Annotated in this window: 121 protein-coding genes (1 of these 121 running past the window's edge); 75 read left to right on the top strand and 46 right to left on the bottom strand. The window is 56.0% G+C overall.

The window, feature by feature from the left end; translation table 11 throughout:
• Nucleotides 1–29 precede the first annotated feature (29 nt).
• The gene (locus ACR0B3_RS06525) at nt 30–740 is read right to left on the bottom strand and encodes a DUF599 domain-containing protein (protein WP_480808352.1); all 711 of its coding nucleotides are present in this window, start codon (nt 738–740) and stop codon (nt 30–32) included.
• Between the two features lie 80 nt (nt 741–820).
• On the opposite strand from ACR0B3_RS06525, the gene ACR0B3_RS06520 reads away from it, so the two are divergent.
• The 7 genes from ACR0B3_RS06520 to ACR0B3_RS06490 all read left to right on the top strand — a co-directional run bounded on the left by ACR0B3_RS06520 (nt 821) and on the right by ACR0B3_RS06490 (nt 7,679).
• Complete coding sequence (locus tag ACR0B3_RS06520) at nt 821–2,260, top strand: FAD-linked oxidase C-terminal domain-containing protein (RefSeq protein ID WP_480808351.1); 1,440 nt, start codon at nt 821–823, stop codon at nt 2,258–2,260.
• A 50-nt stretch (nt 2,261–2,310) separates the two neighbouring features.
• On the top strand, nt 2,311–3,405 hold the full coding sequence (locus tag ACR0B3_RS06515; RefSeq protein ID WP_480808350.1) for an FAD-binding protein: 1,095 nt from the start codon (nt 2,311–2,313) through the stop codon (nt 3,403–3,405).
• A 3-nt stretch (nt 3,406–3,408) separates the two neighbouring features.
• Entirely contained in the window at nt 3,409–4,722 is a 1,314-nt protein-coding gene (gene glcF / locus ACR0B3_RS06510) for a glycolate oxidase subunit GlcF (RefSeq protein WP_480808349.1), read from the top strand.
• A 117-nt stretch (nt 4,723–4,839) separates the two neighbouring features.
• A complete protein-coding gene (locus ACR0B3_RS06505; RefSeq protein WP_480808348.1) occupies nt 4,840–5,625 on the top strand; it encodes a trypsin-like serine peptidase in 786 nt (261 codons plus the stop codon).
• Nucleotides 5,622–6,440, top strand: a complete 819-nt coding sequence (locus ACR0B3_RS06500; RefSeq protein WP_480808347.1) for a trypsin-like serine peptidase — start codon at nt 5,622–5,624, stop codon at nt 6,438–6,440. Before ACR0B3_RS06505 ends, ACR0B3_RS06500 begins: the two co-directional genes overlap by 4 nt.
• A gap of 122 nt (nt 6,441–6,562) precedes the next feature.
• Entirely contained in the window at nt 6,563–7,030 is a 468-nt protein-coding gene (locus ACR0B3_RS06495) for an Hsp20 family protein (protein WP_480808346.1), read from the top strand.
• Between the two features lie 217 nt (nt 7,031–7,247).
• Entirely contained in the window at nt 7,248–7,679 is a 432-nt protein-coding gene (locus tag ACR0B3_RS06490; RefSeq protein WP_480808345.1) for a hypothetical protein, read from the top strand.
• A gap of 71 nt (nt 7,680–7,750) precedes the next feature.
• Here ACR0B3_RS06490 and ACR0B3_RS06485 read toward each other — a convergent pair whose 3' ends face one another.
• Nucleotides 7,751–9,934 carry an esterase-like activity of phytase family protein gene (locus tag ACR0B3_RS06485; protein ID WP_480808344.1) on the bottom strand — a complete coding sequence of 728 codons (2,184 nt, stop codon included), beginning with the start codon at nt 9,932–9,934 and terminating at the stop codon, nt 7,751–7,753.
• 270 nt (nt 9,935–10,204) lie between these two features.
• Between ACR0B3_RS06485 and ACR0B3_RS06480 the strand changes: the two genes are divergently transcribed.
• The 7 genes from ACR0B3_RS06480 to ACR0B3_RS06450 all read left to right on the top strand — a co-directional run bounded on the left by ACR0B3_RS06480 (nt 10,205) and on the right by ACR0B3_RS06450 (nt 17,498).
• Complete coding sequence (locus tag ACR0B3_RS06480) at nt 10,205–11,284, top strand: hypothetical protein (RefSeq protein ID WP_480808343.1); 1,080 nt, start codon at nt 10,205–10,207, stop codon at nt 11,282–11,284.
• A gap of 317 nt (nt 11,285–11,601) precedes the next feature.
• Nucleotides 11,602–12,726 (top strand): hypothetical protein, encoded by a 1,125-nt coding sequence (locus ACR0B3_RS06475; protein WP_480808342.1) that lies wholly within the window; start codon nt 11,602–11,604, stop codon nt 12,724–12,726.
• A 56-nt stretch (nt 12,727–12,782) separates the two neighbouring features.
• Entirely contained in the window at nt 12,783–14,714 is a 1,932-nt protein-coding gene (locus ACR0B3_RS06470) for an AAA family ATPase (RefSeq protein ID WP_480808341.1), read from the top strand.
• A complete protein-coding gene (locus ACR0B3_RS06465) occupies nt 14,711–15,241 on the top strand; it encodes a hypothetical protein (protein WP_480808340.1) in 531 nt (176 codons plus the stop codon). Before ACR0B3_RS06470 ends, ACR0B3_RS06465 begins: the two co-directional genes overlap by 4 nt.
• Nucleotides 15,238–16,575: a DUF6638 family protein gene (locus ACR0B3_RS06460; protein ID WP_480808339.1), complete on the top strand. Its 1,338-nt coding sequence runs from the start codon at nt 15,238–15,240 to the stop codon at nt 16,573–16,575. The genes ACR0B3_RS06465 and ACR0B3_RS06460 overlap by 4 nt, the downstream gene beginning before the upstream one ends.
• Before the next feature lies 1 nt (nt 16,576).
• Complete coding sequence (locus ACR0B3_RS06455) at nt 16,577–16,843, top strand: hypothetical protein (protein WP_480808338.1); 267 nt, start codon at nt 16,577–16,579, stop codon at nt 16,841–16,843.
• A 10-nt stretch (nt 16,844–16,853) separates the two neighbouring features.
• Nucleotides 16,854–17,498, top strand: a complete 645-nt coding sequence (locus ACR0B3_RS06450; RefSeq protein WP_480808337.1) for a DUF1523 family protein — start codon at nt 16,854–16,856, stop codon at nt 17,496–17,498.
• Between the two features lie 13 nt (nt 17,499–17,511).
• Here ACR0B3_RS06450 and ACR0B3_RS06445 read toward each other — a convergent pair whose 3' ends face one another.
• The 6 genes from ACR0B3_RS06445 to ACR0B3_RS06420 all read right to left on the bottom strand — a co-directional run bounded on the left by ACR0B3_RS06445 (nt 17,512) and on the right by ACR0B3_RS06420 (nt 24,757).
• Nucleotides 17,512–18,606, bottom strand: a complete 1,095-nt coding sequence (locus tag ACR0B3_RS06445; RefSeq protein WP_480808336.1) for a flagellar basal body P-ring protein FlgI — start codon at nt 18,604–18,606, stop codon at nt 17,512–17,514.
• Nucleotides 18,603–19,610 (bottom strand): flagellin, encoded by a 1,008-nt coding sequence (locus ACR0B3_RS06440; RefSeq protein ID WP_480808335.1) that lies wholly within the window; start codon nt 19,608–19,610, stop codon nt 18,603–18,605. Before ACR0B3_RS06440 ends, ACR0B3_RS06445 begins: the two co-directional genes overlap by 4 nt.
• A gap of 2 nt (nt 19,611–19,612) precedes the next feature.
• Nucleotides 19,613–21,064: a flagellar hook-associated protein FlgK gene (gene flgK, locus ACR0B3_RS06435; RefSeq protein ID WP_480808334.1), complete on the bottom strand. Its 1,452-nt coding sequence runs from the start codon at nt 21,062–21,064 to the stop codon at nt 19,613–19,615.
• A gap of 33 nt (nt 21,065–21,097) precedes the next feature.
• Nucleotides 21,098–22,393, bottom strand: a complete 1,296-nt coding sequence (locus ACR0B3_RS06430; protein ID WP_480808333.1) for a flagellar hook protein FlgE — start codon at nt 22,391–22,393, stop codon at nt 21,098–21,100.
• Nucleotides 22,394–22,490: 97 nt separating this feature from the next.
• Complete coding sequence (locus ACR0B3_RS06425) at nt 22,491–23,330, bottom strand: flagellar motor protein MotB (RefSeq protein WP_480808332.1); 840 nt, start codon at nt 23,328–23,330, stop codon at nt 22,491–22,493.
• A gap of 83 nt (nt 23,331–23,413) precedes the next feature.
• A complete protein-coding gene (locus tag ACR0B3_RS06420; RefSeq protein WP_480808331.1) occupies nt 23,414–24,757 on the bottom strand; it encodes a FliI/YscN family ATPase in 1,344 nt (447 codons plus the stop codon).
• 90 nt (nt 24,758–24,847) lie between these two features.
• On the opposite strand from ACR0B3_RS06420, the gene ACR0B3_RS06415 reads away from it, so the two are divergent.
• Genes ACR0B3_RS06415 through ACR0B3_RS06375 form a run of 9 tightly spaced genes read left to right on the top strand, consistent with a single transcriptional unit; the run spans nt 24,848 to nt 29,367 of the window.
• Entirely contained in the window at nt 24,848–25,234 is a 387-nt protein-coding gene (locus tag ACR0B3_RS06415; protein WP_480808330.1) for a FlgB family protein, read from the top strand.
• Nucleotides 25,235–25,246: 12 nt separating this feature from the next.
• The gene (flgC, locus tag ACR0B3_RS06410; RefSeq protein ID WP_480808329.1) at nt 25,247–25,633 is read left to right on the top strand and encodes a flagellar basal body rod protein FlgC; all 387 of its coding nucleotides are present in this window, start codon (nt 25,247–25,249) and stop codon (nt 25,631–25,633) included.
• A gap of 12 nt (nt 25,634–25,645) precedes the next feature.
• Nucleotides 25,646–25,936 carry a flagellar hook-basal body complex protein FliE gene (gene fliE / locus ACR0B3_RS06405; protein WP_480808328.1) on the top strand — a complete coding sequence of 97 codons (291 nt, stop codon included), beginning with the start codon at nt 25,646–25,648 and terminating at the stop codon, nt 25,934–25,936.
• 3 nt (nt 25,937–25,939) lie between these two features.
• Entirely contained in the window at nt 25,940–26,212 is a 273-nt protein-coding gene (locus ACR0B3_RS06400) for a flagellar biosynthetic protein FliQ (RefSeq protein ID WP_480808327.1), read from the top strand.
• The gene (locus tag ACR0B3_RS06395) at nt 26,212–26,922 is read left to right on the top strand and encodes a flagellar hook-basal body complex protein (protein ID WP_480808326.1); all 711 of its coding nucleotides are present in this window, start codon (nt 26,212–26,214) and stop codon (nt 26,920–26,922) included. The genes ACR0B3_RS06400 and ACR0B3_RS06395 overlap by 1 nt, the downstream gene beginning before the upstream one ends.
• 21 nt (nt 26,923–26,943) lie before the next feature.
• Nucleotides 26,944–27,729: a flagellar basal-body rod protein FlgG gene (gene flgG, locus ACR0B3_RS06390; RefSeq protein ID WP_480808325.1), complete on the top strand. Its 786-nt coding sequence runs from the start codon at nt 26,944–26,946 to the stop codon at nt 27,727–27,729.
• The gene (flgA, locus tag ACR0B3_RS06385) at nt 27,729–28,142 is read left to right on the top strand and encodes a flagellar basal body P-ring formation chaperone FlgA (protein WP_480808324.1); all 414 of its coding nucleotides are present in this window, start codon (nt 27,729–27,731) and stop codon (nt 28,140–28,142) included. The genes flgG and flgA overlap by 1 nt, the downstream gene beginning before the upstream one ends.
• The gene (flgH, locus tag ACR0B3_RS06380; RefSeq protein WP_480808323.1) at nt 28,142–28,873 is read left to right on the top strand and encodes a flagellar basal body L-ring protein FlgH; all 732 of its coding nucleotides are present in this window, start codon (nt 28,142–28,144) and stop codon (nt 28,871–28,873) included. The genes flgA and flgH overlap by 1 nt, the downstream gene beginning before the upstream one ends.
• A gap of 11 nt (nt 28,874–28,884) precedes the next feature.
• On the top strand, nt 28,885–29,367 hold the full coding sequence (locus tag ACR0B3_RS06375) for a flagellar basal body-associated protein FliL (RefSeq protein ID WP_480808322.1): 483 nt from the start codon (nt 28,885–28,887) through the stop codon (nt 29,365–29,367).
• Between the two features lie 34 nt (nt 29,368–29,401).
• Here ACR0B3_RS06375 and ACR0B3_RS06370 read toward each other — a convergent pair whose 3' ends face one another.
• The 7 genes from ACR0B3_RS06370 to ACR0B3_RS06340 all read right to left on the bottom strand — a co-directional run bounded on the left by ACR0B3_RS06370 (nt 29,402) and on the right by ACR0B3_RS06340 (nt 36,291).
• Nucleotides 29,402–29,788, bottom strand: coding sequence for a hypothetical protein (locus ACR0B3_RS06370; RefSeq protein WP_480808321.1), 387 nt, complete (start codon nt 29,786–29,788; stop codon nt 29,402–29,404).
• The gene (gene flhB / locus ACR0B3_RS06365) at nt 29,788–30,873 is read right to left on the bottom strand and encodes a flagellar type III secretion system protein FlhB (RefSeq protein WP_480808320.1); all 1,086 of its coding nucleotides are present in this window, start codon (nt 30,871–30,873) and stop codon (nt 29,788–29,790) included. Before flhB ends, ACR0B3_RS06370 begins: the two co-directional genes overlap by 1 nt.
• A complete protein-coding gene (locus ACR0B3_RS06360; protein ID WP_480808319.1) occupies nt 30,870–31,643 on the bottom strand; it encodes a flagellar biosynthetic protein FliR in 774 nt (257 codons plus the stop codon). Before ACR0B3_RS06360 ends, flhB begins: the two co-directional genes overlap by 4 nt.
• Nucleotides 31,640–33,667, bottom strand: coding sequence for a flagellar biosynthesis protein FlhA (gene flhA, locus ACR0B3_RS06355; RefSeq protein WP_480808451.1), 2,028 nt, complete (start codon nt 33,665–33,667; stop codon nt 31,640–31,642). The genes ACR0B3_RS06360 and flhA overlap by 4 nt, the downstream gene beginning before the upstream one ends.
• Before the next feature lie 69 nt (nt 33,668–33,736).
• On the bottom strand, nt 33,737–34,414 hold the full coding sequence (locus ACR0B3_RS06350) for a lytic transglycosylase domain-containing protein (RefSeq protein WP_480808318.1): 678 nt from the start codon (nt 34,412–34,414) through the stop codon (nt 33,737–33,739).
• Nucleotides 34,415–34,486: 72 nt separating this feature from the next.
• Nucleotides 34,487–34,915 carry an Lrp/AsnC family transcriptional regulator gene (locus ACR0B3_RS06345; RefSeq protein WP_170685078.1) on the bottom strand — a complete coding sequence of 143 codons (429 nt, stop codon included), beginning with the start codon at nt 34,913–34,915 and terminating at the stop codon, nt 34,487–34,489.
• A gap of 56 nt (nt 34,916–34,971) precedes the next feature.
• Entirely contained in the window at nt 34,972–36,291 is a 1,320-nt protein-coding gene (locus ACR0B3_RS06340) for an MFS transporter (RefSeq protein WP_480808317.1), read from the bottom strand.
• A 142-nt stretch (nt 36,292–36,433) separates the two neighbouring features.
• Between ACR0B3_RS06340 and ACR0B3_RS06335 the strand changes: the two genes are divergently transcribed.
• The 7 genes from ACR0B3_RS06335 to ACR0B3_RS06305 all read left to right on the top strand — a co-directional run bounded on the left by ACR0B3_RS06335 (nt 36,434) and on the right by ACR0B3_RS06305 (nt 41,213).
• A complete protein-coding gene (locus tag ACR0B3_RS06335) occupies nt 36,434–37,048 on the top strand; it encodes a ribonuclease D (RefSeq protein WP_480808316.1) in 615 nt (204 codons plus the stop codon).
• Nucleotides 37,045–38,007 carry a KpsF/GutQ family sugar-phosphate isomerase gene (locus ACR0B3_RS06330; RefSeq protein ID WP_480808315.1) on the top strand — a complete coding sequence of 321 codons (963 nt, stop codon included), beginning with the start codon at nt 37,045–37,047 and terminating at the stop codon, nt 38,005–38,007. The genes ACR0B3_RS06335 and ACR0B3_RS06330 overlap by 4 nt, the downstream gene beginning before the upstream one ends.
• Nucleotides 38,008–38,011: 4 nt before the next feature.
• Entirely contained in the window at nt 38,012–38,620 is a 609-nt protein-coding gene (locus ACR0B3_RS06325) for an LPS export ABC transporter periplasmic protein LptC (protein ID WP_480808314.1), read from the top strand.
• A 3-nt stretch (nt 38,621–38,623) separates the two neighbouring features.
• Complete coding sequence (locus tag ACR0B3_RS06320; protein ID WP_170685088.1) at nt 38,624–39,115, top strand: LptA/OstA family protein; 492 nt, start codon at nt 38,624–38,626, stop codon at nt 39,113–39,115.
• On the top strand, nt 39,115–39,873 hold the full coding sequence (gene lptB / locus ACR0B3_RS06315; protein WP_170685090.1) for an LPS export ABC transporter ATP-binding protein: 759 nt from the start codon (nt 39,115–39,117) through the stop codon (nt 39,871–39,873). Before ACR0B3_RS06320 ends, lptB begins: the two co-directional genes overlap by 1 nt.
• A gap of 252 nt (nt 39,874–40,125) precedes the next feature.
• Nucleotides 40,126–40,689 carry a ribosome hibernation-promoting factor, HPF/YfiA family gene (gene hpf / locus ACR0B3_RS06310; protein WP_480808313.1) on the top strand — a complete coding sequence of 188 codons (564 nt, stop codon included), beginning with the start codon at nt 40,126–40,128 and terminating at the stop codon, nt 40,687–40,689.
• Nucleotides 40,690–40,748: 59 nt separating this feature from the next.
• Nucleotides 40,749–41,213, top strand: a complete 465-nt coding sequence (locus ACR0B3_RS06305) for a PTS sugar transporter subunit IIA (protein ID WP_480808312.1) — start codon at nt 40,749–40,751, stop codon at nt 41,211–41,213.
• 66 nt (nt 41,214–41,279) lie between these two features.
• On the opposite strand, the gene dalA is transcribed toward ACR0B3_RS06305, so the two are convergent.
• Entirely contained in the window at nt 41,280–41,795 is a 516-nt protein-coding gene (dalA, locus tag ACR0B3_RS06300) for a divisome-associated lipoprotein DalA (protein WP_170685096.1), read from the bottom strand.
• Nucleotides 41,796–41,963: 168 nt separating this feature from the next.
• Here dalA and ACR0B3_RS06295 point away from each other — a divergent pair, with 168 nt between their 5' ends.
• Together ACR0B3_RS06295 and ACR0B3_RS06290 are read left to right on the top strand one after the other, a co-directional pair.
• On the top strand, nt 41,964–42,563 hold the full coding sequence (locus tag ACR0B3_RS06295) for a L,D-transpeptidase (RefSeq protein WP_480808311.1): 600 nt from the start codon (nt 41,964–41,966) through the stop codon (nt 42,561–42,563).
• Nucleotides 42,564–42,702: 139 nt separating this feature from the next.
• On the top strand, nt 42,703–42,885 hold the full coding sequence (locus ACR0B3_RS06290; protein ID WP_010442520.1) for a hypothetical protein: 183 nt from the start codon (nt 42,703–42,705) through the stop codon (nt 42,883–42,885).
• Between the two features lie 76 nt (nt 42,886–42,961).
• Here the strand turns inward: ACR0B3_RS06290 and hemH are convergent, their stop codons facing one another.
• Complete coding sequence (gene hemH / locus ACR0B3_RS06285) at nt 42,962–44,011, bottom strand: ferrochelatase (RefSeq protein ID WP_480808310.1); 1,050 nt, start codon at nt 44,009–44,011, stop codon at nt 42,962–42,964.
• Nucleotides 44,012–44,066: 55 nt separating this feature from the next.
• Nucleotides 44,067–44,897 (bottom strand): methyltransferase domain-containing protein, encoded by an 831-nt coding sequence (locus ACR0B3_RS06280; RefSeq protein WP_480808309.1) that lies wholly within the window; start codon nt 44,895–44,897, stop codon nt 44,067–44,069.
• On the opposite strand from ACR0B3_RS06280, the gene ACR0B3_RS06275 reads away from it, so the two are divergent.
• Genes ACR0B3_RS06275 through ACR0B3_RS06260 form a run of 4 tightly spaced genes read left to right on the top strand, consistent with a single transcriptional unit; the run spans nt 44,878 to nt 47,222 of the window.
• Nucleotides 44,878–45,642: a double zinc ribbon domain-containing protein gene (locus ACR0B3_RS06275; RefSeq protein ID WP_480808308.1), complete on the top strand. Its 765-nt coding sequence runs from the start codon at nt 44,878–44,880 to the stop codon at nt 45,640–45,642. The two genes, ACR0B3_RS06280 and ACR0B3_RS06275, sit on opposite strands and share 20 nt — an antisense overlap.
• A 37-nt stretch (nt 45,643–45,679) precedes the next feature.
• Nucleotides 45,680–45,937: a glutaredoxin 3 gene (grxC, locus tag ACR0B3_RS06270; RefSeq protein WP_170685105.1), complete on the top strand. Its 258-nt coding sequence runs from the start codon at nt 45,680–45,682 to the stop codon at nt 45,935–45,937.
• Nucleotides 45,937–46,767 carry a carbon-nitrogen hydrolase family protein gene (locus ACR0B3_RS06265; protein ID WP_480808307.1) on the top strand — a complete coding sequence of 277 codons (831 nt, stop codon included), beginning with the start codon at nt 45,937–45,939 and terminating at the stop codon, nt 46,765–46,767. Before grxC ends, ACR0B3_RS06265 begins: the two co-directional genes overlap by 1 nt.
• A 14-nt stretch (nt 46,768–46,781) precedes the next feature.
• Nucleotides 46,782–47,222 carry a MarR family winged helix-turn-helix transcriptional regulator gene (locus tag ACR0B3_RS06260; protein WP_170334681.1) on the top strand — a complete coding sequence of 147 codons (441 nt, stop codon included), beginning with the start codon at nt 46,782–46,784 and terminating at the stop codon, nt 47,220–47,222.
• Between the two features lie 127 nt (nt 47,223–47,349).
• Here the strand turns inward: ACR0B3_RS06260 and ACR0B3_RS06255 are convergent, their stop codons facing one another.
• Both ACR0B3_RS06255 and ubiG read right to left on the bottom strand, forming a co-directional pair.
• Nucleotides 47,350–47,814: a hypothetical protein gene (locus ACR0B3_RS06255; protein ID WP_480808306.1), complete on the bottom strand. Its 465-nt coding sequence runs from the start codon at nt 47,812–47,814 to the stop codon at nt 47,350–47,352.
• A gap of 5 nt (nt 47,815–47,819) precedes the next feature.
• Nucleotides 47,820–48,566 (bottom strand): bifunctional 2-polyprenyl-6-hydroxyphenol methylase/3-demethylubiquinol 3-O-methyltransferase UbiG, encoded by a 747-nt coding sequence (ubiG, locus tag ACR0B3_RS06250; RefSeq protein WP_480808305.1) that lies wholly within the window; start codon nt 48,564–48,566, stop codon nt 47,820–47,822.
• Between the two features lie 48 nt (nt 48,567–48,614).
• On the opposite strand from ubiG, the gene pip reads away from it, so the two are divergent.
• The 6 genes from pip to infB all read left to right on the top strand — a co-directional run bounded on the left by pip (nt 48,615) and on the right by infB (nt 55,897).
• On the top strand, nt 48,615–49,592 hold the full coding sequence (pip, locus tag ACR0B3_RS06245; RefSeq protein WP_480808304.1) for a prolyl aminopeptidase: 978 nt from the start codon (nt 48,615–48,617) through the stop codon (nt 49,590–49,592).
• On the top strand, nt 49,589–50,401 hold the full coding sequence (locus ACR0B3_RS06240; protein ID WP_480808303.1) for an ABC transporter substrate-binding protein: 813 nt from the start codon (nt 49,589–49,591) through the stop codon (nt 50,399–50,401). Before pip ends, ACR0B3_RS06240 begins: the two co-directional genes overlap by 4 nt.
• A 160-nt stretch (nt 50,402–50,561) precedes the next feature.
• Nucleotides 50,562–51,152: a ribosome maturation factor RimP gene (gene rimP / locus ACR0B3_RS06235; RefSeq protein ID WP_152459779.1), complete on the top strand. Its 591-nt coding sequence runs from the start codon at nt 50,562–50,564 to the stop codon at nt 51,150–51,152.
• Nucleotides 51,152–52,768 (top strand): transcription termination factor NusA, encoded by a 1,617-nt coding sequence (gene nusA, locus ACR0B3_RS06230; RefSeq protein ID WP_480808302.1) that lies wholly within the window; start codon nt 51,152–51,154, stop codon nt 52,766–52,768. Before rimP ends, nusA begins: the two co-directional genes overlap by 1 nt.
• A gap of 22 nt (nt 52,769–52,790) precedes the next feature.
• On the top strand, nt 52,791–53,414 hold the full coding sequence (locus ACR0B3_RS06225) for an RNA-binding protein (protein ID WP_480808301.1): 624 nt from the start codon (nt 52,791–52,793) through the stop codon (nt 53,412–53,414).
• 8 nt (nt 53,415–53,422) lie between these two features.
• Nucleotides 53,423–55,897 (top strand): translation initiation factor IF-2, encoded by a 2,475-nt coding sequence (gene infB / locus ACR0B3_RS06220; RefSeq protein WP_480808300.1) that lies wholly within the window; start codon nt 53,423–53,425, stop codon nt 55,895–55,897.
• 61 nt (nt 55,898–55,958) lie between these two features.
• Here infB and ACR0B3_RS06215 read toward each other — a convergent pair whose 3' ends face one another.
• The 5 genes from ACR0B3_RS06215 to ACR0B3_RS06195 form a co-directional block, all read right to left on the bottom strand.
• A complete protein-coding gene (locus tag ACR0B3_RS06215) occupies nt 55,959–56,789 on the bottom strand; it encodes an alpha/beta hydrolase (RefSeq protein ID WP_480808450.1) in 831 nt (276 codons plus the stop codon).
• 3 nt (nt 56,790–56,792) lie between these two features.
• Nucleotides 56,793–57,668, bottom strand: coding sequence for a tryptophan 2,3-dioxygenase (locus ACR0B3_RS06210; protein ID WP_480808299.1), 876 nt, complete (start codon nt 57,666–57,668; stop codon nt 56,793–56,795).
• Nucleotides 57,669–57,731: 63 nt separating this feature from the next.
• Nucleotides 57,732–58,760, bottom strand: coding sequence for an L-threonine 3-dehydrogenase (gene tdh, locus ACR0B3_RS06205; RefSeq protein ID WP_170758173.1), 1,029 nt, complete (start codon nt 58,758–58,760; stop codon nt 57,732–57,734).
• Between the two features lie 14 nt (nt 58,761–58,774).
• Nucleotides 58,775–59,959, bottom strand: coding sequence for a glycine C-acetyltransferase (locus ACR0B3_RS06200; protein ID WP_480808298.1), 1,185 nt, complete (start codon nt 59,957–59,959; stop codon nt 58,775–58,777).
• Between the two features lie 109 nt (nt 59,960–60,068).
• Nucleotides 60,069–60,632, bottom strand: a complete 564-nt coding sequence (locus tag ACR0B3_RS06195) for an XRE family transcriptional regulator (RefSeq protein ID WP_170685126.1) — start codon at nt 60,630–60,632, stop codon at nt 60,069–60,071.
• 114 nt (nt 60,633–60,746) lie between these two features.
• Between ACR0B3_RS06195 and ACR0B3_RS06190 the strand changes: the two genes are divergently transcribed.
• Nucleotides 60,747–61,922, top strand: a complete 1,176-nt coding sequence (locus ACR0B3_RS06190; RefSeq protein WP_480808297.1) for an acetyl-CoA C-acyltransferase family protein — start codon at nt 60,747–60,749, stop codon at nt 61,920–61,922.
• Nucleotides 61,923–62,018: 96 nt separating this feature from the next.
• Here the strand turns inward: ACR0B3_RS06190 and ubiB are convergent, their stop codons facing one another.
• The gene (gene ubiB, locus ACR0B3_RS06185) at nt 62,019–63,548 is read right to left on the bottom strand and encodes a 2-polyprenylphenol 6-hydroxylase (RefSeq protein ID WP_480808296.1); all 1,530 of its coding nucleotides are present in this window, start codon (nt 63,546–63,548) and stop codon (nt 62,019–62,021) included.
• Nucleotides 63,549–64,301: a bifunctional demethylmenaquinone methyltransferase/2-methoxy-6-polyprenyl-1,4-benzoquinol methylase UbiE gene (gene ubiE / locus ACR0B3_RS06180; protein WP_480808295.1), complete on the bottom strand. Its 753-nt coding sequence runs from the start codon at nt 64,299–64,301 to the stop codon at nt 63,549–63,551. It lies immediately after the preceding gene.
• 86 nt (nt 64,302–64,387) lie between these two features.
• On the opposite strand from ubiE, the gene mutM reads away from it, so the two are divergent.
• From mutM to recF, 6 genes are all read left to right on the top strand, one after another.
• Nucleotides 64,388–65,239: a bifunctional DNA-formamidopyrimidine glycosylase/DNA-(apurinic or apyrimidinic site) lyase gene (gene mutM / locus ACR0B3_RS06175; RefSeq protein WP_480808294.1), complete on the top strand. Its 852-nt coding sequence runs from the start codon at nt 64,388–64,390 to the stop codon at nt 65,237–65,239.
• Nucleotides 65,240–65,305: 66 nt separating this feature from the next.
• Nucleotides 65,306–66,082 carry an enoyl-CoA hydratase gene (locus ACR0B3_RS06170; protein ID WP_170757549.1) on the top strand — a complete coding sequence of 259 codons (777 nt, stop codon included), beginning with the start codon at nt 65,306–65,308 and terminating at the stop codon, nt 66,080–66,082.
• A gap of 230 nt (nt 66,083–66,312) precedes the next feature.
• A complete protein-coding gene (rpsT, locus tag ACR0B3_RS06165; protein ID WP_142638226.1) occupies nt 66,313–66,576 on the top strand; it encodes a 30S ribosomal protein S20 in 264 nt (87 codons plus the stop codon).
• Between the two features lie 538 nt (nt 66,577–67,114).
• Nucleotides 67,115–68,497 (top strand): chromosomal replication initiator protein DnaA, encoded by a 1,383-nt coding sequence (gene dnaA / locus ACR0B3_RS06160; RefSeq protein WP_480808293.1) that lies wholly within the window; start codon nt 67,115–67,117, stop codon nt 68,495–68,497.
• 225 nt (nt 68,498–68,722) lie between these two features.
• Nucleotides 68,723–69,844, top strand: a complete 1,122-nt coding sequence (gene dnaN / locus ACR0B3_RS06155) for a DNA polymerase III subunit beta (RefSeq protein ID WP_170685136.1) — start codon at nt 68,723–68,725, stop codon at nt 69,842–69,844.
• A 59-nt stretch (nt 69,845–69,903) separates the two neighbouring features.
• Entirely contained in the window at nt 69,904–71,001 is a 1,098-nt protein-coding gene (gene recF / locus ACR0B3_RS06150) for a DNA replication/repair protein RecF (RefSeq protein WP_480808292.1), read from the top strand.
• Here the strand turns inward: recF and ACR0B3_RS06145 are convergent.
• Nucleotides 70,998–71,564 (bottom strand): carboxymuconolactone decarboxylase family protein, encoded by a 567-nt coding sequence (locus ACR0B3_RS06145; protein ID WP_480808291.1) that lies wholly within the window; start codon nt 71,562–71,564, stop codon nt 70,998–71,000. The genes recF and ACR0B3_RS06145 overlap by 4 nt on opposite strands.
• Before the next feature lie 99 nt (nt 71,565–71,663).
• On the opposite strand from ACR0B3_RS06145, the gene ACR0B3_RS06140 reads away from it, so the two are divergent.
• The gene (locus ACR0B3_RS06140; RefSeq protein WP_480808290.1) at nt 71,664–72,230 is read left to right on the top strand and encodes a TetR/AcrR family transcriptional regulator; all 567 of its coding nucleotides are present in this window, start codon (nt 71,664–71,666) and stop codon (nt 72,228–72,230) included.
• A gap of 102 nt (nt 72,231–72,332) precedes the next feature.
• Nucleotides 72,333–74,750, top strand: coding sequence for a DNA topoisomerase (ATP-hydrolyzing) subunit B (gene gyrB / locus ACR0B3_RS06135; protein WP_170725300.1), 2,418 nt, complete (start codon nt 72,333–72,335; stop codon nt 74,748–74,750).
• Between the two features lie 512 nt (nt 74,751–75,262).
• Here the strand turns inward: gyrB and ACR0B3_RS06130 are convergent.
• The 4 genes from ACR0B3_RS06130 to ACR0B3_RS06115 all read right to left on the bottom strand — a co-directional run bounded on the left by ACR0B3_RS06130 (nt 75,263) and on the right by ACR0B3_RS06115 (nt 79,121).
• Nucleotides 75,263–75,643, bottom strand: coding sequence for a hypothetical protein (locus ACR0B3_RS06130; RefSeq protein ID WP_170337130.1), 381 nt, complete (start codon nt 75,641–75,643; stop codon nt 75,263–75,265).
• Between the two features lie 114 nt (nt 75,644–75,757).
• Nucleotides 75,758–76,936 carry a carbohydrate porin gene (locus ACR0B3_RS06125; protein WP_480808289.1) on the bottom strand — a complete coding sequence of 393 codons (1,179 nt, stop codon included), beginning with the start codon at nt 76,934–76,936 and terminating at the stop codon, nt 75,758–75,760.
• Nucleotides 76,933–77,697, bottom strand: coding sequence for a DUF3299 domain-containing protein (locus tag ACR0B3_RS06120; RefSeq protein ID WP_480808288.1), 765 nt, complete (start codon nt 77,695–77,697; stop codon nt 76,933–76,935). The genes ACR0B3_RS06125 and ACR0B3_RS06120 overlap by 4 nt, the downstream gene beginning before the upstream one ends.
• Before the next feature lie 26 nt (nt 77,698–77,723).
• Complete coding sequence (locus ACR0B3_RS06115) at nt 77,724–79,121, bottom strand: amidohydrolase family protein (RefSeq protein ID WP_170337131.1); 1,398 nt, start codon at nt 79,119–79,121, stop codon at nt 77,724–77,726.
• Nucleotides 79,122–79,253: 132 nt separating this feature from the next.
• Between ACR0B3_RS06115 and ACR0B3_RS06110 the strand changes: the two genes are divergently transcribed.
• Nucleotides 79,254–80,261, top strand: coding sequence for a helix-turn-helix domain-containing protein (locus tag ACR0B3_RS06110; protein ID WP_170357373.1), 1,008 nt, complete (start codon nt 79,254–79,256; stop codon nt 80,259–80,261).
• 581 nt (nt 80,262–80,842) lie between these two features.
• Here ACR0B3_RS06110 and ACR0B3_RS06105 read toward each other — a convergent pair.
• Both ACR0B3_RS06105 and ACR0B3_RS06100 read right to left on the bottom strand, forming a co-directional pair.
• Complete coding sequence (locus ACR0B3_RS06105; RefSeq protein WP_480808287.1) at nt 80,843–81,028, bottom strand: hypothetical protein; 186 nt, start codon at nt 81,026–81,028, stop codon at nt 80,843–80,845.
• Between the two features lie 342 nt (nt 81,029–81,370).
• Nucleotides 81,371–82,075: an SDR family NAD(P)-dependent oxidoreductase gene (locus ACR0B3_RS06100; protein ID WP_480808286.1), complete on the bottom strand. Its 705-nt coding sequence runs from the start codon at nt 82,073–82,075 to the stop codon at nt 81,371–81,373.
• A gap of 268 nt (nt 82,076–82,343) precedes the next feature.
• On the opposite strand from ACR0B3_RS06100, the gene ACR0B3_RS06095 reads away from it, so the two are divergent.
• Nucleotides 82,344–82,964, top strand: coding sequence for a LysE family translocator (locus ACR0B3_RS06095; RefSeq protein WP_480808285.1), 621 nt, complete (start codon nt 82,344–82,346; stop codon nt 82,962–82,964).
• A 213-nt stretch (nt 82,965–83,177) separates the two neighbouring features.
• On the opposite strand, the gene ACR0B3_RS06090 is transcribed toward ACR0B3_RS06095, so the two are convergent.
• Together ACR0B3_RS06090 and ACR0B3_RS06085 are read right to left on the bottom strand one after the other, a co-directional pair.
• Nucleotides 83,178–83,426 (bottom strand): hypothetical protein, encoded by a 249-nt coding sequence (locus ACR0B3_RS06090; protein ID WP_480808284.1) that lies wholly within the window; start codon nt 83,424–83,426, stop codon nt 83,178–83,180.
• A gap of 211 nt (nt 83,427–83,637) precedes the next feature.
• Nucleotides 83,638–83,868, bottom strand: coding sequence for a DUF1192 family protein (locus ACR0B3_RS06085; protein WP_480808283.1), 231 nt, complete (start codon nt 83,866–83,868; stop codon nt 83,638–83,640).
• A gap of 250 nt (nt 83,869–84,118) precedes the next feature.
• Here ACR0B3_RS06085 and ACR0B3_RS06080 point away from each other — a divergent pair, with 250 nt between their 5' ends.
• The 4 genes from ACR0B3_RS06080 to ACR0B3_RS06065 all read left to right on the top strand — a co-directional run bounded on the left by ACR0B3_RS06080 (nt 84,119) and on the right by ACR0B3_RS06065 (nt 89,309).
• Complete coding sequence (locus ACR0B3_RS06080) at nt 84,119–84,715, top strand: TetR/AcrR family transcriptional regulator (protein ID WP_480808282.1); 597 nt, start codon at nt 84,119–84,121, stop codon at nt 84,713–84,715.
• Between the two features lie 122 nt (nt 84,716–84,837).
• Entirely contained in the window at nt 84,838–85,944 is a 1,107-nt protein-coding gene (locus tag ACR0B3_RS06075) for an alkene reductase (RefSeq protein ID WP_480808281.1), read from the top strand.
• A 340-nt stretch (nt 85,945–86,284) separates the two neighbouring features.
• Complete coding sequence (locus ACR0B3_RS06070; protein WP_480808280.1) at nt 86,285–88,174, top strand: SLC13 family permease; 1,890 nt, start codon at nt 86,285–86,287, stop codon at nt 88,172–88,174.
• Nucleotides 88,175–88,403: 229 nt separating this feature from the next.
• Nucleotides 88,404–89,309: a haloalkane dehalogenase gene (locus ACR0B3_RS06065; protein ID WP_480808279.1), complete on the top strand. Its 906-nt coding sequence runs from the start codon at nt 88,404–88,406 to the stop codon at nt 89,307–89,309.
• Between the two features lie 32 nt (nt 89,310–89,341).
• Here ACR0B3_RS06065 and ACR0B3_RS06060 read toward each other — a convergent pair whose 3' ends face one another.
• The gene (locus ACR0B3_RS06060; RefSeq protein WP_480808278.1) at nt 89,342–90,229 is read right to left on the bottom strand and encodes a LysR family transcriptional regulator; all 888 of its coding nucleotides are present in this window, start codon (nt 90,227–90,229) and stop codon (nt 89,342–89,344) included.
• A gap of 104 nt (nt 90,230–90,333) precedes the next feature.
• Between ACR0B3_RS06060 and ACR0B3_RS06055 the strand changes: the two genes are divergently transcribed.
• The 8 genes from ACR0B3_RS06055 (at nt 90,334) to ACR0B3_RS06020 (ending at nt 95,616) form a co-directional block, all read left to right on the top strand.
• Nucleotides 90,334–90,624 (top strand): putative quinol monooxygenase, encoded by a 291-nt coding sequence (locus ACR0B3_RS06055; RefSeq protein WP_170682726.1) that lies wholly within the window; start codon nt 90,334–90,336, stop codon nt 90,622–90,624.
• 26 nt (nt 90,625–90,650) lie between these two features.
• A complete protein-coding gene (locus ACR0B3_RS06050; protein WP_480808277.1) occupies nt 90,651–91,664 on the top strand; it encodes a zinc-binding alcohol dehydrogenase family protein in 1,014 nt (337 codons plus the stop codon).
• Nucleotides 91,665–92,045: a VOC family protein gene (locus tag ACR0B3_RS06045; protein ID WP_480808276.1), complete on the top strand. Its 381-nt coding sequence runs from the start codon at nt 91,665–91,667 to the stop codon at nt 92,043–92,045.
• Nucleotides 92,046–92,181: 136 nt separating this feature from the next.
• Complete coding sequence (locus ACR0B3_RS06040; protein ID WP_480808275.1) at nt 92,182–92,565, top strand: nuclear transport factor 2 family protein; 384 nt, start codon at nt 92,182–92,184, stop codon at nt 92,563–92,565.
• Between the two features lie 136 nt (nt 92,566–92,701).
• Nucleotides 92,702–93,094: a hypothetical protein gene (locus tag ACR0B3_RS06035; RefSeq protein ID WP_480808453.1), complete on the top strand. Its 393-nt coding sequence runs from the start codon at nt 92,702–92,704 to the stop codon at nt 93,092–93,094.
• On the top strand, nt 93,003–93,260 hold the full coding sequence (locus ACR0B3_RS06030) for a MerR family transcriptional regulator (RefSeq protein WP_480808449.1): 258 nt from the start codon (nt 93,003–93,005) through the stop codon (nt 93,258–93,260). The genes ACR0B3_RS06035 and ACR0B3_RS06030 overlap by 92 nt, the downstream gene beginning before the upstream one ends.
• A 308-nt stretch (nt 93,261–93,568) precedes the next feature.
• Nucleotides 93,569–94,972: a sensor histidine kinase gene (locus ACR0B3_RS06025; protein ID WP_480808274.1), complete on the top strand. Its 1,404-nt coding sequence runs from the start codon at nt 93,569–93,571 to the stop codon at nt 94,970–94,972.
• Nucleotides 94,969–95,616 (top strand): response regulator, encoded by a 648-nt coding sequence (locus ACR0B3_RS06020; protein ID WP_480808273.1) that lies wholly within the window; start codon nt 94,969–94,971, stop codon nt 95,614–95,616. Before ACR0B3_RS06025 ends, ACR0B3_RS06020 begins: the two co-directional genes overlap by 4 nt.
• Before the next feature lie 76 nt (nt 95,617–95,692).
• Here ACR0B3_RS06020 and ACR0B3_RS06015 read toward each other — a convergent pair whose 3' ends face one another.
• Both ACR0B3_RS06015 and ACR0B3_RS06010 read right to left on the bottom strand, forming a co-directional pair.
• Nucleotides 95,693–96,553, bottom strand: coding sequence for a hypothetical protein (locus ACR0B3_RS06015; RefSeq protein WP_480808272.1), 861 nt, complete (start codon nt 96,551–96,553; stop codon nt 95,693–95,695).
• Between the two features lie 158 nt (nt 96,554–96,711).
• Nucleotides 96,712–97,593: a cation diffusion facilitator family transporter gene (locus tag ACR0B3_RS06010; protein ID WP_480808271.1), complete on the bottom strand. Its 882-nt coding sequence runs from the start codon at nt 97,591–97,593 to the stop codon at nt 96,712–96,714.
• 223 nt (nt 97,594–97,816) lie between these two features.
• Here ACR0B3_RS06010 and ACR0B3_RS06005 point away from each other — a divergent pair, with 223 nt between their 5' ends.
• The gene (locus ACR0B3_RS06005) at nt 97,817–98,515 is read left to right on the top strand and encodes a hypothetical protein (RefSeq protein WP_480808270.1); all 699 of its coding nucleotides are present in this window, start codon (nt 97,817–97,819) and stop codon (nt 98,513–98,515) included.
• Between the two features lie 463 nt (nt 98,516–98,978).
• On the opposite strand, the gene ACR0B3_RS06000 is transcribed toward ACR0B3_RS06005, so the two are convergent.
• Entirely contained in the window at nt 98,979–99,560 is a 582-nt protein-coding gene (locus tag ACR0B3_RS06000; protein WP_480808269.1) for a TetR/AcrR family transcriptional regulator, read from the bottom strand.
• Between the two features lie 124 nt (nt 99,561–99,684).
• On the opposite strand from ACR0B3_RS06000, the gene ACR0B3_RS05995 reads away from it, so the two are divergent.
• The 8 genes from ACR0B3_RS05995 (at nt 99,685) to ACR0B3_RS05960 (ending at nt 105,031) form a co-directional block, all read left to right on the top strand.
• Entirely contained in the window at nt 99,685–100,275 is a 591-nt protein-coding gene (locus tag ACR0B3_RS05995; protein WP_480808268.1) for a YceI family protein, read from the top strand.
• Between the two features lie 62 nt (nt 100,276–100,337).
• Nucleotides 100,338–100,880 (top strand): luciferase domain-containing protein, encoded by a 543-nt coding sequence (locus ACR0B3_RS05990; RefSeq protein ID WP_480808267.1) that lies wholly within the window; start codon nt 100,338–100,340, stop codon nt 100,878–100,880.
• Nucleotides 100,881–101,089: 209 nt separating this feature from the next.
• Complete coding sequence (locus ACR0B3_RS05985) at nt 101,090–101,425, top strand: hypothetical protein (protein ID WP_480808266.1); 336 nt, start codon at nt 101,090–101,092, stop codon at nt 101,423–101,425.
• 58 nt (nt 101,426–101,483) lie between these two features.
• Entirely contained in the window at nt 101,484–101,951 is a 468-nt protein-coding gene (locus ACR0B3_RS05980; protein ID WP_480808265.1) for a DUF411 domain-containing protein, read from the top strand.
• Entirely contained in the window at nt 101,951–102,415 is a 465-nt protein-coding gene (locus tag ACR0B3_RS05975) for a c-type cytochrome (RefSeq protein ID WP_480808264.1), read from the top strand. The genes ACR0B3_RS05980 and ACR0B3_RS05975 overlap by 1 nt, the downstream gene beginning before the upstream one ends.
• Nucleotides 102,416–102,427: 12 nt before the next feature.
• A complete protein-coding gene (locus tag ACR0B3_RS05970) occupies nt 102,428–102,772 on the top strand; it encodes a copper resistance CopC family protein (RefSeq protein ID WP_480808263.1) in 345 nt (114 codons plus the stop codon).
• Complete coding sequence (locus ACR0B3_RS05965) at nt 102,769–103,647, top strand: CopD family protein (protein WP_480808262.1); 879 nt, start codon at nt 102,769–102,771, stop codon at nt 103,645–103,647. The genes ACR0B3_RS05970 and ACR0B3_RS05965 overlap by 4 nt, the downstream gene beginning before the upstream one ends.
• 148 nt (nt 103,648–103,795) lie before the next feature.
• On the top strand, nt 103,796–105,031 hold the full coding sequence (locus ACR0B3_RS05960) for an adenylate/guanylate cyclase domain-containing protein (protein ID WP_480808261.1): 1,236 nt from the start codon (nt 103,796–103,798) through the stop codon (nt 105,029–105,031).
• An 89-nt stretch (nt 105,032–105,120) separates the two neighbouring features.
• On the opposite strand, the gene ACR0B3_RS05955 is transcribed toward ACR0B3_RS05960, so the two are convergent.
• Both ACR0B3_RS05955 and ACR0B3_RS05950 read right to left on the bottom strand, forming a co-directional pair.
• Nucleotides 105,121–105,960: an SDR family NAD(P)-dependent oxidoreductase gene (locus ACR0B3_RS05955; RefSeq protein ID WP_480808260.1), complete on the bottom strand. Its 840-nt coding sequence runs from the start codon at nt 105,958–105,960 to the stop codon at nt 105,121–105,123.
• Nucleotides 105,961–106,027: 67 nt separating this feature from the next.
• The gene (locus tag ACR0B3_RS05950) at nt 106,028–106,912 is read right to left on the bottom strand and encodes an SDR family oxidoreductase (protein WP_480808259.1); all 885 of its coding nucleotides are present in this window, start codon (nt 106,910–106,912) and stop codon (nt 106,028–106,030) included.
• Nucleotides 106,913–107,034: 122 nt separating this feature from the next.
• Here ACR0B3_RS05950 and ACR0B3_RS05945 point away from each other — a divergent pair, with 122 nt between their 5' ends.
• Nucleotides 107,035–107,928 (top strand): LysR family transcriptional regulator, encoded by an 894-nt coding sequence (locus tag ACR0B3_RS05945; RefSeq protein WP_480808258.1) that lies wholly within the window; start codon nt 107,035–107,037, stop codon nt 107,926–107,928.
• Nucleotides 107,929–108,051: 123 nt separating this feature from the next.
• On the opposite strand, the gene ACR0B3_RS05940 is transcribed toward ACR0B3_RS05945, so the two are convergent.
• From ACR0B3_RS05940 to ACR0B3_RS05925, 4 genes are all read right to left on the bottom strand, one after another.
• Nucleotides 108,052–108,501 (bottom strand): MarR family winged helix-turn-helix transcriptional regulator, encoded by a 450-nt coding sequence (locus ACR0B3_RS05940; RefSeq protein WP_480808257.1) that lies wholly within the window; start codon nt 108,499–108,501, stop codon nt 108,052–108,054.
• Nucleotides 108,491–109,591 carry an Acg family FMN-binding oxidoreductase gene (locus ACR0B3_RS05935; RefSeq protein WP_480808256.1) on the bottom strand — a complete coding sequence of 367 codons (1,101 nt, stop codon included), beginning with the start codon at nt 109,589–109,591 and terminating at the stop codon, nt 108,491–108,493. The genes ACR0B3_RS05940 and ACR0B3_RS05935 overlap by 11 nt, the downstream gene beginning before the upstream one ends.
• Nucleotides 109,592–109,806: 215 nt before the next feature.
• Nucleotides 109,807–110,484 carry a GntR family transcriptional regulator gene (locus ACR0B3_RS05930; protein WP_170395106.1) on the bottom strand — a complete coding sequence of 226 codons (678 nt, stop codon included), beginning with the start codon at nt 110,482–110,484 and terminating at the stop codon, nt 109,807–109,809.
• Nucleotides 110,481–110,609 carry the final stretch of a Gfo/Idh/MocA family protein gene (locus tag ACR0B3_RS05925; protein WP_480808255.1) on the bottom strand. 903 nt of this gene lie beyond the right edge of the window, so only the last 129 of its 1,032 coding nucleotides appear in the window; its start codon lies beyond the right edge, outside the window — the gene reads right to left on this strand; its stop codon occupies nt 110,481–110,483. The genes ACR0B3_RS05930 and ACR0B3_RS05925 overlap by 4 nt, the downstream gene beginning before the upstream one ends.

Genomic DNA, 110,609 nt, shown 5'->3' with positions numbered 1-110,609 from the left:
AAACTATGCGCTCGGGCACCGCATTGCGATCACGACTCTGTGTTTGGTGGTGCTGTCATCATGACGATTCGCGACTGCGAGGCAAATTCGCGCCGATAGAGGACGCCGAATGTGACTATCGAGCTCAGTATCAACGCTGCTGGCCCCAATATCCAGGCAATAGAAGCCAATGCAAAGTAGGTGGCCCGTAAGGCACGATTAAAACTGCGTGCCGCCGTGATGCAGATATCGGCTGCTTGAGCGGCACGGGCATAGGCCTGTGGATGATCGGGATCGTTTGGGACGGCGGCCATCAGGATGGCGCAATATCCAAACAGGCGATGAGACCAAACAAATTTCAGAAACGCGTTCGACAGAAAAAGAAGAATAATCAGTATCTTGACTTCCCACACCATCGCTGGCGCGCGTCCAATCGCAAGATCTTCGGCAACACCGGCAAGGCGTTCAGTATTGCCAAGCAGCGCCAGACCGCCACCAATTGCAATCATGATTGTTGATGCAAAGAACGTACTGCCCTGACGCATGGCCGAGATCACTTGTGCATCAAAAACACGCGGCTGGCGGGTCACCATTTCGCGCATCCAGGCATTGCGATAATCATCCATCATCAATGAGACAGACGGTTTCTGAGGGGACGGATTCTCGATCTTCCACCCAATCCCCAGCCAGGCGGCGAACAGCAGCAAAACAGCGGCGTAGTCTAGTGGAGAAAACAGCAATGCGCGGTCGATCCAGGTCATAGCGCGACACTATTGATGGATTCAGAAACTTGCCAGCCGGTATGATTGGTAATATAATTTTACCAGATGGGAGATCAGCGATGGAAATGCCGATACCAAATCCGGATGTCTTGGCGCGTAAGCAAGCATTGGTCACGCGGCTACAGCAGGTGCTGCCAAAGGATGCTGTGATCCATGACGAGGCCGAGACCCGGGCCTATGAATGCGATGCGCTTACCGCCTATAAATGTCCGCCGATGCTGGCAGTATTGCCTTCGACCACGCTACAGGTTTCCGATGTTTTGCGCATTTGCCATGAACTAGGTGTGCCGGTCGTGCCGCGCGGGGCAGGCACGTCATTGGCGGGTGGCGCGCTGCCGACTGCAGATTGTGTTATTCTCGGCGTCGCACGGATGAATGAAGTGCTTGAAGTCGATTACGACAATCGGTTCATCAAGGTGCAATCCGGCCGAACCAATTTGAGTGTGACCGGTGCCGTCGAAGAAGAGGATTTCTTTTACGCCCCCGATCCCTCATCCCAGCTTGCTTGTGCCATCGCTGGGAATATCGCGATGAATTCCGGTGGGGCACATTGTCTTAAATACGGGGTGACGACCAACAATCTGTTGGGAGTGACCATGGTCATGATGGATGGCAGCGTAGTTGAAATTGGCGGCACTTATCTGGATTCAGGCGGGTTAGATCTGTTGGGTGTTATCTGCGGGTCCGAAGGGCAGCTGGGTATCGTAACCGAAGCGACGTTGCGCATCCTGCGCAAACCCGAAGGGGCGCGGCCCGTGCTGATGGGCTTTGATGACAACGAAGTGGCAGGCCAATGTGTCTCTGACATTATCAAATCGGGCATTTTACCAGTCGCGATCGAGTTTATGGACCGACTGTGCATCCGGGCTTGCGAGAATTTCGCCCATGCGGGCTATCCCGATTGTGAGGCATTGTTGATCGTCGAGGTTGAAGGATCGGACGCTGAAATCGATAGTCAGCTGTCAAAGATCATCGAGATCGCCAAGCGACATAATCCGGTTGAGCTGCGCGAAAGCCAATCAGCTGACGAAAGCGCGCGTATCTGGCTGGGACGGAAATCGGCCTTTGGCGCAATGGGTCAGATCAATGATTATATGTGCTTGGATGGGACGATTCCGGTCTCATCGCTGCCTTTCGTCCTGCGCCGGATTGGGGAGCTGAGCAAAGATTATGGTCTGCCTGTTGGCAATGTGTTCCATGCTGGTGACGGTAATATGCATCCCTTGATCCTATTTGATGCCAACAAGCCTGGTGATCTTGAGAAATGTGAGGCGTTTGGCGCGGATATCTTGAAGCTTTGTGTCGATGCGGGGGGCTGCCTGACCGGTGAGCATGGCGTGGGCATCGAAAAGCGTGATCTGATGACCCACCAATATGCGCCTGAGGATCTTGAGGCGCAGATGGCGGTGAAAGATGTGTTCGATCCTGACTGGCTGCTAAACCCGGCTAAGGTGTTCCCGCTTGAGACATCTGCCGCGCGTCGGATGGCGGCTGAGTAAGCGGGCTCGACTCCTTACTCCTGAGTATTTTTTTTGAAAAGATGAAGCATATGAAACCGGAAACTGAGGCTGAACTTGCAGAGATCGTCGCGGGGCTAAACGGCCCCGTACGCGTCACCGGTGGCGGCACACGCGGTGTGGATGGGTCTGAGGCCGTACTGAACGTATCGGGTCTTAGTGGTATAACATTGTATGAACCGGGCGCTTTGACCCTGGTCGCGCATGCCGGAACCTCTGTAGCCGAGGTCGAGGCAGCGCTGGAAGCCGAGGGCCAGCAACTGGCGTTCGAGCCCATGGATCATCGCGGGTTACTGGGCACCTCAGGTGAGCCGACGATTGGCGGCGTTGTTGCGGCCAACATTTCAGGGCCGCGCAGAATTCAGGCTGGAGCGTGTCGGGATTTCCTGCTGGGCGTTCGCTATGTCGATGGGCTGGGGCAGGTGATCAAAAATGGCGGTCGGGTGATGAAGAATGTCACCGGATACGATCTGGTCAAGCTGATGGCCGGGTCCTGGGGCACGCTGGGTGTGTTGTCTGAGGTTTCGTTGAAAGTACTGCCCAAGCCTGAAACCGAGACCACTTTGGCGGCTAGGGCCCCCAATGTGGAAACCGCAGTTGGCCTTATGTCTGCTGCTCTGAAATCCCCCTTCGAAGTGAGCGGCGCGGCGTATGATCAGCAGGTTGGTCAGGCATTGCTGCGGATCGAGGGATTTGCCGACTCGGTTGCCTATCGGACAGGCCGATTGCGCGAAATTCTGGGGGGTGAATGCGCCGAGTTGGAGGACTCAGGGACCTGTTGGGCCGATCTTCGCGATGTGCGTGGATTTCAGAATCTGGAAGGCGATGTTTGGCGTGTTTCGGTGAAACCCGGCGATGCGCCGGGTATAGCTGAACGGATCGACGCGGATCGAACGCTCTTTGACTGGGGCGGCGGATTGATCTGGGCTCTGGTACCCAAGGGCACCGATCTGCGCGCGCGACTGGGTCACTTTGACGGGCATGCTACGCTGGTACGTGCAAAGGCTGAAACGATCAGCGCATTGGGCCGTTTCCAGCCCGAAACCAAGCAAGTTCAGGCTCTAATAAAGGCTATTCGTCATAGATTTGACCCTCGAAGCGTGTTCAATCCAGGGCTGATGGGGTAGGCGATGCAGACGACATTTACCGAGAAACAGTTGCGGGACCCCGCGATCCAGCGGTCGAACGAAATACTCCGGAATTGTGTTCACTGCGGATTTTGCACTGCAACCTGCCCGACATATCAGGTGCTGGGTGATGAGTTGGATAGCCCCCGAGGGCGCATCTATTTGATCAAGGACATGTTGGAAAATGAACGTGTTCCGGACGAAAAGACCGTCAAGCACATCGACCGCTGCCTGTCTTGCCTTGCCTGTTTGACCACATGCCCTTCGGGTGTGCATTACATGCATCTCGTGGATCACGCGCGGGAGTATATCGAAGACAATTACAAACGCCCGTTCTCGGACCGGGCGCTGCGTTGGATATTGGCCAAAATTCTGCCTTATCCCATGCGCTTTCGATGGGCGTTAATTGGTGCAAAGCTGGGTCGTCCGTTTCGGTTTCTGATGCCGGATGCACGGCTGAAGGCGATGCTGGATATTGCGCCAAGGCATATTCCACCCGTCAGCCGCAACGATGACCCGCAGAGCTTCGCGCCGAAGGGGGCCAAGATTAAACGCGTGGCGCTAATGACGGGCTGTGCGCAAAAGGCGCTTAACACCGAAATCAACGACGCCACGATTCGCCTGTTGACCCGATTGGGATGCGAGGTCGTTGTGGCCGAAGGGGCCGGTTGTTGTGGGGCCTTGACCCATCACATGGGCAAAACCAACGAAAGCCATGCCTCTGCCGCGGCAAATATCCGGGCCTGGACGCGCGAAATGGATGGTGATGGCTTGGACGCAATCGTCGTCAACACTTCAGGCTGCGGAACTACCGTCAAAGACTATGGGCATATGTTCCGCAATGACCCTCTGGCGTCGGATGCTGAGCGGGTATCGGCCATAGCATTGGATATCAGCGAGCTGTTGGTGCAGTTGGATATGCCGTTCGCTGAGAAGAAAGAACTAGTCGTCGCCTACCACGCGGCCTGCTCTCTTCAGCACGGGCAGAAGGTGACGGCACATCCCAAAAACCTGCTAAAAGCTGCGGGTTTTACTGTGTTAGAGCCTGCTGATAGCCATTTATGTTGCGGAAGCGCGGGCACCTACAATCTGATGCAGCCCGAGATTTCCGGTCAGCTAAAGCGGCGCAAGGTGCGCACGCTTGAGGCCAGAAATCCTCATGTGATCGCGGCGGGCAACATCGGGTGCATGATGCAGATCGGATCCGGAACCGATACTCCGGTTGTCCACACGGTCGAACTGTTGGACTGGGCTACGGGTGGTCCTGAGCCGCGCGCACTGCGCGCTGTTGCCAGCGGCATACCCCAATTGCGCTAGCAAATCGCGACATGCGTGCATCAGATTGATGAGAATATTGCGCAGATCCCAATTGCCCTATTTTCGCCCCACCCACAGCATACGAGTCTTGGTCAGACCCCATGACCGGAGACCTGTGTGCGCAACTGGATCACGGCTATTGTATTAGGCTTGTTCCCTTTGGCGGGCCAAGCGCAAGATACCGGGCTGAAACGCCTTGAGACCACCGATGCCGGGCGCGAGTGGATGGCGGTTGGTCGTCTGGATATCGACGGCACCGGGTTTTGCACCGGTTCACTGATCTCGCCCACGCTGGTTTTGACGGCGGCGCATTGTCTGTTCGACAAGGCCACGAAAGAGCGCATCAATCCGGCGCGGATCGAATTTCTAGCAGGTTGGCGTCTGGGGCGGGCCTCGGCCTATCGTCCGGCGCGGCGCACGGTTGTTCATCCCGAGTATGTGTACGGGGGCAATTCATCCGCCACGCGGGTACGCCACGATATTGCGCTGATCGAGCTCTGGCAGCCGATCCGCAATACATCCGTAATTCCGTTTGAAACCGGACGCCGCCCCGCCCGGGGCGAAGAGGTTGGCGTCGTCTCATATGCCCATGACCGCGCCGAAGCGCCATCACTTCAAGAGGTCTGCTCCGTCATCGGACGGCAGGCCGGAATTCTGGTCATGTCCTGCAACGTCGATTTTGGGGCCTCGGGCGCACCGATCTTTTCGTTTGCGGGCGAACGGCCCCGCATTGTGTCGGTCGTCGCGGCAAAGGCTGAATTACAGGGCCAACGCGTCGCGCTGGGCACTGCCTTGGATGAATCATTGGAGTTGTTGCAGGCCGAGCTTTCACAAGGCCGCGGCATGAATGCGTCATTGGACAACAACACCAAAAACCTCGGAGCTAAATTCATTAAACCATGACCAGATTATTTCTCAGCATTGTTTTGCTATTTTCAGTTCTTGCTACGGCGTCGCAGGCCCAAACCAGCAACAAACGGCGCCTGACAGATCGCGATGATCTTTACGGATGGGAGGCGGTTGGACGTCTGGACATCGGTAATCGGGGCTTTTGCACCGGTACATTGATCGCGCGGGATATCGTTCTTACAGCCGCGCATTGCGCTGTGAGCAAAGCCACCGGAAAACCCTATGCCCCGGGCGAGGTCACATTCCGCGCCGGGCTGAGTGATCGTGAGGCTCTGGCCGAACGCAAGGTTATCCAGATTGCGACTCATCCCGATTTTGTCGCCAATGCGCCTGTTTCGGCACCGCGTGTTCGAATTGATGTGTCTCTGATGCGGCTGGAAGAGCCGATTCCGTATTCGATAGCGGATCCGTTCGCCCTTCACAGTGGTCGTATCAGTGACAGTGAGATCAGCGTTGCCTCGTATGGGCAGGGCAGGGCCGACGCGATCATGCGCCAGCGCTCTTGCCGCATTTTGCAACGTGGGCAGGGTCTGATCAGCTTTGATTGCGACATCACTTTCGGGTCTTCGGGCTCTGCTATACTGGCGAAAAAGGGCCCGCGTTGGCAAATCTTGTCAGTCGTGTCTGCTGGTGCGTCAGATGGGCGGCGCAAAATCGGGTATGGGATGGAGCTTGCGGATATCGTCTCGGATCTGAAAGCGATTTTGCGCCGTGACGCGCCCAGACCCACAGCGACGATCCGCAGATTGCAGCCCGGGTCGGCCAAGTCCAGTTCGGGGGCAAAGTTCCTAAGCGCCGGCGGGTCTTGAACCGGCTTCAATTACTTCCCATCTGAGTTTTATCGGATCGCCAAAGCTGGGGTCCGGATTGCAACACTGCCCGTCCATACCGGAGGGCAAATTCGTAAATCGCTCAATGATGAGGATATGACATGCGTACGTTTGATTTTGCACCACTTCACCGCGCAACCATCGGTTTCGACCAGATCGCAGACATGATGGACCGGGTGCTGACCAATGATGTGGCTCAGCCCAGCTATCCCCCGTACAACATCGAAAAGACAGATGCTGATACCTATCGCATCTCGGTTGCTGTTGCTGGGTTTTCCGAGGCCGACCTGACGGTTGAAGTGAAAGAGAATTCTCTTGTCGTCGCAGGCAAGAAAGCCGCCGAGGACAAAGACCGCAGCTATCTGCACCGTGGCATCGCCACCCGCGCGTTCGAACGCCGCTTTGCGCTGGCGGATCACGTGCGTGTCACCGGCGCGAGCCATGAAAACGGCATGCTGAACATTGATCTCAAGCGTGAAGTGCCCGAAGCACTGAAACCACGCCGGATCGAGATTTCTTCGGCCAATGCCATCGAAAAGGACGTGGTTGACGCCAAACCCGTGAACTGAGGCAGTTAACCATTTTGCGATAATCTCCTCCTCTCTGGATTATCGCTTCACACGCCCCGCGCTCCTCCAGACGCGGGGCGAAGTGTTTTTAGCGCCGCCCAAAGCAAGCACCTCCCACAAAAAATCTGGCAATGGGCGCGACGGTCACGTTAGTCTTTTTCGGGCAAAGGTCCTTGGAGGGCCTGTTCATCGATAGGCCAGAAGGAAACCGTGTCCAATGTGCTCGAAATTTGTCTCTGCCGGACTCTTTTGTACTGTAATTGCTATAACTTCGGTAAACACCGCGCCTGCGAAAGCAGACGATGCGGGCGCGCTGATTGCAGGCGTCGCGCTTGGTGTTCTGGGGGCCTCGATCGCGAAGCACCATCACCACCATGGCTCGCATTATCAAAAGCACCCCCACCTCTCGCCCGAGGAAAACGCGGTGGGGCTTTGTATGCACCGCACTCATACAGCGATGTCCAATCAGGGGTATTACGCCGTGGATTTCGAGCGCACGCTGTCTTACACGACCAATGCGGATGGCATTGACCTGATCGATCTTGAGGTCGCCCGCTCAAGCGATAGCACAGATGCGCGCAGCTATATCAAGGCGCATTGCGCGATACAGAACGATGAAGTGGTGAACTTCCGGTATTCGAACTACTGAGCTTTCGTAGCACCAGACACGAAAAGCCCCACGCAGCACTTGCGCGGGGCCTCTTGTTGATGGGGTCAAGCTTAGTTTCCAGCGGTCACCGACCCGATGGACCAGAACATCGTCTCACCCGAGGCATCGTCGACACCGTCATTGTCGGTCATCACAAATGCCTCGCCCGAGGGCAGGATGGCCAGGCCTTCGATCTTGTCCAGAACGTAACCGCCAGTTGAGGTCAGGTCAGGCAGCAGGTCGCGGACCTCTTGTTTGATGACCACGGGCAGCGCGCCGCCCAGCGGGGCAGGTACCATCTCAGACATCGGAATGCGGTAGATTTTCTTGGTCACGGCGCGATGGTCATGCTGGTTGTCGCGTTCGATGACATAGACATGATCCCCGAAGGCTACGATTTCCGACAGTCCAACCCAGCCGGTTTCCGGATTCGCCTTGGGATAATGTACGGCACCCCATTCCCTGGTATCGAGATTGTAAGAAACCAGTTTCACGTGGTTCTCAGGGTCGTCCTTCCATTCGCGCTGCACGGCCATCCAAAGGGTGTCTTCAACCTTGGTGATGCCTTCAAAACCAAACCGTTTCTCAACCGCCATCAGTTCCGGCGGCAGGCCAATCTCACCCTTGCGGTCCTTGATCAGGCCATCGGCGCTGACGTGATAGATCGCGTGCGGGATAACGCGGTCGGTGCGGCCTTCGGAGGCGACGTAGAACCCGCCCTCACCGTCTAGCGTGATGCCTTCCAGATCCAGCTTTTGCGCCGGGTTGCCGTCCTGACGGTGGATGCGGATCACGTCCACGATGCGAGCAGGCTTCTGTTTGGGGTCGATCTTGAAGATCGAGGGCTGGAAGCCGTAGAAGCTGTCATTGACCGCATAGATCATGCCGTCCTCATCAGCGACCAGACCTGACAGAGCACCCCATCCGATCAGTTCATCCGTGCCTTCCGAGGTCAGATGCGGATAGCTGGCGGGGGCGTCCTGATATTCGAAGATGCTGACATGCGCACGTGGGCCACCATCTTCGATCAGGTCTTTTTCATTGGCCGAGATCAGCAGGTTGCGCTCCGGGATCGCCACATAACCCTCCGGTCCAACCCCCGAAGGCAGCAGCTGTTTCAGCACTGGGTTCGCCGGATCGGTAGCGTCATAGACACCCACGACCGAGGCACGCTCGGCCCCTACAAAGATCATCGGCGTGCCGCCGAAAGTGGCTGCTGTCACGCTTTCCGGCTCTACGCCTTTGCTGTCGGACCGTTTGTCGGGATAGTGGCCGATCTGGATGATGGCTTTCTCGAATTCGGTGCCGTTCTCGTAAACAACGGTGCCGTCCTTGTGGAAGATGGTCCAACCACGCGAGCCGCCTCCGTAGTCACCCTCGTTGGCAGTGGCGAAATGGTTGTCGTCAATCCATTTCACCGCGTCCGGTTCACGCAGGCGGCCTGGTTGGCTTTCGGTGAAGATCAGCGCGCCGCGTTCGTCGGTGGCGTCGATGCCTTCCAGATCCACGCTGCCGGCCGAGAAATGGCTGACCACTTTGCCATCTTTGTCGACAACCGCGATGTGGTTGTTCTCCTGCAAGGTTATGACGGTTTCGCCAAGGCTGTTGATGTCAACGAATTCCGGCTCGGGGTCGGTGGGTGCGACCTCTGCCAGACCAGTCAGCGAGGCCATTTTCATGCCCGCGCAATCCAGAGCACCGTCTTTTAACGGCACCAGCGCCAGCGACCCGGCGGGCAGTTGAGGGATGATGCCGTCATTCAGGTCTTCGTCACGCTCGTTTTCGATCGCAACGGCAACAAAACTGCCATCAGGCGCGATTGCGACGCTGTCCGGCTGACCACCCAGATCACACGCACCGGTTTCGGCCTTGCCCACGATGTCGACCGAGATCAGCTTGCCCGAAGGGGCAATGTAGCTCTCGGATGTGTTCACACCCACAAAAGCTGTCGCACCAACTATCCCAACGGATGTCGGCTCACCGCCCACCTCCATCGCACCCAATGGCGCCGGGTTCGCGGGGTCGGTGATATCGACCATCCCGATCACACCCAGTGGGCTATCAGTGTAGACCAGCGTCATGCCATCAGCAGTGGCGGCAATGATCTCGGGCGAGGTTTCGCGGGTGGTATCCGCCCCTTCGGCCATGTTTTTCACAACGGGAAATGACGCAATTCGGTTGAAATTCATCTCTGCCGCAGCCTGACCGGCGGTCAGGGCAAGGGCAGAGGTCAGGCAGGCAATGCGCAAAGACATCGGTTGCTATCCTCTCTCACTTGGACGCAAGTGGGATGAACCGGGTTTGTTGCGCGATGATGACAGTTTTACCTCAGTTTCATGACAAACCGAACCGCGGCGTTGCATCAGAGACGCGGCCTGTACCGCAAGCTCGCGCCTGAGTTGTCCTGTCTTTCAATTCATGATCGAATTTGCCAATCTTTGCGGGAATTTAGCATCCAAAGGGATGTAAATAGTCGTAACATTGCCTATCTTATTGGGTACATAAGAAAAACAGGAATAGGACAGATGTCGAACCAGCAATTCGAAGCGCTCATTCAGGAAACCCAAGCCAAGGTCCGCGAAAGCCAATCGCAGATCGAAGGGCTGACCACGCGGATCGAAGCAGCCCGTGCCAAGATCGGCACGGCCGAGGCCGATATCGACATCGAAAATGCCACACTTGAAGACGTGCACGCCCATACCGAGGTGATGAACGCCAACATCGCTGAGCTGATCATGGGGCTGGACGATGTCACCAATGCGTTTTCCAAAGATTTCGACGAGATGCGCTCGAAAACCGGGTGGGAGTCGTTTGTCGGCATCTTCGCCAAGGCCAAATCCGAGTCGATGCGGCAAGAGCGCATGCGTACCGCCAATATCGATGACAAGCTGCAGGACCTGATTGCCAAATCCGACGTGATCGTGAAGCTGCTGGAAGGGCAACTGTCAGTGCTGGAAGAACAGCGCGTGAAGGTCGAGGACAACCTGACCGTTACGCTGGATGACCGCGAGGCCACGGTGGCCGAGCTGGAAGCCTTGCGCGCTGAGATTCAGGGTATGGATCCGACCATCATCACGCTGGAAAACAAGATCAGCGTCGAACAGGATGCTGCAGCCCGCACCCAGTTAGAGACTGAATTGGCCGAATTGAACAAGCAATACAACGCCAAGGTTCAGGAAGAGCAGGTCAAACTGGCCAAGTCGCAGACGCTGGAGCGCTATATCGAAAAGGGCAAAACCTGGGTTGACTCACTGCAAAACCAGGCGGCGACGCAGATGGTGCTGATCAACAAGCTGCAGACAGACACGCAACAGCGCGTAGTGCTGTATGACGCCCTGACCAAATCGCTGAAAACAGCGCAGCAGCAGGACGTGGCCCACCGTATAAACGAGATCGGCGTGCAAACCGACCAAGAAGCGCAAACCGCGATGGCCGCCATCGGCACCGCGACCAACCAGAAAATGGCCGACATGCTTGAGGCGCACGAAGACCACATGGTCTTCGCCCGCGACGTGCTGGAGAAAAAAGCCAAGGCGGACGAACGGTTTGCCCGCCGGTTTGCGTCGATTGTCGAGAAGCATGATAAGAATTTGTATGGTGGCTAAGTGCGTTTCGCTTACCAGCAATTAGTATTGATGGTCTTGAGCCTTGGTCCACTTATGGTTCCAGAGTTTTTGGAAAAGTTGGGTGTATTAGAACATCAGCCGATCTATCCCGAGACTATCCAGATACTGCTTTCGATGGCTTTTGGCGCTTGGCTCATTCGGTTTTTGTGCTGGCTGAGTTGGGGTAGCGAGAGGGGGCTTCGTTTTCAGCGCTTAGTTGGGATTAATCCCGAGGTTGTGCTGCATAGTATTGGCTCGCCGCTATATCGGTGGTGGTTTCACATCGACAAAAACGGGAAGGACTTGGACGCTCCAAGATGACCGATAGAAGCCCCACCCAAGACCATGTCGGCCTGACCGACACCTTCGCCTCACGCCGCTATTTCCGCAAATTCGAGGTGATCACCGTCCACCTCCTGCGCGTGGCAGCGACGATGGAGGCGGAGGGCGCGATTAGCAAGCAAGAGGTGCGGATCGTGTCGCGCTACCTCTCGGGGCTGCTCTACACTTTCCGCGCGCTCTCCATGAAATATCTGCTGGTTGGGCGTGATACGGGGCGGTTCTTTGGCAGCCTTGCCATGGATAAGCGCGACAGCGGCTTTCCGGTAGCGGCCGAGTTGCTCACCATGGCCAATGATGCGCAGCAGGCGCAGGTGCATCTGGCGAATATGCCCTCGGAAGACGACCTGAAAACCGACATGGTGCGAACGATCATTGGCGATCAGGAACTTCCGACCAAGCTGCAATTCGCGCTGTCACAGAGGCTCTATTACGAGGAATTGCTGAAAGGTCAGCTTTTCTGGGCCCGCAACGATCCCGAATGTCACTGGATCGGGAATGAGGGCGAGCGGCGCAAGTTCATGATCCACTGGGCGGTCTATGACAGCCAGATCAACCTGCCGGTCATCTACCTGATGCAGCTTGAGGATAGCGGAAAAACGGCCCTGCCTAAAGACCAGCGTCGCTGGCCCGAAGTGCAGGCGCATCTGATGGCGCAATCGCTGGGCGGGCTGAAACTGGTGACGATTGCGAAAGGCTTTGATCAGGATTTCGACGATCTACACCCCAAACACCTGCGCCGGATCCACGTCGGGCCGATGTATTCCTCAGCCTATACCGAGCAATCCGGCCCTCTGCGGCAGGTTTTGGAGGACGCACAGTCTCCGCAAGGTGAGGATTGGGCGCTGGCCTGGACCACCGAGGAACTTGAAAGCGAGGAGGTGATCGAAGAGCGCGCCGGCTGGTTCTCGACCGTCGAGCGTGAGATCTTCGCGCTGGACCCGTTTGGTGGCCAGGGGGCTGAGACCGGGGCAACGCGCACACAAAGGTCGATCATCCTGCCTCAACGACCGTTTCAAGTATTGGCCGAACGAAACCCGCCGGGCTTTGCTGATGTGCGCAAGTTTGTGGTCAGCAAGGCCGGGCAGGTTTTGAGGTATTGAGATTTTCGCCTTCGGCGAGAGTATTTTTGAAATGATGAAGCAAGGACGGTTTTGAGATGAGTTTGACGTCAGATCAGATGGAATTGCGTGAGGACGACATTCGCAAGCACTATCCCGCCGCGACCGCCTTGTTGAACGGGTTCGAACACACGCCACGGATTGCTAAGGCCGTTGAAACGGCCGCTGAACGCTCTCCGGGGGTGTCTACTGGTCGGCGGTTCAGATCGACGACGCCGGGGCTGGTGACACGTCGAACTGCGCGCGCTGATGGAGTGCATCTGGTCGAACGGATAGAGGCGTCGGATGATGGTGATACGCTAGTCTCGCCACCGCAGGCCACCGCACAGCAGGCTATTCGGCGGGCGATTTCTATCGCTTTGGCCGTGGCTGAGGCATATGCAGACCAAACCCCGCTGGCAGATCTGAAGCGCGCGAATTTGGCCGGAGACCTGCCCGCCGCGCGCAAAACCGAGTTCTCGGAATTGCTGACGGCTGAGGCGCTGATCACGTCCCACACATTCGGCAATTCGCTGGCCTATCTGATGTCCTCGCATCTTGGTGAAACGACCGTCGATCTTGGTGAAATCGAGGAAGTTCTGACCGACAATGGCCAGCTTGCCCTGCATGGCGCGTTGTGGGAGCTGGACCAAACCCTCGCTAAACACGCGCCCGATGATGCGCATTTGATCGCTGCGGCCAGCGCTTATGCCGAGCAACTGATGGAAAAGGTGGCCCTGCGCGCGCAATCCACAGGCCATCTGGCCCCGTTCCAGAATGCTGCCTGGCACATCGAGGCCGATGACCTGACGATCCGAGGGTTCGAGCCCGCATCCAAAGCCAAATCCACCACCCTGACCATGACGTTCAAGAAGCCGAACGAGGTGGTCGGCAACCATATCGCCAAGTATCAGGCGATGAAGCTGGCCAAGATGGTGATGGCCTATGACTTCGACCGCCGCTTGAACCCGTTTGCAGAACTCGGCGGGTTCATCTTTACCTTTATGGGGGATGGCAAACCCGGCACCGGTAAGACTACCCTGATCCAGATGATGGCCGGGCTGATCAATGACTATTGTCAGAACGCGGGCTATCCGTTCCGCTATCAGAACCTGAGCACAGACAATATCGACAGCTATCAGGGCAAATCCGGTCAGAACGCCAAGGCATTTATCAATACGATCATCGACCCTTCGGTCATCGGTTTCGGCACAATCGACGATATCGACCAGCTTGCGGGCAAGCGCGGCGATCGGCAGTCGTCAGCCGGGCAGCTGGAAATCACCGCCGTGCTGATGGAGAGCTTTGCCGGCGCCAACACCGTCGTGCGCGGCAACTGCACCTTTGGCATGTTCTCGAACTACCCCGAGAATGTAGACGACGCCCTGCGCCAGCGGGCGGGTGCGCGGTTCCTGGTGGACGGGCCGCAAACGCGTGAGGATTACATCGACATCCTTCACCTGCTGATGGGCCGCAACCACGACATACCCTTAGGTGAACACGAAGCCTATGCCGCGCAGGAAATCAAAAAGGCCGTCGCCGCCAGTTTCGAAAGCCACTCCCGCCCGCATGAGGATGCTCTGCTGCAGGTCTATGACCGCGTTTCAGGCGATATCGGCCAGATGGACACGATCGCCAAGCTGGGCACCTACCTCAAGGCGATCCAACAGGCCGATGAGCGTTTCACTGGCCGTGCCATTAAGAACATCACCGATGCGGTCAAGGTCCGTGCGATGGATTTCGAACTGCCCGACGAATGGATGGAAAACCCCGACCTGTTCCTGTTCTGCGACTACGACACCAAGAAGGCCATGATCGAGGACCTGCGCCAGCCGATCACGGTTGAGATGGTGATGCAAGAGATCAACCGCTACGCCGACAGTGAGTTCCGCTATGCTGACAAGAGCGACGAGGTTGCCATCGAAAACGCCGTCCGCGAGATGGGCCGGATGGAAGAGGCCAAACGGCGGTATTTGGAGGGGAAGGGGTGACGATAATAGAATTCCTGTCTGCCGCGAACGCTTGGATTTCCCAACATAAGGAACTTCTAACTGTAGTCGGGATACCGTTGCTAACTTGGCTGGTGACTACGGTTTCGACCAATTCAGCAGAAAAACGCTCCAATGCCGAAAGAAGAGCAGCCGCTAGTGAGGCCGCCAAAGATCGCGCTGAAGAACGGAATTTACGCCGGGCTTTAAAGGTCTCGGAGTATCGAAGAGATTGGATCGAAGACTTACGAAGAGAATTTGTAGAAATTCTTTGTATGGCCAAAGCGAATCGAGAAGACGAAGCCGGTTTATTGCTTGAGTTTGATAGGAGAGTTCAAACAGTTATCCTGATGGTCAATCATAAGGACAAAGACATTGAGCCAATTCTGGACAAAATGTACGACCTAGCGCACGCCATCAGAACCAATGAGAGATACAATCCTACCGATCTATCAATGATGATGCAGTCGTTCCTGAAAAAGGAGTGGCAAAAGCTAAAATTTGAAATTGGAGAGGCATCGATACAATGATCCGCCTCATCGAAAAAGGCCTGATGTTCGGCAACCTCGTCCACATCTCCAGCCCGGCTCTGGTCGAGCGGTATAACCGCGCGTTGCAGCATCTGACCGGTAGAACGACGCAGAAGACGGATTTCCATGTTGATATCTCGGGCTATTCGCCAGAGGTCGGGATTGAGTTGGAGGATGAGCTCTACCTCAACCCCAATGGGGTCAACCGGCAGTTCATTCTGCTGACGACCGAGCAAAAGCGCGCGCCTCTACTGAACGTCAAATTCTCGACCTCGCGCGATATCCTGCGCGACTTCATCGAGATGAACGAGGCGCAGCTGTTTGCCCTGACCGCCACCGATGCTGTGGCCGGAGAACTGGTGAACTCGGTCATCAAACTCAACACTCCGCGCGACCTGTTGAACCTGAGCAAGATCGAGATCGAGGCCGACACCGCGGGCGGCACCCTGCGCAAGGCCCAGCAACTGGCGGGCATGGTCGAACAGTTCAAAACCGAAGAGGATGCTTGGTTCGATGACGTTCTGATCGCCAAGATGATCGAAACCGCCAAGGAAACCGGCGACGTCACCCGCAACCCGGTCCACCTGCGCCACACGGCCTTTGAGCAGCGCAATTTCTGGACGGCGCATTTCGGCGGGCTCTATTTGTTTCCCGATCTGGATCACCCGGCGGCGATCTGCATGGGCGCAAGGCCGGATGATCTGAAGATCAAATACACGTTTGATCCATCGCAGCGAAACCAGATTGCCAAGTTTCTCGATTATAACGATCTGGTCGAGCCGATTGTAAAAGCGCGTGGCGTGGATGCGGCCGCGATCCTGCAGCAGAAGATGGATTTCCTAACAATTGACGCCGCTGCCGATGCGGATGTCGATCTGACCGGGCTTGACCGCAGCGATATGCGCCGCCTCGCCCGCAATCACTCGGATCGTCTGCCCGAGGCCTATCACGGCCTTGCGCAGCTCTTGCGCTGGGCAACAGATGGCGGGCCGTGGCCGCGCATTACCTCGGACCATCCGTCATATTTCTATACCCTACGCGCGGCGGAAACGCCGAACCGCGATCTGGTGAACATGCTGCTGGCGGAACTGGCCCCCCTGGACCCGCGCCAGATGTTCATCTGTCATAAGGAGCTGTTCTACAGCACCTACAAAACCTGGCCCGAGAGCAAGAAAGCCTATGTTGCCGACTTCCTCGCGCGCGAGTATCAGGTGGATAAGGCCGGTGCTCGCGCGGCACTGTTCGGTCATGAGCCGGATATGAGCGGTGATGATCGGGTGAGCGAAGCAGTGATCGCTCGGGTTGGCCCTTGGGGCGCGGTTGGGAGGGATTGAGATGTTCGGAGCAATGCGCCTGTTTCTGATCCTGCTGGTTGTCCAAACGATTGCCTATTTTGCGCTGTCCCTATACTCGCGCGGTATCAGGCGGCGGAAGCTTGAGACGTGGTGGGACAGAAAGGGCAAAACCGGCAACAAGGAGGCATTTGTCGCGCGCGGTCTGCATGTCTATGACAATTCGTTCCGGCGCAAATTGATTTTGGGTGTCTATATTGTGCCTTGGGTGGCGATTGGCGCGCTGATCTACATCGTGAATTACATGTGAGGGTTACGGCATGGCCTATGTGAAATGGGCAACAATTATCATTTTCTGGGGCGCAATCGCCACGATCCTGCAGTATTCATTGCCGCAGCATGACATCGTGCGGATCGTCAACACCTACGAAGAACGTCAGGACCTAAATGACTGGACCCGGATTTTCTGGTCCGAGCCTGAGGATCAATCCACCAGCCTGTCAAACCGCGATGTGCAGTTCATTCAGGCGGTGCGCGCCAACGGCAAACCGATTGTCTATCGCAACGAGGACACTGGCTGGGGCTGGCCGCCTTACTTCAAGTTCGACACGGCGAACCTTTATACCGAAGCGAATGATGCAAAATCGACGAAGGATAACCCCGATTGGGTGGTCGTGACGCATTATGGCTGGCGGAATGAGTTCATGTCGATCTTTCCCAATGCCGTGTTCATCCGCCATGTCGAAGGACCGGATGTTCGCATCATACCCTGGTTCAACATCATATTTCTGACGCTGTTTGCTGCGCTGGTGTGGGCCATCTGGGTTCGGTGGCGCCGGTTCCGGCAAAAGAAGATCGACCCCGTTCTGGAGAACATGGAAGATGGCCTCTATGCCGCCGGGGACGCAATCGATGAAAAACGCAAAGGGTTCCGTCGCTGGCTGGACAGTTGGAAATCTAAGTAGACCGGTTCATTGTTCATCGCACAATGAATTCAGCATGTAACGCCCCGGCGGCTTTGATGGTTTTCAATATGTCAATCATGTCGCGAGGCGACACGCCTAGCGCGTTCAACCCGGCGACCACCTCGGACAAAGTGGTCGCTTCTGGTATTTCAGCAAGGCCGGTTCCTTCTTCTTCCTCGATCCCGGCAATGGTGCGCGGAACCACGACCGTTTCCCCCTGCGCAAACGGGTTGGGCTGAACTGCGATCGGAGCTTCTTCGACCGTGAGGGTCAGATTGCCCTGCGATACCGCGACGCGTGAAATCCTGACATCCCGGCCCATGACAATCGTGCCTGATCTCTGATCCACCACGACACGGGCCTTGCTCTCTGGTTCGACCAGAATGTTCTCGATCCGGCCAATGGCATGGGCGGTTGAAACAGCTCGCGTTGCGTCGATGCTTAGCTCGACAGTGCCGGAATCGCGCATGAGTGCGACGGCGCGATTAAACTCAGTGTTGATGGCGGCTTCGATGCGGCTTGCGGTGGTGAAATCCGGTTCGCGCAATGCCAGTCTAAGCTGGTTCAGATCGGAAAGCTCAAAATCAATTTCACGCTCCACACGCGCGCCCGAGGGTATGACACCTGATGTCGGCACTCCGCTGACGACCGAGGCAGCGTCACCCTCGACCGCTGCGCCGCCAGCCAGCACCGTTCCTTGTGCCACCGCATAGATTTGCCCATCCGCAGCGTTCAGCGGAGTCATGATCAATGTACCGCCTAATAGGCCCTTGGAGTCGCCAATGGCGGAAACTGTCACATCAATCTGACCACCGACGCGTGCGAATGGCGGCAAGGTGGCCGTAACCAGCACGGCGGCGACGTTCTTCGGGCGAAAGTCTTCGCCGTTTACGTTTACGCCCAACCGCTCAAGAATGTTGGACATGATCTCTTCGGTGAAGGGAGAGTTGCGCAGCCCATCACCGGTCCCGTTCAAGCCCACAACTAGGCCATATCCGACCAGATCATTTCCACGAACACCGTCAAAATCCACCAGGTCTTTCAAGCGGATAGCGCCGGCATTGGCGATACAGGGCAGAATGATCAAAAGAAATGCGAGAATTTTCATTTGAGGAAATTCACCAGCGATAGATTGGAGTTGCGTACGGTCACGGAATAGAGGCTTTCCAGTTGGAACTGCACAGTTTGCAACCTTGCTGCAGTTTCGTACGGGCCTGCAGCGATCAATTCATTCCGCGCATATTCCGCACTGGTTTTAGCGGCTGCGTTACGCGTCGCTGCCTGCTCGATTCGCGCCTCTGCTGCACCAACCTCCGCGCGCAAATTTACTGTCGCATCCTGCGCATTTGCCAAATCCACACCGAGCTGAGTGAACAGGGCCGTTCGCAATTCGGGCGCCCATCCCAATGTTTCATCCGTAGCTAATGCGGCGATAGCCACGTCGCGCATCGCAGCCTTCAACGTGGGATCAGACGCAGTGATTGGCAGAGTGATGTGTTCGTTCTCGGATATCTGCATCGGAGCAAGCGTATCGGCACCACCCTGATATATGACCGCATCAAATCCAGATGGATCGTCGAACCAATCTTCTGCAGCCTGTCGAATGTCTGTTACGCCAACCAGGCCAATCAACTCGGCTTGCAAGGCCCCAAGAAGCATTTCAGCAGAAGGCAGCGGAGTATTGTCGGTCATTGTTCCGGAATAGAGGCTGCGCCCTCCGGCACGCGTATTTAACGCTGAGATCATGGTATCAAGCTCATTCCGGGCCTGAACCGAAGCCTGTTCATGCGTCACGGTTTGGTTGGCTGTACCAAATGACAGCAGCGAGGCGGACATCTCAACCACCGAGTCGCTGAAAGTGGTAAGGCTTAATTGCATCGCGTCCGTGAACAGTTTTGCCTCGGCAGTGGCGATCGAAAACCCGTCAAGCCGTTCAAGGTTGCGATCCAGATCCAACAGATGTGAGTAATCACCGGCCAATCGGCCCGAGATATCCTGCGCTTGGCCAGTAGACATTTCATAGGACAGGGATTCGATCTGAGATTTAATCTCGGTGCTGCGGGTCCTGAGCGTGAGGCCGCGGGCCAGATCGCCGATAGAGTTCAGTGTCATGTTCATAACCTCAACAGGGTGTCCATAAGCTCATCAACTACGGCCACGATGCGGGCGTTTGCGGCGTAAGCTTGTTCGATCTGCATCAGGCGCTGCAGTTCAGCATCGCTGTCTACGCCTTGCTCAGCGACGATTTTTTGCATCTCCAGTTGGGCGTTTGCGGCAAAACTGCTGCGTTGATCGGCTGCGTGGGCATCTGCCCCGGCCTTTGAGAGCAAGGCCTCAGCGATTTCTGCGGCGCGCATCGATCCTGTGCCGAACCCGCTCGCGGCGAACGGACGCGCTTCGATCAGAATTGCGCCAAAGGCTTGCAACTGGGTTGCATCCCCAGGGGCGCCGGGGGTCAGGGCACCAAGTCCGGCACGCAATTTCCAACTGTCACCTCCGGTATCTGGATCCACGGCGGCATTAATTGAAATGCGCGATGCCAATCCGGTTTCTAGTAAAGGATCAAAGCGATTGCCTTCATCGGTGAATAATCCCGGGTCGGTGGCCGCTGAGGTTGGGTCAAGGCCTGGGGTTTCGAAACGCTCGATCAGGTCGCGGGCAACCGCATCGAGATCGATTTGTGCGTCGACGGCAAGTTCATCCCGAACCGCGAACTGTGCCATCAGCGCGCCGCCCTTGATCTGCGCAAAATCGCCGCTGACACGAACAGGTCGGCCATTAACCTCAAGCCCGGAAAGAAGACCGTTGGCAACCGTCATATGTGGCATCGTATCGCCGGTAGTCGAGAACGCGAATTGAGCGGCGGTTCCTTCCAGCAGAATAAGCCCACCTTCGGCATAAAGTGAAACCTGATCATTGTCGCGCGCGATCGCGTTAACCGGAACCAGCTCATTGACCTGATCAATCAATATCTGACGTTGGTCGAGAAGCGCACCAATGTCTCCACCCGAATTCCGGATCGCTGGAATGCGAGCGTTGAGTTTCTCGATGTCTTTCAGGGTCTGATTCAGCGTATCGACCTGTTTTCCGATCATGCGATCGGCATCAGATCGCACGTTCCGCAATCCTTCAGACGCCTTGTTGAGTGCTAAGCTCAGATCGCGACCTGCGCGCGCGGCTTGATCCAACCGCTGCGCTGAATCGGGCAGGCTGGCTGCTGTGATCAGGCTACTTTCGAATTGAGCAAGCCGTGCTGCAATCGAAGTAGCGTCATCGGCAGTGCCCACGAGTTTTTCATAATCTGAATGAAACTGAGATATTATTCTGGCCGCCGCGAAATCTGCGTCTGTCTCGCGACGGTTTGCGATGAGCACCGGGTCTTGATGCCGCGTTATGCCGACAACACGGACGCCGTTGCCCGATATTGGGCTGGTCGCCAGCTCCAGCGATCTGCGGGCATAGCCTGGGGTCAGCGCATTCGCTATATTGCCCGAAACAACCGCCGCCCCTCGGCTTGCCGCGCTTAATCCACCCAAAGCGTTGTTCAGTGCTGTCGACATATTCATTGGGCGCACCCCTTTTGTTGTTCAATCACCTGATCAGCGTTTGATATTGGTGGTTTCCTGCAACATCTCGTCCACAGTCTGGATGACCTTGGCGCTGGAAGAATACGCGCGTTGGGTCTGGATCATCGAAGTCAGTTCAGTAGCCACATCTGTGGTGGATTCCTCACGTGCGAATGACACGAGATCGCCTGTCGGCCCTTCCCCGGCGTTCCATAAGAAGAAGGTGCCACTGTCGCGCGAGGGCGCGTAGGTCTGGCTATCCAATGCGGTTAGACCGTTCGGATTAGGAACGTCCGCCAGTGGAATCTGGAACATCCGGCGGCTGACCCCGGTGTCATAGAAGGCGTAAACATAGCCGTTTTCATCGACCTGCACGCTTGTCATGGTGCCAACAGCCGAGCCATCCCGGGTGATCGATACCGGCGCAAATGTATCGGACAGCTGAGTTATGCCATCGGAATCGCCCAATTGACCGATATTGATCTCCATCGGGCCACCAGCAACGTTGACGACCATGCTGCCGCTGACCGGATCATACGCCCCGCCCGATATGGCAGTGACGCTGGCCAGCGTTCCACCGGCTGTGCGGCTGTCGGTGAAGGTCAGCGTATATTCTCCGATCACTGCGCCACCCGATGCCGAATCGCGCAAGGTCATCGTCCATTCGTTGCTGCTGCCGACTGCGGGAACTGTCGGCACCAACTCGATATCGACACTTTCGGATTTGCCCAGATTGTCAAAATACTCGACCGACAGTGGCTGCGTATCACCCGGAGCACCGGCGTCGGTCGCTGTCGCAGGCAGGTTCATCCGCAGGTTCATTGATGTTGTCGGGGCACCTGACAGTTGATTGACGCTTAGCTGAATGGGTTCCAGAGCCGCCGGAGTATCACGCGGGACGCTGGGGATTGATCCGTCCGCTGCGGCACGCCAGCCCAACAGTACAAGGCCGGATTGTGTGACCAGATACCCTTCTTCATTCGTGCGGAACGAGCCGGTTGTGGTCAACAGCATCTCATTCGAGCCCGATGCGATCTGAGAGCTAGGCCTCACGGGCAACATTCCCCTGCCACGCACAGCCAGATCAGTTGAGTTGTTTGTCGTGACCAACGAACCGCGCTGATCAATCAAGCGTTGGCTGGTGGTTCTGACGCCGCCTGCGGAATAGCTGCCGCCCTGGCCGGAGGTAACCATGGAATGAAAATCGGTCTCGACCCTCTTGTAGCCAAATGTTGAAGAGTTGGCGATGTTGTCGGAGATCGTGGCCAACCTGTTGGCGTTGGCCTTCAACGCCGCGACACCGGCATTCAGCGAAGAGGAAATGGTCATCGGCACGCCCTTTTGTTGCGTCTTTCGTCGATGCAACAGGTAACGCACTGGCCCTTAACAGCGGGCTAACAGCTAAAATGCTGTGTATCCTTTGATCTCAGGGATTGCGCAGGAAGATGATTTCGATCCGATCGTTGCGCACCGCCATCGGGTTTTTGACCGACAGCTCTCGGTCCGCATGTCCTGTTACGCGTTCCAACCGCTGTGCCCGAAGACCCTTGTTCTGCAGCAGTTGGCGGGTGCTTTGTGCCCGCGCGGTCGAGAGGTCCCAAACCGGGTTTTGCGCCAGCACCACCGGGGCGGACCGGACATGCCCCTCCACCGCGACGGAGTTTATTACCAGGTCTGACGACCGTGCCACCAACAATGTCAGTGCGCGCATTAATTGCGTCGGCTTGTCCGTATTTGATTCGAACAGTGGCTGATCTGCGGTGGCAAATAGTTCGACCACTAGGCCTTCATCGGTGACGCGGGTTACAATGTGCTTGAGCAGCTTGTCGGACACCAGACTTTCCCCGGTTCGCCCCAGTAACTGTGCCTCAAGTGACGAGAAGTCCTCGAACGCGCCTTTGCCGCCGCTTTTCGCGTCTACGCCAGTGGATCCGCGCGCCTTTTTCGCCTCAGTCGGGTTTCGATTGCTGGCGCCCGAGCCATCCATCACCATGGTCTGTTCCGAGAACATGTTGTCGCCACCAAACGCCCCATCGCCCCCGCCCGAGACCGGATTGACGGGAATCGTCGGCGAAAAGTAATCCGCCAAACCTTTGCGTTGTGTCTCGGTCGTTGCGTTCAGCAGCCACATCAACATGAAGAACGCCATCATGGCAGTGACAAAGTCCGCATACGCGACTTTCCACGCACCGCCGTGGTGACCATCGCCACCCGATACACGTTTCTTCTTGATGATGATTGGCGCCGCATTGGATTGCGCACCCATCTCCACCACCTTCTATTCACCCGTCTTCAAGCGTAGCAGCGCAGGTCTTAAGGTGGGCTTAACACTTAAAACTGTTCCGACTTCTAGACTCTTTGGACCGGATTCGCCCCGGCGCGGCGCAAGATTAAGGATAGCCGATCAAAGCTGTTCTCGATCCCGCCCGGATCGGATTTTGCAAAGAAATCATCCAGCTCCTCATGGACTCGAACCGCGCGATCCAGCAGCGGATCAGCCCCTTCGGCGTAAAGCCCCGCTTTGATCATGACTTCCGACTGCTCATAGCTTCCGACCAGTTTCCGCGTTTCCGCGATCATTTGATTCTCATCCGCAGTTGCTGCTTTGGGCAAGCTGCGTGACACGGACCGGCTGAGGTCGATTGCCGGAAAGCGCCCACGTTCCGCGATTTCACGGCTGAGAACGATATGCCCGTCCAGTACACCACGCAGGATATCAGCGACGGGTTCGTCCATATCGGACCCGGCCACCAGCACGCTGAAGACGGCTGTGATATCACCTTGCTCGGCGGTGCCGGGACCCGCCCGTTCGCAAAGGTTTGCAATCAACGGGGTCACCGAGGGTGGGTAGCCGCGCAGCGATGGGGATTCACCCATTGCAGCAGCAATTTCCCTGTGGGCTTCGGCAAATCGCGTGACCGAATCGGCCAGAAACAGGACGTTCTTCCCCTGATCCCGCAGACATTCAGCCACTGACATGGCTGACCAGGCACACCGCCGACGCGCCAGTGCTGATTGATCCGATGTTGCCGCCACAACAACGGAACGTTTCATGCCTTCCGGGCCTATTGCGTTTTCGACAAATTCATTCACCTCGCGCCCGCGTTCACCCACCAAAGCAACAACCACGGCGTCGGCCTGCACTGAGCGGGCAAGCGAAGCCAGCAAGGTTGACTTACCAACTCCGGATCCGGCGAACAGCCCGATTCTCTGCCCTTGAACAATCGGCAGCATGGTGTTCAGGATCGCCAATCCGGTTTCCATGCGTGCACCCAAAGGTTTGCGCGAAACGGCCGTTGGCGGGGCTCGCATAAGATCGCATTCCTGCGTTCCCTGCATCAGAGGTTTGCCATCCAGAGGTTTCCCAAACGGGTCAATCACACGCCCAAGCCAGTGCGGCCCCGGCGCGAAGCATGGCATTTGCTCCAACTTCACAAGGTCCCCAAGGCTGACTCCATCCGGCGCACCTGCAGGCAGCATATGAATTTGACCTGTTTCAACATGCAGAACCTCGCCCGGCAAGTCCGGGCCATTCTGCCGGCATAGGGTCAGGTGATCTCCGATTTTGGCCTGTGCCGTTAACCCCCCGATTTCAATCACCCCGCGCGCGACACTTGTCACACGACCGATGTGACGTACCGCCGACATCCTGTCGAATTCGCATTTCAGACGCATCGGATCGAGATCAGCCATCAAGGGGCCCTCCAAAGTGATTTGTTGAAAACGGTTTCTAAAGGAATCGGGGTTAAGCCTTGATTGAAATTGATCGAGGGAGAAGCCCCGATGTTCTCTGAACTGAACGTCTTTAAGACAGCGTACGCTATGGCAACTCATGCCGGACAACGGCAGGCCGTCATCTCGCGCAACATGGCCAATGCGGATACGCCGGGATACAAGCCTCGCGATATCGAGGCCTTCAAAACAGCATTCGAAAAGACCGGCAGAGAGGTTGCAATGACCGCAACCCGCGCCAGCCACCTGCACGGCGATGCGCGCCCTCAGCCTTGGGCAGAATACACAGCCGCCGAAAAAGGTGATCCAAACGGCAATGGCGTTTCTTTGGAAGAAGAGATGTTGAAAGCTGTTGAGGTCAAGCGGCAGCATGACCGCGCATTGGCGATCTACAAATCTTCGATCGGCATTCTGCGCACCAGTCTGGGCCGGGCATAAGGGGTTAGTTGGATGAGCGACTTTTCCCACTCCCTGAGCGCGTCGGCCAGCGCCTTACGTGCCCAAGCTTCGCGACTTCGGCATGTTTCCGAAAACATCTCTAATGCGGACACTCCGGGCTATCGGCGCAAGACTGTACCGTTCGAGACGGTTGCGGTTGATGGCAAAGAAATGGTGCAGACAGGGCGTGTCAAACTGGACCGCCGTGATCTGACACGGCTTTACGACCCCGGTCATCCGATGGCGGACGCGACCGGCCACTATCGCGGCTCTAATGTCGATTTGATGATCGAGATCGCGGACGCGCGCGAAGCCCAGCGCAGCTATGAAGCCAATCTCAAAATGTTCGACCAGACCCGGCAGATGTCGTCGAGTCTGATGGATCTACTTCGAAAATAAAGGAAAGCCAGAATGGATATCCCCCCACTCACCGCGGCGCAAAGCTATGCGGGCGCTCGCCCCGCAACACAAGTTGATCCCGATCATCAGGGCGTTGCGCACGGGTTGCGATCCGGTTTCCAGGATTTTGCAGCAACGCTGAAACATAGCGAGCAGGTGGCGCAATCCTCGATGGTCGGGCAGGCCGATCCGCACGCGCTAGTACAAGCTTTGGCACAGACCGAGCTGGCGGTGGAAACCGCCGCGATCGTTCGGAACAAGGTCGTCGAAGCCTATCAGGAAATCCTGAGGATGCCGGTCTGAACCATGCTGAGCGAAGGTCTGTTCTACGACATCGTGCGCCAGGCGCTTTGGGTTGCGGTCATCACCTCGGTGCCGATCCTGGCAGTCGCGCTGGTGTCCGGTCTTGCCGTTGGCCTGTTTCAGGCTCTGACCTCGGTTCAGGAAATGACGCTGACCTTTGTGCCCAAATTGATTGCCATCGTCGTCGTCTTTTGGATGTCGATGGGGTTCATGACCCAGACACTGGTTACCTTTTTCACCGGGACACTGATCCCGCTCATCGCCGGAGGTCGCTGATGGACACCGCTTATGTCACCTTGTCTCGCCAATCCGGTCTTATGAATGAGATGCGGATGGTGGCTAACAATATCGCCAACGCCAACACGTCCGGGTATCGTCAGCAGGGTCTGGTGTTTTCCGAGTTCGTGCGGGATATGCCCGGAAGTCCCTCGCTCTCGCTCAGCCGGGCGCAGGTGCGAAACACGTCGCTGCAACAAGGTGTGCTGACCGAGACCGGTGGGTCCTTCGACTTTGCAATCGAAGGGGACGGGTTCTTTATGATCGAAACGCCCTCGGGGAACCGGTTGACGCGTTCCGGCAGCTTCTCACCCAATGCTGAGGGCGATCTGGTGACGATGGACGGGCACCGGGTTCTGGACAGCAACGGCGCGCCGGTCTTTGTCCCGCCCGACGCCGCAACGATCGATGTTGGCAGCGACGGCACGATGAGCGTCGATGGCCAACTTCTGGGCCAAATCGGTGTCTACAACGTTGCCGATCCAGAAAACCTGGTGCGTGAGGGAAGTACACATTTTCGTGCTGGCGGGCAGGTCGATCCGGTGGACGAACCGGTCGTGCTGCATCGGTTCCTCGAAGGGTCGAATGTCAATGCCATTGGTCAGGTGACCCGGATGATCGAAATTCAGCGGGCGTACGAGCTTGGGCAGAGCTTTCTTGAAGCCGAAGACGAACGCGTTCGCGGGGCGCTTAAGGCGCTGATGCGCTGATCACCTGAAGGAGAATACGACATGCGTGCTTTAAAGATCGCGGCCACGGGCATGACCGCACAGCAGATGCGGGTTGAGACAATTTCGAACAACCTGGCGAATATGAATACAACCGGCTACAACACCCGCCGGGCCGAGTTTGCCGATCTGCATTATCAACAGATCGCGCGCGCCGGGGCGGTCAATGCCTCGGACGGGACGGTTCTGCCGACGGGGATTCAGTTGGGGTTGGGTGCGCGCCCCGCCGCCGTCACCGTGCAGCTTGAACAGGGCGGGCTTTCGGCAACGGGCAGTGATCTGGATGTCGCCATCGAAGGGCGAGGTTACCTTGAGGTCACGATGCCCAACGGCCAATCCGCCTTTACCCGAGACGGCAGCTTGAAACGTTCGGCCGAAGGTCTGATCGTGACCTCTGACGGCTTTGCTGTCGCCCCCGAAATCACCATTCCGGACGATGCCAGATCGATCTCGATCAATGCTGCGGGTGAGGTCTATGCCTATTTCGATGATACCGCTGAGGGGCAATTGCTGGGCGAGTTCACGCTGGCCAGTTTCTCGAATGCCAAGGGTCTTGAGGCCATCGGCAGCAACCTTTTCAAGGAAACCGAGGCCTCGGGTGCGCCGGTTGTCGGCACTCCGGGCGAGGATGGCCTTGGCACATTGCGGCAGGGCTATCTTGAGGACAGCTCGGTCGATGCGGTGCGCGAGGTCACCGAACTGATTGAGGCGCAGCGTGGCTATGAAATGAACGCCAAGGTAATTTCCGCCGTCGACCAGATGATGGGCGCGACCACACAGGTACGCTGATGCGGTTATTGACCTTGGTTCTGTGCTTGATGCCATTGACGAGCGTTGCTGAGATCGTGGTGCCGAGCCGCACGATCCGTGCCAAAGAGGTCATCACAGCCTCTGATTTGGAAACCAAATCTGGTGAGGTCGACGGGGCGATCCGCAGCTCTGAGTTCCTGATTGGTCAGGAGGCACGCATAGCCCTCTATCCCGGTCGACCCATCCGCCCTGCCGATGTTGGCCCGCCCGCGATTGTGGATCGAAACGATCTGGTGACGCTGGTTTTCGATCGCGTCGCGCTGTCGATCACCGCCGAGGGTCGGGCGCTGGGGCGTGGGGCTGTGGGCGAGCGAATCCGGGTCATGAATCTGGCCTCCCGCACAACAGTTACCGGCGTAATCCGACCGGACGGACAAATTGAGGTTAAATGATGCCGCGACTTTCAAAACCCCTGATCTTAGTTGTTCTAAGTGTTGCCGCCTGTGGTCGTTTGGATCACCTCGGAAAACCGCCAAGCCTGACGCCGAACACGGAATCGCCCGAACATGTTGCCATGCTCTGGCCCGGGCTTCCGCTGCACAGCCAGCCGCAACGCACCGTTGACCAATCCTCGTTGTGGAGTGGCGGGCAGCATTCGCTGCTGGGGGATCAACGCGCGATGAAGAAAGGTGACATTCTGACGGTTGTGATCGAACTGGATGAAAAGGCTGAAATATCGAACGACACTAATCGATCGCGTGCTGGGTCTGAAAGCCTTGCCGTGCCCGAACTTTTCGGCCTGCCACAGCGCGCAGGAGAACGGTTGCCGGAAGGGGCTTCGCTTGATGAGGCTGTATCGATTGACTCGGCTTCGGTCAGCAAAGGCAAAGGGTCCGTCAAACGTAAAGAAAAGTTGACCCTGCGCGTGGCGGCCACGGTCATCGACGTGCTTCCCAACGGAGTCCTTTCGATCAGTGGGTCGCAAGAGTTGCGAGTGAATTTTGAGCTTCGGGAGCTGCTGGTTTCGGGCTACGTGCGCCCTGAAGATATCTCGCGCCAGAATGAGATCACCTATGACAAAATCGCCTCTGCGCGTGTGTCTTACGGTGGGCGTGGGCAGATCACCGATGTCCAGCAACCGCGCTATGGACAGCAGATTCTTGATACGCTGCTGCCGTTCTGAGGGTCGGTTTGATGGGAAAACTCTTACCAATCCTATTCCTGATTGTTGGCCTGGCTGCCGGAGTTGGCGCCGGGATTGCTCTGGCGCCTGCAAAGAATACGGATGACTATGCTGAATCTGAGCAGAAGCCGGAGGATGACAAAAAGAAACCATCGAAAGATGAGCCGAGCGCTAATGAGTACCTGAAACTCACCAAACAGTTTGTCGTCCCTGTGGTCGCTGACGAGGAGATATCGGCACTGGTCACAATGTCTCTGAGCCTTGAGGTGCGGCCGGGAATTGCGGAAGCCTTCTATGAAATCGAACCTAAGCTCAGGGATCGATTTCTGCAGGTCCTGTTTGATCACGCCAACATCGGCGGGTTTGACGGCGCGTTTACACGGTCGGACAACCTTACAACTTTGCGCAAGGCACTGCTGGAGGTGGCGAGAAAGGATCTGGGAGATGATGTCTCGCAGGTTTTGATCATGAGCGTAAGCCGTCAGGATACTTGAGACTTGCCATGAGCATCCGGGTAAAGAACCCGGTTCACTCGAACTGAGGCCCGGCTTGAACCTCGCGTCGTTTGGTCTCGGCCGAGCGACGGAACAGTTCAGCGATGGCCTGCTTGCGGCCGAACGCGTCCCGTAAACTCTCCATGGCCTCAAGCTTCTGCGAACGCAACCGGGCCAGTTCAATGTTCAGATTTCGGCGCGAAGCCGATTCCCAACCGCGCCACAACAAGTCCGCACCAGTGACCTGATAACCATCTGCCTGTGCGCTGGATGATTTGACTTCGGCCAACTGTGAATCAAGACGCGTCAATTGTCGAAGCAGCTGAGCTTCGCGCTGCAATAATGGCCGAAGCTTTTGATGCTCTCGTTGGAAAACAGCATCGGCAACGTTTGCAAGCTCACGGATACGGTTTTGTTTCATCAAATCTGAGCCTTTGCTTTCTTGCGCATTGCTTCGGCAAATCGAATCGCGGCGGCGACAGGCCGGAAGTGTTCTTCTGCGATTTCCTGGCCGATCTCGACGGTCGCGTGCAGGGCACGAGCGGTTGGAGGATCTGAATGAATCGGAACACCGGCGACCCCGGCCTTTTCCCGGATCACCGCTGCGATTTCATCAACACCCTTGGCAACACAGACCGGGGCACTGCCAGCTGCGCGAGACCATTTAAGAGCCACCGCATAGTGCGTTGGATTGACGATCACCACATCAGCTTTGGGTACATCGGCCATCATATGGCTGGTTGCAATGTCCTGCGCGCGCTGCCGTCGTTGTTGTTTGACATGCGGGTCGCCTTCGGAATCCTTGGTTTCATCCTGGATTTCCTTGCGCGACATCCTATTCTTGCGCAGATGTTCCGCGTGTTGCCAAAGATAGTCGACAACCCCGATTGCCAGGGCAATTGTGATGACGATGAACAGAAATTGCACGAGCAAATTCATCATCAGTAGGATAGAAGACCGTGCGGGCGCTGCGCTGGCCGTTAGTATCTCGGGCAGGTGGGCGTGCAAAAACAGCGTCAGGCACGTGCCATAAATCAGCAGCTTCACAAAGCTTTTGGCAAATTCGAACAATCCGCCCCGACCAAATTTGTTCTTCGCATTCGAGATGACCGAGATTCGCGAAGCCCGCGGCTTCAGCTTGTCAGGTGCAAAGATCAGCGCGCGCTGTGCAATCAGGCTCAGCAGCACCGCAGCAGCGGGTACCATGAACAGAGCGGCGACCGGAACCGACGCCGATTTCAGAAGGCCGGCAACGGTGGAGGTTGCTGGGCCGGTGGTCAGCACATCTGCGAATTGATCGGACTGGTCAATCAGCACCACAAAAAGCGTTCCGAGATGTTCGGCCGTGTGCTGACTGGCAACCAGCAACGCGACCAACAGGCCGGAGTATGCTGCCACCACTGACAGATCATTAGATTTTGCCACTTCGCCCTTTTTGCGGGCTTTCTCAAGCTTTTGTGGCGTTGCTTCAAAGGACTTGTCGCTATCTTCGTCTGGTCCGCTCATCGTGTTCTCCCGATGGGATTTTGCAGAAAGGAATACAGGGCGTCCGACCAGGTGGACAGGATCAGCGGTGTACCCGCGAATAACAAAAACAGCCCAGCGAGTGTGATTGCAGGCGCGCCTACAAAGGCGACCATGAGCTGCGGCATCGCCCGATTGATGACCCCTAGCGCAAGATTGTAGATCAGTGAGGCAATCACAAACGGCATCGCCAGCGAAAAGGCCAGCGCAAAGCTGCGCGCAATTTGCGTGACACCCCAAAACGACAGGTCAGGAGCGGCGGGCAACTTGCCCATCGGAAACAGCGTATAGCTGTTAATCAAGAATTGCGCTGCGCGAACATGCAGGCCCAGCAACATTGCCAGGGCCAAACCGGCCAACGTCAGCAGGTACCCCATGGCCGGTACGGGCTCGGCTGCGGCTCCGCCTAGAATTTGCGACAAGGATGTGGCTTGTGCTGCGATAGAGCCTGCTGTCTGCAAGGCAAGCACAAACAGGCGCAAACCAATGCCAAGCATCAGGCCAATCAGGATTTCGACCGCGATCATGCCCGCCATATTGGGAAAAGCCGATGCTGCATTCGCATTGGGGATGGCGGGGACGATGATCATCGTAAACGCAAATGCGACGGCCAGTTTGACCCGTGCCGGGATACTGCGTTCGCCAAAAGCGGGCATTAAAGACACCATGGCGGATACGCGCAGAAACACCACAAACAGATGCCACAGGTTTTGCCCGACTAGCGGAAACAGCTCTGTCGGAACTGAGATCACGCGGGCACTGTCCCGACCAAAGCTGGGCGCGCCTCAAGCCCGATCTCTTCGAAGGACAGAACAGGATTGGCGATGCCGCGCGCGTGCATGATCGTGCGCAGCAACCGACGTCTGCGGGTCGAGGTAACAACGGCTGGAAACAGCCCGTGATCAGCAGACTTGGTCACACTGTCCACAACGCCATCGCCCAGTTTGTTGAACAGGTTTGGCGGCAGGGCCACGTCCATACCTGCGTTTGGGGTATCGATCTGGTAGGTGGCAAATGTATCCTCCCACTCGGGTGCGAGCTGTATCAGGGGGATCGAGCCATCTTCACGCTTCATTTCGGCGACCAGCTGAAAACCCAGTCGCTGGCGGACCAGTTCACAAATCCCTTCGGGTTGAGTGGTGGTCAGTCGCGCTTCGGCGACGCATTCAAGGATCAGCGCCATGTTGCGGATCGAGACCCGCTCATCTAGCAGCAGACGCAGGACCGCGTGTAGCGTATCGATCGGCACTTTGTCGGGGATCAACTCGTCCAGCAGTTTACGATTGGCTTCGGCCCTTGTCGGATCGCTGAGGCGTGTCATCTCGGATAACAGGCGGCGCAGGGATTTGAGCGTAAGCAGGCGCGAGAAATTCTGTTTGATGATTTCAAGCAGATGGGTCGCCAGAATCTCGGGCGGCGAAACGATAGTAGCCCCGTTCAATGCTGCGGTCTCTTGGTCCTTGGGCAATATCCAGCGAGCGGGGGCCCCGTAGACGGGCTCGGTCACGTCGGTACCGTCGGGTAGAAAATCGTGCCCGTCCTGCACCAGTGCCAGCACCAGTTCCGAATTCAGAACGCCGCGCGCCTGCTCAACCCCGTGCACTTTGATTACGTACGTTCCGGTTGGCAAATCGGCGCGGTCGGTCAGGCGGATTTCGGGCAGGATCAGGCCAAAGCTTGACGCGACATAGGTCCGCATATTGGCAATCCGTGCATCAAGCCCGGTGCCGGGATTCAGCACCATGCTGACCAGATCGGGGGCGAATTCCAGATGCACGTCATCCAGGTCGAGAATATCACCGATGGCCTGTGAAACAGGGGTGTCAGCCTCGTCCTCCGGTGCCAGTGCTTCGGCCTCGCTTGCACCGCGCTTCCTGATGCCGGAATAGGCGGCATAGCCAAGTACACCGGCCCCTAAAATGAAGGGCAAGAACGGCAGGCCGGGCACGAGGGCGAACAGCACCATCAGGACCGCAACAGTTCCCAACGCTGCGGGGTGCCGACCGAGTTGCGAGAATATCGCGTTGTCAGTCGCCCCCTGTGTACCGCCTCGTGCCAGAAGCAAGGCGGACGCAATAGAGATGATCACGGCGGGTATCTGCGATACCAGCCCGTCCCCGACGGTAAGGATGGCATAGGTCTCGAACGCAGATGACACCGGCATCCCGTGCACGATGACCCCCATGACCAACCCCATCACGAGGTTGAGCAATGTGATAAGCAGCCCTGCAATTGCATCGCCCTTGACGAATTTAGACGCCCCATCAAGTGAGCCGAAAAAGGTTGTTTCCTGCTGCTCGCGCTCACGCCGTTCTTTGGCTTGCTGGTGGTCGATGGCCCCGGCGGACATGTCACTGTCGATGGCAAGCTGCTTGCCCGGCATCCCATCCAGAGCGAACCGGGCCCCCACTTCGGCCATGCGCGCCGCGCCTTTGGTAATGACCATGAAGTTCACGATTAGCAGGACGCCGAACACCACAAGGCCTAGGAAGATGCTGCCGCCCATAACAAACTGGGCGAAGCCCTCGATCACGTCGCCTGCGGCGCTGGTTCCGGTGTGTCCTTGTCCGATGATCAGTTTGGTCGATGATACGTTCAACGACAGCCGCAGCATCAGTGAGGCCAGCAGGATGGTCGGGAAAGATGAGAAATCCAGCGGCCGTTCAATAAACAGGGTCAGCGTAAAGATCAGGATTGCCAGAGCGAATGACGCCGCCAGCCCCACATCCAACACCCATGCGGGCATCGGCAGGATCATCATTACGATGACCGCCATCAGCGCCAGTGCCAGCAATACTGTCGGAGAGAACAAGGTGCGGGGATCGATACGAGGCACGAACAGCTCCTAATTGAAAGTGATGAAAGCGGTGGTGGCGCTGGGTTCCGGCACCAGCGAGCCGAGCGCTGTCTGGCCAGTCGGCTGCGTGTTCAGTGGTATGAGCGGGCGGGCTGAAGCGGTGAACGGATCACGCGGGTTACCGATCTGGGAGCCGTCCAACTGTGCCAAAACGGTCTGAAAACGATCAGTATACGCTGTTGCGTGATGCTGCGTGCGTGAATGGTATGCGCCGGCAGCGGCAGGCCATGTTCCGAGCTCCGCGTAAAGCTGGGCCAGAAATCGCGCGGCATAGGCTGCGTTTTCGTCTGGATCGAACATCGCGTCTATCGATCGGAAAGCCTTACCGTGCCAGCGATAGTTGATCTGAAAACACCCGACGTCGAAGCTGCGTTCGCCAGATTTGAAGATATCAAAGACGTAAGATTTCGCCTCTACCTCAGAGGCGAACCAATATCCCTGACCTTCACGATTGACGGTCCACGGCCATGGCTCCAGCTGTCCGTCCAGTGTGCGGCCTGTTTCCACGCGGGCGATTGCCCTGAGAACATCTAGCGGCACGCCTTCGGCTTGCGCAGCACGCCGAGCAGCACGATCACACAAAGCAGCCACCGACGCTGCAAGCGTGGTTTGCACCAGAAAGGTCTGCGCCAAGAGCGTGGCAATAAAGAGTTTTTGAGTTGGCATTCTGCCGGCCCGGGATTCTGAACAATCCGGGCCAAGCTAGCCACTCATTCGTTTACAGAGGGTTAGCGCGCTTTAGTTTCGATCAATCTTTCGGCCAAAAACGACACTGGTATTGGTGCGTAATACGCCGGGAATACGCGCGAGCTCATCGACCAGAATATCCAGGTCTTCGATCTGTGGCGCTTCGGCTGAAAGCAGCAAGTCAAACTCGCCGTTGATCGACAGGCACAGTTTCACCTCGGGATAGGCTTCAAGCCGCTTGATGATGCGCGTGGTCTCTTTCTGCTGAACCTCAAGCAGAACTACGATCTGAACGCGTGGTGTGTCTTCGGAGTCGCGCAGGACAACCGAGTATCCTGCGATAACACCTCGCTTTTCCATCCGATTGATACGTTCGTGCACTGTGGTTCGGGCGACGCCAAGTTTTGAGGCGATGTGGGTGGTCGAGTCCCGTGCATTGTGCTGCAAAGCGGCGATGATGCGTCGATCAAGCTGGTCCATTGCGGCTCCGGATTCAGGCGGCTTTGCCCCGGTTTAGGTTAGTTTGGTGTTCGGGCTCAAGGCTGGTGCGGATATCGGGGATGCAGATCATCAATGATGATCGGATGGGCGTGAGGTTTTGGCCCGGAAAGGTGTGGGTGCTCATCAGGAAGATCGGGGTGGTCGTGGATGATCGCGTCAGTGGCGGGTCGCGGCCACGCCCTGAGCACAAGAACAAGACCCAGAATCGCTGCGGTCGCCATGCTTGCCATTGCGACAGTTGCGCCATACCGGGTCATCAACCACCCGGCCAATGGATACAGCACCAGCCAGCAGGCGTGAGACAGGGTGAACTGCGCGGCAAACACAGCGGGCCGATCCTCGGGATGGGCCGATCGGGTCAGCAGACGGCCCGAAGGCGTCAGCGTGCTGGAATACCCAAAGCCCACCAACAGCCACGTCGCTGTCAGCAAGCCCAGCGTCATCGGAAGGCTGGCGGATAGCAGCGCAGCCACCGCCATGGTCCCGGTTGCCAGTGACGCACCGCTGAGCATAACGCGACGGTCGGATATTTGATCCAGCAGCCGAGGCAGAACAAAGGCCGCCAGCATCGATCCCCCACCGAACCCGGCCAGCGCGATGGCAACGGCGCTTTCGGAAAGACCAAGATCGCCGCGCACGATCACGACCGTGTTGACGATGACCATCGAGCTGAGCGCAGCGGCACTCCAACTTAGCGCCAGCAAACCGCGCAGGCGTGGTGTCCTGAGGTAGATTTTGATGCCACGGGTGGTGCGATCATAGATGCCCCGCGGTTCAGTGGGTTTAGGTGAGGGCAGGGTCGCAGACACCACAAGCAGGGCCGAGGCGACAAAGCCGACGCAGGTGCCAAGAAATAGACTGTCAAAGCTGACAAATAGCAGCAAGGCAGCGGCCAGCATCGGGCTCAGCAGGCTTTCCAGATCGTATGCAAGCCGCGATAGAGACAAGGCTTTGGTATATTCCTGCTCGTCGGTCAGTACGTCTGGGATAGTGGCCTGAAATGCGGGTGTAAATCCGGCCGAAGCGGATTGCAGCACAAAGATCAGCACATAGACCTGCCAGATTTCTGTCACGAAGGGCAGGCAGAGCGCGACCACCGCACGCACCAGATCAAGCGCAACCAGCATTCGGCGACGATCGAAACGCTCGGCGAAGGCAGCGGCCAGCGGGGCCACGGTGACATAAGCGATCATTTTGATTGTGAGCGCGGTACCAAGCACCATTCCGGCGGCCTGTCCGGCCAGATCAAAGGCCAACAGACCCAGCGCCACCGTCGCCAGCCCGGTTCCGGTCAGCGCCACAATCTGCGCGGCCAGCAGATGTCTGTAGATTCGGTTTCTCAGGACGCTAAGCATTTTCGGCAATTCTCATTCGCGACGTTGCCTGAGTAGTTCCTGTGTTGCCCATAAGGTCAAGAGGACGCTTTTCTAAGGACGGCGTTGAGTTTGCGGACCAAACCGCCTATCTCGGGGCCGAAAGCGCACAAAGGACAATTCCGTGGCGAACCATCTGTATAAAAATGACCTGCCGGACGGGTTGGATCTGGGCCCAATAGTGGCCATTGATTGTGAAACCATGGGGCTGAACCCGCATCGGGATCGCCTGTGCGTGATCCAGATGTCCGGAGGTGATGGCAACAGCCATATCGTTCAGGTTGAAAAAGGGCAGACTGAGGCTCCGAACCTTTGCGCGATGCTGGAAAACCCAAATGCTTTGAAGCTATTCCACTTTGGCCGCTTTGATATCGCTGCGATGTATCACACCTTTGGCGCGTTGGCCGCGCCAGTCTATTGCACCAAAATTGCCAGCCGATTGGTGCGCACCTATACAGATCGACACGGGCTGAAGAACCTATGTCAGGAACTGATTGGCGTCGATATCTCGAAACAGCAGCAGATGAGCGATTGGGGCGCTGAAACCCTGACGGATGCGCAGCTGGATTATGCGGCCTCGGATGTCCTGTATCTGCACCAGTTGCGGGAGGCGCTGGACGGACGATTGGCCCGCGAAGGCCGGACCGAGATGGCGCAGGCCTGTTTTGATTTCCTGCCGATGCGTGCGAAGCTGGACCTCGCAGGCTGGCCCGAAACGGATATCTTTGCGCACTCATGACCGATACCGAAGCATTCCTGAGAACCGCCCGGCAGGTTGTAACTGACGAAGCCCGCGCGCTGGACGTTCTGGCTGAAGGCTTGGATGAGCATTTTGCCGAGGCCGTGCAACTGATCCTGCAGGCCACGGGGCGTATAATCGTCAGCGGCATCGGAAAATCGGGCCATATTGGTCACAAGATCGCGGCCACATTGGCCAGCACTGGCACGCCCGCCTATTTCGTCCACCCGGCCGAGGCCAGCCATGGCGATCTGGGCATGGTGTCGAAAGGTGATGTGGTTCTGGCGATCTCGAACTCGGGCGAAGCGCCCGAGCTGGCTAACCTGCTGGCCTTTACTCGCCGGTTCGGTATTCCCCTGATCGGTCTGTCCAGCAAGCCCGAAAGCACGCTGATGAAGCAGGCCGACGTGCATCTGCTGATTCCGTCGCTAGGCGAGGCTTGTGGTTTTGGCATGGTGCCATCGATCTCGACAACGCTGACGCTTGCCATGGGTGACGCGCTGGCGATTGCGCTGATGAAGTATCGCGATTTTAAGCCCGAAGATTTTCGCGCGTATCATCCCGGCGGCAAATTGGGGGCGCAACTCTCGACCGCACAGGACCTGATGCACAAGGACCTGCCACTGGTGACCGCTGGCACCCCGATGAGCGAGGCCTTGTTGGTCATGAGCCAGAAGAGTTTTGGCGTTGTTGGTGTCACGGATGATACGGGCCGTCTGCTGGGAATTGTGACTGATGGCGACCTGCGCCGAAACATGGACGGTCTCTTGGAGAAAGACACCGAAGAAGTTATGACCAGCGACCCACTGACTATCGCTCCGAATGCTATGGCGGAAGAAGCGGTTGCAATCATGAACGATCGCAAGATCACATCTTTGTTTGTTGTTGATCCTGATAGTAATGGACAGGCCCTTGGTCTGTTGCACATCCATGACTGCCTGCGCGTAGGTCTGGGTTAAGACCATGGCCGAGGTTGATCGCCATTCCCGATGGGTGCAGTTCCTTAAGGTGCTGCTGCCACTGGTGGCGATTTTGCTGCTGTCGTCGGTTTTTCTTCTGTCGCGCAGCATCGACACCAATGTCTCGGTGCCGTTTAGCGATCAGGATATCGATGAACGACTGACAGATCAGGTGGTTACGCTGCCCGACTATAAAGGCGTCACGCGCAAAGGCGAGGAAATCCGTGTAGAGGCCCGTCGTGCCAGTCAGGGCGGGGATGGTGAGACGCCCACAGCCGCCGAAGTTCAGGGCCGTTTTGGGCTGAGCAACGGGGGCGAGATCACGCTTGAATCCAACACCGGTATTATCCGGCCTGATAAAGGCACTGCGACCTTTGTCGGGGATGTGGTCATCACAACACGGGATGGCATTCAGGTCACGACAGAGCTGCTGAACACATCGCTTGACGAAATACGTGGAGACAGCCCCGGCCAGATTGACGGAACCGGTCCAATTGGCGACTTTACTGCAGGGCAAATGACCTTTGGAACGGAAAAAACGGATGGTCCGGTTCATATTCTTTTTACAGGCGGCGTGAAGCTGATATACGAGCCGCAAAAAGCAGAAAGATAACTTGTGTTCGATTTACGTGTCGCCGTTTTGTGTTTTGCCGCAGCAGTGGGTACTGCGCCTGCTTCTGCGCAAGAGGCTCAGGTGGCATTTGGCTCGGTCAACGCTGATCCAACCCTGCCGGTTGAAGTGACCTCCGAGACGCTGAACGTGAATCAGGCAGACGGATCGGCCGAATTTATCGGCAATGTCATCGTCATTCAGGGTGAGATGCGTCTGACCGCAGACCGCGTCCTTGTCATCTACAACGAAGAACGTTCAGCCATCGAGCGTATGGAAGCCACGGATAACGTTGTGCTGGTCAGCCCACCTGATGCGGCCGAGGGCGATTGGGCGGAATACACCATCGATTCAGGTGTGATCGAGATGAAGGGCAATGTGTTGCTGACGCAGGGCCCTAGTATCATCAGCGGCGATGAGATGATCGCGAACCTAACGACCGGAACCGCGACAATGTCGGGGCGCGTCAAAACCATTCTGCAACAGGGTGGCAACTGATGAACCGGCCTGAACTTTCGATCGCCGAAGGCTCTTCCGGTCTGAAGATCGAAAAGCTGCGCAAATCATATCGCAAGAAAACCGTCATCCGTGATGTGTCCATGGAATTGAACCGGTCCGAGGTTGTGGCTTTGCTGGGTCCGAACGGATCGGGCAAAACCACCACATTCTATTCCGTTGCGGGGCTGGTGTTTCCCGAGGCCGGGACTGTCACAATTGACGGTCAGACTGTGACGACCCTGCCGATGTATCGCCGCGCCCGGTTGGGGATCGGATATCTGCCGCAGGAGATGTCGATTTTTCGGGGCATGAGCGTTGAGGATAATATCGCCTCGGTTCTGGATATCACCGTCAAACACGCGCATCGCAGAAAAGAACGGCTTGAAGAGCTGCTGTCTGATTTCTCGATCGAACACCTGCGCCGCGCACCGGCATTGGCCCTTTCAGGCGGAGAACGCCGACGGGTCGAGATTGCGCGCTGTCTTGCCGCTGATCCGAAATATCTGCTGTTGGACGAACCTTTCGCAGGTGTCGACCCGATCAGCGTCGGCGATATCCGGCACCTTGTGGCCGATCTGAAAAAGCGGGGCATCGGTGTTCTGATCACGGATCACAACGTCCGGGAAACGCTGGAGATTGTGGATCGGGCCTATATTCTGCATGACGGTCAGGTCCTGATGTCCGGCACGCCCGACGAAGTGGTCGAGAACGAAAATGTTCGCCGGGTCTATTTGGGTGAAAACTTCCGTATTTCATAGGCTTGCGCGGAAATGCGCCGGGTGCATGTCGGAAATCACGTATATACACACCTGTTTTGATTGACTCTTCCCTCACCTCTTGGCTCAATTGGCCTATGGCATTTCTTCGGTTCCAGGCTGGATCTCGATCTCCCTTCATTGAAGGGCCGGGCCAACGGCAACCGCAGAACATGCCGATACCCCCCACCCGATAAAAACAAGTCAGTCGCGTAACGCGACGTCAGAATGGGTGTGAATTGTGAAGGAGATCACATGCGTTACCAAATCAGCGGAAAACAGATCGACATCGGTGCGGCCCTGCAGACCCATGTGCAGACCGAACTGGGCGAGGTCGTGGGCAAATATGCTCAGCGGCCAACAGACGCCAACGTCGTCTTTTCCCGTTCGGCGCATGAATTTGTATGCGAAACCACTGTCCACTTGTCGACTGGTCTGACCGCTCAGGCCAAGGCGCACGCGACCGAGATTTATGCGGCGTTCGAAGGCTGCTGTGACAAGATGGAGACACAACTGCGCCGCTATAAGCGCCGTTTGAAGGACCACCATAAGGATCGATCCGAGCCGGTTGAACTCTTTGGCGCGTCCTCTTATATCCTCGCCTCTGACGAATCGGAGACAGCTGACGAGCCTGATTCACTGCAGCCTATGATTGTGGCTGAGATGGAAACCAAGATCCCATCGCTCAGTGTTGGTGAAGCCGTTATGCAGATGGAACTTGCCGGTGCGCCGGTTTTGGTGTTCCGGAATGAGAACAAGGACGGGTTGAATGTCGTATATCGCCGTGAAGACGGCAATATCGGCTGGATCGATCCTTAACAGGCAAGAACTAGATGGCCCGCCCCTTAACACAAGGGGCACGGGCTAGGAGCAAAATGATGGAGCTTTCGAGCATTCTAAAGCCCGAAGCGGTGCGCGTCCTTTCGGCTGCGTCCAGCAAGAAGCGTCTGTTTCAGGAAATTGGCGACGTAGGTGCCGCCACTCTCGGGCTGGATGCGCAGGCGATTGTTGACAGCCTGCTTGAGCGTGAAAGCCTTGGCCCAACTGGCGTTGGCCATGGTGTGGCACTTCCACATGCCCGGCTGTCCGAGCTGGAATCTGTTTCAGGCGTGTTTGTGATGTTGGAAAAGCCCATCGATTTTGGATCGGTCGACCGTCAGCCTGTTGATCTTGCGTTTTCGCTGTTTGCGCCGGAAGAGGCCGGAGTTGATCACCTCAAGGCGCTGGCGCTGGTCTCGCGCACTCTGCGTGAGCAGTCGGTCTGCGCAAAACTGCGCGCCAATCCTGATCCGGTAAAGCTATATGCAATTCTAACCGAAGCTCAGTCGATGCAAGCGGCCTGAATGCCCCTTCTGTAACAAAAAAGCCTCCGACAATCGGGGGCTTTTTTGTTGCCTATATGGCGACGATTAACCGCCAGTTCCCATTTCTAGCGTCCACCAGATTTTACCGCCATTTTCCTGATGCCACGCAAAACCCATCTGCGAGGCTTTGGGATCCATAATCACTGCGCGGGGGCCGGGTTCCTGCATCCACGCCGCCAGTGTCTCGGTCTCGGTTTCATAGGTTTCCGAGATCGCTTCACCCAGGAATGTACCAAAATACCCAGCCCGTGATGCACGATCCAACGGAGATGAACCATCAGACCCGAAATGCCAGGGCCGATTCTGACGGGCCATGTCTTTCGAATGAGTCGCAGCCGCCGCATTCAATTGCGAGTTTAGCTGTACCTGTTGCAGCCCAGACGCCTGCCGCAGCGCATTCACTGAATCCAGCATCCTGAACTGCAGCTTTTCCGGATTGCCACGGATTTTGTAAACGGACGGCAGCGGTCTGCCATCCGCGCCAATAGCGGTCGTACCCGAATCGGTACATGCCGCCAGAGCAAAAAAACAAATCGCGAGAAGGGAAAGAATACGTGTCATGATCGGCCTGAATGTAGTGTTAATACGGGAAATAGCCTGCCTGAGTGCCCGGGGCAAACCCACAATGGCCGAACCTTGCGTGAATCTGCCGGTTTGATTTGCGACTGAAGCATTCTAGCCATAAAATGCATCAGATTTTGCATTTTTGTTAGCAAAGGACCGCTCCTCATGGTCAAGAAACACATTTACACTTCGACACGCCGCGGATTTCTGGCGGGTGCCACCGCCAGTTTGGCTTCGCCTGCGCTGGCCCAGTACATCCCCGGAGACCCGCTGCGCCCGGCGCCCGAGCCTGAACCGCAGGTGCGTCGCAACGTGTCTGGCTTCCGTGCGCTGGATTGGCAGCCATATTTCTCGAACACAAGAAACGGTGCCATCCTGGTGGATACCGTTTCGCGGGCGCTGCATTATTGGTCAGATGATCAATCTGTGTACAAACTGTACCCTTCGTCGGTGCCTCTGACCGAGGAATTGACCCGTCGGGGACGCACCAGTGTCATCCGCAAAGTGGAGGGGCCAAGTTGGTCGCCGACACCTTCAATGAAGAAGCGTAACCCCGAATGGCCGGATTACATTCCGCCAGGCCCAGATAACCCATTGGGAACGCACGCTTTATACCTTAGCTGGAAGTATTATCGCATCCACGGCACCCATGATACGCGCAAAATCGGTCGTCGGTCATCGAACGGGTGCATTGGCTTGTTCAACGAGGACATTGCTGAGCTGTTTTCGATGGCCAAGGTTGGCACGCAAGTGTTGCTAATTTGACGACATTTTCGCGCACGAACCCGCCTGTGAGGCAAGTTGCAATTGCAATCCCCCTGCATTGCTGATTAGAAAAACTCACGAGGTAAGTCTTAGATGCGTGGTTTCGCTATTGGGAATCGCGCAAATTCTGGAGGTTAATATGAAGAAACTCGTTCTCGCTGCTGCTCTGACTGCTGCTGCTTCGACCGCATATGCTGGCAACCTGGAAGAGCCGGTTGTTGAAGCACCTGTTGTTGTCGAAGAAACCCAAGGTTCGTCGCAGGGCATCATCCTGCCGCTGATCCTGCTGGTTGTTGTTGCCGCAGCTGTTGCAGCAAGCTAAGTCGACGAGACTTTATGCATTTAAAAGGCGGTGGTGCAAACCACCGCCTTTTTCTATGCCCTGACAAAGCGCGCGATCAATCCAACCAGCCGCGCAGATTGTCTTCGATCACCTTGCCCAACGCCGCGATGTGCGAATCATCGTCGTTAAGGCAAGGGATGTAGGTGAAGGATTCACCACCCGCCTCTTCGAAGCTTTCTTTGATCTCTTCGTTGATCTCTTCCAGCGTCTCGATGCAATCGGCAGAAAACGCAGGTGCGATGACGGCGATGTTCTTCTTACCCTGACGCGCCAGATCAGCCACGTGATCAACGGTGTAGGGCTTCAGCCATTCCTCGGGACCAAAGCGAGACTGGAAGGTTGAGATCAGTTGATCATCCGCCCATCCCAGACGCTCTTTCAGTAGCCTTGATGTTTTAACGCACTGGCAGTGATAGGGATCCCCCTGCTGCAAATAGCGCTCGGGCATTCCGTGATACGAGCACACCAGGACATCCGGTTTTGTCTCCATCTCTGCATAGGCGCGCTCGACCGAGCTAGCCAACGCATCGATATAGGCAGGTTCGTCGAAATAGGCCGGAACAGTTCGGCTGGCTGGCTGCCATGTCTCTTTCATCAACGCGCGGAAGAACTGATCGTTCGCGGTAGCAGTCGTCGCACCGGCATATTGCGGATAGAGGGGAAAGAACAGGATGCGGTCGCACCCTGCGGCCACCATCTCGCGCACCTTCGACATGGTCGACGGATTGCCGTAGCGCATGCAGAAATCAACCACCACCTGGTCGCCGTACCGGTCGTGCATTGCGAGGCGCAACTTGGCGGTTTGATCTTTCGTGATCGTCATCAGCGGGCTTTCACCCTTGTCATGGTTCCAGATCGATTTGTATGCCTCACCCGAGCTGAAGGGCCGTTTGCTCAGGATGATCCCCTGCAAGATCGGTTGCCACTTCCATGCCGGATAGTCGATCACCCGTCTATCTGACAGGAATTCATTCAGATACCGCCGCATCGGCCAGTAATCATAACTATCCGGTGTCCCCAAATTGGCCAGCAGGATACCAACGCGGCCCATTTTAACCTTAGGATGGTCTTCGGGGGCGTGTGCAGGACGGGTGGCATCAAACATTTAGAGCTTCCTGAATTATGGCGTCTGGCCTGAGATAACGGGAAAAGCCGGGTCGTCAATCGGGCAGGTTGCCTTCATCTGTACCCAGCGCATCGGCAAGGCGCATCTGGGCTGATCCTGGGCGCAAAGGTTTGGGCTGGCTTTCATCGGGCGCCCAACCTGTCAGGCAGATCAGTTCGAACGTTGCGCTCAAGCGTCCTTCGGGGGTTGAGAAATGCTCGGCATAGATATCTTGCGCCCTATCGAACACAGCGCGTCGTGTCGGTTGTTTCAGGCGACCTGATAGGGCGTTCGTTTCCCCCATAGCCCGCAGATCCTGCATCAGATGCGTGAGATCGCGATACTCGGCCGATAAGCTTGCTTTGTCGGCCACGGGCAGGGCTAGGCCTGCCCGCTGCAACAGTCCGCCCATATCGCGGAGCTCGGCCATGGGCGCAATCCGTGGGCTAAGACCGCCTGTTACTTCAATCTCAGACTGACCCAATGCCGCGCGGAGTTCCTGCAGCGTGTCGCCTCCTAAGCAGACCGCTAGCAGCAAACCGTCGGGTTTCAAAGCGCGATGACACTGGATCAACTGGCCAACCGGGTCGTTGGCCCAGTGCAGGGCCATCGCATGTATGACCAGGTCATGCGTCCCCGGCATCAGGTCCAGAACCTCATCATCTGCGATGATCCGGGCATCGGGCCACACCTTCAGCCAGATATCGGGGTACGGCGTCACGACAGCTGGTGCTCTAAAGGTTTTGTTAACCATGGACAGACGATCCTGCACCTCGTCAACGGCGGCTCGGTGCAGGAAAAGCGCATCGTCCCGTGAGCGGCGGCGATGAAGGGCAAGCGCAGATCGGTCAATCAGAGAAGGTGCAGTGTCGGACGGAAGTTTCATAAGCCGCAAGTATCGCATTCGTCAGGGGATTCAAACCGTAGTCGAGATGATCTACCCCCCGCGCTGCCTGTCCTGCGGTGCATTGACCGAGTCGGACTTTGGCCTTTGCGGCCCGTGCTGGCGCGACACGCCTTTCATCGGCGGCGCGGTTTGCGATTGCTGCGGCGTTCCGGTTCCTGGTGCACGGGATGGGCATCGGATCGAATGTGACGATTGCCTGAGAACGCCGCGCGCGTGGCAAGATGGCCGGGCAGCGCTGTTGTATCAGGGTGCCGCCAAATCATTGATACTGGCATTGAAACACGGGGATCGTCCAGAACTGGCCCGCCCGGCTGCGCGTTGGATGGCCCACGCTGGGCAAGAGCTGTTCCGCTCAAACATGCTGATCGCACCGGTGCCGCTGCATTGGACGCGGCTGATCCGCCGTCGTTACAACCAATCAGCGCAGCTTGCGCATCATCTGGGTCGGGAAACGGGTCTGGCAGTTTGTCCTGATCTTCTGGTGCGTACAGTCCGCACGCCTGTTCTGGATGGCAAAACAGCCGCCGAGCGCTCCCTAACGCTCGCCAATGTCATCGAGGCTCACCGCAAACGCGCGCACCTGATGCGGGGAAAAGACGTTCTGCTGGTGGATGATGTCATGACCTCGGGCGCGACGCTTGAAGCTTGCGCGCGTGTCTGCCAGGCGTCAGGGGCAAATCATATTTTCGTGTTGGTACTGGCACGCGTTGCCAAGGATGCCTAATTCGCCCAAGAATGTGCGAAACCCAAAGGGACGGAACATGAAGCCGGTAGAAATCTACACCTCGCCGCTGTGCGGCTTTTGCCACGCCGCGAAACGCTTGTTGAAACAGAAGGGCGTCAAATTTTCAGAAGTCGACGTGCTGGTGCATCCAAAACGCAAGCCAGAGATGATTCAGCGGGCCGGAGGCAAACGCACCGTACCGCAAATCTTTATCGGTACCACGCATGTTGGTGGATGCGATGACCTTTACGAGCTTGAGCGTCAGGGCAAGCTGGATCGTCTGCTCGCGGCCTGATGAAAACCGCGCTGCTGCAGATCACCGCGTCGGATGATCCGGCTGAAAATCTGGACATGGTGCGCGCCATGATGGCCGAGGCGGCCAATCAAGGCGCGCAATTCATTCTGACGCCAGAAGTCACGAATTGCGTGTCAACCAGCACCACGCGGCAGCGCGAGGTTCTGCAGCATGAAGAAGACGACATCACTCTGGTAGGCCTGCGCGAACAGGCCGCCGCATTGGGTGTCTGGCTGCTGATTGGATCGCTCGCGATCAAGACCCACGATGCCGACGGGCGCTTTGCCAACCGCTCATTCATGATCAACTCGCAGGGGCAGATCGTGGCGCGTTATGACAAGATCCACATGTTCGACGTGCAGGTTACGGAAACCGAGACCTTCCGCGAATCGAAGAACTATCGACCCGGACAGAATGCCGTCATTGCCGAGACCAAGTTTGGCAAGGTCGGCCTTACAATTTGCTATGATATCCGTTTCCCGCATCTCTACACAGCGCTGGCCCAGGCGGGGGCACATATCCTGACAGTGCCTGCTGCGTTTTCGCCAGTCACCGGGGCCGCGCATTGGGCATCGCTGCTGCGAGCGCGGGCGATTGAGACCGGCTGTTGGGTTCTGGCTCCGGCGCAAACCGGAGAGCACCCTAAAACCCGTGGTAAGACGCGGTACACGTACGGTCACAGCATGGTTGTGGCCCCTTGGGGAGAGGTGCTGATCGACGCAGGTACAGATCCGGGCATTCACATTTTCGATTTGGATGATAGTTCTGTGTCCGAGGCGCGCCGCCGCGTGCCCTCGTTGACGCATGTTCGGCCTTTTGACGGGCCCTGATCCAGAACCGAGATATGACGGACGAAAAAAATGCCCTTGCGGTCACGCTGTTCAGCGAGATCCTGACCGCCGATCAGCTATTGCGCAACCGGCTGAGCCGGGTGCTGCCCAAGGGCATGGAAATCTCGCATTTCTCGGTGCTGAACCATCTGGTTTTTGTGGGTGATGAACGCACGCCCGCGCAACTGGCCAGCACCTTCCACGTCACGCGCGGAGCGATGACCAACACCTTGGCCAAGCTGGAATGGGCCGGATACATCCATATCCGCCCCGACTGGGACGACGCCCGCCGCAAGATGGTCGCCATCAGCCCCGCTGGCCGGAGGGCGCGCGATCAGGCGATTTCCTCGATCGCCCCCCTGATCAACCGCGTGGTCGGAGAACTGGGGCTGGAGCGCGTCCGCAGCACCCTGCCGGTGTTGCGGGATTTGCGGTTGCAGTTGGAGGGGGAGTAGGTGATTGAAATCTAGCGTAAGTGCCAACGGAGTTTCGAAGCATCAATATCAACTCAGTGCGTTACGATTGGAAACCAAGGTGGTGTTGAGCCATCAACTATCCAAATAGCATCAGACTTGCGACCGGTCACTCTACCCAAGATCGCATCAGGATGCGATCAATAAATTTGCAGTCGTTAGTTTCGGATTTAGGTACACAATTCAGTTTGGTTACTTCGGGGTCCGAGATTTCTTGACCTCCACGCAAGACAGCGAACTCATCATCTCCCGGATCGTCCTTAAAGAAACGAACACGAAACAGCCAAACTATGTTGCCCGCGCTGTATTCTCGACTTTCGTAAGCAGCGTTGCCGCAACTCCGTGTGAGAGAAGCATCTCTGCAACTGCCTTCCATACATAAAGCGATATTGTGCTGACCATGCGCGAATGTCGGATTACCATTGTCGATGCATGCAGCATCTGCGTGTTGCGAAAGCGCAAGCATACAGAAAGCCAAAGCGAGAACGCTGCCTATCAGGTTGAGTGCTAGTGATTTGGTTATTCGTACTAACATTAACAATGGTTTATGGCTGAAGGTCGCTACATCAAACACCCATCCTACTCCGCCTTCACACTCGCCGTCACATAATTCACGCTCAAATCCCGATCCGAGATCGACCAGCTCCACAGGATTGGGTTGAAGACAAAGCCCTTACGGTCCACCGGGTCCAGCCCGGCTTGGCGCAGTAGGTCGAACAACTCATCCGGGGTGATGAACTTGTTCCATTCATGGGTGCCGCGGGGCAGCCAGCGCATGACGACCTCGGCCCCGAAGATGGCCATCGCATAAGATTTCGGGTTGCGATTGATGGTCGAACACACCTGCAACCCGCCGGGTTTCAGCAGTTGTTGCGTGGCGGTCAGGTAGCCCAAGGGATCGGCCACATGCTCGACCACCTCCATGTTCAGCAACACGTCGAACTGCTCGCCCGCGGCGGCCATATCCTCGGCAGTGGTGTGGCGATAGTCGATATTGAGCCCCGATTGCTCGGCATGGATACGCGCAACGGGCAGGTTGCCCTCGGCGGCGTCCGCGCCCACGACTGTCGCGCCCAAACGCGCCATGGGTTCGCTCAGCAACCCTCCGCCGCAGCCGATATCCAGCAGGCGCAGCCCCTCGAACGGGTGCGAATCTTTCAGATCGCGGTCAAATTCCCCGGCAATTTGCTGCGTGATATAATCCAGACGGCACGGATTCAGCATGTGCAGAGGCTTGAATTTCCCGTGAGGATCCCACCATTCAGCCGCCATCGCCTCAAATTTTGCGATCTCGGACGGGTCCACCGTGTTCGGATGCGCTTGCATTCCTGTCTCCGTGTGCTCTTTTACGCTTAAGGACTATATAGGGCCATAATGGACAAGTACCCGGACCAAAAGCGCGCAGTTCAATATCTTTACCCGCCGATCGATCCGTTCGATCAGCGCGTGGTCGATATGGGCGATGGGCACCGCATATATGTGGAACAATGCGGCAATCCCGAGGGGATACCGGTGGTGATCCTGCATGGCGGGCCGGGCGGCGGGTGCAGCCCAGCGATGCGGCGCTATTTCGATCCGGATGTCTTTCGGGTGATTCTGTTTGACCAGCGCGGATGTGGCCGCTCACGACCCACAGCCTCGGTCGAGGACAACACGACCTGGCATTTGGTGGCGGATATCGAGCGGTTGCGAACCCTATTCGACATCGACGATTGGATCGTCTTTGGCGGCAGTTGGGGTGCAACACTGGCACTGATATACGCGCAGACGCATCCTGATCGAGTCACGCGCCTTGTGCTGCGCGGTGTGTTTCTGGCGACGCAGGCCGAATTGGATTGGTTCTATGGCGGCGGTGCAGGCAAGTTCTGGCCCGAGCAATGGGCCAAGTTCACGTCACTTTTGCCCGAGCAAGAGCTTGGAGATGCCATCGCCGCCTATCACAAGCGCTTGTTTTCGGGCGACCGCGCGACTGAGATTCTCTATGCGCGCGCATGGTCGCATTGGGAAAACGCGCTGGCCTCGATCCACACAAATGGGTCGGTGGGTGAAAGCCCGGGTGAATATGCGCGCACCTTTGCGCGGCTGGAGAACCACTATTTCACCAACAAGGCGTTTCTGGAATATGACGGCCAGATTCTGGATCAGATGGAACGGATCGCTCATATCCCCGGCCATATCGTTCAGGGACGCTATGACATGATCTGCCCGCCGCAGGCCGCTTGGACCCTGTCAGAGCGTTGGCCCAATGCCGAGCTGAAGATGGTACGCCAAGCCGGACACGCCTTGTCAGAACCCGGGATCAGCGCGGAACTGGTCCGGATCATGGATCGCGTGGCGGAGGGGGCGGTATGACCCGAATAGACCGCCGCGCGTTATTTGCCTCGGGTGCTGCTGCTGCATTGCTGGCCGCGACGGGGGCGTCATTGGCAGATACACCAAAGCAGGGCGGTACGCTCCGGTTGGCGGTGCCGCGCGACAATAGTTTGGAACAGGTGGCGCGCGGTGCAGTTTTCGACACTCTGACCGAGATCGCACCCGATGGCACGCTGCGCGGAGAGCTGGCAAGCAGTTGGCAGACCGACGCTGATGCCCGGGTCTGGAGCTTTGATCTGCGCGATGGCGTGATGTTCCATGATTGTACCGAGCTGGACGTGAATGATGCTCTGTCCGTTCTGAGCCAGATCGGACAGGCTGAGGCCATCGCCCCTAAACGTGTGCGGCTGCAATTGGCCGAAAGCAATCCAGGTCTACCATTCCTGCTGGCGGATTCCCGTTTTGTGGTCTCCCGAGATGGGGTGACGCCACTGGCGCAAGCCAATGGCACCGGATGTTATCGGGTAGAACGGGCCGAGGACGAGCGCCACTTCCTGGCGAGCCGGGTGGCCGAACACTACAAGGTCGGTGCCGCAGGTTGGGCCGATGCGATTGAGATCATCGTGATCCCGGATGCCAAGGTGCGGGCAGAGGCGCTGCGCGATGGATATGTGGATGTCGCCGCAATGCCCGCGGGCGAAGGCCTGATTTCACAGCGTGGTCTGCGCTATCATCCATCCGAGGCTGAAATGGCGCTGGCCGTTGCTGCGCATGTCGGCATGCCCCGGCAGATAGGCAAGGCTGCGTTGGACGATGGGCGCATTGCTGAACGGTGGTGGTTGGCGTAATTCTGATCACGATTTGCGCCGGGGGTTGCAGACTCGGAAACTCCTGCGTATATGCAGTTGCAACAGCGGCGCGTTGGACTTCGGTCCGGGGCTCCACCGGAAAAGATCGACGGGCCGCGCGCCCGTTTTTTTGTGCCCGATGACAGGGTAGAGAACCTGAATGACAAACGACCTGATAGCCAAAGCTGCCATTGACCGGCGACTGGCCGAGATCATCACCCCGGTGATCGAGGATCTGGGGTATGAGCTGGTGCGCATCCGCCTGATGAGCGGCAAGCAGACCACGCTGCAAATCATGGCCGACAAGCCCGACGGCGGCATCGAAGTGGATGACTGCGCCGAGATTTCGAACGCGGTTAGCGCCACGCTGGATGTCGAGGACCCGATTTTGGATGCCTATACACTTGAAGTGTCCAGCCCCGGCATCGACCGCCCGCTGACCCGTCTCAAGGACTTTGAGACCTTTGAGGGGTATGAAGCCAAGATCGAGACCGCTGAACTGATCGATGGCCGCCGCCGCTTTAAGGGTGAGCTGGCCGGGATCGAGGGGGATGAGGTGTTGATCAACATTCCCGAGGGGGATGAGACGATCACTATCGGTCTGCAATTCGACTGGCTCAGCGACGCCAAGCTGGTCCTCACCGATGACCTGATCAAGGAAATGCTGCGCCAGCGCAAAGATGCTGGTGCCCTGAACGAGAACGCTTTCGACGAGATTGAGACCGAAGGGTCCGAAGAGGAGACGAACTGATGGCAATCACCTCAGCCAACCAGCTGGAGCTGCTGCAGACCGCCGAGGCCGTGGCCCGCGAAAAGATGATCGACCCCGGTCTGGTTGTCGAAGCGATGGAGGAATCGCTCGCCCGTGCCGCCAAGAGCCGTTACGGCGCGGAAATGGACATTCGCGTGTCCATTGACCGCAAGACCGGCAAGGCGACCTTTACCCGCGTGCGCACCGTGGTCGAAGATGAAGAGCTTGAGAACTATCAGGCCGAGTTCACCGTCGAGCAGGCCAAACAGTACATGGAAAACCCCGAGGTTGGTGACGTCTTCGTGGAAGAAGTGCCGCCGGTTGAAATGGGCCGTATCGCGGCACAGTCCGCCAAGCAGGTGATCTTGCAGAAGGTCCGCGAAGCTGAGCGTGACCGTCAGTACGAAGAATTCAAGGATCGTGCAGGCACCATCATCAACGGTGCCGTCAAGCGCGAGGAATTCGGCAACGTCATCGTAGATTTGGGCGGTGCCGAGGCCGTTCTGCGCCGCAATGACAAGATCGGCCGCGAAAGCTATCGCCCGAATGACCGTGTGCGCGCCTATATCAAGGAAGTACGCCGCGAGGTGCGTGGTCACCAGATCTTCCTGTCGCGCACCGCTCCGGAATTCATGGCTGAGCTGTTCAAGATGGAAGTGCCCGAAATCTATGATGGCATCATTGAGGTCAAGGCCGTGGCTCGTGACCCCGGTTCGCGCGCCAAGATTGCCGTGATCTCTTATGACGGTTCGATTGATCCCGTCGGCGCTTGCGTTGGTATGCGCGGCAGCCGTGTGCAGGCCGTTGTCAACGAGCTGCAGGGTGAGAAGATCGACATCATCCCGTGGAACGAAGATCAACCGACCTTCCTGGTGAACGCGCTGCAACCTGCGGAAGTGTCCAAAGTGGTTCTGGACGAAGAAGCTGGCAAGATCGAAGTTGTTGTGCCTGAAGAACAGCTGTCCCTCGCCATCGGTCGCCGTGGTCAGAACGTGCGTCTGGCCAGCCAGCTGACCAATCTGGACATCGACATCATGACCGAGGCCGAAGAATCGGCGCGTCGTCAGAAGGAATTCGAGGCCCGCACCCAGCTGTTCATGGAAAGCCTCGATCTGGACGAGTTCTTTGCTCAGCTGCTGGTGTCCGAAGGTTTCACCAATCTGGAAGAAGTGGCCTATGTCGAGATCGACGAACTGCTGGTCATCGACGGTGTTGACGAAGGTACGGCGCATGAACTGCAGACACGTGCGCGGGAATTCCTAGAAGCTCAGGCTAAGGCGGCGCTCGATGCAGCCCGCGCGCTGGGTGCCGAGGACAGCCTTATTGAATTCGAAGGCCTGACACCCCAGATGGTAGAGGCGCTGGCCAAGGATGATGTGAAGACGCTGGAAGACTTCGCAACCTGCGCTGACTGGGAACTGGCCGGTGGCTGGACCACGGTCGACGGTGAACGCATCAAGGATGATGGTGTACTGGAGCCTTTCGGCGTGACGCTGGAAGAAGCGCAGGATCTGGTCATGACCGCGCGCATCATGCTGGGCTGGGTTGACCCGGCCGAGCTGGAGCAAGCCGAAGAAGAAGCCGGCGAAGCAAACGACGAGGAGGTCGAGGCCTGATCTCAGGCCTCGGGTGGCTCACATGGTTCGCGGTGGCGTCCATAAGGATCGGTCGGAAGGCCCCGAGCGCAAGTGCATCGCCACGGGCGAGGTTCAGCCTAAATATGGCTTGATCCGCTTTGTGATGGGGCCGGACGGTCAGGTCTTTCCCGATGTCGCGGCGAAATTGCCGGGGCGTGGGGTTTACGTGGCGGCGGATCGCGCGGCACTGGACAAGGCGATCGGCAAGAAACTGTTCTCGCGCGGGTTCAAGGCGCAAGTGAGCGCGGCCAAGGATCTGACCGATGAGGTTGAGAAACAGGTCGCGCGTCGGGTGATCGAGCTGATCAGTCTGGCGCGTAAGTCCGGGGATGCGGTCGCGGGCTATGAAAAAGTCAAGTCGTGGCTGGACCGGGAAGAGGCTCAAGTACTGATTCAGGCCTCGGATGGATCGGGGCGCGGCAAGTCGAAACTCAGCACGCCGCACTTCGGCAAATACATCGGCTGGCTGACTGCGGACGAGCTTGGGGCGGCATTTGGGCGCCAAACCGTGATTCATGCGGCCTTGGCCTCTGGCGGACTCGCCAAACGTGTTGTAGAGGAAGCGCAGCGCCTGCGTGGCTTGCGCGAAAAGGATGACGGCGGCAAGGGCCGCTCGGAAGGGTAAGAAGCTTTATGAGCGATAGTGACGGCAAAAAGACATTGGGTCTTCGTGGCGGGGCACGCCCCGGAAATGTGAAACAGAGTTTCAGCCACGGACGCACCAAGAATGTCGTGGTGGAGACCAAACGCAAACGCGTGGTCGTACCCAAGCCGGGCGCGACCAAACCTAGTGGTGGTGCAACACCCTCGGGTGATCCTTCGCGCCGTCCTGCGGGCATTTCCGATGCGGAAATGGCACGCCGGATGAAGGCGCTGCAGGCCGCCAAGGCGCGCGAAGCCGAAGAGGCTGCAGCCCGTGAGGCTCAGGAAAAGGCGCGCGAGGAAGAACGCGCCCGCCGCCGGGCAGAGCAAGAAGCCAAGGAACGCGAACAGCGTGAGGCTGAAGAGCGTGCACGTGCCAAGGCCGAAGAAGAAGAGCGCAAGCGCAAAGAGGCTGAAGAAGCCGCCCAGCGTGCCGCTGCCGCTCCGGCCCCTGCAGAGCCAAAAGCCGCGCGCAGTCCTGCCAACAAGCCTGCACCTGCAGCAGCGCCGCGCAAGCAGGAACGCGAGCGCGAACAGCGTGGTCGTGGCAAAGGTCGTGACGACAACCGCCGATCGGGCAAGCTGACACTGGGTCAGGCCACCGGTGGCGAAGGCAACCGCCAACGCTCGATGGCTGCGATGAAGCGCAAGCAAGAGCGGGCGCGCCAGAAAGCCATGGGCGGTACGGTCGAGCGGGAAAAGGTGATCCGCGATGTGCAGTTGCCCGAGGCGATCATGGTCTCGGAACTGGCCAACCGTATGGCCGAGCGTGTGGCTGACGTTGTCAAATCGCTGATGCAGATGGGCATGATGGTTACGCAGAACCAGACCATCGACGCCGATACGGCTGAACTGATCATCGAAGAATTTGGCCACAAGGTCACTCGTGTCTCTGATTCGGATGTTGAAGACGTCATTAAAGAGGTCGAAGACAGCGATGATGATTTGCAACCGCGTCCGCCGGTTATCACCATCATGGGTCACGTTGACCACGGCAAGACCTCGCTGCTGGATGCCATCCGCGACGCGCGTGTTGTGGCTGGCGAAGCCGGGGGTATTACCCAGCATATCGGTGCCTATCAGGTGAAAACCGACGGCGGCACCACGCTGACCTTCCTGGATACGCCGGGCCACGCGGCCTTTACCTCGATGCGATCACGCGGTGCTCAGGTCACGGATATCGTGGTTCTGGTTGTTGCCGCCGATGACGCGGTGATGCCGCAGACGATCGAAGCGATCAACCACGCCAAAGCGGCCGAAGTGCCGATGATTGTGGCGATCAACAAGATCGACAAGCCGGATGCTAACCCGGACAAAGTTCGTACCGATTTGCTTCAGCACGAAGTGATCGTCGAGAAGATGTCGGGTGAGGTTCAGGACGTTGAGGTCTCGGCCATGACTGGTCAGGGTCTGGACGAACTGCTGGAAGCCATTGCGCTGCAGGCCGAGATCCTGGAACTGAAAGCCAACCCTGATCGCGCCGCCCAAGGTGCCGTGATCGAGGCACAGCTGGATGTGGGCCGTGGTCCTGTCGCCACCGTTCTGGTTCAGAACGGCACGCTGCGTCAGGGCGATATCTTTGTTGTGGGTGAGCAGTACGGTAAGGTTCGTGCGCTGATCAACGACAAGGGAGACCGCGTCAAAGAGGCAGGCCCGTCGGTTCCGGTTGAGGTTCTGGGTCTGAACGGCACGCCTGAAGCGGGCGACGTTCTGAACGTGACCGAGACCGAAGCGCAGGCCCGTGAGATTGCCGCCTATCGTGAGCAAGCCGCCAAGGATAAACGTGCCGCTGCCGGTGCCGCGACCACCCTTGAGCAGCTGATGCAGAAGGCCAAGGAAGACGAAAACGTCACCGAGCTGCCGATCCTGATGAAAGCGGATGTGCAGGGCTCTGCCGAAGCCATCGTTCAGGCGATGGAAAAGATCGGCAACGACGAAGTGCGCGTACGCGTTCTGCACTCGGGCGTTGGTGCGATCACCGAGACAGATGTCGGTCTGGCCGAAGCCTCCGGTGCACCGATCTTTGGCTTCAACGTGCGTGCGAACGCATCGGCGCGAAACACCGCCAACCAGAAAGGCGTCGAAATCCGGTACTATTCGGTGATCTACGATCTGGTGGATGACGTGAAAGCTGCCGCATCTGGCCTGCTGAGCGCCGAGATTCGCGAGAAGTTCATCGGTTACGCCGAGATCAAAGAGGTCTTCAAGGTTACCGGTGTCGGCAAGGTTGCTGGCTGTCTGGTCACCGAAGGTGTCGCTCGCCGCTCGGCCGGTGTGCGCCTGCTGCGCGACAACGTGGTGATCCACGAAGGCACGCTGAAGACCCTCAAGCGCTTCAAGGATGAAGTGGCCGAAGTTCAATCGGGTCAGGAATGCGGTATGGCGTTCGAGAACTACGACGATATCCGCGCAGGCGACGTGATCGAAATCTTCGAGCGCGAAGAGGTCACGCGCACGCTGGACTGATCCGGTTCAGAGAAGAAACTTGAAGCAGCGGCCCCACTAGGCCGCTGTTTTCGTTTGCCGGTTACTCGCTGCGCGACGACAGAAACGTGCCCGATGGCATGATGATGTCGAAGTGATGCTTGCCCTTCTGCAGATCAAAACTGACCGAATGCCCGGCCTTGCGCAGCAACTCCGCATAGTCACGGCTTTGTCGGATGAACTCGGGCGTATCCCGCTCAGCCACAGTCACCCTGTAACGGGGTCCCGGCGCGGGCAGGTTGAGGCAGGGTGAGAGATCGTGAACCTCGACCTTGGTCAGTTGCAGCGGATCATTCACCGAGGTCAGGCTTATCGGAACAAGGTCATAAATCCCGCTTATCAGGATCACATTGCGCACCCGCAGTCCGGCCTGCGCAAAGGCCTTAGATGACGTCGCCATGACCATCGCGACCAGATGCGCACCCGCACTGTGGCCCGACAGGGTGATGTTGGAAAGATCAAAACCCAGCGTCACGGCCTGTGACGCAAGCCACAACAAGGCAGCGCGACATTCCTTGACCATCTGCCCCAATCTGGCATCGGGTGCGAGCGTATAGTTCAGTGTGGCAAAGGCCTGCCCGTTCTCATGCAGCACCGGCGCCATGGGGGCTGACTCGCGCTGGCTGAGCGCCTGCCAATAGCCGCCATGGATGAAGACATGCAAAGGTGCGTTGACGTCAGGGGCGGGGAAGAAATCCAGAACATGTGCCGGGCTATCTCCGTAAGAGAGGTTTTCTTGCACCTTTAGGTCAGATCGCGCCTGCGTGCTGAGGGCTGAATAGCTGGCCAGATAGGGCGTCAGATCGCCACCAACCATCGAGCTGGGGGAATATTCCTGCTCAAGCTCATTTTGGGTGAAACCGCGATACAGCATCACTTAGTCCTCCGCGTACATCAACTCGGTCCGCACGTCGTAGAGGTCGTGGAAGAACCGCAACTCCAGCGCTTTACGCAGAAAGGCCACGCCGCTGGACCCACCCGTTCCCGGCTGCATACCGATCACGCGCTCAACCGCTGTTGCATGGTCAAACCGCCACCGTTGGAACAGAGATTCCACATCCATCAGTTTTTCAGCCAGTGCATAGAGATCCCAATATTTGTCCGTATCACGGAACACTTTGACCCAGATCTTTACGACGCGCGGATCGCCGGAATAAGGTTTTGCATAGTCGCGTTCAATCAGGTCCTGTGGCACATCGAATCCCTGCCGGGCCAGCAAATGCAGAACTTCGTCATAGAGCGACGGCTTGCTGAGGGCCACGTTCAGCATCTCCATGACCTCGGGGTCATGCATATGCACTTTCAGGGTCGAGGGATCCTTGTTGCCCAGAATAAACTCGATCTGGCGATAGCCGTAGCTTTGAAAACCGGACGAGCTGCCCAAGGCGTCGCGAAACGTCATATAATCGGCGGGCGTCATGGTCAGCAGGGTTTCCCATGCCGCGATCAACTGCCGTTGGATCGCCTTGATCCTGTCAAGATTTTTCATCGCCGGGCCAAATTGATCCTGCTGTAGAAACCTACGCACTTCGACCAATTGATGGTGCATCAGCTTTAGCCACAACTCGCTAACCTGATGGATGATGATGAAGAGCATCTCATCGGGTTGGGCTGGGTCCTGAAAAGTCTTTTGCAGGTTCAGCAGGGTCTTGAGTTGTAGGAAATCGCCATAGCTTTTGCGATGAGTCTCTGCGAAATCTGTGACCAAGGACTCTTCGATCCCTCGTTCCAGATACCTGTCATTATCGCCCATGTGCTCCTCCAAACGCGCGGGGTTATCCCTGTTTAGGGACAAAACCCGCGCGGTGCCAGAGCGTTAGGTCCAGTCCAGAACCACCTTACCCGACTGACCGGATTTCATCGCTGCAAAACCTTGGGCAAAGTCATCAACCGCGAAGCGGTGGGTGATCACCCGGCTGACATCCAGCCCGTTCTGCAACATGGCAATCATCTTGTACCAGGTCTCGAACATTTCGCGGCCATAGACGCCTTTGATAGTGATGGCCTTGAACACGATCCGCGACCAATCGACCGGGGATTTCCCCGGCGGAATCCCCAGCAATGCGATCTTACCACCCATCACCAGAGCCTCGACCATCTGGTCCAGCGCAGCTTGTGAGCCAGACATCTCGAGCCCGACGTCAAATCCTTGGGACATGCCAAGCTCAGCGATCACATCCTGCAAATCCTCTTTCGAAACGTCCACAGTGCGCACGGTCGGAACAACATGTTCAGCCAGTTTCAGGCGATCAGTGTTGATATCCGTGATGACCACATGCCGCGCGCCAGCATGCCGCGCGACGGCGGCGGCCATGATGCCAATAGGGCCCGCGCCGGTGATCAGCACGTCCTCGCCCAGCAGATCGAAGCTGAGCGCTGTGTGCACGGCATTGCCCAGCGGGTCGAGAATGGCTCCGATCTCATCCGGCACATCATCGGGCAGGGGCACTACGTTGAAAGCAGGCAATTTCAGGTATTGCGCAAAGGCACCTTGTTCGTTCACCCCGATGCCCCGCGTGCCGGGATCGAGATGAAACTTGCCTGCGCGGCTTTGACGGCTATCGGGGGTAATCAGATGGCCTTCGCCCGAACAACGTTGGCCGACCTCCAGCCCGGTTACATTTCGCCCGATCTCGACGATTTCCCCGGCAAATTCATGGCCCGTGATCATCGGAACCGGCACCGTGTGCGACGCCCATTCATCCCAATTCCAGATATGAATATCCGTGCCGCATATGCCGGTCTTGTTGATGCGGATCAGAACCTCGTCGGGACCGATCTCAGGCACTGGGGCCTGCACCATCCAGAGACCTTCTTCTGGCTTGGATTTCTCCAAAGCTTTCATGGTGTTGGGGCGCATCAGATCACTCCCAGTTCTTTGCCGACCTTGCCAAACGCAGCGAGCGCTCGGTCTAGTTCATCCCGAGTCAGAGCCGCGTTCATCTGCGTCCTGATCCGCGCCTGCCCGCGCGGGACGACTGGGAAGAAGAAGCCTGAGACGTAGACGCCCTCATCAAACAGCCGCGATGCCATGTCTTGTGCCAGTGTCGCCTCACCCAGCATGACCGGAATGATCGGGTGTTCACCGGGCAGCAGGTCGAAGCCCAATTGCTCTAACCCCGATCGCCAGTATTGCGCATTGCCGAACAGTTGCGCGCGCAGCATGTCGCCTTCTTCAACCAAACGGATCGCCTCCAAACCAGCGGCGACGATGGAAGGCGGCAGCGAGTTCGAGAACAGATAGGGCCGCGCCCGCTGCCGCAACAGGTCAATCACTGGCTGCGGCCCGGCGATATAACCACCGATGGCCCCCCCAAGTGCTTTGCCCAATGTTCCCGTCAGAATGTCCACATCCACGCCGAAATGATCCGGCGTTCCAGCACCGTTTGGCCCCATGAATCCCGTTGCATGGCAATCGTCGACCATGACGACGGCATCATATTTATCGGCCAGTTCACGGATTTTCGGCAGGTTGGCCAGATAGCCATCCATTGAGAAAACGCCGTCGGTGGCAATCATGATATGCCGCGCCCCGTCTTCACGCGCCTGTTTCAGCCAGGCTTCGAGGTCATTCATGTCGTTGTTCATGTACCGATAGCGTTTCGCCTTGCAAAGGCGCACCCCGTCGATGATCGAGGCATGGTTCAGACTGTCCGAGATGATGGCGTCTTCAGGCCCTAACAAAGGCTCAAACAACCCTCCATTGGCGTCAAAACAGGCGGCGAACAGGATTGCGTCGTCCTTGTTCAGAAACTTCGCCAGCTTCTGTTCCAACTCACGGTGAATGTCCTGCGTCCCGCAGATAAAACGGACCGAGGCCATGCCGAACCCCTTGGGGTCCATTGCGCCTTTGGCCGCTTCAATAAGGGCGGGATGATCTGCGAGCCCCAGATAATTGTTAGCGCACAGGTTGATGACCCGCTTGTCGCCCACCGTAATCTCGCCGCCCTGAGGCGAGGTGATCATTCGTTCGCGCTTGTAGAGGCCCTCGGCCTCAATCTGTGCGAGTGTATCCGAAATATGGGACAGGAATGCATCAGCCATGGCGACCTCCGTTAATCTGAGTCGCACGTCTAACATAGCGGATGAAATTCCCAAATAGGGGATTTACAATATTTAGGAAAAATATCCGTGAAGGCGGAATATTGCCAAATCAGGCGTTTTTCACGATCAAAAATACGCGTGCAGGTCGGTCGGCGGAAATAGAATGCACAATATCGGCAGCGTACCGGGCGGTATCCCCTTGTTGCAAATCGCTGACCGCAGTGCCCGACGTAACGCGAACTGCACCCTCCAGAACGGTCAACTGCTCGTTCGCACCCCGCGCGTGGGGTTGGCTGTTCAGGCTTCCGCCGGCTTGGAGTTGAATTTCATATACCTCATGCTTGCCTGCCTCTTCCGGGGGCGAGAGGATGCGAATTCGGCATTTTTCACCCATGTTGTCGATGCTCGGCACTTCGGATTTCCTGAGGGTCTCGATCTGGTCCGATGTATTGGACTCTTCCAACAACCCTGCAAAATCCACCTGCAATGCGCGAGTTAGGTTCCATAGGGTCGAGATCGTGGGGCTGCTTTCACCGCGTTCGATTTGGCTGACCATGGATCGGGATACGCCGCTGAGGTTGGCGACCGCCTCGAGCGACAGGCCTTTGACCCGGCGCGCCTCTTTCAAGCGGGCGGGCAAGCGTATCAGGATATCGTCTGTATTTTCCGTCATGACGGAATTTCATGCGTGTTGCGCAACGTAATGTCAATTCCGGGCGTGACAGTACGTCTAATTTGAAGACCATGCTGCAAGTGCATAATTCGTGCGAGATTTGGAGGAGAAAACATGACTGACATAGTGATTTTGGATGGCGCGCGGACTGCCATCGGAACATTCGGTGGCGCATTGGCGTCGACGGCTCCGATAGATCTGGCGACTGTGGCGACCGAGGCAGCGCTTGAGAGATCGGGGGTTGAGGGTGGCCAGATCGGGCATGTTGTCTTTGGTCATGTGATCAATACTGAGCCGCGAGACATGTATCTGTCGCGGGTTGCTGCGATGCAGGCGGGTATTCCGAACGGGACCCCTGCAATGAATGTGAACCGTCTGTGCGGTTCGGGCGCGCAGGCGATTGTGTCAGCGGTGCAGTCTCTGATGCTGGGTGATGCCGAGTTTGCAGTGGCAGGCGGCGCCGAAAGCATGTCGCGCAGCCCCTACATCGTTCCGCAGGCGCGTTGGGGCGCGAAGATGGGGGACGTTTCGTCGCTTGATATGATGCTGGGCGCACTGAACTGTCCTTTCGGGACGGGTCACATGGGGGTCACGGCTGAAAACGTGGCGGATGAACATCAGATCAGTCGAGAGCAGATGGATGCGTTTGCAATGACCAGTCAGACCCGTGCGGCGGCTGCGATTGAGGCGGGGTATTTCGAAAGCCAGATCGCTCCGGTGCAGGTCAAGGTCAAGCGCGAGATGGTTGATTTTATGGTCGACGAGCACCCCAAAGCCACGACAACCGAGGCGCTGGCTGGGTTGCGTCCGGTCTTCAAGAAAGATGGCCGGGTTACGGCGGGAAATGCGTCAGGCATCAATGATGGCGCCGCCGCGATGGTTCTGGCAACGGCAGGTGCGGCTGAGAAGGCTGGATTGAAGCCAAAGGCCCGCGTGCTGGGATATGCGCATGCCGGGGTCCGCCCGGAAGTCATGGGGATCGGTCCGGTTCCGGCGGTTCAGAACCTGTTCAAAAAGACAGGTCTGTCGGCAGGCGATTTTGATGTGATCGAAAGTAACGAGGCTTTCGCCGCGCAGGCTCTGGCGGTCAATCAAGAGCTTGCGCTGGACGCCTCGAAGGTAAACCCAAACGGGGGAGCTATTGCATTGGGGCATCCTGTTGGAGCGACCGGGGCGATCATCACACTCAAAGCTCTGTACGAGCTGGAGCGCATCGGTGGATCCAAAGCACTGATCACCATGTGCATTGGTGGCGGTCAGGGTATTGCGCTGGCAATCGAGCGGCTCTGATATCGAACCGTATAGGGGGGCTGTCTGCCCCCCATCGCGCTTGGGCGCGATTCCCCCCGAGGATATTTATGGCCAGATGAAGCTGCGGGATCTGGTTTAGCCGAGCGAAGTAACGAGCAATGTGATCGCTGCCCCAGCCAGCGCGCCGATGGTCGCAGGCAGGATCATCCGTGACAAGCCAGAGCCTTGAGGTTCGTCTTGTTGGGTTTGGGCGATCAATGCGTTTTCCACCAGCGCGGGCAGGCGCGGGCCAAAGCGCGCAAGGACTAGGGCGGTTTTGCCAAAATCACGCAGCGCTGCGCGCGGACCGATGGACTTTTTGATGTAGTCTTCGACCACGGGGCGGGCGACTTCCCAGATGTTCATATGTGGGTCGAGAGAGCGGGCGACGCCTTCGACGACCACCATTGTGCGCTGCAGTAGGATCAACTCGGTCCGGGTTTCCATGCCAAAGCGTTCGGTGACCTCGAACAGGTAGTTCAGCAGGCGGCCCATCGAAATGTGTGAAGCATCCATACCGAAGATGGGTTCTCCGACAGCGCGCAGGGCGCGGGCGAATTCGTCCACGTCCTGATCAGCGGGGACATACCCGGCTTCGAAATGGACCTCGGCCACTCGTTTATAGTCGCGGCGGATGAAGCCGAAGAGGATCTCCGCGTAGACCCGGCGGGTGTATTCGTCGATATGGCCCATGATGCCGTAATCATAAGCGATGATGTCTCCGTTTGCGGCGACCTTCAGGTTGCCCTGATGCATGTCGGCGTGGAAAAAGCCGTCACGCAGGGCGTGAAGAAGGAACATGCGCAGGACACGTTCGGCTAGGTCGGGGCGATTGTGACCAGCGGCATCCAGGGCTGTGTTTTCGCCCAGTGGAACGCCATCGGCCCAGCTGAGCGTCATCACCCGGCGGGCTGACAGGGACCAGACCACGGGGGGAAGCCAGAACCCTGCATCATCCTTGGTATTGGCGGCGTATTCCGAGGCCGCAGCGCTTTCGAGACGCAGGTCCAGTTCTCCGCGCACGACGCCGTCGAAATGTTCGATCACCTCCATCGGGCGCAGGCGGCGCGCGCCGGGGGCGAAGAGTTGCACGATGCGGGCGGCGAAATAGAAGGCGTCGACATCCTTGCGGAAGGCGCGTTCGATTCCGGGGCGCAGGACTTTGACGGCGACATACTCGCCGGTGCTGACCAGCTTGGCTTTGTGAACCTGTGCGATTGATGCGGCGGCGATGGGTTCGCTGAATTCGCTGAAAATCTCGGCCACGGGCTGTCCCAATTCCTTTTCAACCTCGGCCATCGCTTCGGATTTGGAGAAGGGCGGGAGCTTGTCCTGCAGCACACGCAACTGTTCCGCCAATTCGTCGCCGACCACGTCGGGGCGGGTCGAAAGCACCTGGCCGAATTTGATATAGGCCGGGCCCAATGCCGTGAGGGCACGGGTGGCGGGTGGCATCTCAGGGTCACCCTTGTAGCCCAGCCATTGGAAGGGTTTGCCCAACGTGTGGGCGACGATCCGCAGCGCACGCGGGGCCTCGAACGCGTCCAGCACCACGTTCATGGCACCTGTGCGCTCCAAGGTGGCACCTGTGCGGATCAGGCGGATGATGTTGTGAGGGCCGCGCATCTAGATTTTCCAGCCGGAATGCAACGCGGCAATGCCCATGCTCAGGTTGCGGTACTTAGCGTTTTCGAACCCGGCAGTGCGGACCATGTTCAGAAATGTCTCCTGATCGGGGAACTTGCGGATCGATTCCACAAGGTACTGATAGCTGTCGTAGTCATTGGCGATCAGCTTGCCCATACGTGGGATGACATTGAAGCTGTAGAGGTCATAGAGCTTTTGCAGCCCGTCATTGGGCAACTGACTGAATTCAAGCACCATCAGGCGGCCACCGGGCTTTAGTACGCGGTAGGCTTCGTTCAGCGCCTCCTGCGGGCGGGTGACGTTCCGGATGCCGAACGAGATGGTATAGACGTCGAACGTATTGTCCTCGAACGGCAACGCCATTGCATCGCCCACCACCCAGTTCAGACTGTCGGACATCTGGTCGGCCTCGGCGCGCTGGCGACCTTCGACCAGCATCGGTTCGGTCAGGTCCAGAACGGTGGCGTGGCCATGGCCTGCGCGTTTGAGGAAGCGAAAGGAAATATCTCCGGTCCCGCCTGCCACGTCCAGCAGGCGCTGACCGGGGCGCGGGGCCAGCCAGTCCATCATTGCGTCTTTCCAGACCCTGTGGATGCCCATCGACATGACATCGTTCATCACATCATATTTCGAGGCGACCGAGTTGAACACGCCCTGTACGCGCCCGGCCTTGTCAGCCTCGCGCACGGTTTCGAACCCGAAATGAGTTGTCTTGTCGCTGTTGTTGGACATTTGCCTTGCCGTTCGTCGAATTTCGTCTCTGTTATAGGGCCATAAGAGGCGGGCACAATGCGGCCCTTTGGAATAGGAGCCATCTAATGCCCGAATTGCCTGAGGTCGAGACAGTAAGACGCGGCCTGTCCCCTGTGATGGAAGGTGTGGTGATCGAGCAGGCAGATGTAAACCGCCCCGACCTGCGCTGGCCGTTTCCGGATCGGATGACCGAACGGCTGACCGGGCAGCGGGTGGATCGCCTGCGGCGACGGTCGAAGTACATTCTGGCCGATCTCAGTAGCGGAGAAACGCTGTTGATCCATTTGGGCATGTCGGGGCGAATGACGGTTTCGGGCGATCCATTGGGGCATTTCGCGCACAAACATCCGATGCCAGAAAAACACGATCATGTGGTGTTTCACATGGCCAATGGCGCGCGCATCACCTTCAATGATCCGCGCCGGTTCGGGGCAATGGACCTGTTGCCGACCGCCACGGCGGAAAGCCACAAGTTGCTGGCGGTTCTGGGGCCGGAACCGCTGGGCAATGATTTTCACGAACAGCATCTGATTGATGCGTTCAAGGGGAAGAACACCCCGGTCAAATCCGCACTTCTGGATCAGGGAATCGTTGCCGGTTTGGGTAATATCTACGTTTGCGAGGCACTTTATCGCGGCAAGGTGTCGCCACGTCGCAAAGCTGGGCAGATTTCAACGCCAAGGGTTGCGGCTTTGGTTCCGATCATTCGAGAGGTACTGCAGGAGGCCATTGAGGCAGGTGGCTCTTCCCTTCGCGATTTCCGGCAAGCCGATGGAGAACTTGGATATTTTCAGCATAGCTTTGATGTATATGGACGCGAAGGCGCACCCTGCAAGACGGAGGGATGTAGCGGTGAGATCAAGAGAATCACCCAGTCCGGTCGCTCATCCTTCTATTGCGCGCAATGCCAAAGATAACTTGATCCAGCGAACTCGCGTGATAATGAATCGTATCTGAACGGAACAACCGGAACCTTACACCTCATGGCTTTTGAGACGATCATCGTCGAAATCGAAGACCACGTCGCCCTCATCAAACTCGACAGACCCGACGCAATGAACGCACTGAACACCCAATTGCTGGGTGAGCTGTGCGAGGCGCTCGAAGATGCCGACAAGAATGACAAGGTGCGCTGCATCGTGATCACCGGCTCGGACAAGGCTTTTGCCGCCGGTGCGGACATCAAAGAGATGTCCGAGATGAGCTATGTTGATGTATTCAACGTCAATCTATTTGCCGATGCGAATGACCGGATCACGGCAATTCGCAAACCGATTATCGCTGCCGTATGCGGGTATGCGCTGGGCGGTGGATGTGAACTGGCAATGCTGTGCGATTTCATCATTGCCGCTGATACCGCAAAGTTCGGCCAGCCCGAGATCAATTTGGGCGTTATCGCAGGTTTGGGTGGCAGCCAGCGCCTGACTCGTTTTGTCGGAAAGTCCAAATCGATGGATATGAACCTGACCGGACGTTTCATGGATGCTGAAGAGGCCGAGCGCGCCGGATTGGTCAGCCGTGTTGTGCCCGCCAAGAAGCTGATCGAAGAAGCAACCAGTGCTGCGCAAAAGATCGCGGAGAAATCGCAAATCTCGGCCCTTGCTGCAAAAGAGGCTGTGAATCGCAGCTATGAAATGCCGCTCAGCGAAGGCATGCTGTTTGAGCGTCGCGTATTCCACTCGATGTTTGCAACCGAAGATCAGAAAGAGGGGATGGCTGCGTTTTTGGAGAAACGTGCAGCCCAGTTCCGGGACAAGTGATCCCTCGATCTTGAGACGAAAGCAGGCGGGCCATTGCCCGCCTTTTTCATACCTGCCTTGCGTGTTCAAGAATCCACTTGGCAAACCCAGACAACTTGGATAGTAAGCGCCGCTATACATGCGCGTGCGGCCCGCTTGGCCCGACTCACACTCGTGATTTCTGATCCGGTGCGGATATGTCCGTGGCGCGCAACCCAAGATAACCGTACCGAACAAAAGGTCAGAGACACATGGCAAATTCGCCCCAGGCAAAGAAACGCGCCCGTCAGAACGAAAAGCGCTTTGCTGTAAACAAAGCACGCCGTTCGCGTATTCGTACCTATCTGCGCAAAGTTGAAGAAGCGATCGCATCCGGCGACAAGGACGCGGCCACCGCTGCCCTGCGCGCCGCTCAGCCAGAGCTGATGCGCGGCGTCACCAAAGGCGTCTTCCACAAGAACACTGCATCCCGCAAAATGTCGCGCCTGTCGGCTCGCGTCAAAGCGCTGGGCTGATTCTTCAGGAAAACGCGTCAAGCGTTGATCTCTAAATAGGCGTCGCACCGTGCGGCGCCTTTTTCATTGTTGCCGGAAAGCCGCGTCTTCACGAACCCGAGAGATTCTTTCGGTCTCAGACCCGAGTCAATATCAGAGTTTCGTTGCCCGCGCCTATCGCCTGTTGCTACCACTGTATCAGCGATTCACTCGCTTGGGGGGACAGGCTGTTCCAATGATCTGACCGACGGGCATCGGGAAGATACTGGGACGAATGTTCGAAAACCGGCTTCGGTCGGATGGACGATCTGCTCTGGGTCTCGGTTTATCCGAGGGTCCTGGCCCTGTCAAAAATTGGAACGTCATGCGCATCCCGGTTTCCGGGTGTGCCCCCGTTTTGGGGCCGTGCTGTATTGGACTACGATGATGTTCGACGCGACCCGCCAAACCAATCGGTTTGGTGATGGTACCCTTGTGTGTGAGCGCCATAAAGACCCGGAAACCGGGACATATTGATAAGGCCGCAGGGCCAATAATGATGGGATGCGTGAGGCGCCGAATGACACAAGAGAAATGGGGACAACTGCGTAGCAAATTGATGAAAGCGGTTGGGAAGAACAACTTTACCACCTGGATTGAACCTCTGGAGTTTCAGGAGTTGCAGGATGGTGTGGCTGTGTTCTCGGTACCGACCAATTTCATGGGCAACTATGTCAGTCAGAATTTTGCAGACCTCATTCTCTATGAACTGAACACTTCGGGCGAACAGGTTCAGCGCTTGGCTTTTCGCACTGCGGCAAATTCGTCAGCGCGCCCCACTTTGGTGGAAGACACCAAGACTGCGCCGGTATCAGAAGTCAGATCTGCCGCAACGGATACAGCAAATGATCCGCTCGATGCGCTGCAGGCCGCGCCTCTGGATGCTCGCTTTACGTTTGACCGCTTCGTTGTTGGTAAACCCAACGAACTGGCCCATGCTGCTGCGCGCCGCGTGTCTGAAGGCGGTCCGGTGACATTCAATCCGCTGGTTCTGTATGGGGGCGTTGGCCTTGGTAAGACCCACTTGATGCACGCGATTGCGTGGGAGTTGAAGACCAAGCACCCCGAGTTGAACGTGCTTTACCTGTCGGCCGAACAGTTCATGTATCGTTTCGTGCAGGCCCTGCGCGAACGCCGCATGATGGATTTCAAGCATCTGTTCCGCTCGGTCGATGTGCTGATGGTCGACGACGTGCAGTTCATCGCGGGCAAGGACTCAACACAGGAAGAGTTCTTTCACACATTCAACGCGCTGGTGGATCAGAACAAACAGATCATCATCTCAGCTGATCGTGCACCCGGTGAGATCAAGGACCTCGAAGACCGTGTAAAGTCGCGCCTGCAATGTGGTCTGGTGGTTGATCTGCATCCCACTGACTACGAATTGCGTCTGGGCATCCTGCAGAACAAGGTTCAGCAATACAGCAGCACCTACCCTGATCTGACTATCGCGGATGGAGTTCTTGAATTCCTTGCACACCGCATCTCGACAAATGTGCGCGTTCTCGAAGGGGCGCTGACCCGCCTTTTTGCCTTCGCTTCGCTTGTGGGTCGCGAGATTGATATGGAACTGACGCAGGATTGTTTGGCCGATGTGCTGCGTATGTCTGAGCGCAAGATCACCGTCGAAGAAATCCAGCGCAAAGTTTCGGAATACTACAACATCCGTCTCAGCGACATTATAGGCCCCAAGCGTCTGCGGTCGTATGCCCGTCCGCGTCAGGTGGCGATGTATTTGTGCAAGCAACTCACAAGTCGCTCGCTGCCTGAGATTGGGCGCCGTTTTGGCGGACGCGACCACACCACGGTCATGCACGGCGTCAAGCGTATAGAAGAGCTGAAGCTGACCGATGGTCAGATCGCTGAAGACGTTGAAATGCTGCGCCGGGCTCTGGAAGCTTAAGCCTTATCCAATTCGCGGAAAATGCCCCGGCCAATTGCGTTCGGGGCATTTTCTTGTGCGCTATTGTCCACGATCAAGAATGTTCTGGAACGTTTCACGCGAGCTCCCCTTGACCGCCAGGGCAATCCGACCCAGAAATCGGTAAAAAATCCTTGTGCCTGAGGGCTGAGACGCTAACGTGCCAGTCCCGCCTATTTCGGCACGCAAGTCAAAGGAACAGAGGGTATGAAGATCAGCATCGAACGCGGCACCCTTCTCAAGGCCGTTTCGCAGGCCCAGTCAGTTGTCGAACGTCGCAACACCATTCCCATACTTGCCAACGTGCTGATCGAGGCCGAAGGCGATCAGGCCCTGTTCCGGGCCACCGATCTGGATATCGAGGTGGTCGACAAAGCCCCGGCGCAGGTCGAAAAAGCAGGGGCGACGACCGTGGCCGCAACAACGCTGCATGAGATTGTGCGCAAGCTGCCCGATGGAGCGCTGGTGACTCTGACTGCTGATAGTGCGGCTGGGCGGCTGACCGTAGAAGCGGGGCGTTCGAATTTCTCGCTGGCGACCTTGCCGAAAGAAGATTTCCCGGTCATGGCGTCTTCGGAGTATCAGTCGAACTTTACGGCCTCTGCGGCCCTGTTGCGGCGGTTGTTTGATAAGTCGAAATTTGCCATTTCGACTGAAGAAACGCGATACTACCTGAACGGTGTGTACATGCATGTGGCTGACGGCGCAGAGGGCGGCAATGTGCTGCGCTGCGTCGCGACTGATGGTCACCGTCTGGCGCGGATCGATGCGGATCTGCCGGATGGCGCGGCGGATATGCCGGGCGTGATTGTGCCCCGCAAGACCGTGGGTGAATTGCGGAAACTGCTGGACGATGATGAAATGGACATCGCAGTCTCGGTCAGTGAAACCAAGGTGCGGTTTGCAACGCCGGATATCACTCTGACTTCGAAGGTGATCGACGGAACCTTCCCGGATTACACGCGGGTCATTCCTCAAGGCAATACGCGCAAACTGGAGGTGGATGCCGCAGAGTTTGCGCAGGCTGTGGATCGTGTGGCAACCGTTTCCTCCGAACGGTCACGGGCCGTAAAATTGCAGCTGGATGCGGATAAGCTGGTTCTGTCGGTGAATGCACCCGACAGTGGGGCGGCCGAGGAAGAGCTGGCCGTCGCTTATGGCGATGAGCGGCTGGAGATCGGGTTCAACGCCAAGTATCTGCTGGAAATTGCGTCTCAGGTGGATCGCGAAAATGCGGTGTTCATGTTTAACTCGGCAGGTGATCCGACACTGATGCGCGAAGGCAATGATCAAAGCGCGGTTTACGTTGTCATGCCGATGCGCGTCTGATCGCGCTGGCGCGCGATGTCTCCGGCGGGAGTATTTTTGAAAAGATGAAGGGAGGGGTCATGGGATTGGCCCTGACCGAGCTTACGGTCTCGCATTTTCGGTCTCATAAGTTGGCCCGGTTGTCTTTGGACGGGCGGCCAGTGGCGATTCATGGACCAAACGGGGCCGGTAAGACCAACGTTCTGGAAGCGGTTTCTCTGTTCTCGCCTGGCCGCGGTATGCGTCGGGCGAGCGCGGCTGAGATGACACGGCGGCCCGAAGCAGTGGGTTGGAAGCTGTACGGTCTGTTGAGCGCGCAAGGACAGAATTTCGAGATTGAGACCTGGTCCGAAGGCGGCGCGGCGCGGCAGGTGCGGATTGATGAGAAAGCGTCAAGCCAGGTCGAGCTGGGAAAGCTGGCGCGGGTCGTTTGGTTGATCCCGTCGATGGACCGCCTTTGGATTGAGGGGGCCGAAGGGCGGCGGCGTTTTCTGGACCGGATTGCTTTGAGTTTTGATCCGTCGCATGCCGAGGCATCGCTGACCTACGAAAAAGCCATGCGCGAGCGGAACCGGTTGCTGAAAGATCAGGTGCGGGATGCCCATTGGTACGCGGCGCTAGAGGGGCAGATGGCCGATACCGGGTTTCGCATCCATCGGGCGCGTCTGACCGCGTTGGAACACCTGCGGACGGCGCAGGAGAAGGCGGAAACGGCCTTCCCGTCTGCAGAACTGGAACTGGTGCAAACCGAAGGTGCGATGCCTGAAACGGTAGAGGACTTGCGTGACGCCTTGGATGAAAGCCGGTTTCGCGATCTGGCCGCTGGACGGACATTGGTTGGTCCGCACCGATCAGACCTGTATGGCGTGTTTGCCACCAAGGGAGTTCCTGCCAAAGATTGCTCGACCGGTGAGCAAAAAGCACTACTGGTGTCGCTGATCTTATCGAATGCACGGGCATTGGCGGGGATGGTTGGCGCGCCACCCATTGTTCTGCTGGATGAGGTTGCGGCGCATCTGGATGCTGGGCGGCGCGCAGCGCTCTATGACGAGATTTGCGCACTGGGTGCGCAGGCCTGGATGACGGGCACCGGGCCTGAGCTGTTTGCGGAACTGGGGGACCGAGCCCAATCGCTGATCGTAACCGAAGGCGATGAGGGCTCGGTCGTGGGTTCTTAGGCGGGTTCGCTGACTTTACGTTCCCACAGGAAGCCGAGCATCACTTCGTCAACGGGAGTTTTGGCCATGTGGTTGACATAGTTCGACATGGTTTTCTGCGCCAGACCCAGCACGACGTCCAGAACGGCGCGGTGCGAGTAACCGGCGTCAAAGAACGCTTGCAATTGTTCTTCGGTTGGGTTGCCGCGAGATTCCATTACTTGCAGCGTGAAAGTGCGCAGTGCCTCCAGCTTGGCCGACGGCAGCGGGGTTTCATTGCGCAAGGCCTCGGTGATCTCGTCCGACACTTTCATCATTTTAGCGATGCCGGTATGGGCGGGAACGCAGTAATGGCATTCATTCTCGACGTTGATGGTCTGCCAGACGACGGTTTTCTCGTCATTGTCGAAATCGGTCTGCAGGAACAGACCATGCAGAACCTGATAACCTTCCAGATGCTGAGGGCTTTCTGCCATCACTTTGTGCAGGCCGGGCAGGCGCCCGAATGCGGCTTGAGATTTTTCCAGCAGTGGCTTGGACCCTTCGGGGGCGGATTCAAGGTCATGGGACGGGAAATTAGCCATTTCAAAACTCCTGTTTCTGGCGCGATGAGTCGTATTTAGGGTTTCTTGAGTGATCACTCAAGTATATATTTGAGCGAACGTTCAAGAATTGGTGAAACTATGCCCCGCAAACCCTCATATGACCGCGACGCGTTGATCGCGCAGGCGCGCGACATTTTCTGGCGACACGGCTGGGCCGGGACGTCCCTGAAGGATCTTGAGCGTGAGCTGAAGCTGAAACCGGGCAGCTTTTATGCGGCCTTCGGGTCAAAAGATGCGCTCTATGCCATGGCACTTGAGCGTTACACGCAAGATGGTGTCGCCAACATGATGGCCTTGGCGCAGGAACTGGGCCCGCTGGGTGCGCTCAAGGCGCAGCCGTGCCGTGTGATCACGGCTTCGCCAACCAAAGCCTGCATGCTGGCCAAGACCTTTGCCGAGTTGCAAGCCAAAGATCACGAATTGGCCGAGCAGGCGCGCACCCACATGGTCGAAATGAAGGCTTGCTTCGCGGACCTGTTTCGCCGCGCGCAAAAGGCTCGAGAAATCAGTCCGGACCATGATCCTGACCGGTTGGCGGCGCGCTATCAATCCGACCTTCTGGGTCTGCGGCTATCGGCCGAACGGGATGATGTAAACGCCGCTGAAATTGCCGAAGATATCGCGTCAGATCTCGATCGGCTTTAATCCGCAAGAAAAGCGGTTCAGAACCACAAAATGTTGGGGGATCGCGTGACATTCCCCACCAGAAAACGTATAAGTTACCAAAATAATATAGGTACTAACGGCATGTCCGAAGACGCACAGGCACCGCAGGAATACGGCGCCGATTCCATCAAGGTTCTCAAAGGCTTAGAGGCGGTCCGCAAGCGCCCGGGCATGTATATCGGGGATACCGATGATGGCTCGGGCCTGCACCACATGGTGTATGAGGTCGTGGACAACGGAATTGACGAGGCATTGGCCGGTCATGCCGACCATGTGACGGTGAAAATTCACGCCGATTCCAGTGTCTCGGTCAGTGATAACGGGCGCGGAATTCCAGTGGATATTCACCCGGAAGAGGGCGTTTCGGCGGCTGAGGTCATCATGACCCAACTGCACGCAGGCGGTAAATTTGACAGCAACTCTTACAAGGTGTCGGGCGGTCTCCACGGTGTGGGTGTCTCAGTCGTGAACGCGCTGTCCGATTGGCTGGAATTGCGCATCTGGCGGGCTGGCAAAGAACATGTCGCACGGTTTGAAGGTGGTGAGACGGCAGAACACCTGAAAGTCGTGGGTGAATGCGGCGACCGCACCGGGACCGAAGTGCGCTTTCTGGCCTCGACTGATACATTCTCGAACCTCGAATACTCGTTTGAGACATTAGAAAAACGCCTGCGTGAACTGGCCTTTCTGAATTCCGGCGTACGGATCATCCTGATCGATGAGCGCCCGGCGGAGCGTTTGGAAACCGAGCTGTTTTATGAAGGCGGTGTCAAAGAGTTCGTCAAATACCTCGACCGATCCAAGACGCCTGCGATGCCCGAGCCAATCTATATCAAGGGCGAACGTGACGAAATCGGTGTCGAAATCGCCATGTGGTGGAATGATAGCTATCACGAGACGGTTCTACCCTTCACCAACAACATCCCACAGAGGGACGGCGGTACCCACGTGGCAGGGTTCCGAGGCGCGCTAACTCGGACGATCAACAACTATGCCCAGTCCAGCGGCATCGCGAAGAAGGAAAAGGTCAGCTTTACCGGCGATGATGCACGTGAAGGCCTGACCTGTGTGCTGTCGGTGAAAGTGCCTGACCCCAAATTCTCATCCCAGACCAAAGATAAGCTGGTGTCGTCCGAAGTGCGCCCAGCGGTTGAAGGTCTGATGAACGAAAAATTGGCCGAGTGGTTCGAGGAAAACCCGAACGAGGCCAAGGGGATTGTCGGCAAGATCATCGAGGCCGCCTTGGCCCGCGAAGCCGCCCGTAAAGCCCGTGAGCTAACCCGCCGCAAGACGGCAATGGATGTAAACTACTTGGCCGGTAAGCTGAAAGACTGTTCCGAGAAAGACCCTTCCAAGACCGAAGTGTTCCTCGTTGAGGGAGACTCGGCCGGTGGGTCCGCTCAGACGGGCCGAGACCGTCTGACTCAGGCAGTTTTGCCCCTGCGCGGGAAAATCCTGAACGTTGAACGCGCCCGGTTTGACCGGATGCTGTCATCTCAGGAAATCGGCAATCTCGTGATGGCGCTGGGCACCGGTATTGGACGCGATGAGTTCAATATCGAAAAGCTGCGCTACCACAAAATCGTTATCATGACGGATGCGGACGTAGACGGTGCACACATCCGGACGCTGTTGCTGACCTTCTTCTACCGTCAGATGCCCGAGCTGATCGAAGGCGGGTATCTTTATATCGCGCAACCTCCGCTCTATAAGGTTTCTCGTGGTAAATCAGAAGTTTACCTGAAGGACCAAGCAGCGCTGGACGACTACCTGATCAATCAAGGCGTTGAAGGTGCGGTGCTGAAACTCGGCTCGGGCGAAGAGATCATCGGTCAGGACCTGACCCGCGTCGTGGACGAAGCCCGCCAATTGAAACGCGTGCTGGACGCCTTCCCAACGCATTACCCGCGCCACATACTGGAGCAGGCCGCCGTTGCTGGCGCCTTTGTTCCGGGTGCTGTCGATGCCGATCTTCAAGGTGTCGCCGACAAAGTCGCCGCGCGTCTCGATTTGATCGCGCTGGAATATGAACGCGGCTGGCAAGGTCGGATCACACAGGATCACGGCATCCGCCTCGCGCGCATCCTACGGGGGGTCGAGGAAGTCCGAACACTGGACGGACCCATGCTCCGTTCGGGCGAAGCACGTAAAACCGGCAGCTTTACCCAAAGCCTGCAAGAGGTCTACAACACGCCTGCCACCCTGATCCGTCGCGACCGATCCCAGATGATCCACGGCCCGCTGGATTTGCTCCGTGCGATTCTTGAAGAAGGCGAAAAGGGTCTCTCACTGCAGCGCTACAAAGGCTTGGGCGAGATGAACCCGGATCAGCTGTGGGAAACCACACTGGACCCGGATGCGCGGACGCTGCTGCAGGTGCGCGTGGACGATATGGTCGAAGCCGATGATCTGTTCACCAAACTGATGGGCGATGTAGTTGAGCCGCGTCGAGAGTTCATTCAGCAGAATGCACTCAGCGTGGAGAACTTGGATTTTTGATCAGTTGTAGGTTTGCGCATAACACTTCGCGCACCCCATAAGTTTACGTAGTTCGCCCATAGTTTTGCGCTGCGCGTTTGTCTGCATTAGCGACGAATTCAATCAGTTTATGGCTTAGTCGTCGCGGTTATGGCCCTTTGCATTGCTCAATCCCGCAAAGGGCCTCCCTAAGGAACCTTGGATTCTCGCGAAGGTCTGCGATGCGCAGAAAGCAGACTTTGCAAAGTCCGGTTGACCACATTGTCCACCAAAGGCGACAGTTCTGCTTCGCGACTGGGCTATACATAGCCCTCAAAGCGTATTGTTTGCGGGACTTCAGTTGCACCGTTTTCCTGAGCGAGTAGGGCGCGTGCTGACGAAAAGGTAGCAAGCGCAAAAAGAACAAGAAGGGCCTTTATCATCGTAGCGCCTCGGATCCGGGTTTTGAACTTGGGCCGGGGTTCACAAATGATCGCCCCGGCCAGCGTCAGGGCAAACGAGGTAGTTCTTGCCCTGAAACATCGTACTTTCGCCTAATTTAGAAGATCACCGACGATGCCGACGGCATCGACCACGGTAGACAGGTCATTCGTAACTTCGAGGACTTCGTCATCGACCAGAATGTAGCGGTTTCCTTTGCCCGGCTCCCCAAGCTTCCATTTGGAAAGGTCCCCAATATCCTCGAACTCCAGGTCAGATGGGAGCTTGGCACCGCGCGTGTAGCGCTTGATCTGTCCAGGTGGTACAGCTTTTGGGCCTTTGCCGGGTTTGTCTTCTATCTGAATGCTGACATCACCGTTCTTGCCCCCCTTGTTCGGCTTTTTACCCTTGTTGTCTTTGGCATGGGCATCGCTGCCTCCAAGGATGAAAAACACAACTGCTAAGGCTGCAAGAATTCCGTATGCAATCTTCATAGATTGTTCCTTTGCTTCCCAACTTCATTCGACCGGCGTTGAAAATTCCGGCACGCGCTTGATCTCTCTTAGTTGCCCTTTGGCACACCCCTTAGTGACTGCCTTCACCCCGCATTAGAAAACGATCCGGGTTCTTAGACCGAACAGGGTAATCCGGTCCTGATCGGGATTTAGAAGCGGGTCGGAAATGAATTGTACCGATGGCGTGATCTTCAGTCCGGGTGAGATTGAAAAGCGGTAGAAAGCTTCAAGCGTGAACTGATCGCCATCTATGCCTCTTGCTTCGGCCCAGTTTAGGCCCAGACCGGCCAAATCGGTGTTGCGACCATAGTAACCGAGACCGGCAGAAATCGACCGTTCATAAAGCGCTGCGGTTCCCTTCGAGGCCCCTGCACGGAAGAACGGCATCCATTTATTGTCAACAAACCATGCGGCGGAAAACGCTGCGCCGTAATCTTCTGCTCGACTGCCATCGTCAGCCGCATCCGCATGCCAGAGGGTCAGATGGATATTGTCGAAGTAGATGCGATCAAAGCCGGACGTGTACCCAAGTTCGAGCGACTTGAAGAGATTGCCGTCGCTAAACACATCAAAGTTTGGATCGGACGGGTCGGCGTTTGCGTCTGATACGCTGGCAACGGCGTAGAGGTTCTCGCTCAGCTTTACCCCACCGGCAATACCAAGGCCTTGGTTGGGCGTGTTGATTGTCGGGTTGGTATTGAAAGACAGGTTTTGAAAACCACTGTAGGGGCTTACCAACCCGTAGATATCCACAAAGTCCGTTACATCAATCTGGCCGACTTGCAGCGCCCACGACCCATTCTCAGCCCTTTGGGTCCAGAACAAATTGGTCAGAAGCAAACCGTTGTCATTGAAGGCTGTTCCCGTGATTGAAAGGGCTCCGCCATCCAGCCCGAGAAATTGCGGAGCAACGTCAGTATGACTGTGCCTGTCTTCGATCTTGAATGTCAGAGACCCCCGTTCAGTTGCCTGCCAACTGCCGTAGAACCGCGCAATTCCGCTGGCTGCTTCGCCGGTTCCCAGATCAGCATCCGTGGTTTGGCCCAATGCCAGGTAGTCAATGTTGAACCGAAAACCACCCTCAGCCAGTCGGTCTTTCCGCTGAAACCAACCCGGTGCGATGTTGCGTGGAAAATCGGAACGATATTGCGGATCGGTGAGCCCGTCTCCGGGCGCAAGATCGGCTTCGACTGAAGATGGCCCGGATAGTCCCTGAGCCGACGCTGCGCCAGCAAATGCAATGCTCAATGCGGCAACCAGAAGTCTTATCATTTTGACGCCTGTGCCCCACCGGTCTTGCGATTTCCTGCCGCGCGGATGCGATCAGCAGCACGCTGCTTCCATTCCAACCTGTCTGCCTCGGTTTCCAGAGTTTCGACACGTTCCGCCTCTAGCTGGAAAGTCGCATTCATAGGCATGAGGCCATCCACAACCATCATATTATGAACGGAAGGATCGATAGTCAGCGTGCCTGTCAGCCGAACGGGTTCGTGGAAATAGCTAGGCGCCCAGTCCCCGTTCAACCGCACACGGATCATCTGGTTAGGCGGAGGTGGAGGCATGTGGCTGCACATCCCTCTTTCTGGCACCAAATACGCCACAGGCCGGCCGTCCGGATCGCGCGGAGCAGGAATGGCAAAGCCCGCGAGTGTGATTGTTCGGCCGTCGAATTGCGGGTTTCCGCTCGTTCCAGCCTTTCTTCGACGTTCAGTCACAACCTCGCGCTGATCGAGTAACCAGTCGACGTCAATTCCGTCTGACACCAAGGCGTCTTCGGTCTCTGCTAAAAGCAATTGCCATTTCTGCCGTTCTTCGGCGCTGCCAACCTCCTGCTGCAACCTGCCGCGTATACGCACAACGAAAAGAACATCGTCGAACTGTTCAGGGCTGAGATCACGATAGGGGTCATCAAAGACCTGCGCAGACGGATCTAGCAGGTCTGCCCAGTCCAACGCGGTTCCAGGCGTCGCCGCAGCATCATAACCGCACAAAACCAACCCTGCGAATACTGCGGAGCAAAACCAATTTCGCATGAATGCTCTCCGGCTGCTTTATCTTGTCAATCCAGTGTGTTTTTGTAGATCACACCGTCCTTCATGATCAGGCGGATTGTTTCCGGGCTGTCCGGCCTCGGGTCCGCACCAAACCACTGATCACCCGTTCCGACGACAGAGAAGTCTTCGAGGGGGTTGCCGTCTATCAGCAGGATGTCGGCATAGGCACCTTCTTCGATCACACCCAGTTTGCCTTCCGGATAGGGGTTCATGAAATCACCGCTAAGTGCCGCGATCTCGCCACCTACCGAAGTTAGGGTTACCATCGACGCATAGGGGCCGAAGAAATGGTTATTCAGATGTTTCTCGTAGGCGATCTGGATGTTGCACGCTTCGACCGACCCGACGCAATCGGTTTGGAACCCTCGCGGCGCCGGGCATTCCTTCATGCTTGGAATATAGGCTTCGAAGGTCGCCGAGGCCGATTTGGCCTTCCTCAAACTGTTGGGGTTGTTTTTCACGGACGGAACATCAAGTAGGCCTGGATCAAATGCTGTGATGTTCGTCGTGATGTACGCTCCTTTTTCTTTCATCAAAGCAGAAATCTCGCAGTCAAAGTGAAATCCGTGTTCAATGGTTCTGACCCCTGCATTCAGGGCATTGATGATCGCTTCTTTGCGGTAGGAATGTGCCATGACATAGGTGCCGTACTCGTTGGCAACCTGAACAGCGGCCTCGATCTCTTCTTTCGAACCGGCGAGCAACTGCCATGGATCGAATGCCGAAATCACCCCACCTGATTGCATGAACTTCAATTGCGTGGCACCCATGCGCAGGTTGTTGCGGCCATACATGTAAATTTCGTCAACACCGTTGACCTGTTGGGCCATATTCAGAGTCCCAAAGTTGGTCACCCCACCCGGCGGAGATGTGAAGGATGCGAAATCGGCGTGACCACCACGTGTTCCGAGAAATGCCCCGGAAGGATAAAAGCGGGGGCCGACGATCTGGCCGGCGTCAATTGCGCGCCGCAGCCCGCCGCCAGCGCCCCCGGCATCGCGAACGGTCGTGAAGCCCTGCATCAGGTACATTTCGGCCATCCGGGTCCCGTGGATGGCGAAATCCTCCCAGGTCGAGTTGGTTTCCATCTCGGCAATCGATGGCCCCATGAGCATCAGGTGCGCGTGATTCTCTATAAAGCCCGGTGTCAGAGTGCGCCCACCGCCGTCGATAACCGTCGCGCTCGGCGCATCAATGGCATCGGTTGAGACGGACTTGATCAGATTGCCCTCGACCAGAACACTGGCATTTTCAATGCGTTGCTCATTCACACCGTCGAAGACATGCACGTTGGTAAACAGCGTTTGGGGTTCTTCTTGATCCTGAGCCTGCGCGGTCGCCGAAAAAGAAAGAACTGCCGCGACAATTGCCGTCGAGCAAAGAGACATTCGTAAGCCGGACATAAGTACTCCCTTCATATTCATGTTTTGCCAACTATAGTCTGGAATTCATTGGCTCGGTTGCCCCTTTTGAATTAGGATGTACGAATGTGACTGCAAAAATGGCCACTTCTTAAAGCTAATCCAACAAGGGTTATGAGCTTGCCTTTCAACTCCACCTCCCGAGAGCATAGCGAGGGCTTTGTTCGCCTCTCTTTAGCCGCTCCCTTTCTGCAATATCTCACCGAACGTAAGATCAATCCGCAACCAGCATTGGATCAGGTCGGCTTGAAAGCTGAACTGATGACTAACCCATCCGTGTTCGTTCACTCCGAGTTGGTTTACGGCTTGGTAAATGCTTTCTCAGAAGTATCAGGGGATCGATACCTAGGACTGAATGTAGGGGAAGCGTTTGACCTACAAGGATGGCCGCCCTTCGCTCAAGCCTTGCAATCTACAAAAACGCTGTTCGAGTTTTTTACCCGCTTTGTTGAGCTCGTGCCGCAGGAGTCCAATTCTGTGCGGCACAGCCTTGTCATTGAAGCAGACAAAGCGACTTATCGTATCGAGAGGCAACAGGAACCAACCGTCCCACCCATTCAGGTGACCGGTTTTGGTGCCGCAATCTATGTACGCCTATTGCAGACCGTCGTCGGAGAGTCCTGGGACTCTTCCCGTGTGCGATGGGAAAGCAGATACATCAATGGGCTGCCTATCGACTACAAAGGGATCGAGGTTGGCCTTGGGACTGATCCCGGAATGCAAATTAGTTTTCCTGTGGAATGGTTGTTTTTGCACCACGTCTCTGAGGGTTCTGCCAAGCCCATAGCATCACTTCGACAAGATGAAGAAGTAACCGTGGTGGCAGCTTTGCGATCTGTCTTACGCGACAAACTGGATGAAACCGATTTGGGACCAGAGATGGTGGCTGGAATGCTGGGAATACAACCGGAACGGTTTCTGAAAGCGCTTCAAAAACAAGGCACAACGCTACCGCGCGAAATCAAACGGCTGCGTATCGATGTCGCCAAGGAGCACCTCAAACAAAACCAGATGACAATTGCAGAGATCGGACTGATGCTCGGCTATTCTGACAAGTCCCATTTCACTCGCTTTTTCCGAGGTCAGACCGGAATGACACCGACCAAGTTCCGAAGCAAGTAAATGTGGTCGAGCCAAATGAACGCTTCGAAGATTAGGTCCTCGTGGGATCAGTTCGGAGAAGTTGTAGTGCGACGTTGAACAGGTTAGTCGACGACATGAATGGTTGGTTGCCACCGCCGATACAACCTCTGCAACTGGCCGTTTCGTTGTGTATTTCGGAGTTAGCAAAGCTTGGTTGCGAAGGTCCGCTTCGGGCTGGTTGCGGTCAACCATGCTTATCGTAAAGACTGGTAGTACATGGTTCCGCAGAGCAGTGTTGGGGAAATGCTTATCCAGGATGCTTTGGTTCCTAGCAGGAGAGGCGCTTAGAAGAAGCGCGCACTACTACAACGACAGTCGCCATAGACTTCTTATGTTAAACTTTGGGTAATGGCGGCAGGTAAGCTGCCCATAGTTTTGCGCTGTGGGTATCGCTTCCTGATCGTGCGATCCGCGAAAAGTTGCATGATGCGGCTAATCGTCAACGTAGTTTAATTGAGCATATCCTTCGATGAGTTGGCGAGACTGCGAAAGCAAACTTTCACCCCGGAAGACGAAGAGCTTCAAGAAAAGGCGCTGATCTCTGCGATGGCTCTGCACCTTTATGAAGAAGAACCAAACCCATCAACGTCCGGTCCAACGAGACTGACGTCAAACACCGGCATAGGCTCCTCACCGCTCACCAGATGTTCCCAGTCCCGCCCTGCGGCCACCAAAGTGTCATACAGGCCGAATACGCTGGAGGCACTGGTTTCTGGGGTGGCAACGATCTGAACCGAAATTGGCATCGGTAAAATTCCAAAGTGGTGAATTTGCCCCCTTTCTAGCTGTTCCGCCACTCACGCCCAACGAAAAATGTCGCGCAGTCTTCAAGGGCACGTAGCCCGCTGGAGGCTTTAATGAAGATGAACGCAATCTGGATTCTAGTTTCCCACGCCAAAAAGCAGACCTTTCCGAAGAGGTCCGCATCTGAAGAACTTAACCAAACAGATGACCAAGGTAGAGGAACCTGCAACTGCAAAGTGACAGAAGAGATTTGGAAATCAGTGATCTATCTTGGACCAGGCTGTTCACTTGTAAGAGACCGCTAGTTTGATCAATTTCGCTGTCCGCTTCGGGCTGTCAGAGAGCTACCACTTTTCTCCGAAGGGTCGAATGTCGAGCTCGAATGTCCAGGCCGACTTGTCTTGTTGGGCCAACATCAGAGCGGTCTCCGCAATCCGCTCTGGCTTGATAAAGAAGTCGTCGGGTTCATCTGGAGCAAAGTTCGTCCGTGTGTCCTCGGTGTCGATCACACCGTCGATAACGAGATACGCCACATGTACGCCCTTTGGACCGAGTTGCTTGGCCAGTGCATTTGCCAGCGTGCGTTGGGCAGATTTCGAAGGAGCAAATACTGTCGTCCAAACGTTTCCACGAAGCGCAGCGGTTGCGCCCGAAACGATGATCACCCCGGAACCACGTTTGGCCATTTGAGGCCCTAGAAGCTTTGCGGCAGTAAAAAGACCAAGAGCCCCGACGCGCCAACTCTGCTCGAACTCGATCTCCGAAACGTCTTCAAGCGTTCCAAACTGTGCGAGGTCTGCGTTGTAAATAACGACATCAATTTCGCCTAGATCGCTCTGGACTGCGGTAAGCGCTTTTTTCAAGTTATCCGGGTCTCCGGCATCGCATCTGTAGGATCGAACTGACGTATCAGTTGAACCCTCGTCACCGAATGTGGCGCCCGAACGGCTCAGCAGTGCGAGAGAGTAACGGGCATGTTTGAAAATCTTAGCGTATGCGGTGCCCAATCCAGGGCCAAAGCCGATGATGACGCAAACCTTGCCATCCATGATTAATACTCCTTACAGCTTTCGTCTCTCAGCAATCGTAGCACAAAGCTTTTTGGTTCGTTTGGTAAGGGACGGCACTGCTCGCAAAGCTAGAATTGCAAAGGCTTGCTTTGAATGTCGGGTTCGGACTGCGACCCGCGAACCATGCAAACCGCAGAGATCGGCAATATTGAGCCCAACCAGCTCGTTTGTCAGTGCGCAGCGAATGACGGCTTCTTTGAATGGTGCGTTCTGTTAAGGTCGCAAAAACGCCGGATGGAGAAACCCAATGAGCCCTGAAATTTCGAGTTTATTTTTGGCCCTAGGAATTTTCTCGGTTGGTTTCGTCAGCATCGGGCCAAACATCCTTGCTATTATCGGAACTTCAATGGAACGTGGGCGAGACGCCGGGGTAAAGCTGGCCCTTGGCGTGGGTTCTGGTTCCGCTGTTTGGGCGACTTTCACTGTCGCTGGCCTTATAGCTCTCATCACCGCTTATGCTGGCATCGTTACACTTCTCAAAATCTTTGGAGCGGCATACCTTTTGTGGCTCGCCTATAAGGCGTTTCGCTCCGCTGCAACGCCCGCTCATTTGCACAAACCTAAGGCAGCGCGCGGTAAGAACCTTTATCTGCAAGGCATAGCAATCCAACTCACGAACCCGAAAGCGGCGCTGCAATGGATTGCCATCGTCGGGATCGGTCTAGGCAATGAGACCCCATTATGGGTGGGTTTAGCGCTTATCCTGATCGCCACAACACTGTCGCTGGCGGTCCACGTTCTTTACGCGGTCACGTTTTCCACTACCCCGGTGGTAGCTGCTTACCAGCGCGCGCGACGTTGGATAGAAGGAGGGCTTGGCGTCTTCTTCAGCTTCGCCGCGTATAAGATTGCGACGTATCGTCAGTGACTAAATGCTGACATTGAGCGAACGGCAACAAAGCCCCGCTTTATCGGGATTTGCAAAGTTCAGTTGAGAATGTCCGGTTAGGGCTGCGAGCAGCCAATACGCACACCACAAAGAACGGCCACTTTGAGCCCTTTTCGACCGTTTCCGCGCTGCCGACGGGCGTCAGCTTTAGGCGGAGGGTAACCGACAAACGGATCAAAGCACTGGCCACTGTCAGCGGGCTTCTGGACGGTCATCCTCGGATGCCTTGCTGAAGTAAATCCGGAGTTCGCCAAACTTCTCCTTGATCTGGAGTACCTCTGGATACTCGACCTCAATCTCGTCACTGCGTACTTTGATGTGCTCAAAGAGCTCGGTCACGATCCCCGACCAGCCCAGTGGGGTCTCACCCAATTCGAGCTCAACGCTTTTCTGAATGTTGTCGTAGTCGAACACATTGATGGTGGCTTCAGCTTCAGACATTACGCGCCCTCCTGGAATTCCGCCGGTAGGGAGTCAGCTCCGATTGGGTTCCGGTAGAACTTTGAGGGGACAACGGTCTTCGTTTGAAGTGTCAACTGCAAGTTGTAGTATCTATTACTACAGAAAAGTCGCGTTTCTTTGTGCTGGATTTGCAACTGCTTCTCGTCGCCCATGACCACCGGAACTATCGGCTCCGCGGTGGATTATTTTCCTAGAGCGCGTGCTTTTTCTGCCTTTGCTGTTCCAACCGTTCTATCTCGGCTTTCAACAGCGCAATCCTCTGAGATGTCTGATGTTCCGTAATCAGATCGAGAAACATCTTGGTCTTGCCGCCATGCTTCATGCCATAGCGCTCGTAGACCATGGCGTTAAACTCATCCAGTTTCGATTTAGGGATCCGGAACTGGATGTGCTCAAACTGTTCGGTCTCTGTTTTTGTCATTGAATCCATCCTTGTCGCCTGAGCATAGCAGACCAACGCCTCTGACGCCGCCATGACTGTGGTACGGTCCTAGCGCACAAGTACCTGCCGGCATTTTGACATTCATCGGTCATATACTGATAGCGACGGGCGGGTCTGGCATTCCTACCGACCTAACAAATTCCTGTCGTTGGCTGTAATTCGGACTAACCATTCCAAAATCCTCTGCTGGTCCCTTGAACTTCTGGACTGGTCATTCCACATATATGCCATGAGCAAAGAAACTCTTCAATTTGCAGACATTAAGTCGCCCGCAGGCCCGGGTAGGCCTCGTGCCTTTGACGAAGCTGAGGCTTTGGAAAAAGCCTTGTGCGTATTTTGGCACAAGGGCTACGAGACCGCGTCCTTGGACGATCTGACCAAGGCCATGGGTTTGAGCCGTTCCAGCTTTTATGGAGCATTCGGCAACAAGCAGGCTTTGTTTCACAAAGCCCTCCGCCACTATTCAAGACGTGCATTGAAAACTCTGCGTACAGTTGCAGACACTGGTGGGGAAGATCCCGTTGGATCGATTTTGGAAGCTTTGGCGAACCCGCAAGGCGGCCGTGACGGCTGTATGCTGATAAACTGCCTTACTGAGCTTGCGCCGCATGATGATGAAGTGGCGGCTCTCGGGCGGCACCATTTGGAGAGTATTGACGAAATTATTGCGAGAGCACTTGAGCCCTCAGATCCAGCCCAGGCACTCGACAAAGCGCGCGCCTATTCTTGCCTTGCAATCGGCACGTTGGCATTGCGCAAGGCGGGCGTTCCCGCTGAGCAGATATCGCAAACCCTGAAACAAGCCCGGTTGGTGATTTCGCCATAAGGCCTCCCGCCACCATAAAGAAATGAAACCTGAAATAAACTCAAACAACGGACAGTGGCCCTAATATTGGACTAATTGGTCCAATAATATCTGAACGAAGTTTACTAAAGAAGGAAGCAGCAATGGCTGATGAAAAACTGTTCTCCGGCATCAAAGCTGGCGCAATAGAACTGAAAAACCGCGTTGTCATGGCGCCACTGACCCGCAACCGTGCAAGAGCCGAAGATGACAGCGTCCATGAATTGCAGGCCAAGTACTACGCGCAGCGGGCGGGTGCTGGTCTGATCATCACGGAGGCTTCGCAAATCTCGCCCCAAGGCAAAGGTTATGCATGGACGCCCGGCATTTATTCCCAAGCACAGATCGACGGCTGGAAAAAAGTATCTGAGGCTGTCCATGCAGAGGGTGGCAAGATCGTGATCCAGCTTTGGCATGTAGGCCGGATTTCGCACAACAGCTTGCAGCTGGACGGCAGCGCCCCTGTTGCGCCATCCGCAATTAGCGCCAAGGCAATGACTTTTGATGGCGAACAGTTTGTCGAAACATCGGAACCGCGGGCTCTGGATGTCGAAGAAATCGCAAGTATTGTCGCCGACTACCGGCGGGCTGCGGAAAACGCCAAGAAAGCCGGGTTCGACGGTGTCGAGGTCCATGCAGCCAATGGATATCTGATCGATCAGTTCCTGCGGGACGAGTCCAACAAGCGTGAAGACGAATACGGCGGTCCTGTCGAGAACAGAGCGCGATTCCTGAAGGAAGTCATGGACGTGGTTGTCGACGTGTGGGGCGCCGACCGCGTTGGTGTCCGCCTCAGCCCGTTCTCGGAAGCCAACAACATCTCCGACAGCGACCCGCAGGCGACGTTCTCCCATGCGATCAAATTGTTGAATAGCTATGGGTTGGCCTATCTCCATCTCGTAGAAGGACAGACCGGCGGCCCGCGCGATATACCTGAAGGTGGCGATCTAAAGGCGCTCTATGAATTGTTTGACGGTGCGAAAATGGGCAACAACGCTTATGACCGCGAAATGGCGATTGAATCGGTTGAGACCGGTGCCGTCGATCTGGTGGCTTTTGGCCGACCGTTCATTTCAAACCCGGATCTTGTCAGTCGGTTGGAGAAAGACGCCTCGCTGAATGAGCTGGATGCAACTACCCTCTACGGCGGTAACGAAAAAGGATACACCGACTACCCAGCACTAGAAGAGGAAGCGGTTGCCGCAGAGTGATGCATCACTCTTAACTCCTTGGTGACAGGCAATACCAAATAGAGTGAGCGCGCCGGTTTGGACGCGCTCACTTCGCGGGTACGGCAATATCCTTTCTTGAAGCGGGGTTCTGTCACAAGTCTACGAATGGACTGCTTCCCTCCGATTGCTGTGATTAAGAGAGGCTTTTGAGTTTTTCATCAGCGTCTCTTTGAGTTGGCGAAATCCAGGTTTCAGCAGATACCACGTCCGAGAAGACGAGCTACGTACGTCGGCCTGATGGATTTTGGCCTTATTTGCTGCGCAGAGCTGGTCCTTCGTATTTGCTGCTAGTCAGGTAACGTCAGGTTGGGAGTACGATATGGAATTACCAACACTGACGTACGAAATGATAGCTGTATTGAGTCTATTGTCTTTTACGGTCTTACTTTTTGTTACCGAGATTATACGGATCGATGTCGCAGCAATTCTTGTAATGGTGCTGCTTGGCGCACTGAGCTATCTACCGGGGCTAGGTAATCTTGCCGATGTCTCCAGGCTCTTTGAAGGTTTTTCCTCGAACGCTGTGATGTCAATCATCGCAGTTATGGTAATTGGCGCTGGGCTTGATAAGACCGGACTTATGTCAAAGGTTGCGGCCTTGATCCTCAAGAATGGTGGCACGACAGAGGCCCGGATCATCCCAATCATATCAACAACGGTTGGTGTCATTAGCTCTTTCATGCAGAACGTTGGAGCTGCTGCGCTCTTTCTACCCGTTGTTAGCCGTATCTCAGCACGTACGGAAATCCCGATGAGTAGGTTGCTGATGCCCATGGGGTTTTGCGCGATTCTGGGTGGTACGATTACATTGGTCGGGTCGTCGCCCCTCATCCTGTTGAATGACCTGATTGTTTCAGCAAACTCATCCCTTCCGGCTGACCAACAAATGGAGACATTTGGGTTGTTTTCAGTCACGCCTATCGGTGTGATGCTGGTGCTGACAGGGGTGCTTTACTTTGTGCTCTTTGGTCGTTGGGTCCTCCCAGCGCAGCGGGAGCGTGGAGAAGACGCAAGCTCAGCTCGATCCATGCAGACCTATGTCGAAAACACCTATGGTCTTAGAGCTGATATGTTCGAGATTCGCGTTCCAGAAGGCTCGATCTTGATTGGACAAACGCTCGCGGATGTCATGGTCGCCCACAACATGTACATTCTTGGTACATCCTATCGCGGCCACAAGGTTATCGCGCCGATGGCGGATACCAAGATCGAAGCCCCTGCGCGGCTCGCAGTGCTTGGCCTGCGTCGGGTGGTTGAGCATCAGTTTGCTGAGCCTTACGGATTAGAGATCCTACCCCAACTAGATGTCTTTGCGGATGATTTCGCCGCGACCCAATCGGGGGTGGCCGAGGTTGTTATTCCTCCCGGTTCTTCAGTGATCGGCCAGACTCCGATTGATTTGCGTCTCCGTCAGACACATGGTTTGTCTCTTTTGGCCATTCAGCGCGGAGAAGAAACACTGAGCCACGTTGAATCCGAGGATCATTCAGCCACGCATATCGGGCAAGTCCCTTTGCAGGCCGGTGATACGTGTGTGGTTCACGTGCAGTGGGACCGTCTGACACGACTTAAGTCGGACAGGGATTTTGTCGTCGTAACTTCGGATTTTCCCCAGGAAGAGTTACGGCCACACAAGGTCGGATGGGCGCTCTCCTTCTTCCTAATAGCGTTGAGCTTAATTCTATTCTCTGATCTGCGCTTGTCATTGTGCCTGTTGATCGGCGCTATTGGGATGGTGTTGAGCCGTGTGCTCTCGATTGACGAAGCCTACGAGTCGATAAGTTGGAGTACTGTTTTTCTACTCGCTTCACTGATCCCGCTAGGTCAGGCGGTTCAGAACACCGGCACTGCGGATTGGATTGCAGCGCATGTGTTGGCCCTTCTGAAGGGGTGGCCGATCTGGTCTTTGCAAGCAGGGATCGCCGTTTTGGCAACGGCGTTCACGCTGGTCATGTCCAATGTAGGCGCAACTGTCCTGCTGGTGCCACTAGCAGTTTCTATTGCCGTATCCACGGGTGGCAATCCGGCTGTGTTTGCTCTCACGGTAGCAATATCAACGTCCAACTCATTTTTGATCCCAACACACCAAGTGAACGCGTTGATCATGGGCCCGGCAGGCTACCGGGTGGTCGATTTCGTTCGCTCAGGTGGAATCATGACTCTACTTTTCTTGGTTGTCTCAATGACCGGGTTTGCGATTTTCTTCTGAGCCGCCTCTCGGCGATCCGTACAGATGAACTCATAATATAAGGTTTTTGAGACCAAATTTATTGGCGCGGATTCAAAACGTCCGCAAAAAGCGCCTCCTCCGCGCGGGACCGAAGCAATGTGTCCAACTCAACCAAACCTGAAGTCGGTATACGCTGGAACTGGACCGTTTTGGTTTTATCGATCACTGTTGTTGGACCAAGACCGTCGGCATTTTTGGAGAGTTCACGATGAAGTTCCTTCGTACACCGGACCATCGGTTTGACGGGCTGCCAGATTTCAACTTTGGCCCGAACTATCTTGATGTGGATGATTCCGAGGGCGGTCTTCTCCGACTGCACTATTTGGACGAGGGACCGGCACAGGCACCACCGGTATTGTTGATGCACGGAGAGCCAACTTGGTGCTTCCTGTATCGGCACATGATTCCGTTATTCAAAGATGCGGGCCATCGAGTTCTGGCTCCTGATTTGATTGGGTTTGGACGGTCGGACAAGCCAACTGAGCGATCCGACTACACCTACCAACGGCATGTAGACTGGATGTCCGAGTGGTTGCGGAAAGTTGACTTGACGGGCATCACATTGGTTTGTCAGGACTGGGGTGGACTCATTGGTTTGCGGTTGGTTGCAAGTATGCCCGAGCGTTTCTCTAGTGTTGTTGTGGCGAATACGGCCTTGCCCACGGGTGACGTGCCCTTGGGTGAGGCATTTCTTTCATGGCGGGAATACTCACAATCCGTACCTGAATTTAGTTCGGGACGCATCGTATTCGGCGGCACGACATCTAAAATTTCAGAAGAAGAGGTCGCAGCATACAACGCACCGTTCCCAGATGCGCGCTATCTGGCAGGCGCTCGAGAGTTTCCAGTGTTGGTGCCCGACTCGCCCGACAATCCAGCTTCAGAAGCCAACCGAGCCGCATGGAAAACCTTCAAAACCCTCAACACTCCGTTTCTGACTGTTTTTGGAGAAGATGACAGGGTCATGGCGGGCGTAGACAAACTGTTCCAAAAGTCGATCCCTGGGGCAGTTGGTCAAAATCATACAGTTGTGCCAAAAGCCGGGCATTTCATTCAAGAAGATGCCGGCACAGAACTAGCACATGCGACTTTGAAATTCATTGAGCAGACATAGCAGCTATCAGATTAGTGTCTTCCCCTGCGGCCTCAACTCACACCAAATTTGCTACGCAAATGCTCAGCTAAGGCTGTTATGCGACGTGGTTGGGCCCGGCTCGGTGGAAACATCATTTGCAAAGGTTTCGGCGGTGGGAGGAAGTCGCGCAAGACAGAAACAAGTCTGCCAGATTGAACATCGTCGCCGACATCCAGTTCGGACTTCAAGACGACCCCATGGCCTGCAATCGCCCAATCGCGGATGAGTGAACCATCATTGACAATTCGATTTCCCTTTACCGATACGCGCTGGGCATTTGGTCCTGATCCAAACTCCCAAACGTTGTCGACCATGTCGCCAAACCTCATCACCAAGCAGTTGTGGTTTAATAGATCTTCTGGTTTTTTAGGCGTTCCGAATGAGGCCAGGTAACTTGGGGACGCACAAACGAAACGTTGGTAGCTTCCCAGATTTCTCAACCTGAGTGAGCTGTCCGTAATGTTGCCGAAGCGAACGGCGAGGTCGAAACCTTGGCCTACAAGGTCGACATAACCGTCCGAGAGGGACAGTTCGATTGAGACGGCAGGGTTCTTTTCGGTGAATTCGGCAATAACCTCGGAAACAAAGCTCCGTCCCAAGTCAATGGGCGCGCTTATGCGAATTGGACCAGACAGAGTTTCGGCGCCGTGCCGAACAAGTGTGTCCAGGTCCGCAACTTCACTGAGAACGTTTCTTGCTCCATCAGCGAGTGTCCGACCTTCTTCGGTCAAGCTGATAGAACGGGTGGTACGGTTGAACAAAACCACACCGTAATGTGCCTCCAGAGCCGCGAGCCGTTCGGACACTGTCGTACTCGACAACCCTGTCTCACGCGCTGCGGCCACAAGACTGCCTTTCTCGGCTATGGTCAGAAACAAGCGAAGATTGTCTAAAAGCATTAAACGGAATTTCCGGATTATATGTTCGATCTTGCCCTGTTTATCCCGAAAGAACTGCGGCGTAAATCTTGCGCATCGCTCAAGAACACAAGGGACCTATTCCAATGGCCAAGCTGACAATCGTCGCCAACATCAAAGCCAACCCCGACAAGATCGACCTCGTAAAGGGTGAGCTGATCAAGCTCATCGACATAACCCGTGCCGAAGAGGGTTGCATTAACTACGACCTGCACCAGGACAACGACAACCCCGCTCATTTCGTGTTCTACGAAAATTGGGAAAGCCGGGAGCTTTGGCAAACCCACATGGGTGCTCAGCACCTTGCGGCTTACTTGGAAGCAACAGAGGGCGCCGTTGCAGAATTCACGCTGAATGAAATGACAGTCATCGGTTGATACAGAACCGGACAAAGGAGCACGTTATGAAAGCCGTTGGATACAATGAGACAGGGCCTATTGATCGGGCGGACGCCTTAATCGACTTTGAGGCCGACAAACCGACGCCAAAGGGGCAAGACTTGTTGGTCAAGGTGCAAGCCGTGTCAGTAAATCCAGTCGATACGAAAATTCGGCAAAAACGCGCTCCTGAAGGTCCGGCTCCCGATATTCTAGGGTGGGACGCAGTAGGGATCGTCGAAGCTGTTGGCGAGGCGGTTAAGGCCTTCAATGTTGGAGACACTGTTTGGTATGCCGGAGCGATCAATCGGCCCGGAACCAATGCCGAGTTTCATCTGGTAGATGAACGTATCGCCGGATCAGCGCCAAAATCCATACCAGCGACAGCGGCTGCGGCGATGCCGCTTACGACGCTAACTGCTTATGAGATGCTGTTCGACCGCTTACGAGTTCAGGATGCCGTTTCCGGCGGGACCAATACGTTGCTGATCATGGGTGGCGCAGGCGGTGTCGGGTCAATCACAATTCAATTGGCTCGAGCTCTCACTGATTTGACAGTGATTGCCACTGCTTCTCGACCCGAGACACAAGACTGGGTTCGAGAGTTGGGCGCGCACCATGTCATCAACCATGCTAAACCTCTGGGACCGCAACTCGAGGCTCTCGGTATGGAAAGCGTGGATTTCATCTATTCAACGAACCATTCCCAGCTTTATGCGTCTCAAGCCGGAGAGGTGATGACACCTCAAGGTCGCTTTGGGTTGATCGATGATCCTGAGACCTTTGACATCGCGCCATTCAAACCCAAATCGATCTCATTGCATTGGGAGTTCATGTACACTCGGTCGCTTTTTGGGACTGGAGATATGAACCGTCAAAGCGAAATCCTGAATCAGGTCGCCGGGATGATAGACGATGGAAAGATCAGATCTACGGCAACCGAAACGCTTGGTTCAATCAATGCTGCAAACTTAATGAAAGCACATGCTATCCTCGAAAGCGGCAAGGCCAAAGGTAAGCTTGTGCTTGAGGGTTTTTAGATGAGAATTGAGCGGCTGGATCATGTGAATATCGTAACAACTAAGTTGTCTGAAATGGCTACTTGGTATGAAGAGGTCCTGGGTTTGAAACCTGGGGCCCGCCCTGATTTTCCGTTTCCCGGAGCGTGGTTGTATGCGGGTGATCACGCCGTGGTTCACCTTGTGGGTCACGAAGGCACGCCAAACGTTGGCTCCGAAGTGAAGCTCAAGCTCGAGCATTTTGCGCTCTCAGCCACAGGGTTGAGCGCATTCGAAGAAAAACTGACCTCATGTCAGATCCAGTACCGAAAAACCGACGTCCCGGGTGCTCGAATGGTCCAAATTCACGTGGCGGATCCTGATGGAAATCATATTCATATAGACTTCGAAGAAACCGAGTAAGTGGTTAGCCTTCGAAATAGTTGGAACGCAAAATCAAGCTCTTGCCGAATAGTAGACGAGATCCTTGCCGGGGTTGCTTCCAAGAATGACGTGGCCAACATTTTTGGGAGGTGCAAACGTCGCTTTGGAGATCAGCATGCCGGACCTCGAAACAAACAAGAAAAACGTCATCGCTTTCTACGAAATGATGTTCAACGAGTGTCGACCTGCCAAGGCCATAGCGACCTTTGTTGGTGAAACCTATACCCAGCACAACCCGCACGTTGGCGACGGCAAGCAAGCTTTTGTCGAGTACTTCGAGCGCATGGCCGCCGAGTACCCGGGAAAGCGCGTGGACATCAAACGTGCCTTTGCTGAAGACGATCACGTTATTCTGCATTGCCATCAAATCTGGCCCGATGGTCTCGAGTACGCAGGGATCGATATTTTTCGCCTGAATGTCGATGGGAAGGTTGTCGAGCACTGGGACGTTCTTCAGGAGGTTCCGGCAAACAGCGAGAATGAAAACGGCATGTTTTGACTTAACCGTTTTGACAGCGTTGCATGGAACTTCGAAAGGCCCTATCGGCTAAACCACCATAGTCAAAGGGCATAAGTCTGATCCAAGAAATCCGCCGAAGCGTATCTATCAAGAACCAATAAGGAAGGAGATAAATATGCTCCCGAAGAGTATTCTTGCGGCGACCCTTGGACTATTTGCAGCCACTTCGCTTCAGGCTGGTGTACAAATTCGCTTTATAGAAGGCGCACCCAAAGACCGTTTTGTTCTGACAAACGTCGGAGCTTGCGAAGTAGAAGCTTCGACCGTCAAAATTGACTTGTCGCAATCTGCCGGGCGTCTGATTTTCGACGTTACCGAAAAGGGCGCGGGTGTAGAGGTCTTCCAACCTCTCGAATTCGTTGAGGGTGCGAATGCTCTGCGGCAAGTTCCAACGGTCGTGGACGGGCAAGATACAATTGAGCTTGAGATCGCCTCCCTCGCAGCCGGGGACAAACTCGCCTTGCTTCGGTCTTCGGAGCGTAAGGAAGTCGAGATGGTTGCCACGTAAATGCGGGGTCTGCATAGAAACCCTTCGCTACTTCGAACGCGAAGGTATCGTACCAAGACCCATACCAGCTCTGAACACTTGTCGCCTTTATTCAGCAAGCGATGTGGGAATGCTTCGATTTTTTGAAGAAATTCCGCAACCTGGTGTTTCCTCTATCCGACGCTAAGCCGCTTTTGGAGCGGTCAGAAGGAAGTGTTGAAGACCGCTGATCAGTGAAAAATCTGGTCGAGACACACATTGCCAGCGTTAGAAGCAAGATTGATGAGCTCAGTCGCCTGGGGCACGCCTTGAATGAGCTTATGACCAATTGTGACAGCGGAAACGTTCAATACCCGATGCTGTAAAGACTGAGAACGAAGGATGATATCTGACTCTGGCCACTGGGCGGATGCTGAGGATCTTAGATTTATCCAGATCACGTCAGACCAAGGTCTGTGGTGCGGTAAGAGATTGTAGTTCATAGTCGAATTCAAGATGAGAGAGAAAGCAACTGATCTGACGATTGGCAATTTGTCGTTGTCGCGAGTCTTTTTTGCGGCCTGCATATTAGTGATGGGTACTGCTACCGCAATCGTCGGGGTGTGGGTGTCTAATCGAATCCAGAACGCAGTCGTGCAAAACTCCGCCAACTCCGCGGCTCTATATATGGAAAGCGTAGTATCCCCGCTCAGCCAGGAATTGGCACATGGCGACCGTCTTTCTGAGCAGGCGAGCCTGGCGTTGGACGAGATTTTTATGGCCCAGCCAATGCGTGACCGCATCGTCTCCTACAAATTCTGGAAGCAAGGCGGTGTGATTGCGCATGCCTCGGATACAGACATCATTGGAAACCGTTTCAATCCAACGGATGACTTAAAGCGAGCGTGGAACGGTGATATCTCCGGATCCTTCGAAGAGCTTGATCACGCCGAGAGCGCCGCCGAGGCGGCATTGGGGATACCACTACTTGAAGTTTACAGCCCCATCCGCGAACTTTGGTCCGGCGAAATCATCGCAGTTGCGGAGTTCTACGAAAGAGCTGATCAGCTTGAGTTGGACTTAGCCAAGGCTAGGCGAACAAGTTGGTTGGTCGTCGGTTCCGCATTTCTGGCAAGTACTATTGTACTGTATTCCATCGTCGCTATTGGCGACAAAACTATTCGACGACAGGGGTCTCTTCTTGAACAACGCCTGACCGAAAGTGAGAGGATGGCTGAGCAGAATGCCCTGCTGCGGTCGCGTGTAGTCGAGGCGTCAGAAAGATATGCCACGCAAACAGATCGGTTCCTCAAAAAACTCGGTGCCGAGCTACATGATGGTCCTGCGCAATACTTGTCGCTCGCCGCCCTTAGACTGGAGGCGGCGTTTTCCAAAGAATCCGAAAGGCCTAAAGAGGCAGAGGAAATTCAGCAGTCTTTGCAAAAATCTCTTGCTGAGATTCGTGCAATATCGCGAGGGCTGTCCGCGCCAGATATCGACAGCCTGTCATTCGTCGATGTTGTAAAGAGAGCCGTAGAGGATCATGCCGAACACAGCCCGTTGCGACCAGATATTTCATTCCAAGGTAGCCAGGCCCCAGAGTTGTCATTGTCGGACAAGCTGTGCGTTTTTCGGTTCCTTCAGGAAACGCTTTCCAATGCCGCAAGATATGCTCCAGCTTCCAAGTGCACGGTTATCTCTGAGGCGAAGAACGACCGCATAGTTGTAAAGGTCAAAGACGACGGACCTGGATTTGACAGGTCAGAAGAAACCGCGTTGCGAGACGATGGTGGCCAGGGGCTTATGGGCTTGCGAGATCGGGTCGAGAGTATTGGTGGCAAGTTCGAAGTCGTATCGAGACCGGGCGAAGGCACCACCATTGCTATGACACTCTTTCCCAGAAAGTTAGGCACATCATGACTACATCCGTCGTAATAGCTGATGATCACCCGATATTTAGGGATGGTTTGCAACGCACGTTAGATGAAGCTGATGGTTTCGAAGTTTTGGCCGCTGGGTCCAACGCTGAAGAGGCAGTATCGCTGGTCGGCACGCATCAGCCGGACATAGCTATTCTTGACCTTTCTATGCCCGGCGGTGGAATAAATGCGGCACGTAAAATTGCGGCAATGGCAAATCCACCCGTCATTGCAATCTTGACGGTCTCAGAGAACAGCAGCGATGTCGCGGACGCCTTGGAGGCGGGCGCGATTGGGTACATTGTGAAAGGAGTAACCGCGAGCGAATTGACCGCTTCCCTACGCAGCATCGCCGCAGGTGAAGGGTTCGTTTCTCCGGGTTTGGCCTCGCGAGTATTGCTGCAAATCAATGCTGACAGCGGCATGTCTATAAACAGCAGCATTCTCGATGACCTTACGCATCGTGAGGAAGAAATACTCAGACGTGTGGCCAAAGGACTAAGTAATCGTGAAATCGCTGACGAGTTAGACCTTCAGGAAAAGACCGTGAAGCACTACATGACGGCAATCCTGTCCAAGCTTCATGCGCGAAATCGGGTAGAGGCCGCGCTTATTGCACATGATGTTTGGAACAAGGGAGATTAACAGCGGTCTCTTTAACGACGATGGCGGCCTCTCTCAAATCAGAAGCCGCCAACGGATTATCGACTGGTGTTGCTGTTCAGTTGGTAACCGACTGTAACCTACGGCGATCAGAGGCCGTTGCGTTTCTCTCGACAACAGTCCGGTTGTACGGGTCTTTCAACTCGTAGCGCCCGAACTCGATCTCCTCTTTCCACCCATTGGCATAGTTCACTTCGATATTGTTGCCCTGGCGTTCGATTTTCGTGGGTCGACTTCCAGCAGCGCCGCCTTGCCCTGAAGAGCGCACGTTGTCGATTGAGATACCATTCGCCAACGACCGAAGCCTTGAGACGTCAGCACCGGTCGCGGGGCGCTCTTCAACAGTTCGGTTCTGCGCATTCTTTCTCTCATACCGCCCGTTTTCGATCTCCTCCTTGGTTCCGTCGGCGTAACGTACTTCAATGCCGCTGGCGTTTGTCTCGACCTTTGTTATCCCAGCCGAACCCGACGGTTTGCCCCCCGCTTGAGACCGATCCTTCTTTCCGCTGCCTCTATTGGAGCGTTTGGAGTCATCGTCGTCATCGTCGTCATCGTCGTCATCATTGTCGCGACCACTTTTGCCTGATCCTGAATTGTCGTCACGATCATCATCTCGGTCGTCGTCGCGATCATCGTCTCTATCGTCATCACGATCATCGTCCCGGTCACCACCACGGCCGCTATTACCCGACCCCGAGTTGTCGTCGCGGTCATCATCTCTGTCGTCGTCACGATCATCATCCCGATCATCGTCGCGACCATCCCCGTCTTTCCCCTTGCCGCTTTTGGCAAAGGCATAGGACGGTTCAAAATGTAGGCGACCATCGGCATCAAACGCTGGCACATAAGGCGTAGCCGCAATCAACGAAGCCAACGCCGCTGTACTAAGAGGTTGACCCAGCTTTCTTTGAATTTTCATTTTCGCCTCCAATTCTGATCATCACGCTTCGTGACATTGAAGACAGGATACTTCTGGTTCGGCTTTCCCACATCGGGCTTAGGTCTGACGAATTTCAAGCCGAACGTCTTAGTCAGATCAGTCATACTAATAGAGTTTTGCTAAGCCATTTCACCAGTTTAGTGGGAATTAACCCCGTCACCCTTCAGCTCGTCATCAGGTTCGAGGTGAATGACAAAGACGGAACCCGGATACAAACGATCCAATTCTTCCTCGATGTCATTGCATATATCATGCGCCGCGCTGACTGGCATTGTGCCGTCCACAACAAGGTGAAACTCCACGAAGATGACATTTGCGGACCTGCGCCCTTTGAGGTCGTGGTATTCTAAGGCTGCGCCGAGGTTTGCTTCGATTGCTTTAGAAACGGTCTGCAAGTCATGCTCCGACAGTGTCACATCCATCAGACCATCGACTGAAGCCCGAATAACTTTCCATCCCTCCCACAAGATGTTCAGCGCAACAAGAATTGCCAGGATCGGGTCGAGGATCAACCAGCCGGTGACAAGCGCCAGTGTCAGACCTGCGATGACACCAACGGAGGTCATGACATCTGTGAAAATGTGCCGGGAGCTCGCCTCCAATGCAGGCGAACCCTCGCGCCTGCCAACTTTGAGCAATAGGTAAGCCCATGCGCCATTCACACCCGTTGCAATGACATTCACGACGATTCCAAGAAGCGGCGCATCCTCAAGATGCGGGTTTGGAAGTGCCAGTACAGCTTCTCTGATGATCAAGAATGCTGCCAGCACAATGAGTGCGCCCTCGACGACGGCAGAAAGGTACTCAGCTTTATGGTGACCGAAGGGGTGGTTTTTATCAGGGGGCTTGTTTGCAACCCGAACTGCGAGATACGCCAGCAGCGCCGCAACGACATTCACAGTTGATTCCATTGCGTCTGACAACAAAGCCACCGAGCCGGTTAGCCACCAGGCCAACAGTTTTAGTGCCAATACCGCCATGGATATCGGAATGGACCAAAGAGCGATTTTTTGTGTCATTCCGTCACGACCCTCAGTCACTCGTTGCAAATGATCCTGGGAACAGGTGAGCGACCGTACTTAACACGTAAGACCGGAGTAGGGTAGTAATGATTAGGGCCAGAGGGTCGGTCTTGCACAACCGGCTGTAGTGAATCGCACCAGCACCATAGTGTCATACATGCGGACCCGATTGTTACATACGACTAGCATCAGTGATTACACAGCACGAAGGGAGAAACACATGCGGAAGTTCACCAAAAGAACACCTGTTCATGGGGTTGCTGCACTCGTAATCTGCTGTTTCGCAACGGCGGCACAGGCGCAATCGGCAAGCGAGGAGATGTCGTTTTTCATCACTAGTGTGGGCAAGGGGGACGGTGCCAATCTAGGCGGCCTCGAAGGCGCCGATGCCCATTGTAATGCACTCGCTTCCGCGGCCGGTTCTTCCAAAACATTTGCGGCCTATCTGAGCACTTCAATGTCCATTGATCGCAGCACCGATCCGATGACGATCACCAATGGCATTTCTGCACGCGACCGGATCGGATCGGGCCCCTGGCACAATGCCAATGGAGAGCTCATCGCCAACAATGTTGAAGAACTGCACCGCGACAGCGTGAACATTAGTCTACAGACAGCGCTCGACGAAAACGGTAACCCCGTCAATGGGCGTGGTAGCCAGCCGAACAAACATGACATTCTGACCGGCTCCGATTCCGCAGGTTACTTCTCTACGGCAGGCGGTGACACAACATGCAGTAACTGGACTTCGAACAGCGAGGATGGATCTGCGATTGTCGGGCATCATGACCGTATCGGTCTCAACGATGCCCGAAACATGGTGTCCTGGAACTCATCGCACGGCTCGCGCGGTTGCGGAGAGGAACATCTGCCACGTTCAGGCGGGGCAGGTCTGTTTTATTGCTTCGCAACGGACTAATCGGGCAGCATTGGTACGCGTGACGCCCGCATTGAACCTGACATTACCAAGTCAGTCTGGGGGATCGCGTTTTGGAAGCGGTTTTTGGGCGGAAATAGTCTAAATGCCGCTTCGTTGCGAGTTTACCAAATTGCAATGCTTGGGTGAGAAGGTTCAGTTTGGGCTGCTTCAAGTCACTTATGTGCAAGTCAGCGAAAGGCGCATCCGAGGAGGATACTGGACATTGCAATGTTTGGCCGGTTCCCGAAAGTCGACATTGCCGTGGGCGACACTGAACCCAAAGGTGTTCATGTTGCATTGTGAATTAGCGGCAGCGACAAATCAGGGTGCAGTCGTCAACGTTGTGAGGAGCGCATCGAATTGACCCTGCGACGTGCTGATGTCAAGCGGCGAACGTAGCCATACTGCGATCTTGGAAACTGTTATTTTTATTGGCCGTTTTGATTGCATAGTCAGTCGATGGTCACTGTCCCGAATTGGTTTTCGCGATACTGCAAAGCAGATCGACATGTTTGTCCAACCACTCTTCGTCCAGCGCCTCGTGACGTATGAGCTTGCGGAAATAAGGTGCCGCGACTGCTAGTTCTATGAGTTGGTCGACCGGAACGTCGGCGGTGATCTCATCGCGGTCTATTGCGGCTGCAAATACTGCTTCAACACTCGCGAACCTGTCTTTCATGAATTCTGTTATCACTAACCTTGCTTCTTCGTCGGTGGACGCAGCAGCGACCACCTGAGGCGCGATTTGGCCCCACGGTGTGTCATTCAAGGCTCCCATCAGTACACCGAGTAACCAGAGCAGGTCAGATCGTAGCGGGCCATCGGTTTTGGGCGGTATGTTTGGCGGTGTTGCGATGCGCCGGAATGCTGCATCACGCAGACTTCGCGCATCTGGCCAGTGCCTGTAAAGTGTACTGCGCGAAATGCCCGTTGCCTTTGAAACTGCGCCATGAGTTACGTGCAGCACGCCTTCATCCATCAGTATCTTTTGCGCAGCATCAAGCGCAGTCTGTCGTGTGGCGATCAGCCTGGGATCTTCTTTCAATCACTCCTCCTATAGAGCATTTTGTTGCATAGTAGAACATTTTGTCCTAAAAGTATGGTCGACCAAAACCTAAATCCCAAAACTCAATTCCACAAACACGTCTTGTCAAAATAGGAGCGTATCAATGTTCAAAGTGGCAGCAACCCCGCTGGCAGTACTCTTATCGATGGGTGCGACAACCGCATTGTCCGAGAGCGGCACTTACGAGCTGGATCCTGGACACAGCCAGGTATTGTTCAGCTACGACCACATCGGGTTCTCAGAAACATTTGGAATGTTCTCAGGTTTTAGCGGCGAGATAGAGTTCAACGAAGATGATCCGTCTGCGTCGTCTGTCACAGTGTCTATGCCTGTAAAATCCATGATCACGGGCTGGGACGCCCGTCTGCAACACTTCATGTCCGATGACTTTTTTAGCGCGAGTGACAGTGACGTGGTCACATTCGCGTCGACCAGCATTGAAGTCACCGGGGACAATACCGCGAATATTTCTGGCGACCTGACCATGAATGGCATCACCAAACCTGTCGTTTTGGAAACAACGCTTAACAAGTCAGCTCCATACCCGTTTGGCCCAAAAGAGGGCACGCCGACCCTGGGCCTGGGAGCCACGGCGACCATCGTGCGGTCTGAATTCGGACTTGGGGCATTTGCGCCAGCGGTGAGCGACGAGATAGAGCTCTTGATCAATATCGAAGCGTTAAAGGCTGAATGATGTGTGCAAGGGCACCGATACTGCGCTGAACGCTCATTCCTTGATTTTGGCGGATGGTCAACATGATGAATGAAATCCTGAGAGCATTGGCGGTTGCTGCAACGGCGGTGGCATTGACGTGCCCGTTGGCATCCGCACAAGAGCGCCCCTTGCCGGAGCGCACCTCACCCCGTCCTGAAACGACAAGCGGCGTACCGCATACTCAGATTGGTGTCAAAATTGATGCCGAATTGGCCCAGCTATTGCTGGAGCGAGTTGCTCAATTCCCAGGGGTTACACTTGGCCCCACACGCATATCACTACCTGGCGCAATTGGTTTTCAGCTTGATCCCGACATGTTTTTGTCTCAACCGAGCTCTATCGTCGGTGGGTTTGAATTTGCGCATATGCATCCTGATGGCAGCTTGCACGCGTCGCTGCATCCGGCAATGGCGCGACGGGCAATTGAGGCTGGTTGGGCCGTTGCACACCCTTGGGCCAAGCAACGTCCTGGGTGGAGCGGCTTTGTCATGATCTATACTCCGACCACACCAGAAGAGCTGGATGTCGTCATCGATCTGGTAGAAAGTTCGTACACTTTCATCACTGGCAAAATCCTGGGCTAAATGCCAACCTGCTGACCTTGCTGTTGCTAACTAAAGCGAAAAACAGTCATCAATCAGTCTTACCGGAATTTCAGGTGATCTATTTTCCACTGTTCCGGACGGGCATGATCCAGAGATGTGGCGCACCCACAATGGGTGCAACTAGGATCGAATGTGCCGCCCCATCCTCGTAACTTGTCAAAACCACATACCCCCAGTAGGTATTTGGTATGTTTCGCTTGGTCCTGTCGATACTTCTTGTTGTTGCATTCTCTGGCGCATCCGCAGCGTCCGTGAAGCATGGCTTGACCCATGGATCGGATCATTCTGGTCATCATGCTCAAATGGCGGGCGACGATCCGTTGGCGGATGCCGAGAAAGCTGCTGCGGATTGTTGCGATACCACGAGCGGCATGGGTTCAGCATCCTGTTTTAGTGATCTTGTCGCCACGGCGGGGATTTCGCCGATTGCGCCATTGGCGATCTCAGAGGGTGGTGTGACTCACGCTGATTCCGATTTTTCGGGCCTCGCAATGGGCGTTCCCACCGGTCCTCCGAAAGCCTGAATGGCAACGGGCGCTCGCCCGCATTCCGTTCAAATTTCACATCAAAGGACCGACAGACATGATCACACGTCGTCACTTCACCACACTGTCTGCAACTGCCCTCATCGCGACCGCTCTTCCCGTCCGTGCAGGCACCCCAATGCACGTACTCAGCGCACCAGGTTGCGGATGTTGTCACGCCTGGGCCGACTTGGCTCGCGCACGTGGCTACGCCGTCGCCGTTGAGGAACTGACCGACCCCGAGGCACAGAAGTCAGCGCGGGGTATCCCGCTGAACCTCGCATCCTGTCACACCGTAGAAGCCGAGGGTTATGTCTTTGAAGGCCACGTGCCGTTTGAAGCACTGGAAACCGTGTTGAAGGATCGGCCTGACATCACAGGGCTAGCTGTTCCTGGCATGCCAATGGGCTCTCCTGGTATGGGCGACGATCCATCGGCCCGCTACGACGTCGTTGCATTTGGGGGAGAGGCTGGGACCGGAACGGTGTACTACCGCGCGGGCACAGCTCAGCCGTTCGACACCTGATGGTAGGGCGCACAACACTCTTGGTTACCGGTGGGCTTGGGCCCGCCGGTTTCACCGTAGCGTTCGTTCTGGCCCAAGCCTCTGAAGCCGTCGGTCTTTTGAAGCCGGATGACGCCGAACTGGTCGCCACTGGCAAAGATATCTACGCGGACCAATGTGCTGCCTGCCACGGAGCGCGCCTGGGAGGACAGCCAAACTGGCGGATACGCGGCGAGGATGGCTTGCTACCTGCGCCGCCGCATGACGCCACAGGTCATACGTGGCACCACGATGATGAAACGCTTTTCACCCTGACCAAATTTGGCCTGGCTGGGCTGATGGAGAATGCGCCCGCAACTGGTATGCTGGCCTATGAAGGTGTGCTCAGCGATGACGAGATCATAGCGGTGCTATCATTTATTAAATCAACCTGGCCCGATGACCTTCGTGAGTATCACGACAAACTGAATGCCCAATCCGAATAGAGGAAAACTCAGATGATCAAACAAACTCTTTTCGGTTTGGCCGTAACAATGGTTCCTGTGCTTGCGGCTGCGCATTCAAAGTCCGAAGAAACGACGCCGGCTGACGGCGCGACAGTCACGGACGTGCCTGAGCTTTCCATGCGGTTCGATGATCTGATGCGTATCATCTCGGTCACGCTGACCTCACCCGATGGCGACGTCGAAATTCAACGCGAAACGGGTATGGACCCCGCTATGGAGTTCCGGGCTGTGCCGTTGGAAGAGCTTGCACCCGGAAGCTACCGCTTCGACTGGCGCGGTATGGCCTCCGACGGTCACCCGATGCAAGGCAGCTTCTCTTTCACGGTCGCTGAGTGACCGGACTGGCCCCCATTGACGGTGTTGTCGTCTTGGCCATTTTGGCGAAAGCACTTGGCTACGGCGCGGCGCTGCTGGCGATGGGAGGTGTCCTGTTCACGCTCCTCTTTGCCAAACGCGCTGAAGAGTCTGTTCTACGCCTTGCCAGGCAGCTTGCGGTCGGTGCAGCGATTGTAGGTCTTGCCGTGCTTGCTCTACGTTTCGGCATTAGAGCGGCGCGGATATCCGGAATGGGCTTTGAAGGCGCGACGGACCCAATGATGCTTGGCTTTGTCTGGGACAGTCCACTTGGCACCGCCGCGGTTTGGCGAGCGGTGGGTGAACTCGCGATATTGGCAATTCTGCTCCCGCGCGTCGGGCAGTGGATCGCTTTGGTGGGCAGCCTTGCCATAGCGATTTCCTTTGCCCAAGTGGGACACGCGCTCGGAGAGCCCAGGGCACTTCTCGCAGTCTTACTGGTTCTGCATCTGCTGGCTGCCGCGTTTTGGGTAGGCGCTCTCCTGCCTTTGCGCAAAGCGGCGCTCACTCCAACTGGGGCCGATCTACTTCACCACTTTGGCAATGTTGCTGCTTACGGAGTTGCCGTCCTGATTGTAGTAGGCGCGGCACTCGCATGGCTGCTTGCGGGCTCAATGGCTGCCTTGTTCGGAACGGCCTATGGATTGGTACTTTTGGTCAAGGTCGTAATCGTTTCCGCACTTCTCGGCCTAGCGGCGCTGAACAAGCTGAGACTTGTTCCGGCTCTCAGGGCTGAGAAGCGTGGCGCGACAATTGTTCTTCGACGGTCGATTTCGAAGGAGATGTTGGCCGTTGTCCTGATCCTGCTTGCAACGGCGACGCTAACCAGTGTGACGACACCTCCCATCAATTTCTGACGATTTTTGGTCCGAAGCAGGAGCTGCAAATCCTTGTTACGAATGTCCGTATAGGGCTGCGAGCGCAGTCGGAGAATTGAATTTGAGGTGTCCTTGAAGTGAATTAGACTGAGAACTAACTGTTCAGAATGCTCATAAAGAGGACATCATGGCAGCTCCTTTAGTCCAAAACTGGGAACTGACCGCCGCCATCCAGGACATAGCAGATTGGCTGGTTCAACAGGGCTTAGAGAATGCACCGGTGGAGATCTGGCTCGAAGCATTCTGCAAGCGTCTTGTTTCGGCAGGGATTCCGCTTCAGAGAGCGAACATCACTGTGCGCGCTCATCATCCCGAGATTGGGACGGTCGCTTTCCGCTGGCACAGGGACGGGGGAAATGAGCGAGAGGAGTTTGTCCGAAGATCGGATGCGCCTGAACAATACATCTTGAGCCCGATTTACTATCTTTTGGCAAACAACGTTGAAGAGATCAGACAAGATCTGACAGTAGAAGAACCAGAGCTTAGCTTTCCAATCTTTGATGAACTTCGCGAGCGCGGTGCCACAGATTACTTCGCTGTAAAACGGTTCTTCCTTATACAAGATAACGCTACGCCTGTTGACCCAATGCAGGCCGAGGAAGGCGCCATTATTTCATTGGCAACCGACGCGAGCGGGGGCTTCACAAGCCAGCAACTTGACGGTTTGCGTCAACTGATATCTCCACTTTGCCTGACGCTGAAATGTGGGGCAAACCGGCTGATGGCTGAGGACATAACCGCCGCCTACTTGGGCAAAGATGCCAGTAGGCGCGTTCTTTCCGGCGACATCACCCGGGGTTCATCCGAAACGATTTCGGCGGTGATTTGGTACTTTGATCTACAAGGATTTACCAAATTGTCAGAGGCGCTTCCGGGGCATTCAATCATTGAATTGCTGAACGATTACTTCGCGGAAGCTGTTGATGTAGTCGAACGCCATGGCGGGAATGTTCTTAAATTCATGGGGGATGGTATGCTTGCCATCTTCGATATCAATCAAGTTCCGGACGCGCGCAGCGTCGCAATTCACGCGGCAGCGGAGTTGCGAGATACCTTTGACGAACTCAACCAACAACGACAAGCGGATGATTTGCCAACGACCGGTTTCACTCTTGCGCTGCACGCGGGCGATGTTCTTTATGGCAACATTGGCGGTAGGTCTCGCTTGGATTTCACAGTGGTCGGCCCAGCAGTCAATACAACGTCCCGTATTCTTGGCATGTGCAACGCGCTCGATCAGAACATTGTCGTTTCCGACAAGGTGGCTGGCGACTTAGTAAACTCCATTCCAAGCCTTGTTTCCCTGGGGCAATACAGATTGCGCGGTGTTGCTGAAAGACAGGAGCTGTTTACGATAGACTAAACGCGAATTGAAAGGCACCGCCTAACCCGTAGGGCCGGCGGACGGTCTTCAATCATTAACTTGTCCTGAGTGGTGGACTGTTACGAAGATCAGTCAGCCTTCGCCATAAACGCCTCGAAAGCCTCCTTATAGTCTGGATGCCATCGGCTTAGTGGGGGGCGATTTTCGATGACGTCTCCCACGCTCCAGGCAATGCGTTTCTCATCGACATCACGTGAGACATCATTGTCGGGGCAGAGGATGTAAAAGTCCCCGCGGTTCACGCTGTCGACACAGAAGTCGACCGTCTGCTCTGCGGTCCAAGCGGAGGCAGGTTTTTCAGGCAGGGAGATCATACCAGTATAAACAAAGCCAGGCACAAGGAGATGCGCTGTGATCTGATGGCCGGGGCCGTTTCTCAGCTCATGTGATAGCGCCTCGGTGAATGCTTTCAGAGCCGCCTTTGAGACGTTGTAAGCAGGGTTGCCCGGCGGTGTGGTTATGCCTTGCTTTGACCCTGTATTGATTATTGCACCTGGTCTGTTTCGCGCGATCATATTTGGCGCGAATACCTGAGTGCCATGGATCGGACCCCAAAGGTTCACGCCCAGCATCTTCTCCCAAGCCGTGGCGTCCCCAATGGTCGATGATTTGCCGCCGACACCAGCGTTGTTCATCAAGATGTCTGCCCCGCCGTAGCGGTCTGCTACCATCCGTTCCAACGCCTCTAACTGAGCGCGATCACTGACATCTGTCTCAGACGTCATCACATCGGCCGCACCGGCGGCGGATACCATGTTTGCCGCGGCAGCCAGTTTCTCGGTGTCTTGATCAACAATAACAATGCGCATGCCCATCTTAGCGAACTTCTCTGCGGCGGCGAGGCCAATGCCAGAAGCACCCCCGGTGATCACGGCCACAGAGTCTGAGGTAAATGCGGGGTGTGTCATCGGCTAGGCTCCTCCTATTCCCGTGTTGGATCGACAGGCCCGGAAAACCCCAGACCTGCCGTTGTTTTTAGGACGCGTTGGCAACATTAGTATTAAGCTTCATCATACCTTCCATACCGTAGGCGGTGAAGAGCACCTCGGTTGCCTTTTCCGCTTGCACGTTCATCGGAATGACAGGGTCTGCCATACCGCTCTTGTCTACTTCATTGCGGAATTTGCGTTGTCCGGGCGTGGCATGGATCACCTCAAGCACCGCGTCCGACACGATCTGCGGAACCTGTAGCGGGTTGTTGGATAGGGATTCCCCCATGCTTTGCAGCATGGCCTCGGGCGCTCCTGCAAATTCGCCATAGCTTGCATCCCGGTCGCGCGAGGACGGCTGAATGAGGTTGGTGAAGAAGTTCGTGGGGAAGCCGCCGGGCTCGATGACAGCGACATCGACACCAAACTGGCTCAACTCCCAGCGGTAGTTTTCGCTGAGCGCCTCCACGGCCCATTTCGCCGCGTTGTAAGGGCCAAGGAATGGCACTGTCACGCGGCCAAGAAGGCTAGTAACGTTCAAGATCAGCCCGGATTGCCGGGCCCGCATTTTGGGTAAGACGGCGCGGATCATCCTCTGCACTCCAAAGACATTGACGTCAAAGACGCGCTGAAAATCGTCTCCAGAGAAGTTCTCTTGCAGACCGTGTGCACCCGCACCGGCGTTGTTGACCAACACATCGATCTGCCCGAGCGTGGCTTCTGCCGCGGCCACGCCCGCTTCGACGGAAGCATCGTCTGTCACGTCGATATCGACAACCTCAACGCCGAGATTGCGCAAGGCCTGCGCGGCCTCCTTGTTGCGTCCTTCGGGATCGCGCACAGTCCCGACAACGCGATGTCCGGCCTTGACCAAATCCGCCACCATCAGATTTCCAAATCCGCTGCTGGCACCTGTAACGAGTGTGTTCATGTTTTTTCTCCTGAATGTGGCCCTGCAATGGACCCTGTGATGGCTCGAAGTTAGAGATTGCCAATTGAAAGCAACAGAGGTATCAAATTGAACTCATGGTTGCAGATATTAGAACAATTGGCATGCCTGCCCTGGTCAGCTTTCACACCGTCGCGCGGCTCGGTGGGATCAGCGTTGCAGCCGATCATCTCAACATGGCGAAATCGGGTGTGTCCCGGCACATATCGCGGTTGGAAGACCATTTTGGCGTGAAGTTGGTCGAGCGGAGTGGAAGGTCCGTCAAGCTCACCCCGACAGGCGTCCGACTGAACCAGCGTATCCAGTCCATTTTGGCTGACATTGACTTGCTGGGTGACATCGCCCGTGAAGAAAGCGGTGACGTCTCGGGTCAGGTGAACTTCGCCGCAACAGCGGAATTCGGCTCGGTGATTGCCTCAGTAATCCTTCCGGCCGTCCAAGAGCGCTTCCCAGATCTCACGTTGGTCATGCGCCCGGCTTATGATTTCGAGGATATGCAGGATCCCAATACGGATTTGGCATTCCGGACCGGAACTTTCGAAGACGACAGACTGGTCGCGAAGCAGCTTGGCAGCTTTCGTTGCTGGCTCGTCGCGTCACCCGAGCTTGCAGCGCAGACAGCGATCGACACACCAGACGACCTGAAGGACCAACCCTGTCTCACCTTCAGAGGTGATGTTGCCAACACTACCTGGACTTTCTTTTCCTCAGACGATGTCTCAACCATCAAGGTAGGCGGACCCTTTGCCACACGGAGTTTTTCTGTCTTACTTGATCTTGCAATGGCGGGGCGAGGATATGCGTTTCTGCCGGAATTCATGCTTGATGAGGTCTTGCAAGAAGGAAGGCTTGTCCGCTGCTTACCCAAGTACATCTCGCGGCCATATTCGGTTTATCTGACGTTCCGTCCGGGCTCGCGGCGCATCGCACGAGTGGACGCAGTGGCCTCCCTTGCCGAGGAACTTGTCCCGAAACTCCTTTCTGACAGTTCGACTTAGGATCTTCACCACAAACGTGCACAGACGCCGGGCGGTTTTCTTTGCAAGAGCCTCTGCCGCCGGGCGCGGATTGCATGATGTTCTGAGAGCTTTTCTGTTTGCTTGGGTCGACGCAGGTTTCCGCTAGTCGCGCTCACTGTCCAAAGTTTCGCGAATGAGCGCCAGATTAGGCAAAGACTCATGAAACGGTTTGGGCCCGAGTTCGGACAACATCGGACCAAGAGCTGTCGACATCCGATCCATACAAGTTTTCAGAAACTCTGCGCCATGCGGCGTCGACCGGGCAATTTTCGAACGCTTGTCCTTTGGGTTGGTCTCAAGAGTGATCAAGGTATGATTTTCAAGGCTGGCGAGCATATGCGTCATCGAAGTCTTGGGCACCTGAAACGCGTTTGAGAGTTGCAGTGGGGTTTCACCTTCGGGGCGCCGTACCAGATGGCCCAAAATTCCAAATTGAGTCGCCGTCATTCGACCAGGTAAGAACGTTTCCAGCTTGGTCGAGATCAACTGATTGATGATCCCGACCTCGGTGAAGAACCGGTAGACTTCGTTGGTCTCATCTTTAGGCTTCATTCAGAATTCGTGTCTCCAGCGGCCAGCGGGGTGTAGCAATTGGCTCGGGTCCATACCCCAAACGCAGCAACATTTGCACCGTGTGGCCCGGTGACGCAAGAAGCTCATGCGCGAGAGCGTATTCATCGGCCATCTCGGGATATTCCTGAAGGGCTTGACTGACGGGATGCACGCCTAGCCCCATTTCGGTTGTCTTCAGGTAAAAACGCATCAATTGACGCCCGGTATCGATTTGATCGCTTCGCGTATTTGTAGCTGTCGTGAGAACTGCATATTGCGGCGTCGCGTCTAGCATGGCGAAGTAGTCTTGCATGTGCGCCTGAGTGCCTGGGTGATCAACGTTCATCAGGGTCTCGTTGTCCAATAGGCCAGTAAGTCGCAGCGTTTCCAGCATGGGGTCACGCAGTTCAATCCCGTCTGGGTTTGCGTTGATTTCTGCTTTGCCGATCCGCATCAGGTCGACGGATTCTCTAAGGGTCTGTGGAGTTCGCATTTCGATTTCAAAAGCGCGTTTTGTGAGGTCTCGAATACGGGCCACTAGGTCCTCATCGGAAATCAGAGTGGCATAGTTTTCAAGGACCGATATTTCCGCCTCGGACAGCCGCTGTTCAGTGTACGGTTCTTTGTTGGAATGCCGTTTGAGGATTTGATTTGAAAGTGGATCGGATGCCCCCCCATGTACAAACACTGCTTCTGCAATAGGCCCGTCATCCCCATATGGCAGCAACTTGACCTCGGTATCAAACCCGAGAGCACCTGCTGCCAGTACCATCGTCTCAACAAATGCACCGAGGCCAATATAGAGTTGGCGGTGGTATGGATCGGTTTCCGGAAGCTCGCGATCTGTATCACGGTGGATGCGCACGTTGTCTTGCCCAACCAACTCGACCAGCCAAGGTTGCAAGTTGTGCGGATTGGGGGCGAGAATTGCGTAGGACAAAGCGGCTTTGCGGGGGTCGTCATATGGTTTTGGCGTCCACGGAGCCAGCGCGTCATGCGGCGTGCGTGTAGCGAGGAACGCAACCGCGCCCGTCGCCGCCAGTATTGTGCCTCCGCCTAGAATCTTGAGAAAACGTCTTCGATTTGGCATCTTGACTCTCCAGTAGTACGATATCGGACTAAATTAATACGAAGCCGTACTATTTCAACCCCAATCGATGCAGTGATTGTTTGAGCGACTAGAAAAAAGAAAATCAGAGCAGCCGGAGGCACCTGCGGGTTTCCGTTATCAACAAGTATTCGGAGCGCCTATAGTACCGGAAATAAGCAGTTAATTTAGATGATTAATGGCCGGATACGAGAAGATCAGAGGCTGTTGAGCCGATGCTTTTCGAGTATCTCGCAAAGCATAGCCTTGGCTTGCAGCCTGTGTTCTCGATGACGTTCACGGGCGACATCAGGACGACCTTCACTAATCGCTTGGAAAACAACCCGATGATCTTCATTGGATTTGACGGGCAGGGGTCTGATGAACAAGGTCGTTGCGCGCGCGCGGCGCACCTGGTCGCTCATCATGGCGACAATCGCTTCGACCCGTTTGTTGCCGCCCAACCGAACGAGCTCTTGATGAAATAACTCATCGGCCTCGGCCCAGGCTTCAAGATCTTCGGCTTCGATGGCTCGGTCCATCTTCGCAATTGATCCAGCAAGTACCGAAAGTTCATCTTCTGAATAACCCGCTTCGGCAGCGCGTTGTGCAGCGAGGCTCTCGAGCTCCGTCAGGATGTCGTAGATTTCACGCATATCGTCTGATGAAACAGGGAGTATCCGCACGCCCTTTCGAGGCCGCATTTCCAGCAACCCCTTACTTTCCAACATCAGCGCCGCTTCCCGTATCGGGGTGCGGGACATACCAAGGGTTTCCGCGAGTTCCGATTCCAGATGGTCAGTTCCGGCCGCAAGTTCGCCGGACAGGATCATCTGTCGCAAATCCCTAACGGCGCGTTGCGTATTGGAAAGAGTTTTTGCGTCTTGACCCTTCACGGCGTCTCCAGGTTGATCTTTCGTCCCTCCGCAGCCGAGAGATAGATGCTCTCTTCGATGCGGATCACGTCCAAATAGTCTCGAGCCGTGTTTTCCAGCGGCGTGCCCATTACAAGGCCTGAAAC

This window comes from Ruegeria sp. CE9 (assembly GCF_056537425.1).
Note: the sequence above shows the minus strand (reverse complement) of the source record. Positions and strands in the feature narration are given on the sequence as shown.

Bases quoted from the DNA above. Each gene is read 5' to 3' on its own strand.
- ACR0B3_RS05990 (WP_480808267.1), top strand. From the start codon at position 100,338: ATGATGAATGAAATCCTGAGAGCATTGGCGGTTGCTGCAACGGCGGTG.
- ACR0B3_RS06470 (WP_480808341.1), top strand. From the start codon at position 12,783: ATGAGTTTGACGTCAGATCAGATGGAATTGCGTGAGGACGACATTCGC.
- ACR0B3_RS06210 (WP_480808299.1), bottom strand. From the start codon at position 57,668: ATGGGCGATAATGACAGGTATCTGGAACGAGGGATCGAAGAGTCCTTG.
- ubiE (WP_480808295.1), bottom strand. From the start codon at position 64,301: ATGTCCAACAACAGCGACAAGACAACTCATTTCGGGTTCGAAACCGTG.
- flhB (WP_480808320.1), bottom strand. From the start codon at position 30,873: ATGAGCGGACCAGACGAAGATAGCGACAAGTCCTTTGAAGCAACGCCA.
- ACR0B3_RS06215 (WP_480808450.1), bottom strand. From the start codon at position 56,789: ATGCTGTATCGCGGTTTCACCCAAAATGAGCTTGAGCAGGAATATTCC.
- flgG (WP_480808325.1), top strand. From the start codon at position 26,944: ATGCGTGCTTTAAAGATCGCGGCCACGGGCATGACCGCACAGCAGATG.
- ACR0B3_RS06395 (WP_480808326.1), top strand. From the start codon at position 26,212: ATGGACACCGCTTATGTCACCTTGTCTCGCCAATCCGGTCTTATGAAT.
- ACR0B3_RS06415 (WP_480808330.1), top strand. From the start codon at position 24,848: ATGTTCTCTGAACTGAACGTCTTTAAGACAGCGTACGCTATGGCAACT.
- ACR0B3_RS06015 (WP_480808272.1), bottom strand. From the start codon at position 96,553: ATGAAAATTCAAAGAAAGCTGGGTCAACCTCTTAGTACAGCGGCGTTG.
- ACR0B3_RS06225 (WP_480808301.1), top strand. From the start codon at position 52,791: ATGGTTCGCGGTGGCGTCCATAAGGATCGGTCGGAAGGCCCCGAGCGC.
- glcF (WP_480808349.1), top strand. From the start codon at position 3,409: ATGCAGACGACATTTACCGAGAAACAGTTGCGGGACCCCGCGATCCAG.
- nusA (WP_480808302.1), top strand. From the start codon at position 51,152: ATGGCAATCACCTCAGCCAACCAGCTGGAGCTGCTGCAGACCGCCGAG.
- ACR0B3_RS06240 (WP_480808303.1), top strand. From the start codon at position 49,589: ATGACCCGAATAGACCGCCGCGCGTTATTTGCCTCGGGTGCTGCTGCT.
- ACR0B3_RS06190 (WP_480808297.1), top strand. From the start codon at position 60,747: ATGACTGACATAGTGATTTTGGATGGCGCGCGGACTGCCATCGGAACA.
- hpf (WP_480808313.1), top strand. From the start codon at position 40,126: ATGCGTTACCAAATCAGCGGAAAACAGATCGACATCGGTGCGGCCCTG.
- ACR0B3_RS06370 (WP_480808321.1), bottom strand. From the start codon at position 29,788: ATGAAACAAAACCGTATCCGTGAGCTTGCAAACGTTGCCGATGCTGTT.
- ACR0B3_RS06450 (WP_480808337.1), top strand. From the start codon at position 16,854: ATGGCCTATGTGAAATGGGCAACAATTATCATTTTCTGGGGCGCAATC.
- ACR0B3_RS06265 (WP_480808307.1), top strand. From the start codon at position 45,937: ATGAAAACCGCGCTGCTGCAGATCACCGCGTCGGATGATCCGGCTGAA.
- ACR0B3_RS05985 (WP_480808266.1), top strand. From the start codon at position 101,090: ATGTTTCGCTTGGTCCTGTCGATACTTCTTGTTGTTGCATTCTCTGGC.
- ACR0B3_RS06520 (WP_480808351.1), top strand. From the start codon at position 821: ATGGAAATGCCGATACCAAATCCGGATGTCTTGGCGCGTAAGCAAGCA.
- ACR0B3_RS06290 (WP_010442520.1), top strand. From the start codon at position 42,703: ATGAAGAAACTCGTTCTCGCTGCTGCTCTGACTGCTGCTGCTTCGACC.
- ACR0B3_RS06125 (WP_480808289.1), bottom strand. From the start codon at position 76,936: ATGATAAGACTTCTGGTTGCCGCATTGAGCATTGCATTTGCTGGCGCA.
- rpsT (WP_142638226.1), top strand. From the start codon at position 66,313: ATGGCAAATTCGCCCCAGGCAAAGAAACGCGCCCGTCAGAACGAAAAG.
- dalA (WP_170685096.1), bottom strand. From the start codon at position 41,795: ATGACACGTATTCTTTCCCTTCTCGCGATTTGTTTTTTTGCTCTGGCG.
- ACR0B3_RS05975 (WP_480808264.1), top strand. From the start codon at position 101,951: ATGGTAGGGCGCACAACACTCTTGGTTACCGGTGGGCTTGGGCCCGCC.
- ACR0B3_RS06130 (WP_170337130.1), bottom strand. From the start codon at position 75,643: ATGAAGATTGCATACGGAATTCTTGCAGCCTTAGCAGTTGTGTTTTTC.
- ACR0B3_RS06425 (WP_480808332.1), bottom strand. From the start codon at position 23,330: ATGGGTGCGCAATCCAATGCGGCGCCAATCATCATCAAGAAGAAACGT.
- ACR0B3_RS06005 (WP_480808270.1), top strand. From the start codon at position 97,817: ATGCGGAAGTTCACCAAAAGAACACCTGTTCATGGGGTTGCTGCACTC.
- ACR0B3_RS06330 (WP_480808315.1), top strand. From the start codon at position 37,045: ATGACCGATACCGAAGCATTCCTGAGAACCGCCCGGCAGGTTGTAACT.
- ACR0B3_RS06090 (WP_480808284.1), bottom strand. From the start codon at position 83,426: ATGTCTGAAGCTGAAGCCACCATCAATGTGTTCGACTACGACAACATT.
- gyrB (WP_170725300.1), top strand. From the start codon at position 72,333: ATGTCCGAAGACGCACAGGCACCGCAGGAATACGGCGCCGATTCCATC.
- recF (WP_480808292.1), top strand. From the start codon at position 69,904: ATGGGATTGGCCCTGACCGAGCTTACGGTCTCGCATTTTCGGTCTCAT.
- ACR0B3_RS06490 (WP_480808345.1), top strand. From the start codon at position 7,248: ATGTGCTCGAAATTTGTCTCTGCCGGACTCTTTTGTACTGTAATTGCT.
- lptB (WP_170685090.1), top strand. From the start codon at position 39,115: ATGAACCGGCCTGAACTTTCGATCGCCGAAGGCTCTTCCGGTCTGAAG.
- fliE (WP_480808328.1), top strand. From the start codon at position 25,646: ATGGATATCCCCCCACTCACCGCGGCGCAAAGCTATGCGGGCGCTCGC.
- ACR0B3_RS06020 (WP_480808273.1), top strand. From the start codon at position 94,969: ATGACTACATCCGTCGTAATAGCTGATGATCACCCGATATTTAGGGAT.
- ACR0B3_RS06460 (WP_480808339.1), top strand. From the start codon at position 15,238: ATGATCCGCCTCATCGAAAAAGGCCTGATGTTCGGCAACCTCGTCCAC.
- ACR0B3_RS05950 (WP_480808259.1), bottom strand. From the start codon at position 106,912: ATGAACACACTCGTTACAGGTGCCAGCAGCGGATTTGGAAATCTGATG.
- ACR0B3_RS06400 (WP_480808327.1), top strand. From the start codon at position 25,940: ATGCTGAGCGAAGGTCTGTTCTACGACATCGTGCGCCAGGCGCTTTGG.
- dnaA (WP_480808293.1), top strand. From the start codon at position 67,115: ATGACACAAGAGAAATGGGGACAACTGCGTAGCAAATTGATGAAAGCG.
- ACR0B3_RS05955 (WP_480808260.1), bottom strand. From the start codon at position 105,960: ATGACACACCCCGCATTTACCTCAGACTCTGTGGCCGTGATCACCGGG.
- tdh (WP_170758173.1), bottom strand. From the start codon at position 58,760: ATGAAAGCTTTGGAGAAATCCAAGCCAGAAGAAGGTCTCTGGATGGTG.
- ACR0B3_RS06485 (WP_480808344.1), bottom strand. From the start codon at position 9,934: ATGTCTTTGCGCATTGCCTGCCTGACCTCTGCCCTTGCCCTGACCGCC.
- ACR0B3_RS05960 (WP_480808261.1), top strand. From the start codon at position 103,796: ATGGCAGCTCCTTTAGTCCAAAACTGGGAACTGACCGCCGCCATCCAG.
- ACR0B3_RS06075 (WP_480808281.1), top strand. From the start codon at position 84,838: ATGGCTGATGAAAAACTGTTCTCCGGCATCAAAGCTGGCGCAATAGAA.
- rimP (WP_152459779.1), top strand. From the start codon at position 50,562: ATGACAAACGACCTGATAGCCAAAGCTGCCATTGACCGGCGACTGGCC.
- ACR0B3_RS06170 (WP_170757549.1), top strand. From the start codon at position 65,306: ATGGCTTTTGAGACGATCATCGTCGAAATCGAAGACCACGTCGCCCTC.
- ACR0B3_RS06110 (WP_170357373.1), top strand. From the start codon at position 79,254: ATGAGCTTGCCTTTCAACTCCACCTCCCGAGAGCATAGCGAGGGCTTT.
- flgA (WP_480808324.1), top strand. From the start codon at position 27,729: ATGCGGTTATTGACCTTGGTTCTGTGCTTGATGCCATTGACGAGCGTT.
- ACR0B3_RS06095 (WP_480808285.1), top strand. From the start codon at position 82,344: ATGAGCCCTGAAATTTCGAGTTTATTTTTGGCCCTAGGAATTTTCTCG.
- flgC (WP_480808329.1), top strand. From the start codon at position 25,247: ATGAGCGACTTTTCCCACTCCCTGAGCGCGTCGGCCAGCGCCTTACGT.
- ACR0B3_RS06260 (WP_170334681.1), top strand. From the start codon at position 46,782: ATGACGGACGAAAAAAATGCCCTTGCGGTCACGCTGTTCAGCGAGATC.
- ACR0B3_RS06115 (WP_170337131.1), bottom strand. From the start codon at position 79,121: ATGTCCGGCTTACGAATGTCTCTTTGCTCGACGGCAATTGTCGCGGCA.
- flgK (WP_480808334.1), bottom strand. From the start codon at position 21,064: ATGAATATGTCGACAGCACTGAACAACGCTTTGGGTGGATTAAGCGCG.
- ACR0B3_RS06525 (WP_480808352.1), bottom strand. From the start codon at position 740: ATGACCTGGATCGACCGCGCATTGCTGTTTTCTCCACTAGACTACGCC.
- ACR0B3_RS06495 (WP_480808346.1), top strand. From the start codon at position 6,563: ATGCGTACGTTTGATTTTGCACCACTTCACCGCGCAACCATCGGTTTC.
- ACR0B3_RS06420 (WP_480808331.1), bottom strand. From the start codon at position 24,757: ATGGCTGATCTCGATCCGATGCGTCTGAAATGCGAATTCGACAGGATG.
- ACR0B3_RS06045 (WP_480808276.1), top strand. From the start codon at position 91,665: ATGAGAATTGAGCGGCTGGATCATGTGAATATCGTAACAACTAAGTTG.
- ACR0B3_RS06295 (WP_480808311.1), top strand. From the start codon at position 41,964: ATGGTCAAGAAACACATTTACACTTCGACACGCCGCGGATTTCTGGCG.
- flhA (WP_480808451.1), bottom strand. From the start codon at position 33,667: ATGGCGGTCATCGTAATGATGATCCTGCCGATGCCCGCATGGGTGTTG.
- ACR0B3_RS06105 (WP_480808287.1), bottom strand. From the start codon at position 81,028: ATGCCAATTTCGGTTCAGATCGTTGCCACCCCAGAAACCAGTGCCTCC.
- ubiG (WP_480808305.1), bottom strand. From the start codon at position 48,566: ATGCAAGCGCATCCGAACACGGTGGACCCGTCCGAGATCGCAAAATTT.
- ACR0B3_RS05935 (WP_480808256.1), bottom strand. From the start codon at position 109,591: ATGCCAAATCGAAGACGTTTTCTCAAGATTCTAGGCGGAGGCACAATA.
- ACR0B3_RS06440 (WP_480808335.1), bottom strand. From the start codon at position 19,610: ATGACACTGAACTCTATCGGCGATCTGGCCCGCGGCCTCACGCTCAGG.
- ACR0B3_RS05980 (WP_480808265.1), top strand. From the start codon at position 101,484: ATGATCACACGTCGTCACTTCACCACACTGTCTGCAACTGCCCTCATC.
- flgH (WP_480808323.1), top strand. From the start codon at position 28,142: ATGCCGCGACTTTCAAAACCCCTGATCTTAGTTGTTCTAAGTGTTGCC.
- ACR0B3_RS06430 (WP_480808333.1), bottom strand. From the start codon at position 22,393: ATGACCATTTCCTCTTCGCTGAATGCCGGTGTCGCGGCGTTGAAGGCC.
- ACR0B3_RS06010 (WP_480808271.1), bottom strand. From the start codon at position 97,593: ATGACACAAAAAATCGCTCTTTGGTCCATTCCGATATCCATGGCGGTA.
- ACR0B3_RS06145 (WP_480808291.1), bottom strand. From the start codon at position 71,564: ATGGCTAATTTCCCGTCCCATGACCTTGAATCCGCCCCCGAAGGGTCC.
- ubiB (WP_480808296.1), bottom strand. From the start codon at position 63,548: ATGCGCGGCCCTCACAACATCATCCGCCTGATCCGCACAGGTGCCACC.
- ACR0B3_RS06455 (WP_480808338.1), top strand. From the start codon at position 16,577: ATGTTCGGAGCAATGCGCCTGTTTCTGATCCTGCTGGTTGTCCAAACG.
- infB (WP_480808300.1), top strand. From the start codon at position 53,423: ATGAGCGATAGTGACGGCAAAAAGACATTGGGTCTTCGTGGCGGGGCA.
- ACR0B3_RS06100 (WP_480808286.1), bottom strand. From the start codon at position 82,075: ATGGATGGCAAGGTTTGCGTCATCATCGGCTTTGGCCCTGGATTGGGC.
- grxC (WP_170685105.1), top strand. From the start codon at position 45,680: ATGAAGCCGGTAGAAATCTACACCTCGCCGCTGTGCGGCTTTTGCCAC.
- ACR0B3_RS06120 (WP_480808288.1), bottom strand. From the start codon at position 77,697: ATGCGAAATTGGTTTTGCTCCGCAGTATTCGCAGGGTTGGTTTTGTGC.
- ACR0B3_RS06475 (WP_480808342.1), top strand. From the start codon at position 11,602: ATGACCGATAGAAGCCCCACCCAAGACCATGTCGGCCTGACCGACACC.
- ACR0B3_RS06340 (WP_480808317.1), bottom strand. From the start codon at position 36,291: ATGCTTAGCGTCCTGAGAAACCGAATCTACAGACATCTGCTGGCCGCG.
- pip (WP_480808304.1), top strand. From the start codon at position 48,615: ATGGACAAGTACCCGGACCAAAAGCGCGCAGTTCAATATCTTTACCCG.
- ACR0B3_RS06375 (WP_480808322.1), top strand. From the start codon at position 28,885: ATGGGAAAACTCTTACCAATCCTATTCCTGATTGTTGGCCTGGCTGCC.
- ACR0B3_RS06280 (WP_480808309.1), bottom strand. From the start codon at position 44,897: ATGAAACTTCCGTCCGACACTGCACCTTCTCTGATTGACCGATCTGCG.
- ACR0B3_RS06140 (WP_480808290.1), top strand. From the start codon at position 71,664: ATGCCCCGCAAACCCTCATATGACCGCGACGCGTTGATCGCGCAGGCG.
- ACR0B3_RS06305 (WP_480808312.1), top strand. From the start codon at position 40,749: ATGGAGCTTTCGAGCATTCTAAAGCCCGAAGCGGTGCGCGTCCTTTCG.
- ACR0B3_RS06500 (WP_480808347.1), top strand. From the start codon at position 5,622: ATGACCAGATTATTTCTCAGCATTGTTTTGCTATTTTCAGTTCTTGCT.
- ACR0B3_RS06195 (WP_170685126.1), bottom strand. From the start codon at position 60,632: ATGACGGAAAATACAGACGATATCCTGATACGCTTGCCCGCCCGCTTG.
- ACR0B3_RS06070 (WP_480808280.1), top strand. From the start codon at position 86,285: ATGGAATTACCAACACTGACGTACGAAATGATAGCTGTATTGAGTCTA.
- ACR0B3_RS06065 (WP_480808279.1), top strand. From the start codon at position 88,404: ATGAAGTTCCTTCGTACACCGGACCATCGGTTTGACGGGCTGCCAGAT.
- ACR0B3_RS06480 (WP_480808343.1), top strand. From the start codon at position 10,205: ATGTCGAACCAGCAATTCGAAGCGCTCATTCAGGAAACCCAAGCCAAG.
- ACR0B3_RS06060 (WP_480808278.1), bottom strand. From the start codon at position 90,229: ATGCTTTTAGACAATCTTCGCTTGTTTCTGACCATAGCCGAGAAAGGC.
- ACR0B3_RS06445 (WP_480808336.1), bottom strand. From the start codon at position 18,606: ATGAAAATTCTCGCATTTCTTTTGATCATTCTGCCCTGTATCGCCAAT.
- ACR0B3_RS05970 (WP_480808263.1), top strand. From the start codon at position 102,428: ATGATCAAACAAACTCTTTTCGGTTTGGCCGTAACAATGGTTCCTGTG.
- mutM (WP_480808294.1), top strand. From the start codon at position 64,388: ATGCCCGAATTGCCTGAGGTCGAGACAGTAAGACGCGGCCTGTCCCCT.
- ACR0B3_RS06200 (WP_480808298.1), bottom strand. From the start codon at position 59,959: ATGGCTGATGCATTCCTGTCCCATATTTCGGATACACTCGCACAGATT.
- ACR0B3_RS06040 (WP_480808275.1), top strand. From the start codon at position 92,182: ATGCCGGACCTCGAAACAAACAAGAAAAACGTCATCGCTTTCTACGAA.
- ACR0B3_RS06085 (WP_480808283.1), bottom strand. From the start codon at position 83,868: ATGACAAAAACAGAGACCGAACAGTTTGAGCACATCCAGTTCCGGATC.
- ACR0B3_RS06080 (WP_480808282.1), top strand. From the start codon at position 84,119: ATGAGCAAAGAAACTCTTCAATTTGCAGACATTAAGTCGCCCGCAGGC.
- ACR0B3_RS06025 (WP_480808274.1), top strand. From the start codon at position 93,569: ATGAGAGAGAAAGCAACTGATCTGACGATTGGCAATTTGTCGTTGTCG.
- ACR0B3_RS06035 (WP_480808453.1), top strand. From the start codon at position 92,702: ATGCTCCCGAAGAGTATTCTTGCGGCGACCCTTGGACTATTTGCAGCC.
- ACR0B3_RS05940 (WP_480808257.1), bottom strand. From the start codon at position 108,501: ATGAAGCCTAAAGATGAGACCAACGAAGTCTACCGGTTCTTCACCGAG.
- ACR0B3_RS06055 (WP_170682726.1), top strand. From the start codon at position 90,334: ATGGCCAAGCTGACAATCGTCGCCAACATCAAAGCCAACCCCGACAAG.
- hemH (WP_480808310.1), bottom strand. From the start codon at position 44,011: ATGTTTGATGCCACCCGTCCTGCACACGCCCCCGAAGACCATCCTAAG.
- ACR0B3_RS06350 (WP_480808318.1), bottom strand. From the start codon at position 34,414: ATGCCAACTCAAAAACTCTTTATTGCCACGCTCTTGGCGCAGACCTTT.
- dnaN (WP_170685136.1), top strand. From the start codon at position 68,723: ATGAAGATCAGCATCGAACGCGGCACCCTTCTCAAGGCCGTTTCGCAG.
- ACR0B3_RS05945 (WP_480808258.1), top strand. From the start codon at position 107,035: ATGCCTGCCCTGGTCAGCTTTCACACCGTCGCGCGGCTCGGTGGGATC.
- ACR0B3_RS06515 (WP_480808350.1), top strand. From the start codon at position 2,311: ATGAAACCGGAAACTGAGGCTGAACTTGCAGAGATCGTCGCGGGGCTA.
- ACR0B3_RS06050 (WP_480808277.1), top strand. From the start codon at position 90,651: ATGAAAGCCGTTGGATACAATGAGACAGGGCCTATTGATCGGGCGGAC.
- ACR0B3_RS06325 (WP_480808314.1), top strand. From the start codon at position 38,012: ATGGCCGAGGTTGATCGCCATTCCCGATGGGTGCAGTTCCTTAAGGTG.
- ACR0B3_RS05995 (WP_480808268.1), top strand. From the start codon at position 99,685: ATGTTCAAAGTGGCAGCAACCCCGCTGGCAGTACTCTTATCGATGGGT.
- ACR0B3_RS06345 (WP_170685078.1), bottom strand. From the start codon at position 34,915: ATGGACCAGCTTGATCGACGCATCATCGCCGCTTTGCAGCACAATGCA.